The organism is Thermanaerosceptrum fracticalcis (assembly GCF_000746025.2).
Classification (GTDB): Bacteria; Bacillota; Peptococcia; order DRI-13; family DRI-13; genus Thermanaerosceptrum; species Thermanaerosceptrum fracticalcis.
Genome location: NZ_CP045798.1, coordinates 2,897,501 through 3,012,843, shown reverse-complemented (window position 1 = coordinate 3,012,843; position 115,343 = coordinate 2,897,501). Strand labels below are relative to the sequence as shown.

The 115,343-nt window shown below is 45.3% G+C and carries 128 protein-coding genes, 7 tRNA genes, 1 pseudogene and 2 other annotated features (2 of these 138 running past the window's edge); of the genes and pseudogenes, 13 read left to right on the top strand and 123 right to left on the bottom strand.

What is annotated here, in order from left to right; translation table 11 throughout:
* The 4 genes from BR63_RS15345 to BR63_RS15330 form a co-directional block, all read left to right on the top strand.
* A protein-coding gene (locus BR63_RS15345; protein WP_034423787.1) for a hypothetical protein crosses the window boundary here: on the top strand, positions 1–29 show its 3' portion. The gene continues 859 nt to the left of window position 1, outside the view; only the last 29 of its 888 coding nucleotides appear in the window; the start codon falls outside the window, past its left edge; its stop codon occupies positions 27–29.
* 110 nt (positions 30–139) lie between these two features.
* Positions 140–364: a MerR family transcriptional regulator gene (locus tag BR63_RS15340; protein ID WP_243270002.1), complete on the top strand. Its 225-nt coding sequence runs from the start codon at positions 140–142 to the stop codon at positions 362–364.
* Positions 333–1,778 (top strand): IS200/IS605 family accessory protein TnpB-related protein, encoded by a 1,446-nt coding sequence (locus BR63_RS15335; protein ID WP_187142711.1) that lies wholly within the window; start codon positions 333–335, stop codon positions 1,776–1,778. Before BR63_RS15340 ends, BR63_RS15335 begins: the two co-directional genes overlap by 32 nt.
* Positions 1,779–2,150: 372 nt before the next feature.
* Positions 2,151–2,336 carry a hypothetical protein gene (locus tag BR63_RS15330; RefSeq protein WP_187142710.1) on the top strand — a complete coding sequence of 62 codons (186 nt, stop codon included), beginning with the start codon at positions 2,151–2,153 and terminating at the stop codon, positions 2,334–2,336.
* Between the two features lie 292 nt (positions 2,337–2,628).
* Here BR63_RS15330 and BR63_RS15325 read toward each other — a convergent pair.
* From BR63_RS15325 to BR63_RS15280, 10 genes and pseudogenes are all read right to left on the bottom strand, one after another.
* Positions 2,629–4,288 (bottom strand): annotated as a pseudogene (locus tag BR63_RS15325) (IS1634 family transposase).
* Between the two features lie 237 nt (positions 4,289–4,525).
* Positions 4,526–4,780 (bottom strand): hypothetical protein, encoded by a 255-nt coding sequence (locus BR63_RS15320; RefSeq protein ID WP_243269976.1) that lies wholly within the window; start codon positions 4,778–4,780, stop codon positions 4,526–4,528.
* A complete protein-coding gene (locus BR63_RS15315) occupies positions 4,728–5,987 on the bottom strand; it encodes an IS91 family transposase (RefSeq protein ID WP_187142658.1) in 1,260 nt (419 codons plus the stop codon). Before BR63_RS15315 ends, BR63_RS15320 begins: the two co-directional genes overlap by 53 nt.
* Before the next feature lie 145 nt (positions 5,988–6,132).
* Positions 6,133–6,387 carry a hypothetical protein gene (locus BR63_RS15310; protein ID WP_243269976.1) on the bottom strand — a complete coding sequence of 85 codons (255 nt, stop codon included), beginning with the start codon at positions 6,385–6,387 and terminating at the stop codon, positions 6,133–6,135.
* The gene (locus tag BR63_RS15305; protein ID WP_187142658.1) at positions 6,335–7,594 is read right to left on the bottom strand and encodes an IS91 family transposase; all 1,260 of its coding nucleotides are present in this window, start codon (positions 7,592–7,594) and stop codon (positions 6,335–6,337) included. Before BR63_RS15305 ends, BR63_RS15310 begins: the two co-directional genes overlap by 53 nt.
* Before the next feature lie 175 nt (positions 7,595–7,769).
* Positions 7,770–8,609: a 3-hydroxybutyryl-CoA dehydrogenase gene (locus BR63_RS15300; protein WP_034423482.1), complete on the bottom strand. Its 840-nt coding sequence runs from the start codon at positions 8,607–8,609 to the stop codon at positions 7,770–7,772.
* Positions 8,610–8,638: 29 nt separating this feature from the next.
* Positions 8,639–9,820, bottom strand: a complete 1,182-nt coding sequence (locus BR63_RS15295; protein WP_034423477.1) for a thiolase family protein — start codon at positions 9,818–9,820, stop codon at positions 8,639–8,641.
* A 173-nt stretch (positions 9,821–9,993) separates the two neighbouring features.
* Positions 9,994–11,358: a sigma-54 interaction domain-containing protein gene (locus BR63_RS15290; protein ID WP_034423475.1), complete on the bottom strand. Its 1,365-nt coding sequence runs from the start codon at positions 11,356–11,358 to the stop codon at positions 9,994–9,996.
* A gap of 11 nt (positions 11,359–11,369) precedes the next feature.
* Positions 11,370–11,834, bottom strand: coding sequence for a DUF2062 domain-containing protein (locus tag BR63_RS15285; protein ID WP_051965942.1), 465 nt, complete (start codon positions 11,832–11,834; stop codon positions 11,370–11,372).
* A 160-nt stretch (positions 11,835–11,994) separates the two neighbouring features.
* Complete coding sequence (locus BR63_RS15280) at positions 11,995–13,371, bottom strand: hypothetical protein (RefSeq protein ID WP_034423474.1); 1,377 nt, start codon at positions 13,369–13,371, stop codon at positions 11,995–11,997.
* 244 nt (positions 13,372–13,615) lie between these two features.
* Between BR63_RS15280 and BR63_RS15275 the strand changes: the two genes are divergently transcribed.
* Positions 13,616–13,855: a hypothetical protein gene (locus BR63_RS15275; protein WP_034423472.1), complete on the top strand. Its 240-nt coding sequence runs from the start codon at positions 13,616–13,618 to the stop codon at positions 13,853–13,855.
* 164 nt (positions 13,856–14,019) lie between these two features.
* Here the strand turns inward: BR63_RS15275 and BR63_RS15270 are convergent, their stop codons facing one another.
* Positions 14,020–15,165 carry a S8 family peptidase gene (locus BR63_RS15270; RefSeq protein ID WP_051965941.1) on the bottom strand — a complete coding sequence of 382 codons (1,146 nt, stop codon included), beginning with the start codon at positions 15,163–15,165 and terminating at the stop codon, positions 14,020–14,022.
* 181 nt (positions 15,166–15,346) lie between these two features.
* Here BR63_RS15270 and BR63_RS15265 point away from each other — a divergent pair, with 181 nt between their 5' ends.
* A complete protein-coding gene (locus BR63_RS15265; RefSeq protein WP_051965939.1) occupies positions 15,347–16,576 on the top strand; it encodes a CapA family protein in 1,230 nt (409 codons plus the stop codon).
* Between the two features lie 200 nt (positions 16,577–16,776).
* Here the strand turns inward: BR63_RS15265 and BR63_RS15260 are convergent, their stop codons facing one another.
* The 4 genes from BR63_RS15260 to BR63_RS15245 form a co-directional block, all read right to left on the bottom strand.
* Entirely contained in the window at positions 16,777–17,454 is a 678-nt protein-coding gene (locus BR63_RS15260; protein WP_034423469.1) for a Crp/Fnr family transcriptional regulator, read from the bottom strand.
* 78 nt (positions 17,455–17,532) lie between these two features.
* A complete protein-coding gene (pdaA, locus tag BR63_RS15255) occupies positions 17,533–18,480 on the bottom strand; it encodes a delta-lactam-biosynthetic de-N-acetylase (protein ID WP_051965937.1) in 948 nt (315 codons plus the stop codon).
* Between the two features lie 102 nt (positions 18,481–18,582).
* Complete coding sequence (locus BR63_RS15250; RefSeq protein ID WP_034423464.1) at positions 18,583–19,107, bottom strand: phosphatase PAP2 family protein; 525 nt, start codon at positions 19,105–19,107, stop codon at positions 18,583–18,585.
* A 91-nt stretch (positions 19,108–19,198) separates the two neighbouring features.
* Entirely contained in the window at positions 19,199–19,780 is a 582-nt protein-coding gene (locus tag BR63_RS15245; RefSeq protein WP_051965935.1) for a DUF2284 domain-containing protein, read from the bottom strand.
* Positions 19,781–19,971: 191 nt separating this feature from the next.
* Between BR63_RS15245 and BR63_RS15240 the strand changes: the two genes are divergently transcribed.
* Positions 19,972–21,039 carry an FUSC family protein gene (locus BR63_RS15240; RefSeq protein ID WP_034423463.1) on the top strand — a complete coding sequence of 356 codons (1,068 nt, stop codon included), beginning with the start codon at positions 19,972–19,974 and terminating at the stop codon, positions 21,037–21,039.
* 137 nt (positions 21,040–21,176) lie between these two features.
* On the opposite strand, the gene BR63_RS15235 is transcribed toward BR63_RS15240, so the two are convergent.
* The 5 genes from BR63_RS15235 to BR63_RS19800 all read right to left on the bottom strand — a co-directional run bounded on the left by BR63_RS15235 (position 21,177) and on the right by BR63_RS19800 (position 24,872).
* Positions 21,177–21,656, bottom strand: a complete 480-nt coding sequence (locus BR63_RS15235; RefSeq protein WP_243270000.1) for a DsrE/DsrF/DrsH-like family protein — start codon at positions 21,654–21,656, stop codon at positions 21,177–21,179.
* Positions 21,657–21,668: 12 nt separating this feature from the next.
* Positions 21,669–21,893: a sulfurtransferase TusA family protein gene (locus tag BR63_RS15230; protein ID WP_034423462.1), complete on the bottom strand. Its 225-nt coding sequence runs from the start codon at positions 21,891–21,893 to the stop codon at positions 21,669–21,671.
* A gap of 18 nt (positions 21,894–21,911) precedes the next feature.
* A complete protein-coding gene (locus BR63_RS15225) occupies positions 21,912–23,576 on the bottom strand; it encodes an FAD-dependent oxidoreductase (RefSeq protein ID WP_034423461.1) in 1,665 nt (554 codons plus the stop codon).
* Positions 23,576–23,863, bottom strand: coding sequence for an ArsR/SmtB family transcription factor (locus tag BR63_RS15220; protein WP_034423460.1), 288 nt, complete (start codon positions 23,861–23,863; stop codon positions 23,576–23,578). Before BR63_RS15220 ends, BR63_RS15225 begins: the two co-directional genes overlap by 1 nt.
* A 133-nt stretch (positions 23,864–23,996) precedes the next feature.
* Positions 23,997–24,872 carry a methyl-accepting chemotaxis protein gene (locus BR63_RS19800; protein WP_034423459.1) on the bottom strand — a complete coding sequence of 292 codons (876 nt, stop codon included), beginning with the start codon at positions 24,870–24,872 and terminating at the stop codon, positions 23,997–23,999.
* Positions 24,873–25,260: 388 nt separating this feature from the next.
* On the opposite strand from BR63_RS19800, the gene BR63_RS15210 reads away from it, so the two are divergent.
* Positions 25,261–25,335 (top strand) — tRNA-Thr (locus BR63_RS15210).
* A gap of 683 nt (positions 25,336–26,018) precedes the next feature.
* On the opposite strand, the gene BR63_RS15205 is transcribed toward BR63_RS15210, so the two are convergent.
* Both BR63_RS15205 and BR63_RS15200 read right to left on the bottom strand, forming a co-directional pair.
* Positions 26,019–28,397, bottom strand: coding sequence for a copper amine oxidase N-terminal domain-containing protein (locus BR63_RS15205; protein WP_161781890.1), 2,379 nt, complete (start codon positions 28,395–28,397; stop codon positions 26,019–26,021).
* A 221-nt stretch (positions 28,398–28,618) separates the two neighbouring features.
* Entirely contained in the window at positions 28,619–29,161 is a 543-nt protein-coding gene (locus BR63_RS15200; protein WP_034423457.1) for an acetate uptake transporter family protein, read from the bottom strand.
* A gap of 307 nt (positions 29,162–29,468) precedes the next feature.
* On the opposite strand from BR63_RS15200, the gene BR63_RS15195 reads away from it, so the two are divergent.
* From BR63_RS15195 to BR63_RS15185, 3 genes are all read left to right on the top strand, one after another.
* Entirely contained in the window at positions 29,469–30,206 is a 738-nt protein-coding gene (locus BR63_RS15195; RefSeq protein ID WP_034423456.1) for a ZIP family metal transporter, read from the top strand.
* A gap of 180 nt (positions 30,207–30,386) precedes the next feature.
* Complete coding sequence (locus BR63_RS15190) at positions 30,387–30,752, top strand: sulfite exporter TauE/SafE family protein (protein ID WP_034423455.1); 366 nt, start codon at positions 30,387–30,389, stop codon at positions 30,750–30,752.
* The gene (locus tag BR63_RS15185) at positions 30,753–31,109 is read left to right on the top strand and encodes a sulfite exporter TauE/SafE family protein (protein ID WP_034423454.1); all 357 of its coding nucleotides are present in this window, start codon (positions 30,753–30,755) and stop codon (positions 31,107–31,109) included.
* A 157-nt stretch (positions 31,110–31,266) separates the two neighbouring features.
* Here BR63_RS15185 and argH read toward each other — a convergent pair whose 3' ends face one another.
* The 17 genes from argH to BR63_RS15100 all read right to left on the bottom strand — a co-directional run bounded on the left by argH (position 31,267) and on the right by BR63_RS15100 (position 51,652).
* Positions 31,267–32,685 carry an argininosuccinate lyase gene (gene argH / locus BR63_RS15180; RefSeq protein ID WP_034423453.1) on the bottom strand — a complete coding sequence of 473 codons (1,419 nt, stop codon included), beginning with the start codon at positions 32,683–32,685 and terminating at the stop codon, positions 31,267–31,269.
* A 138-nt stretch (positions 32,686–32,823) separates the two neighbouring features.
* Positions 32,824–34,029, bottom strand: coding sequence for an argininosuccinate synthase (locus BR63_RS15175; RefSeq protein ID WP_034423452.1), 1,206 nt, complete (start codon positions 34,027–34,029; stop codon positions 32,824–32,826).
* 23 nt (positions 34,030–34,052) lie between these two features.
* Entirely contained in the window at positions 34,053–34,979 is a 927-nt protein-coding gene (argF, locus tag BR63_RS15170; protein ID WP_034423451.1) for an ornithine carbamoyltransferase, read from the bottom strand.
* Between the two features lie 149 nt (positions 34,980–35,128).
* The gene (locus BR63_RS15165; protein ID WP_034423450.1) at positions 35,129–35,617 is read right to left on the bottom strand and encodes a hypothetical protein; all 489 of its coding nucleotides are present in this window, start codon (positions 35,615–35,617) and stop codon (positions 35,129–35,131) included.
* A gap of 66 nt (positions 35,618–35,683) precedes the next feature.
* Entirely contained in the window at positions 35,684–36,877 is a 1,194-nt protein-coding gene (locus BR63_RS15160; protein WP_051965934.1) for an amidohydrolase, read from the bottom strand.
* 62 nt (positions 36,878–36,939) lie between these two features.
* A complete protein-coding gene (gene carB / locus BR63_RS15155) occupies positions 36,940–40,170 on the bottom strand; it encodes a carbamoyl-phosphate synthase large subunit (protein WP_051965931.1) in 3,231 nt (1,076 codons plus the stop codon).
* 14 nt (positions 40,171–40,184) lie between these two features.
* Positions 40,185–41,267 carry a glutamine-hydrolyzing carbamoyl-phosphate synthase small subunit gene (gene carA, locus BR63_RS15150; RefSeq protein WP_034423449.1) on the bottom strand — a complete coding sequence of 361 codons (1,083 nt, stop codon included), beginning with the start codon at positions 41,265–41,267 and terminating at the stop codon, positions 40,185–40,187.
* Entirely contained in the window at positions 41,252–42,469 is a 1,218-nt protein-coding gene (locus BR63_RS15145) for an acetylornithine transaminase (RefSeq protein ID WP_034423448.1), read from the bottom strand. The genes carA and BR63_RS15145 overlap by 16 nt, the downstream gene beginning before the upstream one ends.
* Positions 42,470–42,497: 28 nt before the next feature.
* Positions 42,498–43,385 (bottom strand): acetylglutamate kinase, encoded by an 888-nt coding sequence (argB, locus tag BR63_RS15140; RefSeq protein WP_034423447.1) that lies wholly within the window; start codon positions 43,383–43,385, stop codon positions 42,498–42,500.
* 86 nt (positions 43,386–43,471) lie between these two features.
* The gene (gene argJ / locus BR63_RS15135) at positions 43,472–44,686 is read right to left on the bottom strand and encodes a bifunctional glutamate N-acetyltransferase/amino-acid acetyltransferase ArgJ (RefSeq protein WP_034423446.1); all 1,215 of its coding nucleotides are present in this window, start codon (positions 44,684–44,686) and stop codon (positions 43,472–43,474) included.
* Positions 44,687–44,700: 14 nt separating this feature from the next.
* Entirely contained in the window at positions 44,701–45,741 is a 1,041-nt protein-coding gene (argC, locus tag BR63_RS15130; RefSeq protein ID WP_034423445.1) for an N-acetyl-gamma-glutamyl-phosphate reductase, read from the bottom strand.
* A 227-nt stretch (positions 45,742–45,968) separates the two neighbouring features.
* Positions 45,969–47,003 carry an HD-GYP domain-containing protein gene (locus BR63_RS15125; RefSeq protein WP_034423444.1) on the bottom strand — a complete coding sequence of 345 codons (1,035 nt, stop codon included), beginning with the start codon at positions 47,001–47,003 and terminating at the stop codon, positions 45,969–45,971.
* 21 nt (positions 47,004–47,024) lie between these two features.
* Positions 47,025–47,441: a chemotaxis protein CheW gene (locus BR63_RS15120; protein ID WP_034423443.1), complete on the bottom strand. Its 417-nt coding sequence runs from the start codon at positions 47,439–47,441 to the stop codon at positions 47,025–47,027.
* A gap of 239 nt (positions 47,442–47,680) precedes the next feature.
* Positions 47,681–48,532 (bottom strand): AmmeMemoRadiSam system radical SAM enzyme, encoded by an 852-nt coding sequence (gene amrS, locus BR63_RS15115; protein WP_243269999.1) that lies wholly within the window; start codon positions 48,530–48,532, stop codon positions 47,681–47,683.
* 29 nt (positions 48,533–48,561) lie between these two features.
* A complete protein-coding gene (gene amrA, locus BR63_RS15110) occupies positions 48,562–49,962 on the bottom strand; it encodes an AmmeMemoRadiSam system protein A (protein WP_034423441.1) in 1,401 nt (466 codons plus the stop codon).
* A gap of 111 nt (positions 49,963–50,073) precedes the next feature.
* Positions 50,074–50,253, bottom strand: a complete 180-nt coding sequence (locus BR63_RS15105; RefSeq protein ID WP_034423440.1) for a hypothetical protein — start codon at positions 50,251–50,253, stop codon at positions 50,074–50,076.
* A gap of 64 nt (positions 50,254–50,317) precedes the next feature.
* Positions 50,318–51,652, bottom strand: a complete 1,335-nt coding sequence (locus BR63_RS15100) for a bifunctional diguanylate cyclase/phosphohydrolase (RefSeq protein ID WP_187142706.1) — start codon at positions 51,650–51,652, stop codon at positions 50,318–50,320.
* A gap of 173 nt (positions 51,653–51,825) precedes the next feature.
* On the opposite strand from BR63_RS15100, the gene BR63_RS15095 reads away from it, so the two are divergent.
* Positions 51,826–53,283, top strand: coding sequence for a transposase (locus BR63_RS15095; RefSeq protein ID WP_243269998.1), 1,458 nt, complete (start codon positions 51,826–51,828; stop codon positions 53,281–53,283).
* On the opposite strand, the gene BR63_RS15090 is transcribed toward BR63_RS15095, so the two are convergent.
* From BR63_RS15090 to BR63_RS14715, 76 genes are all read right to left on the bottom strand, one after another.
* A complete protein-coding gene (locus tag BR63_RS15090; protein WP_034424944.1) occupies positions 53,265–53,603 on the bottom strand; it encodes a hypothetical protein in 339 nt (112 codons plus the stop codon). The genes BR63_RS15095 and BR63_RS15090 overlap by 19 nt on opposite strands.
* A gap of 48 nt (positions 53,604–53,651) precedes the next feature.
* Positions 53,652–53,768: a cyclic lactone autoinducer peptide gene (locus BR63_RS15085; RefSeq protein ID WP_243270124.1), complete on the bottom strand. Its 117-nt coding sequence runs from the start codon at positions 53,766–53,768 to the stop codon at positions 53,652–53,654.
* Between the two features lie 20 nt (positions 53,769–53,788).
* Complete coding sequence (locus BR63_RS15080; RefSeq protein WP_051966159.1) at positions 53,789–54,427, bottom strand: accessory gene regulator ArgB-like protein; 639 nt, start codon at positions 54,425–54,427, stop codon at positions 53,789–53,791.
* A gap of 86 nt (positions 54,428–54,513) precedes the next feature.
* Positions 54,514–54,954 (bottom strand): hypothetical protein, encoded by a 441-nt coding sequence (locus BR63_RS15075; RefSeq protein WP_034424942.1) that lies wholly within the window; start codon positions 54,952–54,954, stop codon positions 54,514–54,516.
* A 166-nt stretch (positions 54,955–55,120) separates the two neighbouring features.
* Entirely contained in the window at positions 55,121–55,672 is a 552-nt protein-coding gene (locus tag BR63_RS15070) for a DUF2238 domain-containing protein (RefSeq protein ID WP_051966157.1), read from the bottom strand.
* Positions 55,673–55,783: 111 nt separating this feature from the next.
* The gene (locus tag BR63_RS15065; protein ID WP_243270123.1) at positions 55,784–57,037 is read right to left on the bottom strand and encodes a DUF4434 domain-containing protein; all 1,254 of its coding nucleotides are present in this window, start codon (positions 57,035–57,037) and stop codon (positions 55,784–55,786) included.
* A gap of 84 nt (positions 57,038–57,121) precedes the next feature.
* Positions 57,122–57,883 (bottom strand): N-acetylmuramoyl-L-alanine amidase, encoded by a 762-nt coding sequence (locus BR63_RS15060; RefSeq protein ID WP_051966156.1) that lies wholly within the window; start codon positions 57,881–57,883, stop codon positions 57,122–57,124.
* A gap of 311 nt (positions 57,884–58,194) precedes the next feature.
* Entirely contained in the window at positions 58,195–58,587 is a 393-nt protein-coding gene (gene rpsI / locus BR63_RS15055) for a 30S ribosomal protein S9 (RefSeq protein ID WP_034424937.1), read from the bottom strand.
* A gap of 19 nt (positions 58,588–58,606) precedes the next feature.
* The gene (gene rplM, locus BR63_RS15050) at positions 58,607–59,029 is read right to left on the bottom strand and encodes a 50S ribosomal protein L13 (RefSeq protein ID WP_207724813.1); all 423 of its coding nucleotides are present in this window, start codon (positions 59,027–59,029) and stop codon (positions 58,607–58,609) included.
* A 176-nt stretch (positions 59,030–59,205) separates the two neighbouring features.
* Positions 59,206–59,958 (bottom strand): tRNA pseudouridine(38-40) synthase TruA, encoded by a 753-nt coding sequence (truA, locus tag BR63_RS15045; RefSeq protein ID WP_034424932.1) that lies wholly within the window; start codon positions 59,956–59,958, stop codon positions 59,206–59,208.
* Positions 59,959–59,962: 4 nt separating this feature from the next.
* Positions 59,963–60,757, bottom strand: coding sequence for an energy-coupling factor transporter transmembrane component T family protein (locus BR63_RS15040; protein ID WP_034424930.1), 795 nt, complete (start codon positions 60,755–60,757; stop codon positions 59,963–59,965).
* The gene (locus tag BR63_RS15035; RefSeq protein ID WP_034424929.1) at positions 60,750–61,616 is read right to left on the bottom strand and encodes an energy-coupling factor transporter ATPase; all 867 of its coding nucleotides are present in this window, start codon (positions 61,614–61,616) and stop codon (positions 60,750–60,752) included. The genes BR63_RS15040 and BR63_RS15035 overlap by 8 nt, the downstream gene beginning before the upstream one ends.
* Positions 61,607–62,443 carry an energy-coupling factor transporter ATPase gene (locus BR63_RS15030; RefSeq protein WP_243269997.1) on the bottom strand — a complete coding sequence of 279 codons (837 nt, stop codon included), beginning with the start codon at positions 62,441–62,443 and terminating at the stop codon, positions 61,607–61,609. The genes BR63_RS15035 and BR63_RS15030 overlap by 10 nt, the downstream gene beginning before the upstream one ends.
* Before the next feature lie 144 nt (positions 62,444–62,587).
* On the bottom strand, positions 62,588–62,926 hold the full coding sequence (gene rplQ / locus BR63_RS15025; RefSeq protein WP_034424927.1) for a 50S ribosomal protein L17: 339 nt from the start codon (positions 62,924–62,926) through the stop codon (positions 62,588–62,590).
* Positions 62,927–62,956: 30 nt separating this feature from the next.
* Positions 62,957–63,904 (bottom strand): DNA-directed RNA polymerase subunit alpha, encoded by a 948-nt coding sequence (locus BR63_RS15020; protein WP_034424925.1) that lies wholly within the window; start codon positions 63,902–63,904, stop codon positions 62,957–62,959.
* A gap of 62 nt (positions 63,905–63,966) precedes the next feature.
* Positions 63,967–64,593: a 30S ribosomal protein S4 gene (gene rpsD / locus BR63_RS15015; protein ID WP_034424924.1), complete on the bottom strand. Its 627-nt coding sequence runs from the start codon at positions 64,591–64,593 to the stop codon at positions 63,967–63,969.
* A 14-nt stretch (positions 64,594–64,607) separates the two neighbouring features.
* A complete protein-coding gene (gene rpsK, locus BR63_RS15010; RefSeq protein WP_034424923.1) occupies positions 64,608–65,003 on the bottom strand; it encodes a 30S ribosomal protein S11 in 396 nt (131 codons plus the stop codon).
* 21 nt (positions 65,004–65,024) lie between these two features.
* Positions 65,025–65,396 carry a 30S ribosomal protein S13 gene (rpsM, locus tag BR63_RS15005; protein ID WP_034424922.1) on the bottom strand — a complete coding sequence of 124 codons (372 nt, stop codon included), beginning with the start codon at positions 65,394–65,396 and terminating at the stop codon, positions 65,025–65,027.
* A 97-nt stretch (positions 65,397–65,493) separates the two neighbouring features.
* Positions 65,494–65,607, bottom strand: coding sequence for a 50S ribosomal protein L36 (rpmJ, locus tag BR63_RS15000; RefSeq protein ID WP_025434559.1), 114 nt, complete (start codon positions 65,605–65,607; stop codon positions 65,494–65,496).
* Between the two features lie 89 nt (positions 65,608–65,696).
* A complete protein-coding gene (gene infA / locus BR63_RS14995; RefSeq protein WP_034424920.1) occupies positions 65,697–65,915 on the bottom strand; it encodes a translation initiation factor IF-1 in 219 nt (72 codons plus the stop codon).
* Positions 65,916–66,038: 123 nt separating this feature from the next.
* Positions 66,039–66,785 (bottom strand): type I methionyl aminopeptidase, encoded by a 747-nt coding sequence (map, locus tag BR63_RS14990; protein ID WP_034424919.1) that lies wholly within the window; start codon positions 66,783–66,785, stop codon positions 66,039–66,041.
* Entirely contained in the window at positions 66,782–67,435 is a 654-nt protein-coding gene (locus tag BR63_RS14985; protein ID WP_034424917.1) for an adenylate kinase, read from the bottom strand. Before BR63_RS14985 ends, map begins: the two co-directional genes overlap by 4 nt.
* Positions 67,436–67,449: 14 nt before the next feature.
* Positions 67,450–68,706 carry a preprotein translocase subunit SecY gene (gene secY / locus BR63_RS14980; RefSeq protein ID WP_034424915.1) on the bottom strand — a complete coding sequence of 419 codons (1,257 nt, stop codon included), beginning with the start codon at positions 68,704–68,706 and terminating at the stop codon, positions 67,450–67,452.
* On the bottom strand, positions 68,707–69,150 hold the full coding sequence (gene rplO, locus BR63_RS14975; protein ID WP_034424913.1) for a 50S ribosomal protein L15: 444 nt from the start codon (positions 69,148–69,150) through the stop codon (positions 68,707–68,709).
* A gap of 19 nt (positions 69,151–69,169) precedes the next feature.
* The gene (rpmD, locus tag BR63_RS14970; RefSeq protein ID WP_034424911.1) at positions 69,170–69,355 is read right to left on the bottom strand and encodes a 50S ribosomal protein L30; all 186 of its coding nucleotides are present in this window, start codon (positions 69,353–69,355) and stop codon (positions 69,170–69,172) included.
* Between the two features lie 12 nt (positions 69,356–69,367).
* On the bottom strand, positions 69,368–69,868 hold the full coding sequence (gene rpsE / locus BR63_RS14965) for a 30S ribosomal protein S5 (RefSeq protein ID WP_034424908.1): 501 nt from the start codon (positions 69,866–69,868) through the stop codon (positions 69,368–69,370).
* A 26-nt stretch (positions 69,869–69,894) separates the two neighbouring features.
* Entirely contained in the window at positions 69,895–70,263 is a 369-nt protein-coding gene (gene rplR / locus BR63_RS14960; RefSeq protein WP_034424906.1) for a 50S ribosomal protein L18, read from the bottom strand.
* Positions 70,264–70,305: 42 nt separating this feature from the next.
* Positions 70,306–70,860, bottom strand: a complete 555-nt coding sequence (gene rplF / locus BR63_RS14955) for a 50S ribosomal protein L6 (RefSeq protein WP_034424904.1) — start codon at positions 70,858–70,860, stop codon at positions 70,306–70,308.
* 92 nt (positions 70,861–70,952) lie between these two features.
* Positions 70,953–71,351 (bottom strand): 30S ribosomal protein S8, encoded by a 399-nt coding sequence (gene rpsH, locus BR63_RS14950; protein WP_034424901.1) that lies wholly within the window; start codon positions 71,349–71,351, stop codon positions 70,953–70,955.
* A 29-nt stretch (positions 71,352–71,380) separates the two neighbouring features.
* The gene (locus BR63_RS14945) at positions 71,381–71,566 is read right to left on the bottom strand and encodes a type Z 30S ribosomal protein S14 (RefSeq protein WP_034424898.1); all 186 of its coding nucleotides are present in this window, start codon (positions 71,564–71,566) and stop codon (positions 71,381–71,383) included.
* 31 nt (positions 71,567–71,597) lie between these two features.
* The gene (rplE, locus tag BR63_RS14940; RefSeq protein ID WP_034424896.1) at positions 71,598–72,140 is read right to left on the bottom strand and encodes a 50S ribosomal protein L5; all 543 of its coding nucleotides are present in this window, start codon (positions 72,138–72,140) and stop codon (positions 71,598–71,600) included.
* A 24-nt stretch (positions 72,141–72,164) separates the two neighbouring features.
* Entirely contained in the window at positions 72,165–72,494 is a 330-nt protein-coding gene (gene rplX, locus BR63_RS14935) for a 50S ribosomal protein L24 (protein ID WP_034424894.1), read from the bottom strand.
* Between the two features lie 55 nt (positions 72,495–72,549).
* A complete protein-coding gene (gene rplN, locus BR63_RS14930) occupies positions 72,550–72,918 on the bottom strand; it encodes a 50S ribosomal protein L14 (RefSeq protein ID WP_034424893.1) in 369 nt (122 codons plus the stop codon).
* Between the two features lie 39 nt (positions 72,919–72,957).
* Positions 72,958–73,218 (bottom strand): 30S ribosomal protein S17, encoded by a 261-nt coding sequence (gene rpsQ / locus BR63_RS14925; protein WP_081908285.1) that lies wholly within the window; start codon positions 73,216–73,218, stop codon positions 72,958–72,960.
* A gap of 41 nt (positions 73,219–73,259) precedes the next feature.
* Positions 73,260–73,457: a 50S ribosomal protein L29 gene (gene rpmC, locus BR63_RS14920; protein ID WP_034424892.1), complete on the bottom strand. Its 198-nt coding sequence runs from the start codon at positions 73,455–73,457 to the stop codon at positions 73,260–73,262.
* Complete coding sequence (gene rplP, locus BR63_RS14915; protein ID WP_034424891.1) at positions 73,447–73,881, bottom strand: 50S ribosomal protein L16; 435 nt, start codon at positions 73,879–73,881, stop codon at positions 73,447–73,449. Before rplP ends, rpmC begins: the two co-directional genes overlap by 11 nt.
* Positions 73,868–74,536: a 30S ribosomal protein S3 gene (gene rpsC, locus BR63_RS14910; RefSeq protein WP_034424890.1), complete on the bottom strand. Its 669-nt coding sequence runs from the start codon at positions 74,534–74,536 to the stop codon at positions 73,868–73,870. Before rpsC ends, rplP begins: the two co-directional genes overlap by 14 nt.
* A 3-nt stretch (positions 74,537–74,539) precedes the next feature.
* Positions 74,540–74,881, bottom strand: a complete 342-nt coding sequence (gene rplV / locus BR63_RS14905; RefSeq protein WP_034424889.1) for a 50S ribosomal protein L22 — start codon at positions 74,879–74,881, stop codon at positions 74,540–74,542.
* Between the two features lie 24 nt (positions 74,882–74,905).
* Positions 74,906–75,190, bottom strand: a complete 285-nt coding sequence (gene rpsS / locus BR63_RS14900) for a 30S ribosomal protein S19 (RefSeq protein ID WP_034424888.1) — start codon at positions 75,188–75,190, stop codon at positions 74,906–74,908.
* Positions 75,191–75,223: 33 nt separating this feature from the next.
* The gene (gene rplB / locus BR63_RS14895) at positions 75,224–76,054 is read right to left on the bottom strand and encodes a 50S ribosomal protein L2 (RefSeq protein ID WP_034424887.1); all 831 of its coding nucleotides are present in this window, start codon (positions 76,052–76,054) and stop codon (positions 75,224–75,226) included.
* Between the two features lie 29 nt (positions 76,055–76,083).
* Entirely contained in the window at positions 76,084–76,368 is a 285-nt protein-coding gene (rplW, locus tag BR63_RS14890; RefSeq protein ID WP_034424886.1) for a 50S ribosomal protein L23, read from the bottom strand.
* Positions 76,368–76,991, bottom strand: a complete 624-nt coding sequence (gene rplD, locus BR63_RS14885; RefSeq protein ID WP_034424884.1) for a 50S ribosomal protein L4 — start codon at positions 76,989–76,991, stop codon at positions 76,368–76,370. Before rplD ends, rplW begins: the two co-directional genes overlap by 1 nt.
* Positions 76,992–77,019: 28 nt before the next feature.
* Positions 77,020–77,646 (bottom strand): 50S ribosomal protein L3, encoded by a 627-nt coding sequence (rplC, locus tag BR63_RS14880; protein ID WP_034424946.1) that lies wholly within the window; start codon positions 77,644–77,646, stop codon positions 77,020–77,022.
* A 78-nt stretch (positions 77,647–77,724) separates the two neighbouring features.
* Complete coding sequence (gene rpsJ, locus BR63_RS14875; RefSeq protein WP_034424882.1) at positions 77,725–78,036, bottom strand: 30S ribosomal protein S10; 312 nt, start codon at positions 78,034–78,036, stop codon at positions 77,725–77,727.
* A 289-nt stretch (positions 78,037–78,325) separates the two neighbouring features.
* Positions 78,326–79,516: an elongation factor Tu gene (gene tuf, locus BR63_RS14870; protein WP_034424880.1), complete on the bottom strand. Its 1,191-nt coding sequence runs from the start codon at positions 79,514–79,516 to the stop codon at positions 78,326–78,328.
* 35 nt (positions 79,517–79,551) lie between these two features.
* Positions 79,552–81,630: an elongation factor G gene (fusA, locus tag BR63_RS14865; RefSeq protein ID WP_034425493.1), complete on the bottom strand. Its 2,079-nt coding sequence runs from the start codon at positions 81,628–81,630 to the stop codon at positions 79,552–79,554.
* A gap of 120 nt (positions 81,631–81,750) precedes the next feature.
* A complete protein-coding gene (gene rpsG, locus BR63_RS14860; protein ID WP_034425490.1) occupies positions 81,751–82,221 on the bottom strand; it encodes a 30S ribosomal protein S7 in 471 nt (156 codons plus the stop codon).
* Positions 82,222–82,298: 77 nt separating this feature from the next.
* Positions 82,299–82,688, bottom strand: a complete 390-nt coding sequence (rpsL, locus tag BR63_RS14855) for a 30S ribosomal protein S12 (RefSeq protein WP_034425488.1) — start codon at positions 82,686–82,688, stop codon at positions 82,299–82,301.
* A gap of 138 nt (positions 82,689–82,826) precedes the next feature.
* Complete coding sequence (locus BR63_RS14850) at positions 82,827–83,069, bottom strand: L7Ae/L30e/S12e/Gadd45 family ribosomal protein (RefSeq protein ID WP_034425486.1); 243 nt, start codon at positions 83,067–83,069, stop codon at positions 82,827–82,829.
* Between the two features lie 69 nt (positions 83,070–83,138).
* Positions 83,139–86,606, bottom strand: a complete 3,468-nt coding sequence (gene rpoC / locus BR63_RS14845; protein WP_034425484.1) for a DNA-directed RNA polymerase subunit beta' — start codon at positions 86,604–86,606, stop codon at positions 83,139–83,141.
* 55 nt (positions 86,607–86,661) lie between these two features.
* On the bottom strand, positions 86,662–90,006 hold the full coding sequence (gene rpoB, locus BR63_RS14840; protein ID WP_034425482.1) for a DNA-directed RNA polymerase subunit beta: 3,345 nt from the start codon (positions 90,004–90,006) through the stop codon (positions 86,662–86,664).
* A gap of 498 nt (positions 90,007–90,504) precedes the next feature.
* The gene (gene rplL / locus BR63_RS14835; RefSeq protein WP_034425480.1) at positions 90,505–90,891 is read right to left on the bottom strand and encodes a 50S ribosomal protein L7/L12; all 387 of its coding nucleotides are present in this window, start codon (positions 90,889–90,891) and stop codon (positions 90,505–90,507) included.
* 186 nt (positions 90,892–91,077) lie between these two features.
* Positions 91,078–91,602, bottom strand: a complete 525-nt coding sequence (gene rplJ, locus BR63_RS14830; protein WP_034425478.1) for a 50S ribosomal protein L10 — start codon at positions 91,600–91,602, stop codon at positions 91,078–91,080.
* Positions 91,603–91,627: 25 nt separating this feature from the next.
* Positions 91,628–91,775: a sequence feature (ribosomal protein L10 leader region), on the bottom strand.
* A 46-nt stretch (positions 91,776–91,821) separates the two neighbouring features.
* Entirely contained in the window at positions 91,822–92,514 is a 693-nt protein-coding gene (gene rplA, locus BR63_RS14825) for a 50S ribosomal protein L1 (protein WP_034425475.1), read from the bottom strand.
* 52 nt (positions 92,515–92,566) lie between these two features.
* Positions 92,567–92,995 carry a 50S ribosomal protein L11 gene (rplK, locus tag BR63_RS14820; protein ID WP_034425474.1) on the bottom strand — a complete coding sequence of 143 codons (429 nt, stop codon included), beginning with the start codon at positions 92,993–92,995 and terminating at the stop codon, positions 92,567–92,569.
* 62 nt (positions 92,996–93,057) lie between these two features.
* Entirely contained in the window at positions 93,058–93,585 is a 528-nt protein-coding gene (gene nusG / locus BR63_RS14815) for a transcription termination/antitermination protein NusG (RefSeq protein WP_034425472.1), read from the bottom strand.
* Positions 93,586–93,639: 54 nt separating this feature from the next.
* Positions 93,640–93,855 carry a preprotein translocase subunit SecE gene (secE, locus tag BR63_RS14810; RefSeq protein ID WP_034425470.1) on the bottom strand — a complete coding sequence of 72 codons (216 nt, stop codon included), beginning with the start codon at positions 93,853–93,855 and terminating at the stop codon, positions 93,640–93,642.
* Between the two features lie 83 nt (positions 93,856–93,938).
* On the bottom strand, positions 93,939–94,088 hold the full coding sequence (gene rpmG / locus BR63_RS14805) for a 50S ribosomal protein L33 (RefSeq protein WP_034425468.1): 150 nt from the start codon (positions 94,086–94,088) through the stop codon (positions 93,939–93,941).
* 166 nt (positions 94,089–94,254) lie between these two features.
* Positions 94,255–95,445 (bottom strand): elongation factor Tu, encoded by a 1,191-nt coding sequence (gene tuf / locus BR63_RS14800; protein WP_034424880.1) that lies wholly within the window; start codon positions 95,443–95,445, stop codon positions 94,255–94,257.
* A gap of 454 nt (positions 95,446–95,899) precedes the next feature.
* A tRNA-Met gene (locus tag BR63_RS14795) sits at positions 95,900–95,976 on the bottom strand.
* Between the two features lie 12 nt (positions 95,977–95,988).
* A tRNA-Thr gene (locus tag BR63_RS14790) sits at positions 95,989–96,064 on the bottom strand.
* A gap of 10 nt (positions 96,065–96,074) precedes the next feature.
* Positions 96,075–96,150: transfer RNA gene (locus BR63_RS14785), tRNA-Met, on the bottom strand.
* Positions 96,151–96,176: 26 nt separating this feature from the next.
* Positions 96,177–96,262 (bottom strand) — tRNA-Tyr (locus BR63_RS14780).
* Between the two features lie 12 nt (positions 96,263–96,274).
* Positions 96,275–96,350, bottom strand: a tRNA-Thr gene (locus tag BR63_RS14775).
* Between the two features lie 69 nt (positions 96,351–96,419).
* Positions 96,420–97,064 (bottom strand): RNA polymerase sporulation sigma factor SigH, encoded by a 645-nt coding sequence (sigH, locus tag BR63_RS14770; protein ID WP_034425104.1) that lies wholly within the window; start codon positions 97,062–97,064, stop codon positions 96,420–96,422.
* Positions 97,065–97,287: 223 nt separating this feature from the next.
* Positions 97,288–97,800, bottom strand: coding sequence for an NYN domain-containing protein (locus BR63_RS14765; RefSeq protein WP_034425106.1), 513 nt, complete (start codon positions 97,798–97,800; stop codon positions 97,288–97,290).
* 3 nt (positions 97,801–97,803) lie between these two features.
* The gene (gene rlmB / locus BR63_RS14760) at positions 97,804–98,547 is read right to left on the bottom strand and encodes a 23S rRNA (guanosine(2251)-2'-O)-methyltransferase RlmB (RefSeq protein ID WP_034425108.1); all 744 of its coding nucleotides are present in this window, start codon (positions 98,545–98,547) and stop codon (positions 97,804–97,806) included.
* 24 nt (positions 98,548–98,571) lie between these two features.
* Positions 98,572–99,312 (bottom strand): FAD-dependent thymidylate synthase, encoded by a 741-nt coding sequence (gene thyX / locus BR63_RS14755; protein ID WP_034425109.1) that lies wholly within the window; start codon positions 99,310–99,312, stop codon positions 98,572–98,574.
* Positions 99,313–99,331: 19 nt separating this feature from the next.
* Positions 99,332–99,727, bottom strand: a complete 396-nt coding sequence (locus BR63_RS14750) for a Mini-ribonuclease 3 (RefSeq protein ID WP_034425111.1) — start codon at positions 99,725–99,727, stop codon at positions 99,332–99,334.
* A 2-nt stretch (positions 99,728–99,729) separates the two neighbouring features.
* Complete coding sequence (cysS, locus tag BR63_RS14745) at positions 99,730–101,187, bottom strand: cysteine--tRNA ligase (RefSeq protein WP_243269996.1); 1,458 nt, start codon at positions 101,185–101,187, stop codon at positions 99,730–99,732.
* On the bottom strand, positions 101,168–101,860 hold the full coding sequence (gene cysE / locus BR63_RS14740) for a serine O-acetyltransferase (protein ID WP_276568986.1): 693 nt from the start codon (positions 101,858–101,860) through the stop codon (positions 101,168–101,170). Before cysE ends, cysS begins: the two co-directional genes overlap by 20 nt.
* A gap of 336 nt (positions 101,861–102,196) precedes the next feature.
* Positions 102,197–102,425: a binding site (T-box leader), on the bottom strand.
* Between the two features lie 89 nt (positions 102,426–102,514).
* A complete protein-coding gene (gene gltX / locus BR63_RS14735) occupies positions 102,515–103,987 on the bottom strand; it encodes a glutamate--tRNA ligase (RefSeq protein ID WP_081908295.1) in 1,473 nt (490 codons plus the stop codon).
* 260 nt (positions 103,988–104,247) lie between these two features.
* Positions 104,248–104,724, bottom strand: coding sequence for a 2-C-methyl-D-erythritol 2,4-cyclodiphosphate synthase (gene ispF, locus BR63_RS14730; RefSeq protein ID WP_034425117.1), 477 nt, complete (start codon positions 104,722–104,724; stop codon positions 104,248–104,250).
* Positions 104,725–105,417, bottom strand: a complete 693-nt coding sequence (ispD, locus tag BR63_RS14725) for a 2-C-methyl-D-erythritol 4-phosphate cytidylyltransferase (RefSeq protein WP_034425119.1) — start codon at positions 105,415–105,417, stop codon at positions 104,725–104,727. It lies immediately after the preceding gene.
* Positions 105,410–106,531, bottom strand: a complete 1,122-nt coding sequence (locus tag BR63_RS14720; protein WP_034425122.1) for a PIN/TRAM domain-containing protein — start codon at positions 106,529–106,531, stop codon at positions 105,410–105,412. Before BR63_RS14720 ends, ispD begins: the two co-directional genes overlap by 8 nt.
* 175 nt (positions 106,532–106,706) lie before the next feature.
* Positions 106,707–107,183 (bottom strand): CarD family transcriptional regulator, encoded by a 477-nt coding sequence (locus tag BR63_RS14715; protein ID WP_034425125.1) that lies wholly within the window; start codon positions 107,181–107,183, stop codon positions 106,707–106,709.
* A 245-nt stretch (positions 107,184–107,428) separates the two neighbouring features.
* On the opposite strand from BR63_RS14715, the gene BR63_RS14710 reads away from it, so the two are divergent.
* Entirely contained in the window at positions 107,429–107,773 is a 345-nt protein-coding gene (locus BR63_RS14710) for a nucleoside triphosphate pyrophosphohydrolase family protein (protein ID WP_051966179.1), read from the top strand.
* Between the two features lie 41 nt (positions 107,774–107,814).
* On the opposite strand, the gene radA is transcribed toward BR63_RS14710, so the two are convergent.
* From radA to BR63_RS14670, 8 genes are all read right to left on the bottom strand, one after another.
* Positions 107,815–109,167, bottom strand: coding sequence for a DNA repair protein RadA (radA, locus tag BR63_RS14705; RefSeq protein ID WP_034425129.1), 1,353 nt, complete (start codon positions 109,165–109,167; stop codon positions 107,815–107,817).
* 121 nt (positions 109,168–109,288) lie between these two features.
* Positions 109,289–111,730: an ATP-dependent Clp protease ATP-binding subunit gene (locus BR63_RS14700; protein WP_034425132.1), complete on the bottom strand. Its 2,442-nt coding sequence runs from the start codon at positions 111,728–111,730 to the stop codon at positions 109,289–109,291.
* 1 nt (position 111,731) lies between these two features.
* Complete coding sequence (locus BR63_RS14695) at positions 111,732–112,802, bottom strand: protein arginine kinase (RefSeq protein ID WP_034425134.1); 1,071 nt, start codon at positions 112,800–112,802, stop codon at positions 111,732–111,734.
* Positions 112,795–113,319 (bottom strand): UvrB/UvrC motif-containing protein, encoded by a 525-nt coding sequence (locus tag BR63_RS14690; protein WP_034425136.1) that lies wholly within the window; start codon positions 113,317–113,319, stop codon positions 112,795–112,797. The genes BR63_RS14695 and BR63_RS14690 overlap by 8 nt, the downstream gene beginning before the upstream one ends.
* A gap of 12 nt (positions 113,320–113,331) precedes the next feature.
* Positions 113,332–113,793 carry a CtsR family transcriptional regulator gene (locus BR63_RS14685; protein ID WP_034425137.1) on the bottom strand — a complete coding sequence of 154 codons (462 nt, stop codon included), beginning with the start codon at positions 113,791–113,793 and terminating at the stop codon, positions 113,332–113,334.
* Between the two features lie 179 nt (positions 113,794–113,972).
* Positions 113,973–114,608 (bottom strand): sigma-70 family RNA polymerase sigma factor, encoded by a 636-nt coding sequence (locus tag BR63_RS14680; protein ID WP_161781902.1) that lies wholly within the window; start codon positions 114,606–114,608, stop codon positions 113,973–113,975.
* A 260-nt stretch (positions 114,609–114,868) separates the two neighbouring features.
* A tRNA-Asn gene (locus tag BR63_RS14675) sits at positions 114,869–114,943 on the bottom strand.
* Positions 114,944–115,020: 77 nt separating this feature from the next.
* On the bottom strand, positions 115,021–115,343 hold the end of the coding sequence (locus BR63_RS14670; protein WP_276568985.1) for an NAD(P)-binding domain-containing protein. The gene runs 415 nt beyond the window's last position; only the last 323 of its 738 coding nucleotides appear in the window; its start codon lies off the right edge, out of view; its stop codon occupies positions 115,021–115,023.

Here is a 115,343-nt window from a genome sequence, read left to right as displayed (position 1 = left end):
TACAGGATTTCATGTTGCGACGTGCTTGAAAGGAGGTAAGTAACAGTTACAGATTAATTGAACAAAAGTAAATAAAAAACAATAATCCATTGACATCGAACAAGTGTTCTAATTAGAATAATGGCAAGGGGTGGTGTCAATGGAAAAGATGCTAACATCTCATCAGGCAGCAAAGCTATTAAACGTATGGCCTCACACGTTGCGCCGCCGGGAAAGAGAAGGGAAATTAAAACCATTGCGCACACCCGGCGGTCACAGGCGTTATAAAGAATCGCAGATAATGGCTTTGATTGGTGAAGAGATAACTGTCATTGAAAGCGAGGTGGCTGCCGGTGAAAACGACAGCGATGGGAGTAATCCTTGAACTCACCGAAACCCAGCAAGCCTACCTCGATAACCTCATGGCCCGTTACTGTGCAGCAGTCAGGTGGAGCTTTAAAAGATTACTGGAAGGCAAAGGAATCCAGGACATCCGCCAAGGCGTGCAAGTCAAGTATAACCTCAACTCCCGGCAGGCTAACGATGCGGTGTATGATGCCCAAAGCACCATCAAAAGCCAACATCAATTGGTAAAATTACACTACGCCAATACTCTGGCCAAAGTAGAATTTACCCAAAAGCGAATAGCCAAAGCCAAATCGTCCAGGAAAAAAGCCAACCTGCAAAAACGGCTGGCGAAAGAACAAAGAAAGCTGTCATACTGGCAAAAACATCTGGAAGCCAAGACCTTTCCGGCAGTTGTTTTCGGCGGCAAAAAACTGTTTCTGGAAAGATGTAAAGGCAATATCACCCGGAAAGAATGGCAGGAAGCAAGAAGCAACCGTTACCTGTCCCGGGGAGACAAGACCAAGGGCGGCAACTTGAACACTCGCTTATACGAAGTTGATGGTCAAATCTATCTTGATATAGCAGCGGAACAGGTGCAGACGGAGAAAACTGTCAGATATAACCGGATTACAGCGCCGGTCTACCTGGCCCATAAACCCTCAAAAAAGACGGGTAAAATTAACGGACGGAACTACCGGCAGATGGTAGTGGATTATCTAAAAACAGGCGCTGCCTATCAAATAGAAATAATCCGTAAGGACGGCAGGTACTATATTCATGTCACCATCGAAGAAGATATTCCGGTTCCCTATCATGCCCACAGTGTTGTTGGGGTAGATACCAACCCTGACGGCTTAGGGGTGGCTCTGACAGACTACCTGGGGCAGTACCGTGGCAGTCAGTGGTTAAGACAGGGAGAATGGACTTATGCCGGAAGCAACCGGAGGGATAACCTTATTGGAGAAACGGTAAAGAAAGTAGTGGCTCTGGCAAAGGAAACAGGCAGCGCCCTGGTGACAGAGGACTTAAAGCTTAAACACGACAAGTCCGTAACGGCCAAATTTAACCGTATGAGTCACGGTTTTGTCTGGTCAAAATTTTTGGCAGATGCAGAACGGAGGGCTTTGAGGGAAGGAGTGCCGGTGTTCAAAGTAAAACCGGCCTTTACCTCGGTAATAGGAATTCTGAAATACCAGCACCAGTACGGGTTATCAAACCACCAGGCAGCAGCCTTGGTGATAGCCCGGAGGGGTCTGGGTCATGTTTCAGAAAGAGTTCCCAAATTACTGGCAGACAGGTTTATCAAAGCAAAAGAAGGCTTTAGAAAGCTAAATAACTGGCAGCAGTGGTCTGCTGTCAAGAAAGCAATATTAAAACATCTAAAGAAGAAAGGGGTGAACAGCCTGGTTTCCTGGCATGTTCACCGGAAAGAACTGTTAGGTGTAGGGTAAAACCCTATTCTCATAAGTTTGCGTTATGGCAGCAGTACACGCTGTGAAAGGCTGCTGTCATAAGTTAACTACCGAGGCAAGGGTAACACCCTTTCTGGGCAGGACGGACCCGGCACTCAATGGAACAAGAGTATTCTTCGCAGAAGGGGATCTTAAAAGTCACAACTGCTTTTAGAAATATGCTGATAAAATTGAGTACCGGGACGGCGGTGAACCGCAAGGCAAACCACCCGGAACATAAGCGAGAGCTTATGGCCTGGCAGTTGAATCCTGTGACACTGCCTCTCGTTAGTCGACGGGAGAGAAAACTAAATGAATCTGGATTATCCTGTATAAATCAGATATGTTTAGCTTTCAGAAACCAGGTCTATTATGGGAACAACCGAAATGCTGCAAAGAGCCTTAACTTATGAGGAAGCCTTGCTGAGAAACTACCAGACTTATGCGGCCCAGGCAAGCAGCACCGAGATCGGTACACTATTTCAGGAATTGGCCCAAGATAAAGCGGCACAAATTGAGCGTCTCAAGGCCATGTTCAATCGTTATTGTAAAACTTGAGGGTCTAATAACAAACGTCCCAAGTTATGGGAGAAGAGTGTGTCGCCAAAGTAAATGCCATGCATGCATCTTAAATTTTATAATATCTGGGGAACTAAACCGTGAGAGGTCAGAATCAACACATGTGCCTAATGCCCTTTTGTGACATTAGCCAGTGTTTAATCTGACCTCTCTTTATTTTTACAACGTTTCAATTCCTTACACTTGCTTTCGACAGTGCGTAGGCACAAAAATCGCCGCCATCCCAGGCGGGTCAAAGCTTTGAAACACTTGTGGATAACTTCGCGTATGTCTACAATTTTTTAGTCATTCGAGGGGCAATGTGCCATATTCTCGGGGGTTCATCAATTTTGAGAGCTGAAAAAAATACCGTTCTGTTCCTCGGTTGTTTCAGTCCTTTGCCATACCCGTCCGTCTACCGATTCGTATTCAATCAGATGCATTTTTTCTAACTCCATCCGCAGGCTTCGCCAGGTCTGTTTAGTTTCCACTTCGGCCAGACGGACTAACAACAGGGCTAACCAGCAGAGAAGGACATGAGCTTTAATGCGTTCATCCTTGCGGTGGTAGACAGGACGAAGGTCTAACGTCGTTTTCAGGGTTCGGAACGCGGCTTCAACATCCATAAGCTGTTTGTATCCTAGTGCAATGTCTTCTGCAGAAAGGGTATCGTCAGAGGTACGGATCAAATATTTCCCGTCCAGTCGCTCTGCTTCTTTTACTGCCTGACGATCAATTTTCAGGTTACCGCGCTTATCCATCTTTAGGTAACGTTTGTAGACTTGGTGGCTGTAAAGTCGGCAGTGGGCCTTGGTATGGGCCTCACCGTTCAGGTCTTTTAATTTAGCCAGTTCCTGGGTCAATTTTTCCAGGTGTTTCTCGCGGGTAGCCGCGTCCCGTTTAGCTTCTGCCGGGTTACGGACCAAAACATAACGCACCCGGGCTTCACCGTCGCCAATTACGATTTCTTTAACCTCCAGATTATCACGAATCGTCTTAAACCGACCGGGGTGAGCTAAAGCTGCCTCTACTGTAGGTTTACCTGCCAACATCTTTTCTCCGGCAATGTAGTGGCCACCAGCTTGCTGTAAGATGCGCAAGTTCTCTTCAGAGGAAAAACCCCGGTCAACCACCGTGACCACACGGCCTAGTTTCCAGTCGATTAGATCTTTCTTCACCTCTGGGATTACAGTCATGTCAGAAGTGTTACCTGGCCAGACCCAGCAGCGAATAGGAATGCCGTTTCTGGTTACGGCCAGACCAATCACAATCTGGGGTAAATCAGCACGGTGATCCTTAGAATGGCCTAAACTGCGGAGTTGATCATCTTCCCAGTCATCCATCTCAAAATAAGTGGAGGTGGTATCAAAAAACAGCAAGTCAACCTCCAGATTAAACAGATCGGCTGCCGCATTGAAAACCTCACGCTGGATTGCTCCTTCAGACTCCAGGAGAAAATCCATGGCCCGATAACAGTGCTGAACCTCGAGGTTATCTAACTGAGGAATAACCACCTGTCCAGGAACCCAATCTTCAAAGGCCAGTTTACTGGAGGGAGCTAACGCCCGATTAGCCACCATCGCGAAAATAGCCCGTTCAACCGGGATACGAAACTGCCGATCATCCATCCGTTTAATCAGGATCGTATCAATGCCAATTTTCTTCCAGAGCTGATCTAGAAACCAGGCCCCACCCAGGGGGCGGCTAGACTTAAACTTTAGAGGTGGAGCAGAGGGTTCACTGTTTACGGGAGGTTCATCACCTAAGAAACGGTGAATGCTGGCTGCCAACCGGCGGAGAACATCCATATCCAATTCGTCCATCCGGCCAAAATTATAAAGCACCTTGGCTTGTGGCTGGCCTGACTTGGGATTACGGATGTTATGGGCGAGCTGGACATATTTGGTAACAGTATTATCTTTGTTTTTTCGGGTAGTTGTGCGTATATACATGCCTACATTTTACCACAATACCAAAACTATCTCAATAAATATAAGCATGTATACAAAGTTATCCACAAAAACGTGTGCCTACAAGAGTTTGAATTTTTGCCTTGTGGATAACTCGTGAAACCCTTATATTTCAAGGATTCTTATTTCGGATAAATGCCTAAATACGAGAAAAACTGTCGAACCCGAGTTACAGACAGGATAAAAAAAGCGCGACCAAGGTCGCGCGCTCTTTGGTTCCTATAACTCATATTTAATACCATGCACACCTAAGTATTCTTTTGGGCGCATCTCACCGCCACAAACCTCACAACTAAACCTTGGTGGAACTGAAATATCTCCGTCATCCATCATATCGCAGTAATCCACCACTTCCTTCGGAATGTCTTCTTCTATGTTACACTGCAAACAAACAAATTTGATGGTTGCCTTGCCGCCTACTTTAGGCGGCTTTTTCTTTGCGTGTTTCTTTCTTTTTCTGCTTACTGGGCTCATCTATTCCTGCCAACTCCTTTAGTCTTTTTTTAGCAAAGTCATCTACGGCATCAACAACTTTCAATATCCCTGATTTTAGACACACTTTCCCCTTGTATTCCATTATCTCTTTACATCTCATACATTCTAACGGGTCTTTTCCTGTGAATTCTTCTATTTTATTTCTCCAGCCTATCCGTTGCTTTCCTCTTTGGCCGTTTTTCCTTCTTTTCTGCCTTCCCAGGTATGCTTCCATTAATTTGTCAGCCAATCTTTTACTCCTTCTGGAGTAAATTCCATAATACCGGATTGTTTTAAATTGCTCATCCGGTATATGCCTTATTATCCGTGATATGAATTCTTCTACGGTGATGGTTTCTTGTTTTTCTTTTTGCTCTGTTTTATCAAAGTATTTAAAGGTTACATTTTCCCCGTCATAGTCTACAATTCTGCTTAACGCCATGGCAGGTCTTCTCATGTACCGCCCTATATATCCTACTTGGGCTTCTACTGACCCTTGTCCTTTTTTATTGGGCGGACCATAGATTACAAATCCTTCAGGGTTATCATCCCATATCTTTTGAAACAACTTCTTATATCGTTTAACTTCTTGTTCCGGCAGTTTTTTCTTCAACATCTCCATTACTGCCGCCTGCCACCTTTTCCTCAGCATTACATATGGGATAAAGTCTTTAACAACCCATTTCCCCGCTCCGTCAAAACCACCTTCAGTTACTAGGATATGTACATGGGGATTGAAGTTCATTCTTGCTCCAAAGGTATGTATTCCTACCATGGCGCCGGATTTGACTTTTCCTCTTTTCTTCAGCCATTCTAATAGTATTTTTACTGCCAGGTCCATTAGATCTTTCAAGAGTTCTCTATGACGGGTAAATATTTCCCACAAACGTTCGTCCACTGTAAACATGATGTGGCGATGAGGAACCGGATACATTCTTTTACTGGTTTCTCGACTCCATTCTTGGGTGTATCCGGTTGCGCACGATGTACAAAAACGTCCCTTACACGTGTGAGGAACTATTTTCATTTCTCCACATACCGGACATGCGAACAGAGTAAATCCTGCTTCTTTTTGTCCACATCGATTAAATTTATTGATTTCCTTTATCACAACAGGACGTATTCTGTCTTCGTATTTATTAACAAACTTTTCCCAATGCTTGTTCTCATCAAAAAATATCTCTCTTAAGATATTATCCTGGCCCATATGTTCTCACCTTTCTAACGACTACTTCCTGCTTTCGTTAAAAAATGAAAAAACCCTTGCTTAGCAAGGGCTGAGAACCACAAAAATTTTTATACTTTCCTATACGTTAAAAAAAGCGCGACCAAGGTCGCGCGCTCTTTGGTTCCTATAACTCATATTTAATACCATGCACACCTAAGTATTCTTTTGGGCGCATCTCACCGCCACAAACCTCACAACTAAACCTTGGTGGAACTGAAATATCTCCGTCATCCATCATATCGCAGTAATCCACCACTTCCTTCGGAATGTCTTCTTCTATGTTACACTGCAAACAAACAAATTTGATGGTTGCCTTGCCGCCTACTTTAGGCGGCTTTTTCTTTGCGTGTTTCTTTCTTTTTCTGCTTACTGGGCTCATCTATTCCTGCCAACTCCTTTAGTCTTTTTTTAGCAAAGTCATCTACGGCATCAACAACTTTCAATATCCCTGATTTTAGACACACTTTCCCCTTGTATTCCATTATCTCTTTACATCTCATACATTCTAACGGGTCTTTTCCTGTGAATTCTTCTATTTTATTTCTCCAGCCTATCCGTTGCTTTCCTCTTTGGCCGTTTTTCCTTCTTTTCTGCCTTCCCAGGTATGCTTCCATTAATTTGTCAGCCAATCTTTTACTCCTTCTGGAGTAAATTCCATAATACCGGATTGTTTTAAATTGCTCATCCGGTATATGCCTTATTATCCGTGATATGAATTCTTCTACGGTGATGGTTTCTTGTTTTTCTTTTTGCTCTGTTTTATCAAAGTATTTAAAGGTTACATTTTCCCCGTCATAGTCTACAATTCTGCTTAACGCCATGGCAGGTCTTCTCATGTACCGCCCTATATATCCTACTTGGGCTTCTACTGACCCTTGTCCTTTTTTATTGGGCGGACCATAGATTACAAATCCTTCAGGGTTATCATCCCATATCTTTTGAAACAACTTCTTATATCGTTTAACTTCTTGTTCCGGCAGTTTTTTCTTCAACATCTCCATTACTGCCGCCTGCCACCTTTTCCTCAGCATTACATATGGGATAAAGTCTTTAACAACCCATTTCCCCGCTCCGTCAAAACCACCTTCAGTTACTAGGATATGTACATGGGGATTGAAGTTCATTCTTGCTCCAAAGGTATGTATTCCTACCATGGCGCCGGATTTGACTTTTCCTCTTTTCTTCAGCCATTCTAATAGTATTTTTACTGCCAGGTCCATTAGATCTTTCAAGAGTTCTCTATGACGGGTAAATATTTCCCACAAACGTTCGTCCACTGTAAACATGATGTGGCGATGAGGAACCGGATACATTCTTTTACTGGTTTCTCGACTCCATTCTTGGGTGTATCCGGTTGCGCACGATGTACAAAAACGTCCCTTACACGTGTGAGGAACTATTTTCATTTCTCCACATACCGGACATGCGAACAGAGTAAATCCTGCTTCTTTTTGTCCACATCGATTAAATTTATTGATTTCCTTTATCACAACAGGACGTATTCTGTCTTCGTATTTATTAACAAACTTTTCCCAATGCTTGTTCTCATCAAAAAATATCTCTCTTAAGATATTATCCTGGCCCATATGTTCTCACCTTTCTAACGACTACTTCCTGCTTTCGTTAAAAAATGAAAAAACCCTTGCTTAGCAAGGGCTGAGAACCACAAAAATTTTTATACTTTCCTATACGTTAAAAATACAGGGCGCCGGGCAATATATTGCCCGGCGCCCTGTATTGCGGTCTCTAGCTAAGATTATTTTAGTAAGTATAGAAGCCTTTGCCGGTTTTTCTCCCCAGATGACCCGCCCTCACAAGTTTCCGCATGAGGGGACAGGGACGGTATTTGGAATCACCGAATTCGGCGTAGAGCGTTTCCATTACAAAGAGACATACATCAATCCCGATTAAGTCAGCCAGGGCCAGGGGCCCAATGGGATGATTGGCGCCCAGTTTCATGGCTGTGTCAATGTCCTCGGCGCTGGCTACGCCTTCCATCAGAATGTAGGCAGCCTCATTGATCATGGGAACTAAAATCCTGTTGACACAGAAACCAGGGGCTTCCTCGACGGCTACAGGCGTTTTACCCAGTTTAACGGTAAGCTCTTTGATGGTATTGAATGTCTCATCGGAGGTAGAGGCTCCTTTAATCAGTTCCACCAGTTTCATGACGGGAGCAGGGTTAAAGAAATGCATCCCCATCACTTTTTCCGGCCGTTTGGTAGCGGCTGCAATTTCACTGATGCTTAAAGCCGAAGTATTGGAAGCCAGTATGCACTCGGGTTTGCAGATTTGATCCAGAGCTTTGAAAATCTCTTTTTTCAGTTCCATTTTTTCAATGATGGCCTCAATCACCAGGTCAACATCTTCTGCCATCTGCAGATCGGTGGTCCCGGCAATTCTCCCCATGATTTCATCGAATTTTTCCTGGGTCAGTTGCCCTTTTTCCACACTTCTTGCCAGGTTTTTGCCGATGGTCTTTAAACCCTTGTCAACAAAACGGTCTTCAATATCTCTCAAAATCACTTCATATCCGGCCTGAGCCACTACCTGGGCAATCCCGGCACCCATGGTTCCTGCCCCTAAAACCATAATTTTCATAAACCTTATCTCCTCCTCTTTTGTTTATGTTATTTAATTAATTCTACCACGGTAGCCAGGGCCGGACCCCCGCCTACACAAAGAGAGGCTACACCAAACTTTCCGTTTCGCCGCTTCAGTTCATTTAATAAGGTAACCACAATACGGATACCGGTACAACCTACAGGGTGTCCCAGGGCGATTCCGGAACCGTTGGCATTGACCTTTTCCATGTCAAGTTTCAGTTCCCTGTTCACGGCAATAAACTGAGCTGCAAAAGCTTCATTGATTTCAAAGTAGTCAATTTCATCCATGGAGAGTCCTGCGTATTTCAGGGCTTTGGGAATGGCATAGGCGGGACCGATACCCATAATTTCCGGTTTAACCCCGTAAGAGGCCGTGGCCAGCAGACGGGCCACCGGCTTTATTCCCATGGCTTCTGCCTTCTCTTTGGCCATCAAGACAAGGGCAGCAGCGCCATCGTTCACACCAGAGGCATTACCAGCAGTCACGGTACCGTCTTTTTTAAAGGCAGGACGAAGTTTGGCCAGGCTTTCCAGGGTCACATCGGCCCGGGGATGTTCATCGGTGTCAAAAACAAAAGGTTTCTTATTCTTCATGACTTCCACGGGTACAATTTCATCTTTGAATTTACCTTCGGCAATAGCCTTTACGGCCCTTTGATGACTAAGGTAAGCCAATTCATCCTGTTCTTCACGGGAAATCCCGTACTGCTCCACCAGATTCTCAGCAGTAATCCCCATGTGATAGCCCATCATGGCACAGATCAGCCCGTCATGAAGCATGGAATCTTCAATGGCGCCATGGCCCATCCGGTACCCCTCCCTGGCTTTCAGTAAAAGATAAGGGGCCTGGGACATGCTTTCCGTACCAAAAGCAACACTGATATCGGATTTGCCCAACATGATTTGCTGGGAAGCAATTTCCAGGGCACGCATGGCCGAGCCGCACTGCTGGTCCACCGTTACCGCCGCAGCTACTTCGGGAATACCGGCTTTCAACTGCACCTGACGGGCCGGGTTGCCTTTAGCGCCCGCTTTGTAGATCATCCCAGCTACGACATCTTCTACATCCTTAGCTTCAATGCCTGCTTTGGCTAAAACCCCCTGTACGGCAATTACGCCAAGATCCACAGCCGATACATCTTTTAATGTCCCCAAGTAGTCACCAATGGCCGTCCTGACGCCGCTCACAATAACTACTTCGCGCAAAAAACCACCCCTCTTCAAATACCGCATGTATTAATCATGTATTAATATGTTGCAAGATTCGTGCCACCCTTTTAAATTGTTGTTATCCCCTACAGGACAGGGTATTCCGAAATTGACCAAAAGAGAAACGTCCAGATTATTAGACATTCTCTAAATTAATAGACAGTTGTCATTTATTTGATCTTGTATTTTTCAAGTTTCAGGTAAAAATTAGAGCGGCTCATCTCTAAGAGCTGGGCTGCCTTATTTTTATTGCCCTTGCTTATCTCCAAAGCTCTACGAATCGCAATCTTTTCCGCCTCTTCCAGGTAATCCTTAAGGGAGACCGTTGCCGGGAAAACCCTGCTGTCGCCCAGGGAATTTTTCAAGTAAGCCGGTAAACTGGCGGCAGTAATCGTGTCGCCATCAATAAAGTTCAGTGTCCTTTCCAGGATGTTCTCCAGTTCCCGAATATTCCCCGGATAATGGTAATCACTGAGGATCTCCAGGGCTTCTTTGTCTATCTTTGGTAAGGATATGCCCATTTTACGCGCCAGTTTTTCCAAAAGATATTCCACTAAATAGGGAATGTCATCCCGCCGGTCCCGCAAAGCAGGTATCTTCAGTTCCACCACATTGAGACGATAATAAAGATCTTCTCTGAAGACCTTTCTCTTTAAGAGGTCCTCCAAATTGCGGTTGGTAGCAGCAATTACCCGTACATTGATAGGAATAGACTTGTTGCCCCCAACCCGTTCGATTTCTTTTTCCTGGAGTACCCTTAAAAGTTTAGCCTGCATATTAGAGGGCATATCACCAATTTCATCCAAAAATATAGTACCGGCCTGGGCCAGTTCAAATTTACCGATACGTCCACCTCTTTTGGCCCCGGTGAAAGCACCTTCCTCGTAACCAAAAAGCTCAGATTCTAAAAGGTTTTCCGGAATGGCCGCACAGTTGACTTTGAGAAAGGGACCGCTGCGCCTGGGGCTGGCTTCGTGAATGGCCTGGGCAAATAGTTCCTTCCCAGTGCCACTCTCGCCCCGTATCAATACCGTCGAACCTGTCTGGGCCACACGGTAGGCCACAAGTTTTAACTCCTGCATTTCTTTGCTTAGTCCGATGATGTCTTTCATGGTGTAATGGGAACCATGGACTATCTTCAGGGTATCTTTGTAATACTCCAATTCCTTCTGTAAAGAATTAACCTTCTCCACTAGCTGATTCAACTCACCTAAATCATTAAAAATGGCTTTGCCTACAGCCCCTACAATTTTACCGTCTATTTCTATGGGAAGCCTGTTACAGACCATGGCCGTTCCTTTGATATACTGGATTTGTCCCAGCTCCGGTACTCCCGTTTGGGCCACAATATGCATCCTGGTATTTTCGATTACTTCCGTCACATGCCGGCCAATAGCCTCTTCACGTTTGATACCGAGGAAATCGGCATAGGTCTGATTAATCATGGTAATATACCCCTGGGCATCAACCACGACAATCCTTTCATAAGCACTTTCCAAAATAGTTTCCAAGAGCTTTTTTCCCTGATGGCTCAATTAAAGCCCCCCTACAATATACGGCGAATTAATAACAAAGCCTCTTTGCGATAACGTTTAAAAAGTATATAGCCCCCCCACCAAAACAAGATTACCTCCAGTGTGCTGTTCACGAAAAAGCCTAGGGTAAAGGCCTTCCCCAAAAGAAGAATATCCTTTAAACAGATGTGAGAAATCCCCTGGATGGCCTGCCATATATTTTCCGTGGGTACTCCTGTAATTAGATCTCCTACCAGAAAATTCAAATAAAAAAAGAAAGGAAACAAAGGCATAAAGACAGCCCAACCTACTGTAGCCGCGGCCATATTGGTCCGGAATAACCTGGCCATGCCTACGGCAATCAAGGGCCCGAAGCCAAAGGTAGGATAAAAATGCACAAAAGCACCCCAGGCAATCCCCCCGGCGATAGCCTTAGGGGAATCGTGCAAACGAAAGAGTTTAAGCAAATAGAACTTTAAGCGGCGCCTGTATGTCATCTTCACCCTCCTTTTTACTTACTTTATTATTCTCTACTGAAAAAGAAATTCCTGTAATCAACAACGTTAGCCATTTTTAAAAGTCCGGAAGATTTATTAAAAAGGAAAAGGCCCGGTTTTAACCGGACCTTTGCTACATCTTGTCCATATTAAAATTGTATTAAATCAGGAAGATGGCTACGATCGTGGTAGCTAAGAAACCGAGCATAACAGGGATAAAGTTACGGCGGGCCAATTCCATAGGCTCTACACCACAGATGGCCGCAACGGGAATGAGACCCCAGGGAATAATAGTTCCGCCACCGACCCAAACGGCAGAGATTTGTCCCAAAGCTCCCAGTACGCCCACATCTCCATTAATGGCTGTACTGAAGGTTTGGGCTAAACCACCCACCAGAGGAAGCCCGGAGAAGCCGGAACCGTCCAAACCGGTAATACCACCGATGATCAGCTGAATAAAAGCTACAGGGGCAGCGGAAAGTGGTGTGTTCTGGGAGAGGAAAAGACCAATATCAGTCAAAAGACCGGTGGCCTCTTTGCCGAGGATAGCTTTGGCCGTTCCTTCTGAACCCAGGAAGAAGAAGGCACCGATTACGATAACGGGAGCAAATACCTTAATACCGAACATAAAACCATCACGGACAAAGTCTGTAACTTTTTCCAGAGCCTCGCCTTTGAACTCGATGGCAGCAATTAAACTCATCAGAACAAGAGCAGTACCACCAATGAGGGCAGTAGCGTCACCGCCTTTGAGATCCAGCGTAAGCATAGCCACTACGTCAGCGATAAAGACCAGAGGAATAATCACAGCAAATAACTTAGCAGCGCCGGAGGGTTCAGCGACTGCGGCAGTCTCAGCGTAAGCTAAAGCTTCATTAGCATATTTTTCCTTATTAGCCTTCATATCTTTCTTCAGCATATAGAAGGCCACACCGACTGTAACCACAGCCATGGTAATAAAGAGCGGTGCACCGTGAGAAGTGATGATGGTGGGATCCTTTAGGCCGGCTGCTTTAGCCGTAATACCAGGCGCACCCTGGATAATCCAGTCACTGGATAACGCAATACCGTGACCAAAGAGGTTCATGGCAATAGCAGCCCCGATAACAGGAAGGCCGGCTCTTACGGCTACCGGTACCACCAGAGCACCAATGAGCGCCACGGCGGGAGAAGGCCACACAAACCAGGCCACAACCATCATACCAAAGCCCACAACAAAGAAAGTAATCTCGGGAGTTACCATTAATTTCTGGGCAGGCCTGGCAATCAGGGCATCAATACCCGTGGCCGACATCGCTTTCGACATAGCCACAACTAAGGCGATAACAGTTATAATTCCGAGAAATTCGGTACCTGCAGCCACGAGGGCATTAAACATAATCTGAATGGTTGTAACAAATTTCCCGCTATAAGCAAAACCAATAACAAAAAGTCCGACAATACAGGGTAAAACAGTGTCTCTGCGGGCAATCATCGTTCCCATAACGATTAATACCATGAGAATATAAATGTAGTGCAGGGCATTTAAAGTTACCATTGTATACCTCCTCAAATATTAATTAGGGGCTAGGAAAGCACCAAAAAGCACAATCGTCCTAAAAATTGCACACCTCCTCATCATTGAGTAGCGGCGACAGGTAATACATCAACCGCATTATGTCGAAATTATTCGCCAAGTAGACGCATACTCCTTCAAACAAATGGATATAATGACATAAAATTAATAATACAATTTTTTGTAAAAACCTTTCTTTTTCTGTGAATTTAGGGGGGGTACTCGCATGAACCTTTGTCCCCTATGCAACGGCCTGTATTTCCTCACTGAACCATGCCCTAAGTGCGGGACGCTTTTAGAGGATACGGGCATGCTGGAAAATTTCTTAGGTCCTTACAGTCCTTATCTGGACGAAGAAATCCTTGATCGGGTAGACGGGGTGGGGCCGGGGGAATGCGTTCACCTCCTAAGCTGTCCTCGCTGCAGTTACGACAAACGCGTTGTGATAGACCGGCTGCTGGATTAATAAGGGTAGAGTAGAAAAAAGGCGTTCTCAAAAGATAACTTATCTTTAGGAGAACGCCTTTGCTCTCGAATTTTTGTCTTCAAGTTGTGTTCAGTATAGCATGATGTAACCTTAAGATACAACTTATTCTCACTGAAAATAATGTATACTTGTTAACTCCAAAATTATTTAATGATGCGGGGGAGTTCGATCAAACCATGACCCTGCTGTTCCCGGTTTAATTTCTCAAGTATCACAGCTCCCCGGGCCATTATTTCTTTTACTTGTGCAGGCGGCATAGATCCATAATAATTCAACAAATCTGTAACGATACCCGTAATATGCGGTGCGGCAAAAGAAGTTCCACTGCTCACCTTATATCCGCCGTTTATCCAGGTGGAACGGATATCTACACCAGGGGCACAGAAATCTATCTCCGGACCGGTGCTGGAAAAGCTGGCAATATTATCTTGACGGTCTGTGGCGGAAACAGCAATCACTTGAGGAAAACGAGCAGGGTAATTCACGGAATTGGTGCCGCCGTCATTCCCGGCGGCTGCTACCAGGACTATTCCCCGTTTGTGGACCATATCCATTACCCTGGCAAAGGTCTGATTTGTTTCGGAGGTGGAGAAACTCATATTGATGACGTCGACCTGCCTACGCATTAACCAGTCTATGCCTTCGATAATATCTGAAAGTTTGCCGCTACCCTTTTTGTCAAAGGCTTTTACAATATAGAAATCTACGTAGGGGTTAATGCCGACCATGCCGAAAGGATTATTTAAAGCCCCGATGGTGCCGGCCACATGGGTACCATGACCGTAGTCATCCCGGTAACTGGGGTACCCATCCAGTGTACTGATACCATCCCGGATATTCTCTTTCAAATCGGAATGAAAATAATCTATGCCGGTATCGATAATCCCTACCTTTATCCTCCTGTCCCTTAATTTATTCCAGACCTGGGGAGCACCAATTCTTTTTATGCCCCAATCAATGGATTGGTGGGGGAAAACCTGGGGTGGGGGAGGCTCTTTTTGATATGGTGGTTGTTGGGGAACCGGGGGATAAAAAAAGAACCCAGGCCACAGGCATAATTTAAAATCCAAGTCCTCTTCCACCGTAAAATTATCCGGGTTATCACGCACAGCGATTAACGCTTCACTCTCGGCCGGAAACTCACAAACAAAACCTTGGACCAGGGGAAGTTCTTTTACAATTTTACCGCCCGATATGGCCAGGGCCTGCTTTAACTGGGCTACACCTTTCTCACTTGCCGCAGTAATAATCTTCCTGACATAGCCAGGATTATCTTTCCGTGTCACCATACTAATGTCTCCTTTCTCCGGTTAAACAAATATCTTACTGTTGTACCTTATGCCGGAGAAAAGGAATTGGCTACAATTTACGACAAAACTTGGTCCGGGAATATATTTGACGTAATGCCGTCTAAACAACAAAGGACAATATTGTTATAATAATAGTACTATTTTGTAGGATGTGAATTTCATGCGCAACTCCCTCCTGGCCCTTCTCTTCCTGGCTCTCCTGTTGTCAACAGGCTGTGTCGCAGTTTCCCTGGCCGATGCGCAAATACCCGGGCAAGAAACACCACCCTTTATTCCCGATGACACACTGGTAATCACAGCCGTAGGGGATATTATGATGCACAATACCCAGATTGTGTCCGGTTATGAGCCGCAAACAGGCACTTATAACTTCGGTAAATTCTTTAACGAAATTAAACCCCTGCTCCTGGCCTCAGACCTGGTCTTAGGCAACCTGGAAACAACCCTCAGCGGCAAAAAGGCGGTTTACAGCGGGTACCCCCGCTTTAACGCTCCGGAGCAACTGGCCCTTAACCTGAAAGAAGCGGGTTTTCATATTTTAACGACTGCCAACAACCACTGCCTGGATAAAAACTTTACCGGACTTGCCAGTACCCTAAAATTTCTGGACCAGGCAGGATTGCTGCACACGGGTACCGCCCGGAGTCAGGAAGAACGGGATTCAATCTTATTCGTAGAAAAAAAGGGTGTAAAAATAGCAATCCTCGCCTACACCTACGGCACTAACGGCATCACCCCTCCAAAAGATAAACCTTATGCCGTAAATATACTGGATGAAGATTTAGTAAAAAAAGATATAGCCAAAGCCCGAACCCAGGGAGCACAGCTCATTATTCTCTCCCTCCACTTTGGCCAGGAATATCAACAACAGCCTGACCCCATTCAGAAAGACCTGGCCTACCAGTTCCTGGAGGCCGGGGCGGATATTATCCTGGGACACCACCCTCATGTCTTGCAGCCTATGGAGATTGTTAGCTTAAAAGAAAACGGAAAAGAGAAAAATAAATTTGTCATCTACTCATTAGGTAACTTTATCTCCGATCAGTCAGGACTGGAACGTCAGTCCAGTATCATCTTGAATATCCACATTGGTATTGACAGAACCACAAGTGAGCCTTACTTAAAAGAAATCTCCTACGTACCGATCCTCACCCGCCGCTACTTCATGCATGGTAAAACGGCCTTCCAGGTCTTGGCTGTTGAACCTGCTTTAACCACCATAAGGACAGGCCCTGCCCACTCTTTTACTCCCACGGATATTCAAAACCTGGAGAAAGCCTGGAATCATGTAACCACCCATTTAGAAACCCCTGACCCCCGGATTAAGCTGCTAAGACTTGCCATTCCCCAGAGCCACTTGCACTTAATCAAATCTTTAGTCGACACTTAAGGGTCTCGTCTCCCGTTTCCCGCTTCCCCACATCCGACATTAGGGACCAGAGCCCAGTGCCTATATAATCAGTGACCGGAGTCCAGTGTCCGGTGTCCGGTTTATTAACTGGTCACAGGTCACCGGTCACTGGTCACCGATACGGGTCACAGGTCACCGGTCACTCATTAAACTGAAGAAAGAGCCCTGGGGCTCTTCTTTTAAATACAGCAGATGAGTTTTCGTTTATTAAGAATGGTAATCTGGTTCTTATCCGTCTCAATAACCTTTGTTCTTTTTAAATCACTCAAAACCCTGGTTACTGTTTCCCGGGTAAGCCCTACCATGTTGGCCAGTTCCTGGCGGCTCAGGCTAAGATTAATCACCACACCCTCCTCGGTCTCCGTACCAAAAGCCTCACTGAGTTTAAGGAGAAGTCCTGCCGTACGGGAGAGGGCATCCTTTAAGGCTAAATCCCGGATCTGGCTGGAGGCGTTCTGTAAACGGCGGCTCATAATCTTTAGCATATCAATGGCGATATCCACATTCTGGCGCATCAGGTTTTCCAGGTCTTCGTTGCGCAAAATGCCAACCTCAGCATCCTCAATGACTTCCGAAGTAGCCGGATAATTCCCACCGTTAAAGAGCACTACTTCACCAAAAATATCTCCTTGTTGCATGATATGGATCACATGTTCCCGCCCGTCCTCTACCATTTTTGAGATCTTTACTTTCCCGGTTTTCACGAAATATACAGCTTCTCCGGGTTCTCCCTCCGTAAAGATAAACATATTCTTTCTATATTTTCGCGTCTTGACCATCTTAGCCACCATTTCCAGTTCTTTCTCGGACAGTTCCGCAAAAATAGGTACTTTCTTAATATAATCAAGATCATTCATGCCGGATATCCCTCCTCATCAGTAGTATAACAAAACTGGTTCACTTATGGCTATGTCTACCCTCATTTTGCTAGCTGGTTATTCAGCTTCTACTATCTCATATAATGTCCGAAATTCATAACCCTCTTTTCTTAAGTCCCGGATAATCTTATCCAAGGCTAGCACATTATCGCGGGATACGGCATGAAGAAGGAGTACTGCACCGGGATGATAGTTTTTCATTACCTGCTGATACGCATAATCTGGCCCGCGCTGCACTTTCACATCCCAATCATGATAAGCAAAAGACCAGAAGACCGTATAATAGCCAAGCTTAGCCGTTAACCACAAACTTGTAGGACTGAACTCCCCCATGGGCGGACGCAAAAAAGGTGCCATTTCCTGTCCCGTAAGTTTTTTAAATTCCCGGGCCAGTTCTTCAATCTCCCGGCAGAGGTCTTTTTCAGTTAATGACCACATGGCAGGATGATTGACAGTATGATTACCTACAATGTGCCCCTCCCGGACCATACGCTTAACCAGGTCGGGATTTTTTAGTAAATAATGGCCTGTGATAAAGAAGGCGGCCTTCACCTGATTCTCTCGTAAAACATCGAGGAGTTGGCCGGTGAAGCCATTTTCATACCCTTCATCGAAAGTAAGATAAATACTTTTGGCATGAATATTTCCCTCGTAAATACCACCATAAGCCGATAAAAGATCTCTGAGGCTTCTATCTACCCACACGGGTCCATGTTCCATATTGCCGCGGTACCACCAGCTTAACTTTTTTAGTGCCTCTTTACCCTGGGGTCGAACTTCAGAGACATTAAGCTTACGCAATTTTTTCCCTTGAGGAGTAGTGAATATCGGGGGTAAATCCCGCTGATTCTCCACCCGGAGCCACTCTATTTCTTCCCCGTATTCCCGTAAAAAAGAAGCATACTCCTCTCTTTCGTCATACAAAACCCATCTGGTTAGAACAACGCCTGTATCCAAAAGCAAAAGACAGATCATCAGGATGATAATCCGAACCTTTTCTGCCATGTACCCCCCACCCCCTCTTCATACATACGGGAAAAGGGGGCAGGATATGCCAGAGAAAAAAACGCCGCCGGTACCAATCCGGCAGCGATTCAACATTTCTAATTATAAGACAATATTGGTAATGACGGCGGTAAGCGTTCCCAGGAGGCCTCCCGCCAAGACATCCGTGGGATAGTGCTGGCCTAAGTAGATACGGGATATACCAACCAGCACTGCAGAGAGAACCAGAGGTACAGTTAAGGAAGGATAGACCAAGGCATAGCTGACTGCCAAAGAAAAGCCGGCTGTGGTATGGCCCGAAGGGAAGGCATAATCTTTAAAAACTTTCGCTCCTGTATGGGCACCAGGCAGGACCTGATAAGGCCGGGGGCGGGAAAAAATTTTCTTTAAGAAGTAGCCGATACTGAAACTGGTGGCCAAAGCGATGGCTGCCCTGCTGGCCGCCAACCTCAATTCATTTTCTCCCCACAGCATCAGGATAAGGCAGCTTAATACCGTAAAAGTGGCTCCGCCCAGGCTGGTTATGAAGGGCATGAGTTTATCTAAAATGCTGCATTTCACTTTATTGTTCACATAATAAAAGAGGACACAATCACTGGAACCGACTACACGCATGAGATACTGCATAACAGGCGCCTCCTGTCAATCCATTCTTCAACTTAATGATACAATCACCTTGTTAAGCCAAAGTTAGCTGCAGCTTAAAAATCACAACATTTTATGTAATAAATAAAATACCGGTAGCGCTTACCAGGTTGTTTTCAAAAACTACGGGGAAATTTACTTTCCTGGCGGTACTGATGACATCTATCCCTACTGCCTCCATAGACATTCTGGCTTCTCCGGGCTTATGGCACATCTCCTGCCCCAGTTTAGCCCCACAGGTAGGGCATAATTTGCAGTTACCCCCACCTAAACCTAATGCAAAAGGAAAACCCAAGCTAAAAGCCTGCCTTTCTAACTTTAATAGCACCTCATGAATAAAAAGAGATACTTCTTTAAATTCCCCGTCTATCTCCTTTGGTGATAAACCGGATGACAATTCCCGTTCCTTCTGGAGAAGGAGGGCAATTCTATAAGGCTGAACACTTTCGCGGAAATCCCGGTAGTTAGGGACAAAAGGCGGGCACATAAAATTTTTACCGTAATGGGTACAGGTATTTTGCGAGCACTTGAGGTTCACACGCGGATCAAAAACCACATCTTGGGCCCATAATAGTGAAGAACGGCTGCACCCCAGCCGCATAGCCTCTTCTTCCATGGCGAGACTTTGCTTTAATTGTTGGCTGATACCGGACAAAATGATTCCTCCATTTTTTGTTATTATACAGGAAAGTTATATATTTCCTGTACAGAGGTATTAGGGGACGTAATCCCTTAAGTTTAGTATATCACCTCCCGAATATTAACGTAACTTTTACGCAATGTACTTTGCAATATAGCAATTATTATTTATGATAATAGTGAAATCTGTAAATAGAGGTTGACCCTATGATCATTGGAGCCAGAGTTCTTAAAACAGGAATAGCCGTTACCTTAAGTATGTTCATCTGTAATATGCTCAATATTCAACCGGCCATCTTTGCCGGCGCTGCTACCGTGGTGAATCTGCAGCCTTCCGTAGGTCAAAGCCTTCTTAATGCCCGGGAACAGGTTTTTGTCCACTTCATCTCCATAGGTATCGCTATCTTGCTGGGTCTTTCCATTGGCCCCAACCCTTTTAGCATGGGTGTGGCTACTATACTTATCATCATGGTTTGTAATCGTCTGAAATGGCGAAGCGCCATCTCCACAGGTGTGGTGGCAGCTATCTTTATCCTGGGTTCACCTACGGCAGAATTTCTGGACCATGCCCTCATTCGTTCCCTGGCCATTTTTATCGGCTTGGGTGTAGCCATGTTTGTCAATGCTACCATCGCCCCCCCACGTTATCGGGAATCTCTCATTCAAAAATTGCTGGAACTTAACGGGCAAACCAGTGATTTTTTTGTCCAGGCGGTCAATGGCTACCTTAATTTAACCACCCTGACGCCTGAAGAATGGGGGGAGCACCAGGCTAAAACTGAGGCTCTATTCAACGATGCGCAAAAACTCTATAATCTCTATCGCAACAACTTAGGCCTGGAGGCAGATAATGCTTCCACGACTAAAGAAAAGGAAGCTAAATTTTACAGTGAATATATTGCCTACAACAAAGGGCTCTGGCAAAGGACCCGTGACATCCTTTTTTTGGCCCAGGAAAGAAAAGAACGGCGCAAAGAAGCAGGCGACCTGCCCATCAGCCCTGAGTTTCAGGAAATATTAGAACTGCTGCGGCATGTCCTGGATATCTTTATCTTCTATAACAAAGAACTGAGCAAAAAATTACAGGGTGAAAATATTCCTCCTGTGGAGGAACCCAGGGTGTGGAGCAAACTGGACCTCATTCTTAACTGCTGGCATGACCGTTTCCCTTCAGGAAGCTATTACCTCCATGCCCTCATTGAAGTAGCCCTCATTACCTACAAGCTGCGCTGGGCCGCTAAAGAATCCGTCAGACTCCTGGATACAGAATTATAAATAGCCACTTTAATCATAAAACGAAAAATAAGCCAGATGGTTTCCCTATAACTTTCATTTCAGAATGAGCAAAGATAGACAAGCGTGTAATCATAAAAGGATTACACGCTTGTTTATTCGCCATTATATTTTCTATCCTAAATAAACAAATTGACCCCGGCCTGGTCCGCCTCCCCGAGATAGGTGGCTACTCCGGCAAATTCTAAACCGGGGATTAGCTCCTCTTCCTTGATGCCCATCACATCCATAGACATGGTACAAACCACTAGTTTTACCCCGAGAGACTGAGCTGTAGAAATAAGCTCCGGCAAAGAACTAACCTGCTTATCCTTCATAATCTTTTTCATCATTACCGATCCCATGCCACCGAAATTCATTTTGGACAAGCCCAGCTTATCAGCTCCCCTAGGCATCATCCAACCAAACATTTTTTCCAGAAAGCCCTTTTTGACAGGGACATACTCAGATTTACGCAGAATATTAATACCCCAAAAGGTAAAGAACATGGTTACGTCGTCACCCATCGCGGCAGCGCCATTGGCAATGATAAAACCGGCCATGGCTTTATCCAGGTCACCACTAAACATGATGATAGTTTTCTTACTGCTGTCAGCCAAGTGCTTTACCTCCTAATTCTTTTTAATAGCAACGTAAATTACGCCGCCCTCTTCTTTGATTTCTACCAGTTCGTTACCTGTCTTCTTGCACCAGGCCTGGACATCTTTCTTGAAGCCCTGGTCCGTTACCTCAATCCTGATAATATCCCCCGCAGCACATTGTTTGGCTTGATTAAACAATTGGACAATGGGGCCGGGACATTGTAAACCGCGAGCATCGATAGTAAATTCGGCCATTTCAATTCCTCCTCTAATTTATTCTAAAGTGTAGGGATAAGATTCAATACCACCGTCAAGGATGGCCAAGTCATTAAAGCCAAGTTTTCTTAGAGTAGACAAGGTTAGATAAGCCCGTTTACCAACTTTGCATACAACCACTATCTTTTTATCCTGTGGAAGCTCACTGTATCGTGCAATTAACTGGTTGAAGGGAATGTTAAGGGATCCAGGAATAGCTTTTATAAAGTACTCCGCCTCAGTCCGCACATCTAAGACCAGAACTTCATGATTAACCATAGCTTTAACAAGTTCCCGGGGATTTAGACTCGCAAACTTCCCTGTAAACTTATTCATCATCACATTGGCAGCCATAATAGTGGAACTCATCGCCATGGAAAAGGGCGGAGCATAGGCTAAGTCGAGACGGGCTAGCTGTTCCACAGTAGCCTGACAGGAAATCATGGCTACAATAATATCAATAGGTTTATCCACCACCCCTTCCCCTACAACCTGGGCTCCCAGAATTCTCTTTGTTTTTTTATCGGCAATGAGCTTCGTAATAATTTGCCTGTAACCGGGATAATAGTGAGCTTTATCATTAGCAGGAACTATTACTGTTTCTACATCATATCCTTGGTTTCTGGCCTGCTCTTCCGTCAATCCGGTACGGGCGGCCTGCAATTCAAAAAGCTTGATGATACTCGTCCCCAGAACTCCCGGCAAAAAGTCAGCTTTATCTTCTCTACCCAAGTTTAAGCCGGCAATCCTCCCGGTTTTATTGGCCGTAGAACCCATGGGATACCAGACAGGTTCCTGGGTTAAGAGATTATAGTTTTCTGCACAGTCACCCACGGCATAAATGTCAGGCAGGTTAGTTTCCTGGTATTCGTTGACAGCGATACAGCCTGTAGGCCCTAAACTAATCCCGGCATCTTTTGCCAGTTGTACATTGGGCCGAACTCCTCCTGCCCAGATAACTAAGTCAGCTTCCAGGGACTCGTTTTCTAATAAGACCTCTTTTACTCTTCCTTCCGGATCCCCCCGGAATCCACATACTTTGACAGCGGTTTTGATGTTGATGCCTTTCTCCACCAGGTAATTTTCTACATACTTAGCCATTTCCTCATCGTAACCCGGCAAAATTGCCGGCGCCATCTCTACCACGGTTACTTCCAAGCCGCGCAAAACCAGATTTTCTGCTGTCTCCAGGCCGATAAAACCCGCTCCCACTACCACTGCTTTACCGACCTGTCCCTCTTCAACCAGACAACGAATATCTTCGGCGTTTTGTACTGTCCTAAGGGTAAAAATATTCTGTAAATCAATACCTGGCAAGCGTGGTAAAACAGGAGAAGCCCCCGTAGCAATTATTAAATAATCATAGCCAATTTCATGAATAGCACCCGTATCCAGTTCCGTAAAGAGCAGGCTCTTTTTATCCGGGATGATCCTGGTAACCTCACGTCTGGTCAAAACATGAATCCCTTGTTCTATCTCAAATTCTTCCGGCCCTCTTACAACCAATTCTTTTCTCTCTTTAATTAAGCCCCCTATGTAATAAGGGAGACCACAGCCTGCATAAGAAATATCTTTGTCCCTTGTGAGCACTATCACTTCCAGGTCCATATTTTCCCGTTTGGCTTTACTAGCCGCTTTAGTGCCGGCAGCTACACCGCCAATTACTACTAACCTTTTGCCCACTACCTCTCACCTCTTAAATTCCATAGTAACTCCGCCACTGCCCTGGCCTTTTCATTTACTACCCTGTACGATATCTCCGTGCCCTTGCGCCCCCCTTCAATAATCCCCTTCTTCTTAAGAACAGCTAAGTGCTGGGATATAATGGGTTGAGGGAGTTTCAGGCACTGCTGCATGGTAGTTACATTACATTCCTTACCCAGTAAACCCGTAACTATACACAGCCTGATAGGATGGCCCAGGACTTTAAGTATTTCTGCTTCCCCATTAAACTTCGTGTAATCGTGCACGATTATCACCATACTTATATGTTTGTTTTCATATATATTATTATCCATATATTACGCAGTGTCAATACTTTAAATAACATTCCATAATTTATTAAAAACAGGAGGGCTTCTTACGCCCTCCTGGGTAACACCCTTATTTTTTACTTACATCCAGTAAATCCTGGGCCAGCTTTTCCAGTTTATGAGCCATAGCGGACATTTCCTCACTGGAAGCCGCTATTTCCTCAATGGTAGTGACCTGTTCGTGAATAGCTTCTTTTAGGGTAGTAGTATTCGTGTTGATCTGCAAAATTGCATCCTGTACATGATTTAAAACCTGTTTAATTTGCTTAGCCGACTCGGCAGAATTAACAGCCAGTTTGCGCACCTCTTCCGCTACAACCCCGAAGCCCCTTCCTGCTTCTCCTACTCTGGCCGCCTCAATAGCCGCATTGAGACCCAGCAGGTTGGTCTGCTTGGCTACTTCCTGAATAAAGACCACCACGTTGTCCGTGTCTTTTACTTTGTCTACGGCCTGGCTCGTAATGGAAGTTAAGTTTTCCCCCGAGGCCGCCATTTCTTCCATTTGCCCGTTCATGGTCTGGATAGCTGCCGCCAATTGCTGTGAAGCCGCACTTAACAGCTGGGCTGTTTCCCGTACAACGGCCTGCATCGTAATATCCTCTGCCGTAACAATGCAGCCAACCACATTTCCTGTTTCATCTTTAATGGGAAAAGCATTGGCTATGTAAGGTACACCGTAAACGGATTGCTCCCGGGTAAATTCTTTAATGACTCGCCTCTTTTCCATCATGCACTGATAGCCTGCGGTCCCCGGCTTAAGCTTGTCCCCCGGTTTGCGTCCAAAATTGATGTTTCTTCCCGGAACATAAGCCAAGTAGGTATCACCCTCAATGACAGAGAAGCTGATGTCAGCCAGCGTAATATCATTGATGTACTGAGCAATACGGGCAAAATGGCGGAGAGCCTCACGTCCTGTAACAGCTTCCAACCCCTCTAAAAGATTCATACCTGACCCCCCATATAAACAAATTCTCTCTTTGTATCTTTTATATTCTTTATTATAAACTACTTTCCTCACAACGTTAAATCTCGGGGAACAATTACATATAAATTTAACATAAATTGAATTCCAATCAAAAACCCGTTTTTTGTTCTAATTTAAGAAGGTATAACTTTCTTAAATTCATGAATTTACAGTTAGATATCTCTTTTTAAAGTAACAGCTTGTGCATTCTTTTATCTCCTTTTTCCATAGCTACTACAATTATATAAATATTATCAAATAATTAAAATAAGAATGATAAACAACAGATTTATTTATTTTCTCGTTTAATCTTTACACTATAAAATTGACAATTTGAATTTGGCTACATATAATTTAGTTGTATTAAGGTGCTGGTGTAGCTCAGCGGTAGAGCAATTGATTCGTAATCAATAGGTCGCGGGTTCAAATCCCGCCATCAGCTCCAGTTATATTAATTTTCGCAAAAGAAAAAAATCAATAAATAAAAACGCTTTCAAGGAAAACCTTGAAAGCGTTTTTATTTATTCACCCCATGGACTACAAGGTGTCTTCTTTAGTTCTTCACGTTTTTCTTCTAAAGCCGCCAATTTTTCTAAAGCTTCCTCAATATTAGCAAGGATAGGTGCGTTCATTTTCTACTCCCCCTTCCTTTTGTATGAAGTATTATTATATAATACATCACTTACTTAGGTCGTGTTATATAACTTTTTGTAATACTATTATATTTCCTTCTTGTAAAAAGGTCAATGCGATTGGGGAAAATATATTGTATACATTAATGCGCATATATTAAGCAATAGGAAGTATTTTTCTACAAAAATTACACACGCTAAAAATGCTGTTTAATTATAACCATATTGGAGGTTGGGTTCATGCGTTGGAAAGAACACGTTCTCCCTCCCTCCCGGTTCATGAACATATACAGGTCTTTCCTGGGGTAGTTACCTGCCTAAGGACTGAAGGTGACCACACCATATCCGGGAAAAGTGCCAGAACGAGAGGAACAGTGGGTTAATGCACAGTTAGGTTATGTTGATAAACTAAGAGAAAACGTACAAAGCATGGATAAAATATTGAAATAGCAAAGGCCGGATATCCGGCCTCTTGTTTTTGCTTTCTCTCTGTAAATTACCTGACTAAATAAACCGTTTTCGTTTGAGGAAACCACATGATCTGGGCCCCGAAGGATTCCGCTATATACCTTATGGGCACTAGAGTCCTACCCTTGATAACGGTGGCCGCTATATCAAAACCGGGTATGGGTTGGTTCAGTACTAACTTTACCTCGTTCTTTCCCTGCCTTACTATAATTGTACCTGTGTTCTCCTCCCATTGAATTTCTGCACCTAATGCCTCACCGATGAAACGAAGAGGCACCATGACACGATTATTAAAGAGAAGCATGGGAATATCAGTTTCCCGTAATATACCGTTTACCTTACTGAATGTATTTCCTACCATTAAGCTCATGGTTACCAAGTTCTTAGCCTGGCCAACCGTTAAGATACTAAATTTATCCGTATAAAAGGTGAATGTTTTATTGTTTCTATCATAAATACCACCCAGGGGCACAGGATTAAGCGTTACTTCATTGTCTATCCTTACCCCGCTTAATTCTACAATATGTAAGATTCCTAAGTTTATAGAGGACATGTCAAATGTTACTGAAACAGGCTCATTAAAACCGGTTACCTGCCTGGAGTAACTGGCATTCCCGCTGCCCCCAAACGTCTCAATAGATAACTCCACCATCTTGCAACCTATAGCAGCTATATTAGATCCCTCGGCAGTAAGAGCTCTGACCACTGCCCCTCTTTTATCGTTATCTGTTAACTCTCCAATCTTTATGGCCACATTAGAATGACCCTGCTGTAAAGCCTGTTCCCACAGCGAGGTCTTTAAGACGCCGGGAGGAAACTCCACGGTAATACCGTTGTTCTCAATGATTAGAGGCACGTTGTTCTTTTCCAGTTCATTGATGAAATCAAGCAAAAAAGTTACTTTACCTTCTGGCCTCCCGGTCAAAGAAAAGAATGCTTTCCCGGTACTTCTTACCGTTTCCCGCAGGATTGCCTCATCATTTTTCTTTCTTTTGCTTTCTGAGGTTATTTCATCATGGCTAGTATTGTCATGGCCATAATCATCTTCATTATTGTCATTGTTCTCATTATGATTATCGTTATTTTGCTGGGAATCGTTCTCGTTATTCTCGCCGGGAGGTGATTCCACTATACACATTACTACCCAGTTCTGTGTAGATAAATCCTCGGCGGTAACAAGATAGGTAGCAGGCTGGGAGAAATCCTGGGGTACACCTGAGCCAGGGCTGACAGTAGCCCCTTCTGATATAAGGATACTTGGGATTAAAGATGTTACCGTAGTACCATAGGGAACACGAAAAGTTACGGTATATGCCTCGGAATCTATTACACTTTGTCCCACCTGGCCGGGAACCGTAAACCCGGTTATAAGTTTATCACTTCGTTCATTAACGGCTTTGATATACAGCAAATTGCTGTTTAAATCACTTCCCTGAGACAGCGCTTCCGCCTTTATCGTCAGAGAAAAATCATTAATGTCTGTGTCGAAATCACTGTTAGTAAACGCTAGATTCACGGCAGCCGTAGTTGAACTCTGGTAAACCACCTCAGCGACAGATAGCCCCTCAGGGGCATTGACCAGGAGGAAATTACCGGCATTAATCTCTTGATCACGGAAGGTTACATCCTTTAATTGAATGTTAAGAACTGCCCCATTCAGCAAATTTTCTATCAATTGTTCCCCGGCGCTTACAGTAAGACTTTCTTTAGATGCTCTTATGTTAAGGGTATTGCTCGTAAGGCTGTTCCAATTTTTCAAAGCCGAAGACTTTACTGTCACAGAAATTTCGGTATCCTCATCAAAGTCAGAACCTTCATAATCCAATACGAGTGAGGCTTTGCTGTTGTTTTCCCTAATCACATTCTTAATAACTAGACCGGAAATATTACTATGCAGAACAAAATCATCGGGTTGAATAGAATCGGCAAAGGCCATGTTAATAAGTTCGAGGCCAAGAACGGCTTCATCTAAATTAGCTTCGCATAATTCTACGTCAGAGTTTATATTGACTCCTTTACTATCAGTGTGGCTACTTATAAAAGTCCAACTCGGGTCAGTTAGTTCAGTAGATTTACCATCATTAACAATAACGACAATAGTATACACTACTCCCTGGGACAGCCAACTACTAAGAGAAATTTGACTTTTCCAGCTATTAAAACCATCACTTGTAGTAGTTGGAAAGTATGCTGGATGAATATTAAAGCCACCTGTGCTTTGTAGGTATTTACCATCCGGTGCTTTAATGGCAACAGCCACATTCTTTACTCCCTGGTCATTGTCAGAGTCATAGGCTGCCCCTGTCACAGTTATACCATTCCCCTCCATAATTTCACCATTCAGAGGGTAGCTCAATATAACATGGGCATTTCCAGTCTCCCCCTGGGCGCATACCGTAAGAAACATTAGTCCCCATAATATGATGAATAAAATCGAAAGTCCCCTTATCATATTCTCACCATCTCCTTAGAAACGGTATTTCAGGATATATCACCCATATTTTCTATTCTTCTGCATATATAACATTATTCCCTTTTATTTCAGTTTATTTAGGCAAAAAATTAAGCCTAACTTTCCTTAGGAAAATTAGGCTTTAGACTGCCCAGATATATGTTTAAAATTGATTCTTATAGGCCCAGAGCATGTAAGAAAATCGGCAGCGCCGCAAAACCAATAAGGATATTGAGGGCACCGGCAATTTTTGTATAAATGGCACCTTTGCCGTACCAGGCAAAGGGCAGAACGGCAAAAAGTCCGCAAATCAAGGCCAAAACTACGCCCAGCGGCCAGATCTTACCAACAAGTATAGCTTTATAGAGGAATATAGCAGAAACAAACAACTGAACAATAAAGAAATGAGCAATCTGCTTTTTATCTCCACCCTTGAGGAAGAAGACGCCAATTAACAGCCAGAAAATACCGTAATCAGCAAAGATGGTTCCCAGGTAAATGCTCATAGCGGGATTCTTTAAGACGTCAAACAGATACATGGAAAGAGCAGTGAATACCTGGGCCGCACCGCCAAAGAAGATGGCAATATAAGCCAGAGACTTACCGATTTCTTTATGGTCACCACCTTTGATACCAAACCCCAACTGCTCTAGACCAAAACACCATACAGTAATGATAAGACCGAACACACCAATTGCTTCTGGATTCACAACACTCATTCTCTTTACCCTCCAAATTCCCTCAAATTTTCTCTTCTCGTCTCTTCTAGGCAGTCTTAGTAAAATAAACTGCTTTTTTTACAAAACACTTTTTATTTTATCAAGATTTTTTGTATGTGAAAACTATAATTTTTATTATTTCTTGTACCATTTTTTCTACCAATCAGAACCTACTGAACATATCGCCAGATGGACTCGCGACAATCATAGGCTATAATATATTTAAAAACCTGTCATAAAAAATCTGCCTCTTTACTATGTTGATACTGATTATTTACCTAATCTTTTTATAAAGAGGTTAGTATCGATGATTTATGAAGTAATATGGCAAAGTACAGTAGCCGGACTGGCTACGGTGTTTGGTGCTTTATTTGTTTTGGCCTTTGGCCGGCCGGGAGAACGGATCCTGGCCGGTTTTCTGGGATTTGCCGGTGGCATCATGGCTGCTGTGGTTATTTTTGATCTAATTCCCTCAGCCCTTGATTATGGCAATGTTTTTGTAACTTCACTGGGTTTTTTGTTGGGCTTGCTCTTTATGCTGCTCTTAGACATTATCATTTCCTTTTTACCTGGTATTAAGGAACAAAAGGCGGGTCGACAGGGTTACCTGCTAAAAATGGGATACCTGATTGCCGCCGGTATCGCTCTCCACGATTTACCTGAAGGGATCGCTATAGCCGTTGGCTATACGGCCAAGGAAAGCCTGGGATTTCTCATCGCCCTCTCTATTGGGCTGCATAACATACCGGAGGGAATGGCTACAGCAGCGCCCTTAACTATGGGTGGTATGTCCCGGAAAGGTATCATTGGCACCTGTCTACTGGTAAGTATTTTTACCCCTCTGGGGGCCTGCCTGGGTTTGCTACTGGTTTCCATTTCCAAACACTTCATCTGTCTGCTTCTGGCCTTGGCAGGAGGTGCTATGGCTTTCATCATTAAGAATGAACTTATTCCCGAGTCCTACCGACGCCATCCCAACTATGCCCGGCTGGGTTTTGCTCTAGGCATTTTGCTCATCTTGGCTCTTGGCTTAGTACACCACTGATTGCTGGGTGACCAGTAACCAGTAACCAGTGTCCAGAGTCCGGTTAACGTTTTCCGCTATCCGACTTCCCAATTCCAACTGAAAACCACTAATAACTAGTAACTAGGAACTAATAACTAGTAACTGACATATTTTCCGTTTTCCAGGCAAAAACTAAAGTTCGTAGCAAGGAGGTTTGGCATGGAATTTTCTTTACGAAGCATCTGCCGCCTGGGAATCATCGGAATATTAACCGGCCTGATCAATGGTCTGATCGGTATAGGCGGGGGCACTATCCTTATCCCCGCCATGGTCTTTATCCTGGGAGAAGAACAACACACTGCCCATGGTACATCCTTAGCCATCATACTGCCCACCGCCATTGTCAGTACCTTTCTCTACCAGGCCAATGGCCATATGGACTGGGGACTGGCTATTAAAGTAGCTACCAGTGGTATGCTGGGTGGATACTTAGGGGCCAAACTCATGGAGCATATCCCCGCACCCAAACTAAAAAAATTGTTTGGTGTTTTTATGGCGGCCGCGGGCATAAGGATGGTGCTGTAAGTGCTCATCTACATTATCGGGTTATTCATGGGCATTTTGAGCGGGTTAGCTATCGGAGGGGGGACCCTTTTAGTCCCCGCTTTAGTTCTTTTTATGGGAACAAATCAGCATGTGGCCCAGGGGGTTTGTCTGGCTTCCTTTATTCCCACAGCGGTTGTGGCCGTGATTACCCACTACCGTCAGGGTAATGTGAAGGTACAATTAGCCCTTTGTCTCACCGTAGGGGCCTTGGTCGGGGCGGTCATTGGTTCTACCCTAGCCAATAAAGTTGATGCCCAACTATTGCGGAAAATCTTTGGGTTCTTCCTTATCGCTATGGGAATATATGAATTCTTTGGTAAACCGAAAGAAAGTTGATAGTTGGCATTTCGCGGTAGTTGCTGAAAGGGGACGGTTCTTCTGACACAATACCGTGTCAGAAGAACCGTCCCCTTGACATGACCCTTGACATGAACAATACCGTGTCAGAAGAACCGTCCCCTTGACATGAACTTGACATGAAAGCTGGAGGAAATCACTCCTCCAGCTTCTTTTTTCTTTCCTCAATATATGTTTCCATTCTTTCAACTGCCTGAGCTACCTGTTCAGGCGCTGTACCACCATAGGTTTGGCGGCGTCCTACCACATTCTCTAATTTGAGCGCCTCATACACATCATCTTGTATGAAAAGACAACTGTCCTCCTGGATCACCAGACATCCTTTCCTAAACTCCTCTAAGGATAAATCCTCTAGAGCTTTTCCCTGGGAGATGCAGTAACGGACCAAACTCCCTACCACGTGGTGGGCATCACGGAAACTCAAGCCTTTACGCACTAAATAATCAGCCAGGTCCGTAGCATTAGAAAAACCTTTTTTAGCCGCTTCATACATCTTCTCTTGACGGAATACAATCGATTCTAACATAGGAGTAAAGGTAAGCAAACATTTCTGTACTGTGTCAATGCTGTCAAACAAGGCTTCCTTATCCTCCTGCATGTCCTTGTTATAGGTCATAGGCAAACCCTTCATTACGGTGAGCAGGCTCATGAGATTACCGTAAACCCTGCCCGTCTTTCCCCTGATTAACTCTGCCACATCAGGATTCTTTTTCTGGGGCATGATGGAAGAGCCTGTACTGTAAGCATCGTCAATATCCACAAAAGCAAACTCCTGACTGGCCCACAGGATAATTTCTTCACAAAAACGGGAAAGATGCATCATAATAAGCGAGGCAGCAGCAAGGAATTCAATAAGATAATCCCGGTCAGATACACTGTCCATACTGTTCTCTGAAACCTTAGCAAACCCCAATTCTTCCGCCACCATCTGCCGGTTTAAAGGAAAGGTGGTTCCGGCCAATGCTCCCGAACCCAGGGGCATGACATCAGTACGCTTATAACAATCCTCCAGACGCTCAAAGTCCCGTCTAAACATCTCTGCATAGGCCAGCAGGTGATGCCCTAGGGTGATGGGTTGAGCCAGCTGGAGATGGGTATAGCCGGGCATAATGGTGGTCTTATGCTTATCCGCTAACTTTACTAAAACGTCCAGCAGATTCAGCAGCAGTTCCTGAGTGCGGCGTATCTCATCTTTGAGAAACAGCCTGGTGTCCAGGGCTACCTGGTCATTACGGCTTCGGGCCGTATGGAGTTTTTTACCCGCAGGGCCTATTTTTGTAGTCAGCAAAGTCTCGATATTCATATGAATATCTTCCGCATCAACGGCAAATTTGATTTTTCCAGCTTCAATCTCAGCTAATAGTTCTTTTAACCCTGTAATGATAGCTTCAGCTTCAGCAGGCTCAATAATCCCGGTCTCTCCCAGCATCCGGGCATGGGCTATGCTTCCCGCTATATCATGGCGGTAAAGCCGCTGGTCAAAACTTATGGAAGAATGAAAATCCTCTACCAGCTTATCCGTATTCTTAGCAAAACGTCCTCCCCAGAGTTTCATGCTTATTCTCCTTTTCGACCTCCGTTTTCCGATATCCGAATTCCGATGAACCACTAGTAACTAATAACTAGTAACTAATAACTAGTAACTAATAACTAATAACTAGTAACTAATAACTAAAATGCTGCGAACTAACTGCTACTCCAGCCCTGCCTGCTTTTTCATGAGGGCACGGACTTTCAAAGGAAGACCGAAGAGGTTGATAAATCCTTCCGCATCCTTCTGATTATAAACCTTATCCTCACCAAAGGTAGCAAAGGCTTCGTTATATAAAGAATAAGGAGACTTGGTTCCGGCAGGAGTACAGTTTCCTTTATAAAGCTTCATCCGTACAATACCAGTTACCGTCTTCTGGGTTGCATTTACAAAGGCATCGAGAGCTTCTCTTAAAGGATGGAACCAGACACCGTCATAGACCAGTTCAGCATAGCGCTGGGCAATAAGGTCTTTATAATGGAGGGTAGCCCTATCAAGGGTGAGTAATTCCAGTTCCCTGTGAGCCAGAACCAGTACTGTCCCCCCCGGGGTTTCATAGACACCCCTGGACTTCATGCCCACCAAACGGTTTTCTACCATATCAACAATACCCACACCGTTGGCCCCTGCAATTTCGTTGAGGGTGGAGATCAGTTCTACAGGCCCTAATTTCTGGCCGTTTACAGCAATGGGTATACCCTCTTCAAATTGGATTTCTACATAAGTTGGCTTGTCAGGGGCTTTTTCCGGAGGTGTAATCAACAGCAGCACATCATCTTTGGGTTCATTGGCAGGGTCCTCCAGGTCAGCTCCCTCGTGACTCAGGTGCCAGAGGTTCCTATCCATACTATAGGGTCTGTCTTTCGTCACGGGAACAGGGATATTGCGTTCTTTTGCATAATCTACCGCCTGCTCCCTGGATTTAATGTCCCAGAGGCGCCAGGGAGCCACTATTTTTAAATCAGGTGCCAAAGCCTTTACAGTTAGCTCGAAACGAACCTGGTCATTCCCTTTACCTGTAGCACCGTGGGCTACCGCTTCGGCACCTTCTTTTTGTGCTATTTCCACCAGCTTCTTGGCAATCAAAGGACGGGCAAAGGAGGTGCCTAAAAGATACTTTCCTTCATAGATAGCCCCTGCTTTTAAAGTGGGGAAGATGTAATCAGTGACAAACTCTTTCTTTACATCTTCAATATAAATTTTGCTGGCCCCTGTTTTGATGGCCTTTTCCCGCAGGGGTTCCAGTTCTTCGCCCTGTCCCACATCTGCAGCCATGGCGATGACTTCATAGCCAAAGTTCTCCTTCAGCCAGGGAATGATGATAGAGGTATCCAGACCTCCCGAATAAGCCAGAACAATCTTCTTCATCTTCTTTTCCTCCTGCTTTTTGATTACTTAATAACGGCGGCTAAGATAGCTTTATGGGCATGCAACCTGTTTTCTGCCTCGTCAAAGACTACCGACTGGGGTCCTTCCATTACCTCGGCTGTGATTTCTTCACCTCGATGTGCCGGTAAGCAGTGCATGACAATAGCATCTTTCTTGGCATGCTTCAAGAGTTCCTGATTAATCTGGTACTGGGCCAGGGCTTTTTTGCGTATAGCTGCTTCCTCTTCCTGTCCCATGCTTGCCCATACATCAGTATACAACACATCAGCCTCTTGTACAGCTTCTTTAGGATCAATGACTACCTTTATTTTTTCGCCATCAACAGCCAGAGCCTTAGCCCTCTTTACCACTGCCGCACTGGGCTGGTAGCCTTCAGGGGAGGCCACCACTACTTCCATGCCCATGAGAGCACCTCCCAGTAAAAGACTGTGGGCCATGTTATTGCCGTCGCCAATATAGGCCAGTTTCAGACCGGCCAGGGCACTTTTGTGTTCCCAGATGGTCAGTAAATCAGCCAGGGCCTGGGTCGGATGATAGTCATCGGTTAAGCCATTGATCACAGGAACACTTGCATAGCGGGCCAGGTCTTCTACCTCTTTGTGGCTGTATGTTCTTATCATGATACCGTCAACATAGCGGGACAGCACACGGGCTGTGTCCTCAATGGGCTCCCCCCGGCCCATCTGCAGGTCATTTTTACTTAAAAACATGGGGAACCCCCCCAGGTGATACATCGCCGCCTCAAAGGAAACCCTGGTCCTGGTAGAAGCTTTTTGAAAGATCATCGCCAGCGTCTTTCCTTTTAAATACTCATGGGGAATACCGGCTTTCTGCTTTTCCTTTAAATCCCTGGCTAATTGAAGAAGATACCATATTTCATCCTGGCTGAAGTCAGCCAGGGTGAGAAAATCCCTACCTTTTAAATCCATCACGTATCAACTCCCTCTCTTAATATATGAATAATTATACACAGCACGGTATATTCATGCAATAGTTTAAAACAAAAATGCCCACACGGGGCATTGTTTTGACTTAGAATTGTCGTTTTTCGCACATCTGAAGTCTGATATCGTCCTCATCATGTCTGTACTTTATCGTCCCTAAATTCATATATTTCTTCGTAAATCACTGCACCATGTTCATTGAGAAAATGTACGGGAACCTTTTGCCCGCTCTGCAGCCACAGCCGCCGGATATTGACTCTCGTTACCTGATAACCTTGTGTGCTTTCTGTCAACTGTATCTCAACAATACCTTTCTTCAGGTCGTACTGGACTACTGTTATTTTACCCTTTATCACCCAAATACCGAGATACCAGGGTTCAATAGTAAAGGCCTGTTCCGGCGTAATCCCTAAACTCTTACAGAATTGTTCGTCCTCTAACCAGGTACCGGCCATCCTGGCCTGCAGTTTAAACCCGGCAGGTGGCTGCCAGGTTTCGTTTTCTATCAATACAAGATAAGGAAGAGGATATTTATCCATTTTATGCTGCACAGGAAAAGTAAAGTCAATATATAAACTTAAGAGCAAAAAGAGGAGAATAGGCAAGACCAGCAATCGTTTCATGAAAAAACCCCCTTGTCCGGTCTTCAATTAGCTTATCCGAGATAAGGGGGTCATATCCAGCTTTTACTACAGGGAGATCGTTAAGCCTTTAGGACTTTCTTTTTGTTGATGCTCTTCTCTAATTCTCTTTCTTAGACCTTCGTTGGTCATCACTTCCAGGCCGGTTAGGGCCAGGGCTTGCACAGCAAGAAGGAGCAAATCATCGCCCCATTTACCGCCGGCGGCCCTGGCAAATTCGGCAGTGTGCAGCATGCCCGGCCCACCCTCCAAAGTTAAATAAGGATGAATGGCCGGCAGGAGGTGACTGACATTTCCCATATCCATGGAACCTGTACCCTGGCAGTGTTTAGAACTGCAGTTAACATTAAGCCGGCGTAAAGTTTGTACAAAAACCTTGGCCAGGGTTTCATTACTTTTAAAGGGTTGGTAACGATTCTCAAAAGTATTGATTTCCACTTTGGTCCCGGTAAACTGGGCAATTTTGCAGGCCTCTTCACGAAAACGCAAAACCAGACCGTCTAAAGTTTCCTCATCGGGAGCTCTCAGGTAAAACCGGGCTACTGTCTTCGCCGGCCGGATATTGGGGACACTTCCCCCATCTTTGATGATCCCCTGGACCTGGCATAATTCAGGTAAGGTTTTTTTCCACCCCTTTACCCAGAAGAAAAATTGCAGGAGAGCTTCCAGAGTATCACCACGGGCAGCATAGTCAACAGCAGCATGCCCCATTTTACCATGAAAAACTATTTCCAGGGCTTCTAAAGCCAGGGAACCGAAATTGACTACATTAGATACACCCGGATGAAACATCATGACTGCCGACAGGTCGTTAAAAAACCCCTTCTGCAGCATGGCCACTTTTCCACCGGTAGTTTCTTCCGCAGGTGTCCCCAGGATCCTAATTTCACCGGGCAGGTCCGCAACCACCCGGCTCAGGGCTACTGCCGCTCCTACACTAGCGGCACAAATCAAATTATGTCCACATCCGTGCCCTATTTCCGGTAAAGCATCATATTCAGCTACATACCCGAGACAGGGCCCGGACCTGTTTCCCCGATAGGCCACAAAAGCCGTAGGTAAAGAAGCTATATTCTTCTCGATCCTCCAGCCCATCCTGGCTAAGTAGCCAGTAATTCTCTCCCGGGCATAATATTCTTGATTACCCAATTCCGGCCTTTGATGAATATCATGACTAATGGCCAAAATATCGGGAAACAGTTTTTTTATTTCACGGAGGAGTTTGCTGCTTTTTGTAAACAAAAAAAGACCTCCCCTGGTTAGGTTCTACTCTATAGTATGCAACCAGGGGGAGTTTTATTTCCTTAGCCCACATAAGCAATCTTTTGGTAAGTCTCAGCATATTTGCGCAAATCCTGGATGGTTCTGGCCTCCATGTACTGCTGGTTCTTGATAAAGATTAACACGTCACGGAAAGCTTTGGCTGTATCCAGGGAGGTAAAACAAGGAATCCGGTATTCCGCAGCCCTGCGCCTGATTTGAAAGCCCAGCCGGTCAGGAACATGGCCCTTGGTAGGCGTATTGATCACCAGTTGAATTTGTCCCTGGCGAATGAGATTACCCAATTTGTCCGGAGAAGGATCTACCACCGTAACCTCCACTCCTTCTTTCTTCAAGAACCGGGCCGTCTCACCAGAAGCATAAATCCTGTAACCTAAGCTCACATAATCTTTGAGAAGGGGCAAGGCCACAGCCTTATCTTTTTCGGCTAAAGAAGCCAGAAGATTGCCATTGAGGGGAATCTTGCCGTACACAGCCAACATGGCCTTATAAAGGGCTTTCCCCAAGCTGTAATCACAGCCCATGACCTCGCCGGTGGATTTCATCTCCGGCCCTAAATAAGTATCTACCTTGGAAAGTTTTTCAAAGGAGAAAACGGGAGCCTTGACCGTATAAAAATCGGGTTCGGGCCATAAACCGCAAGGCAACCCCAGGCTCTTTAACGTTTCTCCTAACATCAGCAAGGTTCCTACTTTGACCAGCGGGAGCCCCGTCACCTTACTTAAAATGGGGACTGTACGGGACGCCCTGGGATTTATCTCCAGGACAAAAATTAGCTGGTCATGGTAGACAAACTGAATGTTAAACAGACCCACAATACCAAAGGCCTTCCCGATACTTTCCGTATAAGAAACTATTTTCTTCTTAATCTCCGGGGGCAGGGTTGGCGCCGGGTATACGGCCATGCTGTCACCGGAATGAACGCCGGCCCGCTCGATATGCTCCATTACCCCGGCAATGAGTACGTTTTCTCCGTCACATAAGGCATCTACCTCTACCTCCATGCCTGGAAGATACTTATCAATGAGGATGGGATGTCCATTAGCCACACTGATGGCCCAGCCTGTATAGCCAAGAAGTTCTTCTAAAGTGTGGACAATTTCCATAGCCCTCCCGCCCAATACATAGGATGGCCTCACCACTAAGGGAAATCCCAGTTCCTCGGCAATCTTTACGGCCTCCTGAGGGCTGGTAGCCGTCAGTCCCTTGGTCTGGGGTATATCCAGCTCTTTAAGTAAAGCCTCACAGCGCTTCCGGTCTTCCGCCAGATCTATACCCTCCAGGGAAGTTCCCAGGATTTTCACACCGTGGCGAACCAGAGGTTCAGCCAGGTTGATAGCCGTCTGCCCGCCAAACTGCACAACCACACCCAGGGGTTTCTCCAGCTCGATAACATTGAGCACATCTTCCAGGGTAAGTGGTTCAAAATACAGTTTATCTCCTGTATCAAAGTCCGTGCTTACCGTTTCGGGGTTATTGTTGATCATGATGGCTTCTATGCCCATTTCCTTCAAAGCCCACAGGGAATGGACAGAGCAGTAATCAAATTCAATGCCCTGCCCAATCCGGATAGGTCCGGACCCCAGTACAACAACCTTCTGCCTGTCAGTTAACTGTACCTCGTTTTCCTCTTCATAGGTGGAATAATAATACGGGGTGACAGCTTCAAACTCGGCGGCACAGGTGTCCACCATCTTGTAAACAGGAACGATCCCTTCTTTGATCCTGTAAGCTCTAACCTCATCCTCATTCATTTTCACCAGGCGGGCGATATAGGCATCACTCATGCCCTTTTGTTTGGCTTCCTTCATAAGCTTGGGATTCAAGCCCCTGGCTTCCAGTTCTTTCTCACAATCGATAATATTCTTAACCTTCTCCAGAAAAAAGGGATCGATTTTCGTCAGGTGATGGATTTCCGTTACTGTCCAGTGACGGCGAAAGGCTTCCGCAATAGCAAACAACCTTTCATCATCAGGGAAAGCCAGCTTATTCTCCAGCTCCACCTCGGTCCAGGCACCCGCTGTCTTGATGCTGAAGCCCTGGATACCGATTTCCAGGGAACGTACCGCCTTGAGCAAAGCCCCCTCCAGGGTCCGGTCAATGGCCATTACCTCACCGGTAGCTTTCATCTGAGTTCCCAGAGACCGGTCGGCGGTACCGAATTTATCAAAAGGCCAGCGCGGAATTTTTGCTACCACATAATCTATGGCCGGCTCAAAGCAGGCCTTGGTAGCCCCTGTTACCGAATTGGGGATCTCATCCAGGGTATAACCCAGGGCAATCTTAGCCGCTACCTTGGCGATAGGGTAACCCGTTGCCTTGGAAGCCAAAGCACTGGAACGGCTGACCCGGGGATTAACCTCTATGACCACATAGCGATGGCTGTAAGGGTCCAGAGCATACTGGATATTACAGCCCCCCTCCACTTCCAGAGCCCGGATGATTTTTAAAGCTGCGGTTCGCAACATCTGGTATTCTACATTGGCTAAAGTCTGGGTAGGGGCAAAGACGATACTGTCTCCCGTGTGAATACCGATAGGGTCCATGTTTTCCATGCTGCAGACGGTAATGCAGTTGTCGTTGCTATCTCGCATGACCTCAAATTCGATTTCCTTCCAGCCGGCCACACTCTGTTCCAGGAGAACCTGACCTATACGGCTGGCCTTGATGCCTAAGCTTACATAATGCTCCAGTTCCTCCCGATTGTGGGCAATACCTCCTCCTGTACCCCCCAGGGTATAGGCAGGGCGGATGATGACAGGAAACCCTACCTGTTCTACAAAACCATAGGCTTCTTCCACCCTGGTAATAATCACGCTTTCCGGAATGGGTTCGCCGATAGCCAGCATGGTCTTCTTGAACTCTTCCCGGTCTTCCGCTTTTTTAATGGCGGAGATGGGTGTCCCCAGCACTTCTACATGAAATTTTTCTAAAATCCCTGATTCCGCCAGCTCCACAGCTAAATTAAGGCCCGTTTGGCCCCCCAAACCGGGGATAATACCGTCGGGCCGCTCTTTTTCGATAATCTGGGAAACAGCACTTACCGTAAGAGGTTCCACATAAATGCGGTCCGCCATATTCACATCAGTCATGATGGTAGCAGGGTTGGAGTTCACCAGCACTACCTCTATGCCTTCTTCTTTTAAGGCCTTACAGGCCTGGGTTCCCGCATAGTCAAATTCGGCGGCCTGGCCGATGATGATGGGACCTGAACCGATTACCAGCACCTTTTGGAGATTGTTTTTTCGCGGCATCTTGTATCACCTCTTTACGCTAAAGGTCCTTTGTTTAAGGAGTCGAAAAACTTCTGGAACAGGTAACGGGAGTCTTCAGGACCCGGGGATGCTTCCGGGTGAAACTGCACCGCCATAACGGGCAAACATTTATGGGCAAAACCTTCTACCGTGCCGTCGTTGAGATTAACATGGGTTACATAAGTATCATCCGGTAAAGTGTCCTTACGCACGGCATAGCCATGATTCTGAGAAGTGATATAGACTCTGTTATCCCGCAAATCTTTCACGGGATGATTGATTCCCCGGTGACCAAACTTAAGCTTATAGGTTTCCCCACCCAGGGCCAAGGCCAAAACTTGCTGCCCCAAACAGATACCAAAGACAGGCAGCTTATCCAGCAGAACTTTTACTGTGTTAATGCCGCCTTTAACCACTTTAGGATCCCCCGGTCCGTTGGAGAGAAAAAGACCATCCGGGTTTAGTGCCAAGATATCTTTCGCCCCTGTAAAACTGGGAACTACAATAAGTTCCAAATCAAAGGCTTTTAATTGGTCTAAAATACTCTTCTTAATGCCAAAGTCCATGACTACCACTCTTTTCCCAGAACCGGGAATAGTATAGGATTGCTTCGTAGTCACCCGGGCCACCGGGTTATCCAGTAAGGGGCTTGCCTCCAGGATTTCCCGGTATACAGGGGCAACCTCTCCCGCCACTAAAGGCACAATCATCCCCTTCATGGTACCCCTCTCCCTGAGCACTCTGGTCAGTTTTCTAGTATCAATCCCCGTGATACCCGTTATATTGTGCCGGGCCAGGAACCTTTCCAGGTTTTCCTGGAGACGCCAGTTGGAGGGAATCTTACAGGCTTCCTTGACAATAAACCCGCTGACTTGCGGCATTATGGATTCCATGTCTTCGCTGTTTAAACCGTAATTACCCATGAGAGGATAAGTCATGACCACCATTTGCCCTTTATAGGAGGGGTCAGTCATCACTTCCTGGTACCCGACCATCCCCGTGTTAAAAACTACCTCCGCTACCGGTGAAGGCGTAAGGCTGCCAAAAAGTTTCCCGTAAAAGGTCTGGCCGTTCTCCAGGATCACTGCCCCTTCCATGCCCTTCCCTCCTCTATAACCTTGAGGCTCTCAGCAATGACAGCAATACACTTATCAATATCTTCATAGGGAATATTGAGAGGAGGAACGAGTCTCACCACTTTGTTCTGAACAGTGTTGATAATAATCCCTTTCTTTAAGCAGTAATCCTGGACCGGTTTAGCCTCAAAAGAAAGCTCCATTCCCACTAAGAGACCCAGCCCACGGACATCTTGAATACAACTGTGTACTTCTTTCAGGGCTAAGAATTTCTCTGTGATATACTGCCCTTTCTCAAAAGCCTGCTGGGGCATTTTTTCGTCAATAATAGCGGAAAGAGCGGCAATAGCTGCGGCGGTAGCCAAGGGATTGCCGCCAAAAGTCGAGGCATGTTCGCCCGGGCTGAAGGTTTCCGCAGCTTCACCCTTGGCGACAACTGCCCCGATAGGAACACCTCCGCCCAATCCCTTGGCCAGGGTGAAGACATCGGGTTCTATCCCGTAATGCTCATAACCAAAGAGTTTCCCTGTGCGGCCCAGTCCCGTCTGCACCTCGTCAAACATGAGCAAAAGCCCGTGTTCTTCGCACAGCTTTTTGACCCCTGTCATATATTCAGGCGTAGCGGCATACACACCGCCTTCTCCCTGTAAAGGTTCCAGGAGAATGGCACAGGTCTGGGGAGTAATAGCCATGGTCATGGCTTCAAGATCATTATAAGGAACATATTTAAAACCGGGGGTTAAAGGCTCAAAACCTTTTTGATATTTCTCCTGACCGGTAGCTGTTAAAGCTGTCAGGGTACGCCCGTGGAAGGAATGGAGGGCGGTGATGATTTCATAGCGGCCCGAACCGTATTTTTTGGAGGCCCATTTCCTGGCCAATTTAATGGCCCCTTCGTTGGCCTCAGCCCCGCTGTTGCAGAAGAAAACCTTGGTACCACAGGAGTGGTCGGTAATCATTTTAGCCAACTGCACCTGGGGTTCTATCCAGTAAAGGTTGGAGCAGTGCAGTAATTCTTGAGCCTGTTTCTGGATAGCTTCCACAACCTTGGGGTGGCAGTGTCCCACGTTATTGACAGCGATGCCGCTCACCATATCCAGGTATTTATTACCGTCTGCATCCCACACATAGCTTCCCTGCCCTCTCACCAGGGCAAAGGGCTGGCGGAGATAAGTGTTCATGACATATTCTTGGCCCATTTTCATAATTGTTTCGTTGTTCATTGCTTCTCCCTCCCTTGTAAATAAGGATTTAACCTTTAACCACCATGGTACCGATTCCTTCGTTGGTGAATATCTCCAGGAGCATGGAATGGGGCTTCCTGCCGTCTACGATGTGCACGTTTTCTACCCCTTTTTCCAAGGCAGCCAGGCAGCTTTCCACCTTGGGAATCATCCCGCCTTTAATGACCCCCTCTTGAATCAAGCGGGGAATTTCAGAGGCTGTCAAACGGGAAGCCAGGGACTCACGCCCCTCCCCCAGGTAAATCCCCTCTACGTCTGTTAAGAGGACAAGTTTGTGGGCCTTTAAAGCCCCGCCCAGGGCCCCCGCCACATAATCGGCGTTAATGTTGAGGGTTTCCCCTCCGCTGCTCACACCCACGGGTGAAACCACCGGGATATAGCCTTCTTCCGTGAGCTTTTGGATGATCTCAGGATTTACTTTCACTACTTCCCCTACCAGGCCAAGATCCTGGAACGTCTCTTCTCCTGCCTGGTTTTTCACGGTAACCTGCTTTTTCTCCGCGATTACCAGGTTGCCGTCCTTGCCGCACAATCCTACGGCTTTTCCCCCGAACCGATTGATGAGGTTAACAATCCCTTTATTCACCTTTCCCACCAGGACCATTTCCACTACTTCCATGGTAGCTTCGTCGGTGATGCGCAGGCCGTTGACAAATCGGGCCTTAATATCCACCTTTTCCAGCCATTTATCGATAATGGGGCCTCCTCCATGGACGATGACGGGATTCATCCCCACCAGTTTCATCAGGATAATATCTTTTAAAACCAGTTCCTCCAGCTCAGGATTCACCATGGCATGACCGCCGTATTTGATGACGATGGTTTTACCGGCAAATTTCTGTATATAGGGCAAGGCTTCTGTTAAAACATTGGCCTTTTCCAGTGCAGACAGCATACGCTCAGTCCTCCTCACTTGTCAGTTACTAGTTATTAGTTACTAGTGGTAGCGGAATTCGGATGTCGGAAAGCGGAAATCGAAAATTACGTCCTATACGCCGCATTAATCTTGACATAATCGTACGACAGGTCACAGCCCCAGGCTGTGGCTTGCCCTTCCCCCTGCTTCATATCAACTTTGATGACAATCTTATCTTCCTGCAATATTTTCCTGGCGTCCTCTTCGTCGAAGGTTAAGCCGGCCCCATCCCGGGCTACGGGTAAATTACCCAGATACACATCAACCGAATCCGGGTTAAAATCAACGCCGGAATAGCCTACGGCACAGATAATCCGGCCCCAGTTGGCATCTTCACCAAAGATGGCCGTTTTCACCAGGCTCGACCCGGCTATGGTTTTGGCGATGACCCTGGCAGCTCTATTGTTGGGAGCATTCTCCACTTTAACCTCAATTAACTTGGTAGCCCCTTCCCCATCCTGGGCGATCATTTTCGCCAGGGCAATACACACCTCGGTTAAGGCCCTGGCAAACGTCTTATAGTCAGAGCTTTCCTTATCTTTAATCTCACCGTTGCCCGCTAATCCGTTGGCAAATACAGCCACCATATCATTGGTGCTGGTATCACCGTCAACTGTAATCATGTTAAAGGACAGATCCGTAGCCTCTTTTAAGGCTGCCTGGAGGCAATGAGGAGAAATAGCGGCATCAGTGGTGATAAAGCCTAACATGGTGGCCATATTGGGATGAATCATCCCCGAACCTTTGGCCATTCCCCCCAGGATAACCTTCTCGCCCCCTAGCTCCAGTTCGATGGCTATCTCCTTTGAACAGGTGTCCGTAGTCATAATGGCCTGAGCGGCCAGTTGTCCTTTCTCCCGTGAGGGCGCTGCCCCCGCTTCCTCTATCCCTTTGATGATTTTAGGCATAGGCAGCTGTACACCGATAACACCCGTAGAAGCAACAACGACTTCTTCCGGCATACAGCCGATGATTTCTGCTGCTTTAGCAGCCATGAGATAGGCGTTTTCCAAACCTTCCCGGCCAGTACAGGCATTGGCACAACCGCTGTTTACCACAAAGCCGCGGGCTATACCATTGGCCAAATGTTTTTGCGAAATCTGCACAGGTGCTGCCAAAAATTTATTGGTAGTATAAACTCCGGCCGCTGTTGCAGGAGTCTTAGAGTAAACCAGGGCCATGTCATAACGGTCGGTCTTTTTTATACCGGCCTGAGCAACACCGGCTACAAAGCCCTGGGGCGAGGTAATGCCTCCGCCTGGAATATACACAAAATTCATGTTTGATCTCCTTTCTACGGGTATAGGGCAACCCTTGTTAAACCTAAAGTTTCATCCAAGCCGTACATGATGTTCATATTTTGTAGAGCTTGCCCCGAAGCCCCTTTCACCAGGTTGTCAATAACAGAGATTATCGTAATGCGTCCCGTTCTTTCGTCTACATTAATACCTATATCGCAGTAATTGGTCCCCAGAACCCATTTCGTATGGGGGAACTCTCCTCGGGGTTGAATCCTAATAAAAGGTTCGTCTTTATAAAATTCCTTATAGAGTTGCTCAATCTCAGCAAACCCAAGAGGTTCTTTCAGCACAGCATATATCGTACTCAGCATGCCCCTGGACATGGGCAGGAGGTGAGGAGTAAAAGTAACCTGGATTTCCTCTCCCGCCACAGTCCCTAATTCCTGCTCAATTTCCGGTGTATGGCGGTGCCGCGGCAGTCCATAAGCTTTAAAATCTTCGTTGACTTCACAGAAAAGACTGGTTAAGTTAAGACTGCGTCCCGCCCCACTTACCCCTGACTTACTGTCGATAATAATAAAATTTTTATCTATGATCTTTTGCTTCAAAAGAGGGGCCAGGCCCAGAATAATGGTGGTAGGATAACAGCCTGGATTGGCTATAACAGTGGCTGTTTTGATCTTTTCCCGGTTTATTTCAGGCAGCCCGTAAACAGCCTTCGCCAGCTGCTCTTTCGTAGGACCTACGGTTTTATACCATTCTGCATAAATCTCCGGTGATTTGAGGCGAAAATCGGCCCCTAAATCAATAACCCTTTTCCCCTGCTCTATAATCTTCTCCACCAAAGGAGCACTAAATCCGTGAGGCAGTGCCAAAAAAATTACATCTGCCTTGGTAATCAGTTCAGGGTCATAGATACCTTTACAAGGGAGTTCCAGAACACCACGAAAATTCGGATAAACATGGGCAAAAGACTGTTCCACATAGTTTTGTGTACCCAGACCCACTATTTCTACCTGAGGATGCTGGCACAACATGCGCGCCAGTTCCTGACCGGTATAACCGGTAGCCCCTAAGATACTAACTTTAATCATTACGTCTCACCTCATATCTTCTAATCTTTTTTTCAAACAGTAAACTATATTCGATCTTCATTTGACACTTTTCCCTGTGAAAAACAAAAAAGGCTTCTTACAGTCAACATTATTTAACGTCTTTCATAATTATACATATACATGTATAATTATTCAATACATTTTTTTCAGGTAGAGGAAAGTGTATCTGTAAGAAATAATTACCCCGGCACACTTGCCGGGGTTGGTTAGAGAATTTCCTGACGTTCTTTTTCAGAAAGTATTTCATTAATAAATAAGGTTCTTTCTTGCAGCAGGTCAACTTCGGGGAAAGTCGTTAAAAGCATACCCACATGGTTAGTAACTATTTTCACTACAGGCCTTGTGGGATAGTTTCTGGGAACGGAAACAACAACGCCCACGGCCCCGTTATTCAGCCGCACCGCAGTTCCTACAGGATAAGGGGCAATATTGCGGCTGAAGGCCTTCACTATTTCCGGATGGAAACTCCGACCGCTCTCGGCCACCACCAATTCAATGGCCTGATAAGGATACAAACGTTTTTCCGGGTTCAGGTTCGTTACCAGGTTATCATAAAAATTGGACACGCCGGTAATGGCAGCAAACAGGTGAATATCTTCTCCCTTTAACTGGCGGGGATACCCTGTACCGTCATATTTTTCATGGTGCTGGTAGGCCACATGTCCTACCATAATATTCAGTATTTTGTTATTCCGTAAAATCTCGAACCCGTGTATCGTATGCTCAGGACCAGGGCTCAAAGTCTTCCCGATATCATGGAGGATTGCCCCCATGCCCAGAGTTTTTAGTTTTAGTTCGTCTAAGCCCAGAGCCATTCCCGTTATTACACTTAAGACACACACACCCACACTGTGATTGTAAAGATACATATTGGCGCTTCTGGAATCCATGAGCTGTACCAGTAAATTTGGCGTTGACTTAAGGTCATCAAGGATCTTATTTACCATATTGCTGACAACAGTAAAGTCAATATCAGACTGTATTTTGGCTTTATCCACAACTTCTCGCAGCGCTTTTACTGTTTGTATCCGGACTGTATCATGAATCACATCTTCTACTTGTAACGGTCCGACAATTTCATCTTCTATATAAATAAAGGGTATACCAAACTGGTCCAATTTTTTTATGTAAAGGGAGGTTAAAACTGTACCTGCATTTAATAAAATACGGCCGGCGTCATCGTAGATAGTCTTTGCAATTCTCATGCCTTCTTTTAGTTGTTTTATATCAATCGCCCGCATATTTACCTTCCTTCGAGTTATTTAGAGGGAACCTTTCAGAGATAACAAAATAATCAATCTGTCGTCCAGCTTAGCGATACCCGCAATAAATTCCCTGTCGATGGTGGTACAAATATCAGCTGCCTGTTCTATTTGGTCGGTTTTAAGACGCAGTACTTCCTGAACCTCATCAACCTGAATTCCCATTAGTTTGTCATCTATACGTAAAACAATTATTCTTTCGTCTTTATTATTTTGGAAATCTTCGAAATTAAACCTTATTTTTAAGTCAACAATAGGTATAATGTTTCCCCGTAAATTGATAACACCTAGCACATGGGGAGGCGTATTGGGAAGTTTGGTTATTTTGGGAGGACGGATAATCTCCTGCACGGAAAGGATATCCACCCCGTAATGTTCAGCGTTAAACCTAAAAATTACATATTGTTCTTCCTGCACTCTCTTCCACTCCCGAAAAAATAAATAATGTATTTTATTTCTATATAATGATATTAATTCCTGCCTAGGAGAGAAAAAATGAGACTCTGCCACGAGCATAATCGTTAACCGTTAACCGTAAACCGTTAACCGACTTCCGACTCCGTTCTCTAACTACCGACTACCAACTTGCGTCAACAAGTTTCAACATCTTGCTAGCAGATTTTCTAATACAATTCTCGGATATCGGTTTTCGGTATTTAAATATTTCCCAAATAAACATTGTGCAGGTATTCCCCAGCCACTTTAGCTGCTCTTTCCATGGTCTGGCGTGGAGTAGGGGGTAAGTCGAATTTGTAGTTGGGAAAATAACGGCTTAAATGTAGAGGTATGTCGGGATTAATACCGGCCAGCCACCTGGCCAGGCTCCTGATTTCCTCGGGACTGTCGTTGAGGCCGGGTATAATCAGGGTAGTCACTTCCAGGTGGCATGCCTCTGCAAATAATTTGGCACTGGTCAGTACGGGACTTAATTTGCCTTTACAGACGTCATTATAAAAACCTTCGGTATACGCCTTGATGTCCAGGTTGACTGCATCAATATAGGGCAAAAGTTCTTTTAAAGGTTTGGGGTTAATATAGCCGTTGGTTACCAGAATATTTTTCAGTCCTGCCTTTTTACCGGCCTGGGCCGTATCCAGGACATACTCATACCACATCAGAGGTTCAGAATAAGTAAAAGCGATGCCTATATTGCCCTGGGCCAAGAGGTCCTGGGCAAGAGCCACCGCTTTCTCCGGAGCAAGGAAAGATGAACTGGGGGCTTCCCCGTGGGCAATGGTCCAGTTCTGGCAGAACCCACAGGCCAGGTTACAACCGAAAGCACCCAGAGAAAAAATATATTTACCCGGCATATAATTTTTCAGGGGCTTTTTCTCTATAGGATCAAGGGCCGCAGCCGTAACTTCCCCATAATTTAATGTATAAAGTCTTCCTTCTACATTTTTTCTTACCCGGCACAAACCAATGCCGTCCGGCGGTATTTCGCACACATGGGGGCACAGTAAGCAGCGGACTTCGTTATCCCCATCTTTCATTGGGATCCAATACATAGCCTCGTGCATCTAACACTACATTCCCTTCAATAGTATCTGGTGACCATAAATCTTTCCAGGCTAATGGGCTCATCCGGCCGGATACCTGCCTTCTCCCTGGCTATTCTTACCTGTTCCTCCACGGTATCCACACCTGGTAAATCTGGGAGAAGAAGCCCTCGTTTCCTTCCAGAACTTACAATGACCCCATATTTCTTAGGGTCAAGCTCCTTCATTCCTGTTATCTTTTCCGGATGGCCCAGGACATCCACGGAAATTGTAATCTCATCCATTTCCGTTAGTATCACAGGTTCAAAGCGGGGATCATGAAGGGCGGCAGATACGGCATTATGGATAATCTCCTGGCCCAGGTTTGGCTGGACAGCCTCAATGGTTCCGATACATCCCCGTAACTGGCCGTGTTTTTTTAAGGAGACAAAGGCACCTGCCTTCTCTTCCAGGAGATGTTTAAATTCCTCAGGCATTTTTAAATATTTACCTTCCTTTAAATAGTGCATAATACTGGCCCTGGCCAGTTTCACCGGTGGTGATTCTTTATCATGTATACGGGCTATTTTGGTTTTTCGTTCATTGATAAGCTCATCCACCAGTTCCCGCTCTTTATTAAGAGTCCCAAGTTCAAACTTAGCCACTAAATAACCTACACCAAAAGGTGCTTCATAGGACAATTCCTCAGCTTTAACCTCATACCCATCCATGGCCCCTAAACCCATCACCAGGGGCCGGAGGCCACATTCACCTGCTTCTTCTATTAAATCCTGGGAAAGGCTAAATACTCTTTTGATATCTGCCTCCCGCACACACTGCCTGATGATTTCATCGAAAACAGCACCCCTGGGTGAATAACCTGCCGGTGCATTTAACGTTAAACGGTGAGATAAATCACCACTGATTAAGAGTACCCATTTTCTTTCTAATCCATTAAGCACATCCCGCAGGATTTTGCCGAAATGGTAAAGTTCTTCATAAGGCAGTAAACCCATATTGACAGGAATTATTTTTCCCTGCCAACCTGCTTTCTCAATAAAAGAAAAAGGAACCACAAGCCCATGGTCCATTTTGGGGGAAAGCCTGTAGGAGGAAAGAACGTCTTTATCGAGAAGAGCACAGGGGATGTCTTCGATCCGGCACTGTTCTACTATGCTCTGGGCTCCAGCTAAATCCAAGTCATATTTTACTTTGACCCGGGGTGCTCCAAACTGGCTTAAGTCACCTTCCAGGGTATCCAGGGCTGTTATGGTAACAGCATCACTGAACACATGTCCATGGGGTGTAACAGCTACCAGCACCTGGGGATTAGTCACTTTGATTAGACGGGCTAAACGCTCCATGGCCCGGGCCGTAGCCGCAACTTTTTCTCCTTCTTTGCCGCCTACCTCCGGTACAACAATGGGCGGATGGGGTAAATATGTGATAATTTCTAGCATTTGACATCACCTTCCTATACTATTTTATATTATTCTCCTAAATTAATACGAGCACTTTGCAAAAAAACAGATCCCCAGACAAGATGTCTGGGGATGGAGGTTTCTTCCGGCCTAAAACTCATCTTCCTCGTATCTGTTGTCATAGTTATTACGTTCGCGGCGGTCTCTGGAGATCATCTCCTGGAGCATGTCTGATTTCTTCCATAGCTGGTACCCTGCTAAAACAGCCAGAGGTATGCCCAGGTAATAAAACAAGCTGCTTTTCTTTCGTTTTTTACCCCATATATGCATACAATACACCTCCACACTTAGTATTCCCTGGCGGAGGTGTAAAATGTATTCATTTCCTGTCCTTTCAATTTAAGGCTTTTTCAGCAATGATACCCGTATCGATAATATACCTGGTAAAGACCTCCACGACCTCCGGGTCATAATGGATGCCCTTGTATTTATTTAATTCCTCCAGGGCTTGTTTCATGGAGAGAGCATCTTTATAAGGACGGTTGGTGGTCATGGCGTCAAAACTGTCGACCACCCGTAAAATCCGTGCACCCAGAGGAATTTCCTCTCCTTTTAAGGCGTTAGGGTATCCAGAACCATCAAAGTTCTCATGATGATACAGCACTATATCAACGGCACCACCCAGGGAACTGATGGGACGGATCATATCTGCTCCCCACATAGGATGCTGCTTAACCGCCTCCCATTCCTCAGGTGTCAATTTTCCCGGTTTATTCAGTACTTCTCGGCTAATTTCAATCTTCCCAATGTCATGTAACAGCGCACCCACAGTGAGTTCCTGGATTTCCCATTCCCAGAGAGCCAATCTTGTCCCGATTTGCGAAGCATAATGCATAACACGCTCAGAGTGACCGTAAGTATATCGATCTTTGGCATTCACTACCATCAACAAGGTACGCAGGGAGTTGAGCAGGTCTTTTTCTTTATCCTGCAAGGAGTGGCTCATTTCATCCAGGACCGAATAATAAAGCTCCACTTTGTTTTTGCTGGTATATTTGGCTTTATACATGGCCTCATCGGCTTTTTGGATCAACTGTTCCTTGGAATCGGCGCTCTCCGGAAAACAGACAACCCCCACCGAAACGGTCAGTCTCCCTTTCGGTAAAATGTTAGCTCCCTTAAAATCCGTTTTCTCTACGGCTTGTCTAATAAGTTCCCCTATTTCCAAACCACATTCCTTATTGCAATCGGGAATAATTACGGAAAATTCCTCGCCGCCGTAGCGGGCACAGAAACCTATATGTTTTGTATTCTCTTCAATCAATTTTGCTATAGTGCGAAGAACCTCATCACCCTTTTGGTGTCCATAGGCGTCATTATAATATTTAAAATAGTCTACATCCAGCATGAGCAGGGCGAGACTCTTATTTTCGATTTTTGCGCGCAAAAGCTGTTCATCTAAAATACTATGAAAACTGCGGTGGTTATAAATACCTGTAAGCCCATCCAGATAAGCCAGATTCTGCAACTCCTCTCTGATCTGGGTCTCAGTATCGGACATTTTCCCCAAAAGCCAGGCCAGGAGCCAGATGATACCAGTTACCATAATATCAATTTCTAGATAGGAGCTATCAATAATGGTAGTTATTAATAAACCAAGGGTAGAAATTGAAGCCCATAGAAAACCTTCCTTTAACCCTGCTTGAATAGATCTGACAATAACAGGCATTACTAAAACAGGAGTTATGCAGTTGGTGGAAATAAATAGAAAATAATAACTCAAAAAATATTTTAAAAAAGATCCTAATTTTCGACAAAAAAGGTCTTGACTTTTTCGAAAAGCCCCCATAATCGCTTTGGATGGTATTTTTTACCATCACTCTAGCGATATGGGTGATGTTGATGAAGAAACTGTGTAAACCAACTTTCGAAAAAAAGGATCACGGTCAAGGTGCCGGAATCCCGGTACTCAAGACAATTTGGGATTTGTTTGACCTGTCTCTGCTGTTTTCCCAGTCCGGAATACGCAAACACTCCGGAATTCCAGCGTGGCTCCTGGCTTTTGCCTACATCTGCGGCCTTGCTAATCATTCAAGTTCTGCAAATCAAAATGCTAAGTTTTCAACGGAAGCTCCATTTTTACAACAACTGCTTTCCGGGCAAATCATCTCTCAAAGTGCCTTCAGCCGGTTTCTCTCCAAGCCCTTTCAGTGGCTCCGGTTCTCTTTGGGCAGATTTGCCAGGTTACAAGAAAACACGGATAGCAGGCTGACCGACGGCGATATCATTGCCTTAGACGATACTAAAATTGAGCATCCTCACGGTAAAAAAATCCCCTTTCTCTGTTGGCTCTTTGACAGTTCGGATAAGTGCCATGTATGGTGCATTAATCTTGTGTCGACCCTGGCTGTCTTAAAGAATGGGCTCGAATATCCTATGCTGTGGCGCTTCTGGGTTAAAAATGGCCAGGAGAATGAAAAACAAACCAAGCTTGATCTTGCTAAACAGATGCTCGCAGAGGTGCGTCAGTTGAACAAGGCCAGACTCTGGGTAGCCATGGATCGCTGGTTTTTGTGTAAAAAGTTCCTGAACTGGCTGATGGGTCAAAATTTTGACTGGGTTACCAAAGCCAAACGTAACACGGCGCTATTCAGGAAAATCTACGACCCGGTACTAGGAAAGGAACGCTACATTAAACTTAATCCGAAGCAACTGCTGCGAGAAGTTTATTCCCAGCTTCGGGTCCTTGGCAAAGAATCGGTTCTCAGTATTCCGGACATTTACATCAAAATGCCCTATGAGACCTTAACACGCAAGGGAAAACCCATTACTAGACAACGTTTTTTACCCATAGCTGCCATTGCAGCCACTTATGAGAAGCAGGCTGTCGAGGGCAGCATAGTTCTTCCGGAGGAAGAATGCCCGGCAACCTTCAAGGATGCGTATCTCCTGATAAGCAATCGCGTAGATACGCCGGAAGAAGCTGCAACTGCCTATGCTAAACGATGGAGAATAGAAGTTTTTTACCGCACCGCTAAACAGAATCTTGGTTTAACATCTTGCTATGCTCAGTCTGAAACAGCTCATTTCGCACATGTGGAGCTCTTGTTTACAGCGAAGACCCTTCTTTGTTATGCCTCTTGGGAGTGCAATAAAGAAGGCGCCGAACAAGCCCCCTCCCTCTGCGAAGTGATAAGGTACTTCTTCAACGCCGGTTGTCGGATCCGCTGTTGCGAGCAGTTGATCCAAGTCTATTTTGACACGGCAACCCAGCGTTTTTCAAGGCTTATTGATAAATTCTGGCCACATTCTTTGGAACTTAGGTTATGGAATTGGAAAAATTATCCTGAAACTGCATAACTACTGACTAAAAGTATTTTAAAAAATGTTTCCCGTTCATGGATTAAAAGATAACAGCCCATAATGAGGTATATGGCATTAACAAGATAATCGATTTTTTTACTGGCAATATTTTTTTCCCTTTGCATAGCCTTTATAAAAATCACGCCTAAGAAGGCAAAAAGCAGTAGCAACCCGTTTCCGTTCCAAAGCAAAGGGGTATCATAAGGTATATGAAACACCCGTATAACTAAGATTCCCATTAAAAAATAAAAGAGCACCTGGGTAATAAAAACGTATTCCTCGATTTTTTCGTTTCTGTTAATTTCAAATCTCTTCAACAAAACCCTCTCCTAATGAAAGGAGGTGGAGTAAACCCACCTCTTAGACTACTTGATGAGGCTCTTGGGAGTTTCGGGCTGATGGTACCATGCGCTACACGCAAAAGCGCTACTAACAGTAGCAATTAAGAATAACAGTGTGGATGTAAGGGTTAGCAACAACATTTTGATCTTACCCATGATATTCACCTCCTTTGCCCATTGAGGGGGGGCAGCAAGGTAACTGCCTGAAGAAAAATTCCCCCTAATATGGATAATCCTAAACTTGTACGATAATTTAAAAATGCCACTGCATAAAACACTAACACTGTGATTATTGAGGCCCTAAATAATTTTTTTCGAAATTCTGGCGAGACTATGGGTTTGTTCACCGAATCCACCGGAGCATATTTGAAAACCATGTAAAAGCTTACAGCTGCTGCAGCTAAAACAACTGTTAAAAACATGGGTTCTTTCACATAATCCAGTAAGACATTTTTTACTGTCAATCCGAATAGTGGGTAGACCAAACCGCCGGTAAGCAAGCATTTTGCAGGTGTAGAAAAGTGTGCTCCCCCGCTGAATTTTCTTAATGTACCAGCGGCCACAGCTGCAAAAAAGGTTTCATATGGCGCTCTTAGTAACAGACCGATAAACATAATAATGGCAAAACCCAGTACTGTTATTAATATACTTTCCACAGCATATGCCAAAATTTTCTTTTTTTCCTCGCAGTATTTTAATTCTCGAGCTAAATATGAACTGATGCGTGTACTTAACCCTGAGTAAGACATATTTTCCTCCATTCCCTCTTTTAGGTTACTTAATTCTATATATTTTTCCATTTTCCTTCCAAAATAAAGAAAAAGTATAGTAAAATACCATACTTTTCTTAAATAATATTATCGGAGCCTTTTCATTAAACTTAATCCTATTTCGCACGTATTTTTCCTATACCCCAAGCGGTGATAAACATCATAATTACCTGTGGTAGCCCAGTAATTGTTCTTAGCATGACATCGTTCTTTAATTTTTCCGGTGATACTATATTTAAGCTACTGTGTAACCAGAAGAAAAACATCTCATAAATCATAAGTAAAACAAAAGCGAGGAAACTGTATAATATAGTTTTGCGAAACTCTATATCGGCATATTTAGCTGTCAAAAAGGCTAAAATAAATACCAATATTACCATATGTACCCCGGGTGTGAAAGGCAAAAACCGGATAATATAGGCACTTATTCCATATAGAAGACCAATCAATATAATCTTACGAGTAAATGGCTGGCTTGCCAAGGCAAATACAAAGGCAACCATAGCAATTGATTCGGGCACTCCCTGTAACAGCCATGACAGAAATGGAATCTGCATGTAATGTATCCTCCCATAGTAAGATTTACCATTTATAATTTTTCGACAAAAAAGTCGATTTTCCTGCTATATTCTCAAATTTTGTCTCATTTTCTTTGTAAAACCATTAATACCAATATCCATCAGTGTTTTCTCCTCCCCATAATACAAATGACCCCTCCCGGGGTCATTTGATTTTTATTTGCCTGTGTGCACCATAAAAACCGGCCAATAACGCACCAAGGGTATCAGAAATAAGGTCGAAGTTGGTATCTGTTAAACCATTTTGCTTTTGCACTTGGAACATTTTATCCAAAGCAAATTCAAGAATCTCGAAAAGAGTACCTAAACCAATGCCTAACAGGGTAATAAAAATAACTACCTGTAATGATGAGGTAACAGGAAGATATATGGTCTTGTTTAAGAAGGAATAAGCAAAGAGGGCAAAAGAGAAAGCACCAAACATGTGTAGAGCCTTATCAAAATACTGCCCCTTGTAAGCGCCGAAGTATTCACCGATTAAGTTATGGCCAATAAGACTCAAGAGCACTAATACTCTTAGATGATTTTCAATGTGAATTTGTTTTTTCTTTTCAAAATAGATAAAAGCCAAATAGGCAGCTAAGACAACTGCGGTATCCACAGCATAATGGGTTTGCTTCCTTAATACTAATCCTGTTATGATTAGGGTTTGGACGGCCAAAAACACTGTATTAATGAATAGCGTTTTTTTTATCATATTTGCCTGCTCCATTTTTTATCTACAGTATTCCCTGCCGGAGTTTTTACTACTTTTCCTCAGAAGCATTGATTTCTGGTAATTACTGCCTGGATTGTCTTCTATTTGCCGTTATACAACGTTTACAGCTTTTACGGAGTCAGACACATTTCCGGCGAAATCAAAAGCTCTTACCTCATAGATGGGATTTTTCCATGTTAAATAGGGAAACGCTGTATCGGTATAGCTCATGACTATCCCTTGGGGATCCCCTCCATATTTTCTCTGTGCCTGGGTAGAAAAGATTAATTTTTTATCACGGTACAATAAATAACCACATATGCCAAAATCGTCACTGGCTGGCCCCCAGCTAATTAAAAACTGCGTCTTGCCAACTTTTCTTGCTTTCACCTCCCCGGGAGGAGCAGGTTTCCCCCCTTCAAGGCTGCCCTTTTCTACATAATCCAAATAAGTCTCATGAAAACCCTTATCGATATTATTAGGGCTGTAGTAATGACTGTAAGAAAAGGTCAGACAGTTATCTACCAGGGGGCTTACAGTCTCCAGTTGCTTTATAAAACGTTTTAAAGGTGCACTCACCCAGTTTTTATGGTCAAAAGATTCCACATTAGCCCAGAATAGCAATCCAGGTTTCGTATCTACAGCCTTTTTTAGGGCTGTAAACCAGCGTGTTACGTCTCCTAATTCCAACCCCCCGCCGCCCACACAATCCTGAGGGCAAAAGATATCTCCTTGTCCCAATTCAGTATTGCTAAAAACGAAGGCCCAGTTCTCCCCATATTCTTCGGGAGTGGAGTAACGCTTGTTCATAAAAGGAGATAACAACAGGGGCAGCTTTTCTTTATCTTCTTTTAAGTGTAAGAGGGTTATATTAAGGGCCTTGGCTAAAACCGCTAATTCTTTTTCAGTTTTGAAATTAAGATTGTCTACCTCATACTCCCAGTACCAACCATGAAAAGCCCCAGAATATTTATGATGATACAATTCATACAGTTCATCCGCAATTAAATTACCCCTGTCCATTTGCCGATAAAGCCATTGGGGGTCCCTGGCTCCTTTCTTCCACCATTCTTGATTAAAGTTAATCCCCAGAAAAACTTTAAAACCTGCCGCTTCGGCACTACTTAGACATAAATCCAGAGCATCCACTTGTCCTGTTTTCTGAAAACCCGTTATTTTAGAAGGATAAATGGTTTTCGTCACATTCCCCGCGGTACTTGTTATGCCCATCAGGACAAGGTATCGCATTCCTACTTCATGGAGATAATGAAATTCACTCTCCCACGTTTTCCTGTCCCAGCTTAAAGTCATGTCTGCTTGAATAAAGGTCCCGTTGACAATTGGGTAGCTATTTGCTGTTATCACCAATCCTCATTCCCCTCATGTTATATTTATTAACCATAATAAAATTTTTTTAAAAATGAAATAAACAGCCTTTTGGCTGTTATTTCATTTCTCTATGTACTCCATCGTCGGTTTATATTGTTCCCCGTATTCCATCAAATACCGTACTACTCCGGCGTATATGGACCAGGCGATTTTATCCTGGTATGCAGGGTCCTGTAAGAGTTTCTCCTCCTCTTTATTGGAGAGGAAACCCATCTCCACATTGACAATGGGTAACCTGGCTGTTTTAAAGATGAGGGAAGAGGAGTCGGCTTTAGGCTTACGCGTGGTATTCCCTAGGAAAGCTACCAGTTCCTCCTGGATAAAGGTAGCCAGTTCCTTGCTGCCCGGTACAGAAGGACTGTAAAAAGTCTGGGCCCCGTACCAGCGCCCCGAGGGAAAGGAATTACAGTGAAGGGCTATATACATATCGGCATTGGCTTTTTCCGCTAATTCCACCCTTGAGATAAGATCAGCTCTCTTTCTCTGGCGCACAGTATCCTGACCGTTGCTTAAAGCCGCATCTTTATCCCGGGTCATAATCACTGTGGCGCCCCCTTGAGAGAGGATGGTAAAAAGCTTTTTGGCTACCGCTAAGTTAATATCTTTTTCGTAGACCCCGGAGGGACTCACTTTACCCGGGTCTTCTCCTCCATGACCGGGATCAACAATGATTACCCGGCTGGCCACAACCCAAGACATGGCTCTGATAGCCTGAGCCTCCTGGCTCTTTCTCCAGTGTTCAAACCTAAAAAGGCTGCCCGCAACAAAAACAACTAACAAAGCCCATACAATATAGCGTTTCTTGATCTCTATAATTCTCATTCCCTACTCCCCTTTATCCAGGTTCTTTTACCATGATATTAAGGGAGTGGTCGGGGTATGACAGTTAGTTGTTAGTTGATAGTTGATAGTTGATAGTTGATAGTTGGTAGTTTGCAGTACTTTATTCGTACCACTTTAACCGTTAACAGTTAACCGTGATTAAGGCCACAGGGTGCGACTATAATACGGTTCACGGTTCACGTCATCACGGTTAACGATCTGGGGTTCACTGGTCACTGGTTACTAGCGTTAGATGTCAGATAGCGGAGGTCGTAAAAAAAACACTCCCGTACGGGAGTGTTTTTTTATAATTAACGCTTGGAGAATTGAGGTGCACGACGAGCGCCTTTTAAGCCGTACTTCTTACGCTCCTTCATGCGCGGGTCACGGGTTAAGAAACCAGCACGCTTTAATAATGGTCTTAAGCCTGCATCTGCCTTTAAAAGGGCACGGGCAATACCTAAACGTACAGCACCGGCTTGACCAGTGATACCGCCGCCCATGACTTTAGCCAGCACATCAAAACGTCCTTCAGTATTCGTAAGTACTAAAGGCTGCTTAACGATCATCTCTAAAGTCTTCTTACCGAAATATTCGGTTAAAGGTCTGTTATTGATAACGACTTTACCTTCACCAGGTACAATACGTACACGAGCTACAGAAGTTTTACGTCGTCCAGTTCCGGCATATTGTACTTGTGCCACTATTTATTCCTCCCTTCCCTTAACCCCGTAATTCCCAAACTTCGGGTTTTTGAGCTTCATGGGGATGTTGTGGTCCTCTGTATACTTTAAGTTTCCGGTACATGGCAGCGCCTAAACGGTTATGGGGCAGCATTCCCTTAATGGCTGCCTCTACGGCCAGTTCAGGTCTTGTCTGTAAAAGTGTAGCATAGTCGATGGTTTTCAGACCACCGGGGAAACGGGAATGCCTGATTAATTGTTTTTGGTGCAGTTTTTTACCGGTAAGCTGTACTTTTTCGGCATTAATAATAATCACATGGTCACCGGTATCCACATGGGGTGTAAAGGTGGGTTTATGTTTACCACGTAAAATAGCGGCAGCTTCTGATGCCAGGCGACCAAGGGTCTTATCGGCAGCATCGATGATGTACCATTTTCTTTTAATATCCTGGGCCTTCGCCATGAAGGTACGCAATTCTGTTCCCTCCTAAAAATCTAATTGGCTATATATCATTGATCCCGGGGCTAGTGGAATCAAAAATACGCAAAAATGCTCATGAAATCATTCTAATACAACGGGCCCTGCCGTGTCAAGTTTTCTTTCATACATGCAGGCAGCTATATTCTTCCTTAAATATATCAGTTCCCATTTTTATACTCCACTGACCAGAGACATAAGCCCTGGGGTGGTACCGTTGCACCGGCCAGCTTACGCTCTTTGGCGGCAAGGAGACCGGGTATTTCTTCCGGCCGGCGTTTGCCGAGCCCAACCTCAATGAGTGTTCCTGTCATGATTCTTACCATATTATATAGGAAACCATCACCTGTGACAGTAATAGTGACCAGAGGCCCCTCTTTTTCCACCTGGCAGGTATAGATGGTCCTGACAAAATCCTTTACAGCCGTGTCTTTGGCACAAAAACCTCTAAAATCATGGGTTCCTTGAAATTCCCGGGCAGCAACGGACATTCGCTCTATATCCAGGGGTACCGGCACATGATAGGCGAAATAGCGCCAAAAGGGGGAAAGATGCCTGTCGTTATAAATTGTATAGCGATAGGTTTTTTTCACGGCATCAAAGCGGGCGTGAAACTCTTGGGGTACGTCTTCCGCTTCCCAAACCACAATATCGGAGGGGAGAACGGAGTTCAGCGCCAGGGGAAACCTTTCCGGAGGAATGGTAGTATGACTCAGGAAATTCACAACCTGGCCCTGGGCATGGACACCGGCATCGGTCCTCCCTGAGCCTATAACCTTTACCTCTTCTTTGGTCAGCACCCGGAGAGCATCCTCCAAAGTTCCCTGGATGGTCTTGAGCCTGGTATTGTTTTGCTTCTGAAAACCATGATAGTTGGTACCGTCATAAGCCAAAACCAGCTTGATATTCCGCATAAGTCTACACCATATACCTGGTTACAATAGTGATAGCTAAAAAGAGCCCGGTTATCCCGAAAGCAAAATAATCCCTGGTTCCCATCAATAGTTGTTTAAGACGTGTCCGGTTTTCGCCGCCCCGGTAACACCTGGCTTCCATAGCCATGGCCAGTTCATCGGCTCTCCGGAAAGAGCTTAAGAACAGGGGAACAAGAAGAGGAATTAAACTCTTTGCCCTCGCTAATAACCCCCCGGTATCAAAATCCGCCCCCCTGGCCATCTGGGCTTTCATAATTTTTTCCGTCTCCTCAATGAGTGTAGGAATAAAACGGAGCGCAATAGTCATCATCATGGCCAATTCGTGGGCCGCCGGAATAAACAATGCTTTTAATACCTTCTCTATCCCGTCCGTAAGGGCAATGGGCGTTGTAGTCAAGGTTAAAAGAGAGGTGATGGTAACAAGGAAAATAAGACGCAGTGCCATAAAAATACCCTGGCGCAGCCCCTGGGAAGTAATCTTCAAAAATCCCCACTGCCAGATTATCTCTCCGGAAGTCATAAAAAGGTGTAAGCCCAGGGTTAAGACTATAATAAAGAGAAGGGGTTTTAATCCTTTCAAAATAATTTTCAGGGAGATGCCGGAAAGTAAAATCACAAGGGCGGTAAAACCTGTAACTACAGCATATCCCGTAACATTGTTAACGAGAAAAAGACCGACCATATAGAGAACAAGGGTAATAATCTTAGTCCGGGGGTCTAATTGATGAATTGCGGAATTACCCGGTATATATTGACCGATGGTAATGTCTTTAAGCATGAGGCTTCCCCCCCTTAACCGCTTTAAGAATTTCCCCTTTGGCTTCCTCAATCGTCAGTATGTCTGTTCGTACCGGCCAGCCCTTTTCCTTTAAGGCTATCATCAGTTTTGTTACCGTCGGTATATCTAAGCCAATCTTTTTAAGCCGGTTATTTTCGCTGAAAACCTGGCGCGGGTGATTATTATAGACAACTTCCCCCTGGTGCATGACAATAAGCCGGCTGGCCAGGCGGGCTACATCATCCATACTATGGGAAACCAGCACAACGGTTAGCCCGGCTTCCCGGTGCAAATCCGCAATCTGGGCCAGAATTTCGTCCCTTCCTTTGGGATCCAGGCCTGCCGTGGGCTCATCCAAAACCAGGTATTTGGGTTCCATGGCCAGTACACCGGCGATGGCTACCCTTCTTTTTTCCCCGCCGCTTAAAACAAAGGGTGAACTGTCCTTGTAGCGTTCATAATCAAGTTTGACCATGGCCATGGCCTTCTTTACTCTTTTGACAATCTTATCAGGTGATAAACCTAAATTCTTGGGACCAAAAGCAATGTCAGCCGCTACAGTTTCTTCGAAAAGTTGATGTTCCGGATATTGAAAAACCAGGCCTACTTTTTGACGAATTTCTTTGAGTTTTACCTCTTTGCCGCTAATATCCACACCATCTATTAAAACTCGACCCTGGGTAGCCTTTAGTAGACCGTTAAAGTGCTGGACAAGGGTGGATTTACCCGAACCCGTATGTCCGATAATCCCGACAAATTCCCCTTCTTTTATTTCTAAAGAAATATTTCTCAGGGCATGGTATTCAAAAGGAGTGTTAGGCTGGTAGGTATGGTATACCTCATGGAGGGTTATGGACATAAGGCCACCACCATTTCCTCAACAGTTAAAATATCCGGAGATATTTTAACCCCTTCTTTCCTTAATGTTGCGCTGAGTTCAGTCATAGGGGGAACATCCAGGCGCAGTTCTTTTAGTCTGTCCACCTGGGCGAAGATTTCCCTTGGACTCCCTTCCATGACGATCTGGCCCTCTTCCATAACGACAACCCGGTGAGCGTGGGCGGCTTCCTCCATAAAATGGGTAATGTGTACTACGGTAAGACCCTCTTCCCGGTTGAGACGAAAAACAGTTTCCATTACCTCCGCCCGGCCAACAGGATCCAGCATGGCCGTAGGTTCATCCAGTACGAGGACCTGGGGACGCATGGCCACGATACCGGCTATAGCTACCCGCTGTTTCTGTCCACCTGAGAGCAGATGAGGTGCTTTGGTCTTATATTGACTCATTCCCACACTATTCATGGCTTCATCCACACGCCTGCGAATTTCGGCAGGAGGGATCCCTAAGTTCTCCGGGCCAAAGGCCACATCTTCTTCCACCGTGGTGGCGATCAACTGGTTATCGGGATTCTGAAAAACCATGCCCACCTGCTGTCTGATCTCCCACAGCTTTTCTTTTTCCCGGGTATCAATGCCATTCACCAGGACCCTCCCGCTATGGGGTAAAAGCAGGGCGTTTAAATGTTTGGCCAAAGTGGATTTGCCTGAACCATTGTGGCCAATAATCACCACGAATTCACCTTTGGCAATTTGCAAGCTTACCCCTTTTAAGGCGGCAAACTCCCCACTTTGGGGTGTCCGGTATTTATGAACTAAATTCTCAATGACGATCATTTCTTTCACCACTCTGCCTAACTCTCCTCCACTTAGACTTTTGCCTGCCCCGTCTTTATGACAAAGCAAACAAAAGCCAGGAAAGCCAAAGCTTAACCACAAAAAGGGCTAAGCATTTCGGTTTCCCTGACCTCTGGTTTAAGTCACTAACCTCGTCTAAACTAACTCTACTATCACCACAGGTGCTGCATCACCGCGACGGTTCCCTACTTTGATAATCCGGGTATATCCCCCTTGGCGGTCAGCATATTTCTTGCCAATGTTATCAAATAAATCTTTTACAACGCTCTCGTCCAAAAGGTAGGCAGCCGCTTGACGACGGGCGTGAAGATCACCTTGTTTGGCTAGCGTAACCATCTTCTCGGCAATACTGGTCAGCTCTTTGGCTTTCGACTCTGTAGTCTGGATACGTCCGTTTTTAAGAAGAGAGGTTACGATGCTTCTTAAAAGAGCACGACGTTGTCCCGTATTGCGTCCAAGTTTTCTGTAGGCCATATTCAAACCTCCTTTACAGCAAGACTGAACCTACTCGTCAGACTTCCTCAAGCTAAGACCTAAAGAGGCAAGTTTTTCATCAACTTCTTCTAAAGATTTCTTACCCAGGTTTCTGACTTTCATCATGTCTTCTTCTGTTTTCATGATCAGTTCGCCGACGGTATTGATGCCGGCACGTTTGAGGCAGTTATAGGAACGAACGGAGAGGTCTAATTCCTCAATACTCATGTCTAGAATCTTATCCCGCTCTTCCTCTTCTTTTTCCACCATGATCTCCACATCGCCGATCTTTTCCGTAAGACCAATAAAGAGTTTAAGATGGTCATTAAGGATTTTAGCGGAGAGACTAACAGCCTCATCAGGGGCAATAGTACCATTGGTCCAAATTTCCAGGGTGAGTTTATCGTAATCTGTGATCTGTCCAACCCTGGTATCTGAAACACTGTAATTAACTTTCCGCACAGGAGAGAAAATGGAGTCTATGGGAATCACACCGATCACGTGGTCCTCTTTTTTGTTTTTCTCAGCGGACCTATAGCCCCGTCCTTTTTCCACCGTCATTTCCATGACTAAATGGGCGCCATTATCCAAAGTGGCTATGTGAAGATCCGGATTAAGAACTTCGACCTGGCTACTCCTAATAATATCTGATGCTAAGACTTCCCCCGGTCCTTTAGCGTCAATACGTATTACCTGCAGTTCATCACCATGAACCTTAAGTGATAAGGACTTGAGATTCAGGATAATATCTGTCACATCTTCCACAACACCCGGTACAGTGGAAAACTCATGCAGAACTCCCTCAATCTTGATAGATGTAACAGCCGCTCCAGGAAGGGACGACAATAATATACGCCGCAAAGAGTTGCCTAAGGTGATACCATAACCCCTCTCGAGAGGTTCCACCACAAACTTTGCATAAGATTTACTATCATTTATCTCCACGCACTCGATTTTGGGTTTTTCAATCTCAATCATAGGCTAACCCTCCTACTCGATCCAATCATTCTCCCAGAAACAAGTAAAATAATAACTCACACCTATCTGGAGTACAATTCGACAATGAGATGTTCCTGTACAGGTACATCAATTTGTTCTCTCGTTGGCAGAGCTACTACCTTACCAGCCATCTGGTCACGGTCGAGTTCTAACCATGCGGGCGGGTTTTTATGGGCAATGAGTTCTTTCATTTCCTGGAACTTAAGAGAATCAAGACTCTTTTCTTTTACCCTGATAACATCGCCTACACTAACGAGCATTGATGGGATATTGGCTTTATGTCCGTTTAGCGTAAAGTGATTGTGCTTCACAAGCTGGCGTGCTTCCGGACGGGAACTGGCAAAACCTAAACGGAAAACAACATTGTCTAAACGTCTTTCTAACAGTCTAAGGAGGTTTTCGCCAGTAACTCCTCCTTGACGGTCAGCCTTTTCAAAATAGTTTCTGAACTGTTTTTCCAGTACGCCGTAAATACGACGAGCCTTTTGTTTTTCCCTTAACTGCAGACCGTATTCCGAGGTCTTCTTACGGCTTTGACCGTGCTGGCCGGGTGCATAAGCTCTTCTATCGATGGCACATTTGTCTGTATAACAACGGTCACCTTTCAGGTACAGTTTTAAACCCTCACGACGACAAAGTCTGCAGACAGGACCTGTATATCTTGCCATGAATTAACACCTCCTTAGACTCTTCTACGCTTGGGCGGACGGCATCCATTGTGGGGAATGGGGGTAACATCTTTAATCATGTTTACCTCCAGACCGGTTGCCTGTAGAGAACGAATAGCGGCCTCGCGTCCGGCCCCGGGACCTTTAACGAAACATTCAACTTCACGAAGACCGTGTTCCATAGCAGCTTTAGCCGCTTGCTCCGCTGCCATCTGAGCAGCAAAAGGAGTACTTTTTCTGGAACCTTTAAAACCAAGTCCACCGGCACTAGCCCAGGAGATAGTATTACCGGCCATATCTGTGATGGTAACGATTGTATTGTTAAAAGTTGATTTAATATGGGCAACACCTTGTTCAATATTCTTACGCTCGCGACGTTTCACGCGGGCATTAGCAGTTCTTTTTGCCATTTTTCCGTCTTCACCCCTTTATTACTTTTTGCGTTTTACACCTACGGTCTTGCTGGGACCTTTACGGGTACGAGCATTAGTCTTGGTTCTTTGACCACGGACTGGCAAACCGCGACGGTGTCTTAAGCCGCGATAGCAGCCAATCTCCATGAGACGCTTAATGTTTAAGGAAACTTCCCGTCTCAGGTCGCCTTCTACTTTATGCTCTTTATCAATAACTTCCCGAAGCTTATTGACTTCATCTTCAGTTAAATCTCTCACCCTGGTATCTGGGTTTACCCCTGTCTTTTCCAGTATTTTTTGGGCCGTAGCCCTGCCTATGCCGTAAATATAGGTTAAGCCGATCTCAACCCTTTTTTCACGAGGCAAGTCAACACCTGCAATCCTTGCCATTTTTACACCTCCTAGGATGAAATGAAAAAAAATGTAGAAAAACTACTCTACTCCACACTTAAGGTTTCCCTTAATCAGCCGCCCGTGGAGAGGTGATTTAGCCTTGTTTTTGTTTGTGTTTCGGGTTCTCGCAGATGACCATAACTCTGCCTTTACGTTTTATAATTTTACATTTTTCACAGATAGGTTTAACTGATGGTCTGACTTTCACTGTAATAACCTCCTAATTGGGGACATTCCTGCCCCTAAAGCATAACCTGTTCTTCAGCAGGTGTGTCGCCTTTCCTTAAATCCAGGGAGTTACTTAAAGCGGTAAGTAATCCGCCCCCGGGTCAAATCATATGGTGAAAGCTCCACAGTGACCCGGTCCCCTGGCAGGATACGGATAAAATTCATCCTGATTTTACCGGAAACATGCGCTAGAACTTTGTGTCCATTTGCCAATTCAACCCGAAACATTGCATTGGGTAGGGGTTCCAGTACAGTACCTTCAACTTCTATGACATCCTGTTTGGACATGGGATACTACCTCCTTATCCTGAGCACAGCGTCTTTAACAAGTAAACTACTGGGCAATTGTCCTTATCGCGATCCAACAGGGAACTTCACTCGTTGTCTCACCCTGTATTTGCCATCCCTGGTTTATTTGGTTAATATCCAAGGACCTTTATCAGTAATAGCGATACTGTGTTCAAAATGGGCAGACAGTTTGCGATCTTTTGTAACTACTGTCCAGTTGTCGGCCAGGGTTTCCACCTCGTAAGTTCCCATATTGACCATGGGCTCAATGGCTAAAGTCATACCGGCTTTTAACCGTGGACCGCGTCCAGGCAACCCGAAGTTAGGTACTTGTGGTTCCTCATGCATGTTTCTCCCAATACCATGTCCTACAAAATCCCGTACCACTGAAAATTTGTTATTCTCAACGTAAGTTTGGATGGCATGGGATATATCCGACAACCGATTATCTACTACTGCTTTTTCAATTCCTTCATATAGTGACTTTTCCGTGACCTCTAATAATCTTTGCGCTTCGGCATCTATTTCACCCACAGGCAAAGTTACAGCGGCATCACCCACATAGCCATTGATAATGGCCCCAATATCAATACTAATAATATCACCAGATTTTACCTGCCTTAAACTACTGGGAATTCCGTGTACCACCTCTTCATTAACAGAGGCACAAATACTGGCGGGAAAACCGTGATAACCTTTAAAGGCAGGCTTAGCTTGACAGCTTAAGATAAATTCTTCCGCTATCCTGTCAAGCTCAAGGGTAGTTACACCTGGCGCCACCGCTTTGGCCACCTCTTTATGAGCTTTGGCAACTACTTGCCCCGCATCATAGAGATAGTTTAATTCACGCTCAGACTTAATAATAATCATTCTTGCTCGCTTCCTAAGGCTTCTAAAATATCTCCGGTAACTTTCTCCATAGGCTGGTTACCATTTATATTCACGAGAAGGCCTTTCTTCTCATAGTACTCTACCAGAGGTGCTGTTTGCATGGCATACACATCTAAACGATTGCCCACCGTAGCTTCTGTATCGTCACTCCGTTGGTAGAGGTCCCCTCCGCAGAGCTGGCACTTATCACCGGCCCTGGAAGGGTTAAAAGTAATATGATAGGTTGCGCCGCAAGCTTTGCAGACCCTGCGTCCCGTTAGACGCACCAATAAATCTTCACGGTCCACAACAATATTTAAAACAGCATTTAATTTAACCACAAGCTCTTGAAGAGTCTGATCTAAAGCGTCTGCCTGAGGGACGGTGCGGGGAAAGCCGTCTAAAAGAAATCCCTTAGCACAATCAGGTTCAGAAAGCCTTTCCTTCACAATCCCGATGGTTACACTATCAGGGACTAACTGCCCCGCGTCCATGTAGCGCTTGGCTTCTAACCCCAAGGGGGTACCCTCCCGTACAGCCTTTCTAAACATATCCCCAGTGGAAATATGGGGTATATCCATTTTCTTGACTAAAAGGTCTGCCTGGGTACCTTTACCAGCCCCAGGAGGACCCAGCAAAATTATTCTCATGACTGTCCTCCTTATTACTTCAGGAATCCTTGATAATGTCTCATCAAGAGATGGGACTCTATTTGCTTCATGGTATCAAGGGCTACCCCGACCACAATTAATAGAGCTGTACCACCGAAGTAAACAGGGAGGTTTGTAGTAGCAATGATGATACTTGGCAGTATAGCAATTCCCGCGAGGAAGATAGCACCCGCCAGGGTAATACGATTCGCTACTTTTTCAATATATTCCGCAGTTGGTCTTCCTGGTCTTAAACCAGGTATAAATCCCCCATACTTCTTCATATTCTCAGCAATATCATTGGGGTTAAAGGTAATTGCTGTATAGAAATAAGTGAAGAAGATAATGAGAAGGGCATATAAAAGCTGGTACCAAACAGTACGGAAATCAAAAATCCTGGTAATCCAAATAGCAAAGGTATTATTGGGGAACCAGGAAGCCAGGGTACCGGGGAACATGAGAATAGACATGGCAAAAATAACGGGGATAACCCCTGCCTGGTTAACTTTGAGAGGAATGTGGGTACTTTGCCCACCATAGACGCGGCGTCCTACCACACGTTTTGCGTACTGAACGGAGATACGGCGCTGTCCTTCCTGGATAGCTACCACGCCGGCAATAACGACTACAGCCAAAACGGCAAAAAGGATAACCGCAAAGATATTGGTGGTACCCACTTTCAGATATTCGTAAATACTCACAACTCCGGCTGGAACACGGGAAACAATACCAGCAAAGATGATTAAGGAGATACCATTGCCAATCCCTTTTTCCGTAATGAGTTCGCCCAGCCACATGAGGAAGGCGGTTCCCGCAGTGAGAGACAGGGCAATTAAGAGCGTGGAACCGATGCCGGGATTAATAATGGCATTCCGCAAACCAAAAGAGATACCGATGGCCTGGATAAAACCAAGGATTACTGTACCATAACGTGTATACTCAGTAATTTTCTTGCGGCCTTCGGGACCTTCTTTGGCCAGTCTTTCCAGGGCCGGTACTACCACAGTCAACAACTGCATGATGATAGAGGAGTTAATATACGGGGTTATACTCATGGCAAAAATTGAAAAGTTCTTAAAAGCACCACCGGAAATAACATCAAAGAAACCTAGTAACTGGCCCTGGGCAATTAAATCGGCAATTACCTGCTTATTAATGCCAGGAACTGGTACATGGACCCCAATCCTAAAGACTACCAGCATCAACAGTGTAAAGGTTATTTTCCGCCGCAGGTCACCAAGTTTCCAGGAGCTTCTTAATACCTCTATCACCTAAATCACCTCTACTTGACCGCCGGCAGCGGTAATTTTATCAGCTGCAGTTTTAGAAAAACTTTGGGCTTTTACCGTTAAGGCTTTGGTAATTTCCCCATTGCCGAGAACCTTAATACCATCGCGTACGTTTTTCACGAGCCCCGATTCGACTAAAACTTCAGGAGTTACCACTGCACCGTTTTCAAAGCGGTCTTCCAGCTCCTTCAGGTTGATGACCACAAATTCCTTCTTAAATATATTGGTAAACCCGCGCTTGGGCATACGGCGCTGTAAGGGTGTTTGACCGCCCTCAAAGTACGGTCCTTTTCCGCCGCCGGCACGAGCTTTTTGGCCTTTATGGCCACGGCCGCCTGTTTTACCAAGACCGGAACCGGTACCGCGCCCTTTTCTTACAGCAGTATGCCTGGAGCCTGGAGCCGGTTGTAATTCATGGAGTTTCATCTGCTACACCTCCTTCTTGTCACTGAGCCACTTCTTCTACAGCTAACAAGTGTTCCACTTTCCGAATTTTACCACGGAGAGCAGGAGTATCTTCGTGGATAACACTCTGATATGTTTTTTTGAGGCCCAAGGATTTTACAGTATCACGCACAGTATCATCGGAACCGATAACACTCTTTTTCAGGGTTATTTTCAACTTAGCCATGTGTCTGTCCCCCTAACCTAAGAGTTCTTCTACGGATTTACCGCGCATTCTGGCTACTTCCTCGACCCGCTTCAGACTCTTTAATCCTTCTAAAGTGGCTCTCACCATATTGTTGGCATTATTAGAGCCCAAAGATTTTGTCAGGATGTCCCTTACTCCCGCCAGTTCCAGCACTGCGCGTACAGGTCCGCCTGCGATAACACCAGTACCTTCAGAAGCAGGTTTCATAATGACACTGCCTGCGCCAAAGCGTCCTAAAACTTCATGGGGGATGGTTGTTCCCACCAGTGGTACGTTAATTAAGTTCTTTTTTGCATCTTCTATGCCTTTACGGATAGCTTCAGGCACTTCTGTAGCTTTACCCAAACCGGCCCCAACATGGCCTTTGCCATCGCCCACTACAACTAGGGCACTAAAGCTGAAACGACGACCACCTTTAACAACTTTCGCAACACGGTTTATATAGACAACTTTTTCACTGAATTCCATGTTGTTTGTGTCAATTTTTGCCATTCTTTTTCCCTCCTTTGGCCGGTAATTTAGAATTGCAGACCGCCCTCGCGGGCTCCCTCGGCTACAGCCTTCACACGGCCGTGATACAGGTTACCGCCACGATCGAATACTACGTTTGTGATGCCTTTTTCTATAGCCTTTTTAGCCAGGAGTTCCCCTACTTTTTTGGCGGCATCCATATTCCCACCATTTTCAATTTGCTCTTTGATACCAGTCTCAAGAGTAGATGCTGAAACCAGGGTTACTCCCTTAACATCGTCAATCAGTTGGGCATACATATGCTTGAGACTTCTATATACAGCCAATCTTGGGCGTTCAAGGGTTCCTTGAATACGCTTACGAATTCTTAAGTGTTTCTTTTGGCGGACTTTTTTACGATCGGGTTTTGTAATCAACGAGTTTCACTCCCTTCCGATACGACTTACTCAGAGGCTTATTTACTTCTTCTTACCGCCTTTACCGCCTGTCTTACCAACTTTACGGCGAATAACTTCGTTATCGTACTTAATCCCTTTGCCTTTATAGGGTTCTGGTTCACGCACTGCACGGATATTTGCAGCTAACATCCCTACTTTTTCTTTATCAGCGCCTTTAACAATGATCTTGTTAGGTGCCGGCACTTCTATCTCCAATCCTGCTTCCGGTTCGATTTCCACGGGGTGAGAATAACCTACAGTCAGCACAAGTTTATTGCCTTGTTTGGCTGCCCGGTAACCGACTCCCACCAGTTCCAAACCCTTTTGATAACCCTTGGTCACACCTTCCACCATATTGGCAACTAAGGTTCTGGTTAAACCGTGCAGGGCTTTATGATTTTTCTCATCACTGGGACGAGCGACAATAATTTTTCCATCAGTAAGTTCTATATTGATATCCTTATGAAGGGTCCTCGTGAGTATCCCTTTAGGTCCTTTTACCGTAACATGATTGTTATCAATTTTCACATCTACGCCAGCAGGCACTGCAATGGGTAATTTACCTATTCTCGACATGTTCACACCTCCCGAGCAAAACTTATCATTTGACCTACGGAGTTTAGTTCTTTACTTCTTTTGGCAAAGCATTAGGAGGCAGTTACCTCAGCTTACCATACGTAACAAAGTACTTCCCCACCAAGGCCCCGTTTTCTCGCTTCTTTATCAGTCATGATCCCCTGGGAAGTAGAAATTACAGCTATCCCTAAGCCGCCTAGTACACGGGGCACCTGATCTTTTTTCGCATAAACGCGCAGGCCAGGTTTACTGATACGCTTTAAACCTGTGATTACTTTTTCCTTGTTAGGACCGTATTTAAGATAAAGTCTTAACACACCTTGTTTGCCATCTTCAATCATCTCAAAATCTTTGATAAGCCCCTCCGCTTTGAGGATTTCCGCCAAAGTTGCCTTCAGCTTTGAAGCGGGAATCTCAACTTTTTCGTGATTAACGGAGTTGGCATTTCTAATCCTTGTAAGAAAATCTGCAATTGGATCAGTCATCACCATATTTAACGACCCCCTTCCTATGTCTAAACTTACCAACTGGCTTTAGTAACACCGGGTATTTGCCCTTCATAAGCCAGCTCACGGAAGCAGATACGACACATGCCGAACTTCCGCATGTAAGCATGGGGACGACCACAAATTTTACATCTATGATAAGCCCGCGTGCTAAACTTGGGTGTCCTTTGCTGCTTATTGATCATGGATTTCTTTGCCACACTATTCCCTCCTTATTTTAGATTTAGTGCCTTACTTTTCAGCAAAAGGCATACCCAATAATCTGAGGAGTTCTTTTGCCTCTTCGTCAGTCTTGGCAGTGGTAACAAAGACAATATCCATCCCGCGAATCTGGTCAACCTTGTCGTATTCTATTTCCGGAAAGATTAACTGTTCTTTCAAGCCCAGTGTGTAGTTGCCGCGCCCGTCAAAACCTTTTGGCGAAACACCTCTGAAATCACGAACCCTGGGTAGTGCCACGTTAAAAAGCCTGTCAACGAACTCATACATTCTTTCGCTTCTTAACGTTACTTTAGTGCCAATAGGAACCCCGGCCCGGAGTTTAAAGGCGGCAATAGACTTTTTAGCCCGGGTAACGATGGGTTTTTGTCCTGTGATCGCCCTTAAATCAGCCACAGCACCATCCAGGGCTTTGGGATTCTGTACTGCTTCTCCCACGCCTATATTTACAACAACTTTCTCCAACTTGGGAATTTCCATGACATTTTTATAGTTAAACTTCTGCATCATCAGAGGTGCAACTTCTTTTATATATTTCTCCTTCATTCTTGCCATGTCTCGAACCTCCCTTCCGGCCAATTATTTGTCGAACTGTTCACCGCACTGGTTACAGGTTCTTACTTTCTGACCATCAGCCAATATCTTTTTATTTATACGTACCGGTTCTTTGCATTTACTGCAGTAGATCATCACATTAGAGCTGGCAATGGGGGCTTCCTTCTCCACAATTCCCCCCTGAGGCATTTTTTGCGTCGGTTTCGTGTGCCGTTTGGCTATATTTACGCCTTCAACGATTACCTTACTTTTCTCGGGATCTACGCTCAAGATCTTTCCTCTTTTTCCGGCATCTTTACCTGTGATGACCTGTACCATATCGCCTTTTTTGACATGAACCTTGGGTTTTGTCATTTAGTTCACCTCCAGCGGTAGATTACCTTGCAAAGGTCTTGTTTTTAACTTTGGCTTATAATACTTCTGGTGCCAGAGATATTATCTTCATATATTCTTTTTCACGCAGTTCACGGGCAACAGGTCCGAATATACGGGTACCTCTGGGGCTTTTGTCATCCTTGATAATCACTGCGGCGTTTTCATCAAAACGGATATATGAACCATCAGGTCTTCTAATAGCATCTTTAGTGCGCACAACTACAGCTTTTACGACGTCACCTTTCTTAACAACGCCACCTGGTGTTGCTTCTTTAACAGAAGCAATAATCACATCACCGACGGAGGCATAGCGGCGATAGGAACCGCCTAAGGCGCGGATACACATGAGAAGCTTGGCACCACTATTATCAGCAACTTTTAAAGTTGTTTGTTGTTGAATCACTGTCCGAACCTCCTTTCAGGACGCATCTACAATCCTGTCTTAAACAATGGGAGCTTTCTCCAGAATTTCTGCAACCCGCCAGCGCTTATCTTTGCTTAAGGGGCGAGTCTCCATGATTTTAACCTTATCGCCAACTTTACAGGTATTTTCCTCATCATGGGCTTTATATTTTTTGGTTTTTTTCATTATTTTGTTATACATGGGATGTCTGACGTTGTTTTCTATAGCAACGACTACGGTTTTATCCATTTTGTCGCTAACCACGATGCCAATCATAGTTTTGCGCATTCCTCTTTCCAAAACTAATACCTCCTTTACAAAAAGCTGCCAAGTCTTACCACTTATTGTCCTTTGATTTCCCTTTCCCGTAGGACGGTTTGGGTCCGGGCGATGGTTTTACGGACCTCCCTAATACGCATAGGGTTTTCCAATTGACCGGTGGCAAGCTGGAAGCGCAAGTTAAAAAGCTCTTCTTTAAGTTCACCGATTTTACGGGTCAATTCATCTTTGGTTAAATCACGGAGATTTTTAGCTTTCACTTGCTTCACCACCCATTTCCTCACGTTTTACAAATTTGGTTTTAATGGGCAGCTTATGGGAGGCTAAACGCAGGGCTTCGCGCGCTATAGCTTCGTCAACACCAGCTAACTCAAACATAACGCGACCCGGCTTAACTACTGCTACCCAATACTCAGGAGAACCTTTACCACTACCCATCCGTGTTTCAGCGGGTTTAGCGGTAATGGGCTTATCGGGGAAAATTTTAATCCATACCTTACCACCACGTTTGATATATCTGGTCATGGCTATACGTGCAGCTTCAATTTGACGGTTAGTGATCCAGGCATGTTCCAGCGCCTGGAGACCGTATTCTCCGTAAGAAACAGTATTGCCACGCGTAGCTTTGCCTTTCATGACACCACGGTGAGGACGGCGGAATTTCACTCTCTTAGGCACCAGCATTGTTGTTTTCCTCCTTCCTGTTCTTCAGTTCAGGAAGTACTTCTCCTTTGTAAATCCATACTTTAACACCAATTTTACCGTAAGTGGTATTGGCCTCAGCAAAACCATAGTCTATGTCTGCCCGTAAAGTATGAAGAGGAACCTTTCCTTCACTGTACCATTCAGTACGAGCGATTTCGGCACCAGCTAAACGACCGGAACAAGACACTTTAATACCCAGGGCCCCTAAACGCATGGTACGGGAAACCGCTTGCTTCATAGCTCTGCGGAAAGCAACCCTTTTTACCAGCTGAGCGGCAATACTTTCAGCCACTAACTGGGCATCTAACTCAGGCTTCTTCACTTCAATAATATTTACATTAACCTTCTTACCTGTCATTTTTTCCAAGGTTTTTCTCAGCGCTTCCACTTCCGCACCGCCCCGACCGATTACAATACCAGGCTTTGCAGTCTTAATGGATACTTTGATCCTGTTGGCAGCACGCTCTATTAAAACACCGGAAATGCCGGCCTGGAACAGTTTTTCCTTAACATAATCACGTATTTTAATATCCTCATGAAGAAGGTCCGCATAATTCTTGTCAGCATACCAGTTGCTGTCCCAGTCACGGATAATGCCGACACGTAACCCTTTTGGATGTACCTTTTGACCCACTAATTATCCCTCCTTCTTTTCGCTGACCACTACTGTCACGTGACTGGTGCGTCTCCTAATCAAGTCAGCACGGCCCATAGCTCTAGGCATTACTCTTTTCAAAGAAGGCCCTACATCAACGTAAGCTTCCTTAACATAGAGTTGATCCGAATTCATTTCATAATTATGCTCAGCATTGGCCACTGCAGATTTCAGCACCTTGGCAATGGGTTTGGTTGCCTTGTGTGGTGTAAATCTTAAAATGGCAAAAGCTTCTCTGACATCCTTACCCCGGATGAGATCGATGACCTGGCGGGCTTTCCGGGGAGATATACGAATATATTTAGCAATTGCTTTGGCTTGCATGAAAATAACCCCCTCTCCCGGAATTTATTTTAAGGAAGTAGACCGCTCGGTATGATTCCCGTGGCCCTTAAATGTCCTTGTCGGGGCAAACTCACCCAACTTATGACCTACCATGTCTTCTGTGATATAGACGGGAACATGTTTCCGCCCATCATAAACAGCGATAGTATGACCGATCATCTGCGGGAAAATTGTGGAACGCCGTGACCATGTCTTAATTACTCTTTTTTCGTTAGCGCTGTTCATCTTTTCTATCTTCTTTAAAAGGCTATCTTCAATAAAAGGACCTTTTTTCAATGATCTGCCCATTTATTTGCCTCCTTTCCAAACGGTTATCGCCAATTACTTCTTGCGAGGCTTCACGATAAACTTATCTGTAGGATTCTTCTTCTTCCGTGTTTTGCCTCCGATGGCTGGTTTACCCCAGGGTGTAACAGGGTTCTTCCGGCCAATGGGGGAACGGCCTTCACCACCGCCATGGGGATGGTCTACCGGGTTCATGACCACACCACGGTTAGTGGGTCTGATGCCCATCCAGCGTGCACGGCCAGCCTTGCCGATGGTAATGTTTTCATGCTCCAGGTTCCCTACCTGACCGATAGTAGCTTTACAGTTTACATGAACCAGTCTGACTTCCCCAGATGGCATCCGGATTGATGCATAGTTATTCTCTTTGGCCATGAGCTGGGCTGAAGCTCCCGCGGATCTTACCAGCTGGCCACCTTTTTTAGGCTTTAATTCGATGTTATGAATAACGGTACCTACAGGAATGTTGGCCAGCGGCAGGGCATTACCCACTTTAATATCTGCATCAGGACCGGAAATAACTTTGTCTCCAACCTTTAAGCCATGGGGAGCCAGAATGTATCTCTTCTCACCATCTACATAGTGTAAAAGGGCAATGTTAGCGGAACGGTTAGGATCGTATTCGATGGTAGCAACTTTGGCGGGAATACCATCCTTATCCCGTTTAAAATCGATAATACGATATAAACGTTTATGTCCGCCACCCTGGTGCCGTACAGTAAGTCTACCTACATTGTTGCGGCCCGAGTGCTTTTTCAAAGGTTCGACCAGCGACTTTTCCGGTTCATTGGTAGTAATTTCTTCAAAGGTAGAAACGGTCATTTGCCTTCTACCAGGGGATGTTGGCTTAAATTTTTTAACCGGCATTTTTTTCCCTCCCTTACACAAGTCTAAGACTAGCCTTCAAATATCGGCAGTCTTTCACCAGGTTTAAGGGTAACTATGGCTTTCTTCCAGCTGGAAGTTCTGCCCACATATTTACCCATTCTTTTCGGTTTGCTTTTTACAGTTAAAGTTTTCACATCAACCACATTCACTTTGAAAATGGACTCTACAGCATGCTTAATCTCGATCTTGTTAGCATCTCTGTCAACTTCAAAGGTGTACTTGTTTTCTTCCATTAAGTTAGTGGTCTTTTCTGTAACGACAGGCTTGATGAGCACTTCATGGGGATTTCGCATTATGCCCACACCTCCTCAACTTTGGCAATGGCATCTTTCGTGATAATCAATTTGTCGTGATTGAGAAGGTCGTATACGTTGATACCGTCAGCGGCTAAGGGCTTCACCCCGGCAATGTTTCTGGCAGACCTTTCTACATTGGTTTCATTGTCCACAGTGACAATCAAGGCCTTCTTATCCACTTTCAGGTTATTCAGTACCTGTACCATTTCTTTTGTTTTGGGCGCTGCCAGAGTAAGGTTATCTAAAACAATAAGATCCCCTGTATTCACTTTCGAAGATAGGACGGACTTTATAGCCAAACGTCTCTTTTTACGGGGAATAGAGTAGGCATAATCACGGGGCTTAGGTCCAAACACAATTCCACCTTTACGCCACAGTGGTGAACGGATTGTACCCGCACGAGCGCGTCCTGTACCCTTTTGACGCCAGGGTTTCCGACCGCCGCCGCGGACTTCCGCTCTGGTTTTGGTAGCGTGGGTACCCCTGCGCAGGCTGGCCAACTGCATAACGACGGCTTCGTGCACAACTGCCTCATTGGGTTCAATACCAAAAATTTCATCATTTAATTCCATTTCACCAACTTGTGCACCTTGCACATTATATATTGCAACTTTAGGCATCCTATATTTCCTCCTTTCCATCAAGTTACTAAGCTTTAACCGAACTCTTGATGGTTACCAGGCTTTTCTTAGGTCCGGGGATGGCCCCTCTCACTAAGAGCAAATTGCGCTCTGGATCTACTTTAACCACCAGCAGCTTCTGAACTGTTACTTGTTCTCTGCCCAAACGACCAGGCAGTTTACGGCCTAAGAATACACGAGCCGGCCCTTTCGCTCCTAAAGAACCGGGGCGGCGATGGTATTTAGAGCCATGCTTCATAGGTCCACGATGAAAACCGTGACGTTTGATACCGCCGGCAAAGCCTTTACCCTTAGTCAAACCGGTGACATCCACCCATTCTCCTGAGGAAAAAACATCTGCTTTAATTTCTTGCCCTATATTATAGGCATTGGCATCGTCGACTCTAAACTCTTTCAGATAGCGCAAGGGTTTGATTTGTCCCTTGGCAAAGTGTCCTTTAAGGGGCTTGTTCAGGTCCTGTTCTTTAACTTCACCAAAGCCGACCTGAATCGCATTGTATCCATCGTTCTCAGCAGTTTTTTTCTGTACAACCACACAAGGCCCCGCTTCAATTACCGTGACGGGGATCGCCTTGCCTGTTTCGTCAAAAATCTGGGTCATACCTAACTTGGTACCCAATATGGCTTTCACTATTGCCACCTCCTAGTAAAACCTTCGGTAGTCTCTTTAAACCAAAAAGCACAAAGAAACCCTATTTTACGGGTTCATTTTCTAAAGTTTAATCTCGATATCAACTCCGGCAGGCAAATCCAAACCCATGAGAGCATCTACAGTTTTGGGAGTTGGGTCCACGATATCGATAAGACGCTTATGAGTTCTCATTTCAAACTGTTCGCGCGAGTCTTTATTAACGTGGGGAGACCGCAAAATCGTATAAATATTCCGCTCTGTCGGCAGCGGAATAGGTCCAGCCACAGATGCGCCTGTGCGCTTTGCTGTCTCTACAATTTTTTCGGCTGACTGATCAAGAATTTTATGATCAAAAGCCTTCAGTCTTATTCTGATTTTTTGTTGTTTTGCCATAGGATAACCTCCCTCCTAGTCGCCCGATTTATTATTTTACGGACATTCTCTGCGGAAATTCCCTTACTCCGAACCAAGAACAACGCCCTCGGGTGTGTCATGCTCGTTTCAGCAACCTTCCACTTCATCGCATGTCAACCACACTTTTATAATTATATTAAAATATGGTGTTTTCCACAATATCTAACTTTTACCAGATGGCACAAATTACTAAGTAGTGATGAAGGGAGAGAGGGGAAAATCCCCTCTTTTCCCTATCCTACATCAGTTGTTGGTTGTTAGTTGGTAGTTACTCTATAATGCTAGCTACAACACCGGCGCCTACTGTACGACCGCCTTCACGAATAGCGAAACGCAATCCTTCTTCAATAGCAATAGGCGTGATGAGCTCGATGGTCATCTTGATGTTGTCGCCAGGCATACACATTTCTACACCTTCAGGAAGGGTTGCTACACCGGTTACGTCAGTGGTTCTGAAGTAGAACTGGGGTCTGTAACCGTTGAAGAAGGGAGTATGACGACCACCTTCTTCCTTGGTCAGTACGTATACTTCAGCGGTAAACTTGGTATGAGGTTTGATGGAACCAGGCTTCGCCAGTACCTGACCACGCTCGATTTCTTTCTTGTCCACACCACGCAAGAGACAACCAATGTTGTCACCGGCCTGGGCTTGATCCAGGAGCTTACGGAACATCTCTACACCAGTTACTACGGTCTTCTTGGGTTCTTCTGTCAGACCTACGATTTGTACTTCTTCACCAACTTTGATGGTTCCACGTTCTACACGGCCGGTAGCAACTGTACCACGTCCGGTGATGGAGAATACGTCTTCTACGGGCATCAAGAAGGGCTTGTCAACGTCCCGCTGGGGAGTAGGAATGTATTCGTCTACGGCCTTCATGAGATCCAGAATGTTTTGCGCCCAGGGTCCAGTAGGATCTTCCAGAGCTTTTAAGCCGGAACCACGGATGATGGGAATTTCATCACCGGGGAATTCGTACTGGTTCAAAAGGTCACGAATTTCCATTTCTACCAGCTCTAAGAGTTCTTCGTCATCTACCATGTCAACTTTGTTAAGCCATACAACGATGTAGGGCACACCTACCTGACGGGCTAAGAGAATGTGCTCCCGGGTCTGGGGCATAGGACCGTCAGCGGCGGATACAACCAGGATGGCACCGTCCATCTGGGCAGCACCGGTGATCATGTTCTTTACATAGTCAGCATGGCCGGGGCAGTCTACGTGGGCGTAGTGCCGGTTCGCTGTTTCATATTCAACGTGGGCTGTGGAAATGGTGATACCACGGGCTTTTTCTTCAGGAGCTTTGTCGATTTGGTCGAAGGCTACGGCCTGGGACAAACCTTGCTTGGCTAAAACGTAGGTGATAGCGGCAGTGGTAGTGGTTTTACCGTGGTCCACGTGGCCGATGGTACCAATGTTAACGTGGGGTTTAGTTCTTTCAAATTTTGCCTTTGCCATTTTGAAATAATCCTCCTTTAAATCCTATATACTTTTTATTTCCCTTGACGCTTTGCAATAATTTCCTCAGTGATGTTCTTGGGTGCTTCTTCATAATGGGAAAACTGCATGACATAAGTGCCGCGACCTTGGGTCTTGGAACGCAAATCTGTGGCATAACCGAACATCTCAGCTAAGGGCACATATCCGCGTATAACCTGGGCCCCAGCTCTGGCTTCCATTCCCTCGATCCGCCCACGGCGGGAGTTGATATCACCAATAACTTCACCCATGTACTCCTCAGGTACAACCACTTCTACTTTCATAATGGGTTCGAGAAGTACCGGGTTGGCTTTGGTAGCGGCATTTTTAAAGGCCATGGACCCCGCAATCTTAAAGGCCATTTCAGATGAGTCCACCTCGTGGAAAGAACCGTCATATAAGGTGGCCCGCATATCCAGCATGGGATAACCTGCTAAAACTCCATTCTCCATAGCTTCACGGATACCGGCGTCAATAGCAGGGATATATTCTTTTGGGATAACACCGCCGACGATTTTGTTGACAAACTCATAACCAGAACCTGGCTCGAGAGGCTCCAGTTCAATCCAGCAGTGACCGTATTGACCGCGGCCGCCGGATTGACGGACAAATTTGCCTTCGGCCTTAACCTTAGAGCGGATGGTCTCCTTATAGGCAACCTGGGGCCGTCCTACATTGGCATCTACCTTGAACTCGCGCAGCAAACGGTCAACGATAATCTCCAGGTGTAGTTCACCCATACCCGAAATGATGGTTTGCCCTGTTTCAGGATCCGTATGCATTCTAAAAGTGGGATCTTCTTCAGCCAAACGGGACAGGGCTCCGCCCATTTTTTCCTGGTCGGCTTTAGTCTTAGGCTCAATGGCCACATCAATAACAGGTTCAGGGAACTGCATGGATTCCAGGATGATGGGTTTGTTTTCATCACACAAGGTATCCCCCGTAGTCGTATCCTTTAATCCTACAGCAGCAGCAATATCACCGGCATAGACTTCAGTGATTTCTTCACGGTGGTTGGCATGCATCTGTAAGAGACGACCTATCCGTTCCCTTTTACCCTTTGTGGAGTTGAATACATAAGAACCCGACTTGAGGACACCTGAATAGACACGGAAGAAAGCCAATTTTCCTACATAGGGATCGGCCATAATCTTAAAGGCCAATGCAGAAAAAGGTTCATTATCACTGGCATGTCTCTCATCGTCAGAACCTGTGTCCGGGTGTACCCCTTTAATCGAAGGTATATCCGTGGGTGCAGGCAGGTAATCTACCACCGCATCCAGAAGGAGCTGAACGCCCTTATTTTTGAAAGACGAACCGCAAACTACAGGAATCATCTTTACAGCAATAGTGGCTTTGCGGATTCCTTGCACCAGCTCTTCTTCCGTCAGCTCTTCACCTTCCAGGTATTTCATCATTAATTCCTCGTCGCTTTCAGCAACAGCTTCCACCAGCTTTTCACGATATTCCAGAACTAAATCCTTCATATCTTCGGGAATCTCGGTTTCCTCGCTTCTTGTACCAAGGTCATCAATATAATAGTAGGCCTTCATTTTTACCAAATCCACTATTCCCCGGAAACTGTCCTCTGATCCTACCGGCAGTTGAATGGGCACAGGATTTGCACCCAGTCTCTCCCTGATCATGTTGACTCCTCTGAAAAAATCTGCTCCAACTCTATCCATCTTATTAATATAGGCGATACGAGGAACCCCATATTTATCAGCTTGCCGCCAAACAGTCTCGGACTGGGGCTCGACCCCACCTACCGAACAGAACACAGCTACAGCGCCGTCTAAGACACGTAAGGACCGTTCCACCTCAACAGTAAAATCAACGTGCCCTGGCGTATCAATAATGTTAATGCGATGGCCTCTCCATTGACAGGTAGTAGCAGCAGAGGTGATGGTAATACCCCTTTCCTGTTCCTGCACCATCCAGTCCATGGTAGCAGCACCATCATGAACTTCACCGATTTTGTGGACACGACCTGTATAAAAAAGAATTCTTTCGGTAGTTGTCGTCTTACCAGCATCGATATGCGCCATGATTCCTATGTTTCTGGTTTTATCTAATGGAATTTGTCTAGCCACGATTATTTCCCCCTTTCTTAGACCATGAATGGCCAGTTGTATGCCAAAGACCCCCTATCCCGGGGGTTTTTCGGCACCCAGTTTGCGGGGTTAAAAGTGAATGATTTGGCAAATAATTTCTTACCAGCGGTAATGGGCAAAAGCTTTGTTTGCTTCAGCCATTTTATGGGTATCTTCTTTTTTCTTCACTGCGCCGCCGGTATTATTGGCAGCGTCCAGGATTTCCCCGGCCAGTTTAGCATCCATGGTTTTTTCGCCACGCTTACGGGCGTAAGTGACTAACCATCTGATGCCCAGGGCTTCTCTCCTGTCTGCCCTAACTTCAACGGGTACCTGGTAGTTAGCACCACCTACACGGCGGGCCTTAACCTCTAAAACAGGCATGATGTTCTTCATGGCTTGTTCCAATACTTCCAGCCCGTTTTTGCCTGTTTTCTCTTCCACTATTTTGAGAGCATCATAGAGTGCGCCCTCAGCCACACCCCTCTTGCCATCATACATAACCTTGTTAATCAGCTTTGTAACCACTTTGGAATTATAAATGGGATCGGGCAAAACTTCCCTTTTGGGTACAGGTCCTTTTCTAGGCATCTCCTTTCCCCCCTTCGTCAAGAATTATAAGTTTATCCTAATAAGAGCTTAAGTTGACAGCTTAAAATTAGCTTGCCTTACTTTTTGGCAGCACCAGCTTTGGGTCTCTTGGTCCCATACTTGGAACGACCCTGGTTACGTTTCTGTACACCGGCTGTATCCAGAGCACCGCGTACAATATGGTATCTTACACCAGGTAAATCTTTAACCCTACCGCCTCTTACTAAAACCACGGAGTGTTCCTGTAAGTTGTGGCCAATCCCCGGAATGTAGGCAGTAACTTCGATACCATTGGTCAGTCTAACCCTGGCTACTTTACGTAATGCAGAATTCGGCTTCTTTGGCGTAGTTGTATATACTCTAGTGCAAACACCCCGCTTTTGAGGACACTCTTTTAAAGCAGGGGCTGTTGATTTTTCCTGAATAACCTCTCTACCTTGCTTTACCAATTGGTTAATGGTCGGCATATAACACACCTCCTTCCCAGGCTGTCGTAAAAACTTTTAAAATATAGACGGCAAGTCGAAATCACCCCTCCTCAGGGTGCTTCGACTTGCTATATTCTACTGGTTAGTCTTATCACCAGTAAAACGAACCAAAGTAAATCATTCAATAATGGCGGCAACTGCTGCCGGGACCTGAATTCCCCCGGCTTTTCCCAGCTCACGCATGGTTTCTACTTCTTCCAGGGGAACACCATGCACACGGCACATCTCCATAACGGGGCGCCGCACTTTCTCGTCGGCATCCTTAGCCAAAAAGACTATGCGGGCCTGCCCTCTCTCCAGGGCTTTCGTTGTTTGTTTCATTCCCACTGTCTTCCGTTTAGCATTGACAAGCCTCTGCATGCGGCTATACCTCCTTATGGGATAACGCACACTTAGTCATTTTATCACTGTGATTTTATGATGTCAATATTATTCCGTCGTGGTAGGATTTGGCTCTTCGCTGCCGGCGGGATTTACCTTGATGTTACGATACCTGGACATGCCGGTGCCCGCAGGTATGAGTTTGCCTATGATCACGTTTTCCTTCAGACCCAACAAGGGATCAACCTTTCCTTTAATGGCTGCTTCAGTAAGGACACGTGTGGTTTCCTGGAAAGACGCGGCAGACAGGAAAGAATCTGTAGCCAGAGAGGCTTTGGTAATCCCCAGGAGCACAGGCTTGGCCGTAGCCGGTTCTCCTCCAGTAGCAAATACCTTAGCGTTTTCTTCCTCAAACTCAAAGATATCAATTAGGCCGCCCGGCAAGAGTGAAGTATCACCCGGTTCTTCAACTTTAACCTTTCTCAGCATCTGCCTGATCATGACTTCAATATGTTTATCATTGATATCCACACCCTGGAGCCGGTATACCCGCTGAACTTCACGTAAGAGGTAGGTCTGGACACCCCTTAATCCTTTGACCTTCAGGAGATCATGGGGGTTGATGGAGCCTTCGGTCAGTTCATCGCCCGCTTCCACCATCTGTCCTTCCTTAACTTTAATACGAGAACCAAAAGGAATTTGATAAATTATTTTTTCTTCACCGGGATGAACGATTTCGATTTCCTTGCGGCCTTTTATCTCCGTGATGTGAACCTTACCGTCAATTTCTGCAATAATTCCTTGACCGCGGGGTTTCCTGGCCTCGAAAAGTTCCTCTACCCGGGGCAAACCCTGGGTAATATCGTCACCGGCTACACCACCGGTGTGGAAGGTTCTCATGGTCAACTGCGTACCCGGTTCGCCGATAGACTGGGCAGCGATAATACCTACCGCCTCACCAATCTCTACCATGCGCCCGGTAGCCAGGTTGCGGCCGTAACACTTACGGCACACACCGTAACGGGATTTACAGGTTAAAACTGAGCGGATATATACCTCTTTAATACCGGCTTCCACAATGCGGGAGGCATCGTTTTCCGTAATTTCCTGTCCAGCCTGCACGAGAATTTCACCGGTTTCCGGATGAAGTACATCCTCCATGGCATAGCGACCCACAATTCTCTCCAACAATGACTCGATGGCTTCCGGACCGTCTTTTATTTCATCAACATAGATACCTGTGGTCGTTCCGCAGTCGTCATCACGCACGATAACGTCCTGGGCCACGTCCACCAATCGGCGGGTAAGGTATCCGGAGTCGGCAGTCCTCAACGCCGTATCAGCCAGACCTTTACGGGCACCGTGGGTAGAAATGAAGTATTCCAAGACAGCCAATCCTTCACGGAAGTTGGATTTAATGGGCAACTCAATGGTGCGACCCGAAGGGTCGGCCATAAGTCCCCGCATCCCCGCCAGCTGGCGGATCTGTTGGATATTACCGCGGGCCCCGGAGGTCGCCATCATATAGACAGGATTAAAACGATCCAATGTATTTAATAAGGCTTTGGTCACATCTTCCGTTGTTTTATTCCAGACACCGATAACCAGCTGGTAACGTTCTTCTTCGGTAATAAGCCCCCGTCTAAACTGGTTTTCTATTCTTTCTACCTGTTTATCGGCTTCTTCTAAGAGCTGGATTTTTTCTTTAGGCACCACAATATCTGTTACACCCACGGTAATCCCTGCTCTGGTGGAATAGGTAAACCCTTGCTTTTTAATATTGTCCAGCATGGTTGCGGTAGCGGAGTTGCCTAAAAGGCGGAAACATTTGGCCACAATTTGCCCCAGCTGTTTCTTACCGATTACTTCGTTATAAAAGCCAAGCTCGGGAGGAAGGGCCTGGTTAAAAATCAACCGCCCCGTTGTAGTTCTGATTCTCTGACCGTTTAGCCTGATGATAACAGGCTCATGAAGAGTTACCTCGCCAGCATGATACGCATAGACTGCTTCCTCTACACCGCTAAACTTTCTGAGCTCAGTATCGGGTTTGTCGGTAGGTTGCTCCACCGTAAGATAATAAGAACCTAAAACCATGTCCTGGGTAGGGGTTACTACAGGTCGGCCGTCTTTAGGGTTAAGAATATTGTGGGCTGATAACATCAGGAGACGTGCTTCAACCTGGGCCTCTGCCGAAAGAGGTACGTGAACGGCCATTTGGTCACCGTCAAAGTCGGCATTGTAAGCGGTACAAACCAGAGGATGGATCTGTAACGCCCGGCCTTCTACCAGTACAGGTTCAAAAGCCTGAATACCAAGGCGGTGCAAAGTAGGAGCACGGTTTAGGAGTACGGGATGGTCCTTAATGACCTCCTCCAGGACATCCCAGACCTCGCTGCGCACCCGTTCCACCATTCTTTTGGCACTCTTAATATTGTGGGCATAGTTATCATTAACAAGTTTCTTCATGACGAAAGGTTTGAACAATTCCAAAGCCATTTCTCTGGGGAGCCCACATTGATGCAATTTTAAGTCCGGGCCAACTACGATTACGGAACGGCCTGAGTAGTCTACACGTTTACCCAGTAGGTTTTGTCTAAAACGACCCTGTTTCCCCTTTAGCATATCACTGAGGGATTTAAGGGGCCGGTTACCAGGCCCCGTAACGGGGCGACCACGGCGCCCGTTATCAATCAGGGCGTCCACTGCCTCCTGGAGCATCCGTTTTTCGTTACGCACGATGATATCCGGTGCACCTAAGTCAAGGAGCCTCTTCAACCGGTTATTCCTGTTGATTACTCTTCTATATAAATCATTTAAGTCTGAAGTGGCAAAGCGTCCACCGTCCAACTGAACCATAGGACGGAGTTCGGGAGGAATGACGGGAATAACATCAAGAATCATCCACTCGGGACGGTTGCCCGAGTTTTTAAAGGCTTCCACCACTTCCAGCCTTCTGATGGCTCTTACCTTCCGCTGCCCAGTAGCTTCACGCAGCTCTGCCCGCAGCTCTTTGGCCATTTCATCAAGGTCCATTTCTTCAAGGAGGGTCTTGATGGCCTCAGCACCCATAGAGGCCTGGAATCTGTTCCCATATTTGTCTTTATATTCCCGGTATTCAACTTCTGTTAAAAGCTGTTTTTTCATGAGAGGAGTGTCTCCGGGATCCGTTACGATATAGGAAACAAAATACAGGACTTTCTCCAGGGAGCGGGGAGACATATCGAGAATGAGACCCATCCTGCTGGGAATCCCTTTAAAGTACCAGATGTGGGAGCAGGGAGCGGCCAATTCGATATGACCAAGTCTCTCCCGCCTTACCTTGGACTTGGTAACTTCCACACCACAACGATCACAGACAATTCCTTTATATCTAACCCTCTTATATTTACCACAGTGACATTCCCAGTCACGGGTAGGTCCGAAAATCTTTTCACAAAACAATCCTTCACGTTCAGGTTTTAAGGTCCTGTAGTTGATGGTCTCAGGTTTTTTAACTTCACCGCTGGACCAGGCCCGGATTTGCTCAGGAGAAGCCAAACCTATTCTCATCCTGTCAAAATTATTTACATCTAACAAGGGCCTCTCTCCTTCCTTGTTATAGATTCCTGGTTAAAAACGAACCTATTGATGGTTAATCAAGGTTAAAATCTTCCTCTTCCATATCTTCCGGATCAAATTCGATAAAGCCATCATCCTGGTCGTCTCCTTCACCTTCATCTTCGAGAGGACCCGGTCTTTCAGGTGCATGGATATCGAGCCCCAATTCCTTAGCCGCTTCGCTAATATCATCATCAATTTCCCGGATTTCAATTTCTTCATCGTTCTCCGACAGTACCTTGACATCAAGACCCAGACTTTGCAGTTCTTTGATCAACACTTTGAAGGACTCAGGCACCCCGGGTTCGGGAACATTTTCTCCCTTGACGATGGCTTCATAAGTTTTAACCCGGCCTACCACATCGTCAGATTTTACTGTTAGGATCTCCTGAAGGGTATATGCTGCACCGTATGCCTCTAAAGCCCATACTTCCATCTCCCCAAAGCGCTGCCCACCGAACTGGGCTTTACCACCCAATGGCTGCTGGGTAACGAGAGAGTAAGGACCTGTGGAACGGGCATGAATCTTATCGTCTACCAGGTGGGCCAGTTTAAGCATATACATATAACCTACAGTGATGGGGTTATCAAAGGGTTCACCGGTCCTGCCGTCATAAAGGATGGTTTTACCCGTTTCCGGCAGGCCTGCTTCACGTAAAATCTCTTCGATATCAGTTTCTGTAGCGCCATCAAAGACAGGTGTGGCGACCCTGATTCCCAGAGCCTTAGCCGCCCAGCCCAGGTGGGTCTCTAAAACCTGCCCGATGTTCATCCGGGAGGGTACCCCCAGAGGGTTCAAGACGATTTCAATGGGTGTGCCGTCAGGCAGGAAAGGCATATCCTCCTCAGGCATGATGCGGGAGATAACCCCCTTATTCCCGTGACGCCCAGCCATTTTATCACCTTCGGAGATCTTTCTCTTCTGGGCAATATAAACGCGAACAATCTGGTTTACTCCCGGCGCCAGTTCATCGCCGTTTTCCCTGGTGAAAACTTTTACGTCCACAACCTTACCGGCTTCGCCATGGGGTACACGTAAGGATGTGTCTCTTACTTCCCGGGCTTTCTCACCAAAAATGGCCCTTAAGAGCCTTTCCTCGGCAGTGAGTTCGGTTTCACCCTTGGGCGTAACTTTACCTACCAAAATATCTCCGGGTCTTACCTCTGCTCCGATACGAATAATACCCCGTTCATCCAGATCCTTGAGCACATCTTCACCCACATTGGGGATATCCCTGGTAATTTCCTCTGGTCCTAATTTGGTATCCCGGGCATCACATTCGTATTCTTCTATATGAATCGAGGTAAAATAATCTTCCTTGACCAGCTTTTTGCTGATCAGGATAGCGTCTTCATAGTTATAACCTTCCCAGGTCATAAAAGCTACCAAAACGTTTCTACCCAAGGCTAATTCTCCCTGATCCGTGGAAGGACCGTCTGCAATAACCTGACCGGCGAAAACTCGCTCCCCACGTCTCACAATGGGTTTTTGGTTGATACAAGTCCCCTGGTTAGAACGGGAAAATTTGATCAGCTTGTGTTTTTCCAGTTTCCCCTCATCAGTACGGATGATGATCTCGTTGGCGGTAACCCGTTCCACGACACCGCCTTCCTTGGCCAGTAAAACCACGCCGGAATCCCGGGCCGCTTTATATTCCTCGCCCGTTCCCACGTAGGGGGCATCTGTGCGCAATAAAGGAACAGCCTGGCGCTGCATGTTAGCGCCCATTAAGGCCCGGTTAGCATCATCATGCTCCAAAAAGGGAATCATAGCAGTAGCGATAGAAACAACCTGTTTAGGCGAAACATCCATGTAGTCAACTTTTTCCACGGGTACCACAATAATTTCGCTGCCGTGACGGGCATTTACCTTGGCATTGATAAAGCGTCCTTCCTCATCCAGAGGTGCGTTGGCCTGAGCAATCACATAATTATCCTCTTCATCGGCAGTAAGGTATACAATTTCATCGGTAACCTTACCCGTTTCTTTGTCTACCTTACGATAAGGGGTTTCAATAAAACCAAATTCATTAATACGGGCATAAGTACTCAAAGAACCAATTAAACCGATGTTGGGACCTTCGGGAGTCTCTATGGGACACATCCGGCCGTAGTGGGAGTGGTGAACGTCCCGGACCTCGAAACCTGCTCGTTCCCGGGAAAGACCGCCAGGTCCTAAAGCACTCAAACGACGTTTATGGGTTAATTCAGCCAGGGGGTTGGTTTGGTCCATAAACTGGGAGAGCTGGCTGGAACCAAAGAATTCTTTAATAGCAGCCACTACCGGGCGAATATTAATGAGCACCTGAGGTGTGATTACATCCACATCCTGAATAGTCATGCGCTCGCGAACCACACGTTCCATACGGGATAAACCAATCCGGAACTGGTTCTGTAAGAGTTCCCCCACAGAACGCAGGCGCCGGTTACCCAGGTGGTCAATATCGTCGGGTTTGCCCTCACCCTTCATTAACTTGAGAAGATAGTGAATAGAGGCAACAATATCTTCCTTGGTGACATGGCGAATATGGGGGGGCACATTGACCTTAAGCTTCTTATTCAGCTTATAACGCCCTACATGGGCCAGGTCATATCGCTTAGGGTCAAAGAATAAAGTATTTAATAAAGAACGGGCGCTGTCTACCGTAGGAGGTTCACCAGGTCTTAGACGTTTATAAATTTCTACTAAAGCTTCATCTTCAGATTCCGTATGGTCCCTCTCCAGGGTCAGACGAATCCGTTCGTCATCTTGGAATAGTCCGGCAATTTGTCCATTGCTGCTATAGCCCAGGGCTCGCAACAGGACGGTGGCCGGCAGTTTTCTGGTTCTATCTACCCGAACAAAGATGTTGTCGTTAACATCGGTTTCAAACTCCAGCCAGGCACCCCGGTTAGGAATAATCGTAGCTCCGTATACTTTCTTGCCGCTGGGGTCTATCTGTTCCGTATAGTATACACCCGGAGACCTCACCAGCTGGCTGACAATAACCCTCTCCGCACCATTGATAATAAAGGTGCCTTTATCTGTCATTAAGGGGAAATCCCCCATAAATACTTCCTGCTCTTTTACCTCGCCGGTTTCTTTATTAATGAGCCTTACCTTAACTCTTAAAGGAGCCGCAAAGGTTACGTCACGCTCTTTACATTCCTCAACGGAATATTTGGGTTCGCCAAGGCTGTAATCTACGAATTCCAGAACTAAATTACCGGTAAAATCCTGGATAGGCGAAATGTCACGAAACATCTCCCTAATACCCTCATTAAGAAACCACCGATAGGAATTTTGCTGAATTTCAATGAGATTAGGCATTTCCAGGACTTCTTTGATTCTTGCAAAACTTTCTCGCGTTCTTTTACCCACTTCCATCGGATGACGCATTAAAACTCTCACCCCTCAGATGTTCTTGTCATGTAAAAAGCGTTTAGAAAACCTTGAAATATAAACGCCTAAAAGCAAGGTAAAAACCTTGCTATTTTTAATCCACCCATGTAGTCTTTCCCTTTATACGTGGTATTATTCACCTTTTCTGTCAGAGCCAGGAACACCGCTCATGTTATGTATTAAGCCACCGAATCAGCTAGGCGTCACTAGCAGACAAAAGTCAAAATTTAGTTTGAGTCACCAACAAATAGCAATAAAATTAATCGCAGATTTTAATTTTAGCACATCCCCAAAGACATGTCAATAATTTAGTTGGTAGTTGGTAGTGACGGACGCTCCCTGATTCCCGATTCCCGTTACCCGACTTAGCATTATATTTTCGGGTAGCTGGTAGCGGGTACGATTAAGTTAGTTAGAAATCGTCGGATGTCGGAAGTCGGATGTCGTGAAAGAGTGGCTGACAAATTTAAAGCGCCCCATACAGGGCGCTTTAAGTTACTTAATTTCGACAGTGGCACCAGCTTCAACAAGCTTAGCCTTAAGGGCTTCAGCCTCTTCTTTGCTGACTTTCTCTTTTACAGGTTTGGGAGCACCGTCAACCAGATCCTTAGCTTCCTTCAGACCCAAGCCGGTTGCTTCACGAACTACCTTGATAACGTTGATCTTCTTGTCGCCGGCATTGGCTAAGATAACATCAAACTCAGTTTGCTCTTCAACAGCAGGAGCAGCAGCGGCAGCGGCACCGGCTACAGGAGCAGCGGCAACGGCTACGGGAGCGGCGGCGGAAACACCGAACTCCTCTTCAAAAGCTTTTACTAATTCAGCAAGTTCCAGAACAGTTAAACCTTTCACGGCTTCAATAATTTCATTAATTTTAGACATTTAAATAATCCTCCTTTAATTAGTTACTAGTTATTAGTTCCTAGTTTTTATCAATGACTAGAGTATTTTTATTGAGTAATGTGTGAACAAGAAAACATTGGTGAACCCCACTAAGGAATAGCTTATCTGGCTTTCCACTTACCGTTACTAGTAACTAGGAACTAGCAACTAGTAACTGCTTTTCACTTATTCCCCAGCTTTGGCTTTTCTGAGGGCTTCCAAAGCATATCCGAATTTGCGGATAGGTCCTTGCAGCACATTGGCCATTCCCACCAAAGGGCCCTGCATTGCACCCAGAACCTGAGCCAGCAGCACTTCGCGCGGCGGCAAATCGGCCAAGGCTTTAACGCCATCGGCAGGGAATGCCTTGTTTTCGATAATGCCACCTTTGATCACCAGTTTGTTATGGGTCTTAGCAAAGTCAATCAGGACTTTTGCAGCAGAAACGGGATCCTGCATACTGAAAGCCCAGGCTGTAGGTCCTTCCAGATAGGGATCCAAGCCTTGAACTCCCGTATTTTCCGCGGCGATTTTTACCAGAGTGTTCTTTAATACTTTAAAATCTACCCCGGCGGCTCTTAGTTTGGCCCGTAATTCTGTGACTTCGGCTACGGTTAAACCCCTGTACTCGGCGATAACAACGGATTGTGCTCTCTCAAAACGTTCCGCAATTTCCTGAACGACCTGCTTTTTAATGTCGAGATTACCCAACGTCACGCCTCCTTTCTTGCCAGGTAATTATAAATAGAAAGACCCCCGTAGACATACGGAGGTCCAATAAGCCTGTTCTAAAAATAGCAACATGCCTCTTGTTCCAACCTCGGCAGGCCTCTTACGAGTTTAAGCAAAGCACCTACTGTCTACAGTCAGAATGGGTCTCTATTTAATTAACGCTTTATAGTATATCCTATTCTTTAAGTTAATGCAAGCTTAAGCTAATTTTAAGGGGTTGATTTTCACACCAGGGCCCATCGTTGAGGATACAGTAACGGATTTGATATACTGGCCTTTGGCACCAGGGGGCTTAGCCTTAATAATAGCTTCCACCATTGTCTGGAAGTTTTCGGCCAGCTTTTCCTGAGGGAAGGAAGCTTTACCGATAGGTACATGTACAATACCTGTTTTATCAACACGATACTCTACTTTACCAGCTTTAATCTCTTTGATAGCCCTTTCTACATCAAAGGTAACAGTTCCTACTTTGGGGTTGGGCATTAAGCCTTTGGGGCCTAACAATTTACCCAGCTTACCGACAGTACCCATCATGTCAGGTGTAGCTACAGCCACATCGAAACCGAACCAGCCTTCCTGAATCTTGGCTACCAGGTCATCGGCCCCCACAAAGTCAGCTCCCGCTGCTTCAGCTTCCTTGGCTTTTTCACCTTTAGCAAAGACAAGCACTGTACGGGTTTTTCCTGTACCATGGGGCAGAACAACAGCACCCCGTACCTGTTGGTCAGCGTGACGGGGGTCAACCCCAAGTTTAAACGCTACCTCAATAGTCTCATTAAATTTGGCCTTGGCATTGTTTTTTACTAATTCCAAGGCGGTATTGGAATCATATAAAACTGTGCGGTCAATCTGCTTCAACGCATCCGCATATCTTTTACCTCTTTTTGGCATAAATGTCCTTACCTCCTTTGTGGTAATCGGATTTCTCCTCCCACCAGGCTGATTAGCCTTCTACTATTTCGATACCCATACTGCGGGCAGTGCCTTCAACCATCCTCATGGCTGCTTCCAACGAAGCGGCATTGAGATCCTGCATCTTAGTTTCCGCAATTTCCCGGACTTTAGATCTGGGAACTTTGGCAACCTTTTTCTTGTTAGGTTCACTAGAAGCAGTTTCAATACCTGCGGCTTTCTTTAACAAGATTGATGCCGGCGGAGTTTTGCAGACAAAAGTGAAAGAACGGTCTGCATATACAGTAATCTCAACAGGAATAACTAAACCTGCCTGTTTGGCAGTCCTTTCGTTAAACTCCTTGCAAAACTGCATAATGTTTACACCATGTTGACCCAGAGCAGGTCCAACAGGGGGTGCCGGAGTTGCTTTGCCAGCATTGCACTGCAATTTAATAAAGCCAACAACCTTCTTGGCCATTTTAGGTACACCTCCTTAGCTGTAATGTGGTATAAAACGGGCATAAAGCCCTCCCACTCCAATTAAAACACCTTTTGCACCTGGCCATAATCCAGTTCAACAGGTGTTTCCCGGCCAAACATGGCCACGAGAACCTTAACCTTGCCTTTGTCGGGATAGACCTCTTCTATCTCACCTATAAAATTCTGGAACGGTCCTGAAGTTACTTTAACACTTTCGCCTACCTTGAACGTAACCTTCGGTTTAGCTTCCTCTATGCCCATTTGTTTGAGAATTTGCTTAATTTCCGTTTCATGGAGCGGTATAGGTTTAGCACCGGTGCCTACAAAACCCGTAACACCAGGAGTATTTCTTACTACATACCACGAATCATCAGTCATAGTCATTTCAACAAGAACATACCCTGGAAAAACCTTACGCTTGGCAATTTTTTTCTTGCCGTTCTTAAATTCTATTTCGTCCTCCACGGGGACCAAGATGCGGAAAATCTTATCTCCCATGTTCATGGACTCAACGCGTTTTTCCAGGTTTGCCTTGACCTTGTTCTCATATCCGGAGTATGTGTGGACAACAAACCAGTTCTTTTCCATAAACAAGGGCCCCTATTTCTTGAAGAAATAAGGCCCTTCCCTCCTCGTAACCAATTATTTGAGAATCAAACCCATCAAAAAGCTGACACCCGAGTCAACAATCCAGATGGCTACGCCCACCAGCACACAGGAAACAAGTACAACTGTAGTATAGGAAACAAGTTCTTTCCTGTTTGGCCAGTGTACTTTCTTTAATTCTCCGGTTACTCCTCTGTAATGCTTTTTTACCCTATCAAAAAAGCTTACTTTTTCTCCTTTAGCAACACTCATATTTTACACATCCTAACTATTAACAGTTATATAATAACCTAATCAAGGTTGTTATAGAACCTTCACTCTGTTGACACAAATATTTACTTGGTCTCTTTATGAGTTGTATGAGTCTTGCAAAATTTGCAGTATTTCTTTAACTCCATGCGATCAGGGTGATTTTTCTTATTCTTTGTGGATGTATAATTGCGTTGTTTGCACTCAGTACAAGCTAAAGTAATTGCTACCCGCATGCTCGCCACCTCCCACTGAAAAAACCCATATTACGGGTATTTTGTCCATAACATTACTTAATTTATCACAACAGGTATTTGGTGTCAATAGAAAGACTCTGGCAAGGCTAGTGGAACATTAGAACAAAAAAAGCAGGAGACTAGTCCTGCTTTTATAGCTTCCTAGTTACTCTATAATGCTAGCTACAACACCGGCGCCTACTGTACGACCGCCTTCACGAATAGCGAAACGCAATCCTTCTTCAATAGCAATAGGCGTGATGAGCTCGATGGTCATCTTGATGTTGTCGCCAGGCATACACATTTCTACACCTTCAGGAAGGGTTGCTACACCGGTTACGTCAGTGGTTCTGAAGTAGAACTGGGGTCTGTAACCGTTGAAGAAGGGAGTATGACGACCACCTTCTTCCTTGGTCAGTACGTATACTTCAGCGGTAAACTTGGTATGAGGTTTGATGGAACCAGGCTTCGCCAGTACCTGACCACGCTCGATTTCTTTCTTGTCCACACCACGCAAGAGACAACCAATGTTGTCACCGGCCTGGGCTTGATCCAGGAGCTTACGGAACATCTCTACACCAGTTACTACGGTCTTCTTGGGTTCTTCTGTCAGACCTACGATTTGTACTTCTTCACCAACTTTGATGGTTCCACGTTCTACACGGCCGGTAGCAACTGTACCACGTCCGGTGATGGAGAATACGTCTTCTACGGGCATCAAGAAGGGCTTGTCAACGTCCCGCTGGGGAGTAGGAATGTATTCGTCTACGGCCTTCATGAGATCCAGAATGTTTTGCGCCCAGGGTCCAGTAGGATCTTCCAGAGCTTTTAAGCCGGAACCACGGATGATGGGAATTTCATCACCGGGGAATTCGTACTGGTTCAAAAGGTCACGAATTTCCATTTCTACCAGCTCTAAGAGTTCTTCGTCATCTACCATGTCAACTTTGTTAAGCCATACAACGATGTAGGGCACACCTACCTGACGGGCTAAGAGAATGTGCTCCCGGGTCTGGGGCATAGGACCGTCAGCGGCGGATACAACCAGGATGGCACCGTCCATCTGGGCAGCACCGGTGATCATGTTCTTTACATAGTCAGCATGGCCGGGGCAGTCTACGTGGGCGTAGTGCCGGTTCGCTGTTTCATATTCAACGTGGGCTGTGGAAATGGTGATACCACGGGCTTTTTCTTCAGGAGCTTTGTCGATTTGGTCGAAGGCTACGGCCTGGGACAAACCTTGCTTGGCTAAAACGTAGGTGATAGCGGCAGTGGTAGTGGTTTTACCGTGGTCCACGTGGCCGATGGTACCAATGTTAACGTGGGGTTTGGTTCTTTCAAATTTTGCCTTTGCCATATGTACTTTCCTCCTTAAATGCCTAATTTCTCTTTTATGTAATCTTAAGCATTATCGCCCCTTCTGCTCATCATATTCTACAATATTTACAGGCATCTGTCAAATATATACATTTTGGCAGACTGCGATTGCAGTCTGCAGTTGCTAGTTATCAGTTACTAGTTACTAGTAGGCCTGAACTATCGTGCGATTTTGATAAAATCTACCATCCTGGAATTATTAATCAGAATGAAGGTTTTGCCACAAACGTTCCCTATCGGAGCATAGCGAAACATTCCCGAAAGGAACTTTAGTTTGTTCTATGCGAAGATCGGGATACGTGGTGGCAAGCCTGAATAAATAATTTCCTTCTTCTACCGGTGCTGTTAACAGCAAGAGTGTCTAATAACTAAGAACTAGTAACTAGTAACTGCAAACAATAAAACCCTCACACATGAGGGTTTTTGTTTGTAATTGGTGGCGGCGCAGGGATTCGAACCCCGGACACTGCGGGTATGAACCGCATGCTCTAGCCAACTGAGCTACGCCGCCCGATATTTATAATGGAGCTGACGACCGGGATTGAACCGGTGACCTTATCCTTACCAAGGATACGCTCTACCTACTGAGCTACGCCAGCTTAATTCACATGGTTGCGGGAGAAGGATTTGAACCTTCGACCTTCGGGTTATGAGCCCGACGAGCTACCAGCTGCTCCATCCCGCGATATTTATGTTAATTGATTTTTAGAGTGGTGGAGAGAGAAGGATTCGAACCTTCGAAGGCAGTGCCAGCAGATTTACAGTCTGCCCCCTTTGGCCAGCTCGGGAATCTCTCCACGTGATTAAAATGGAGCCGACGATGGGACTCGAACCCGCAACCTGCTGATTACAAGTCAGCTGCTCTGCCAATTGAGCTACGTCGGCGTGACTGACAAAACTCATTATATAATATTCAGGCGTGCCAGGTCAAGGTGTTTTTGCTGGTATTTTTTGTTATTGATCTCTTTTCTCCAAATATCTTTCCAGCTTTCTTTTAACACGCTGCAGGGCATTATCAATGGATTTTACGTGACGTTCAAGTTCTACGGCTATCTCCTGATAGGACTTTCCGTCCAAATATGACATGAGAACCTGCCACTCCAAGGAACTCAGGATTTCTCCCATCTTTTCCTCAATATCGTCAAATTCTTCCCTGCTGATTATTAATTCCTCAGGGTCAGTTATTTTAGACCCCGATATAACATCCAGCAAAGTGCGGTCAGAATCTTCATCATAGATAGGTTTATTTAAAGAAACATAAGAGTTTAGAGGAATATGCTTCTGACGCGTGGCTGTTTTAATGGCCGTAATTATCTGGCGCGTGATACATAATTCAGCAAAAGCACGAAAAGAAGAAAGTTTGTCATAGCGAAAATCGCGAATAGCTTTATACAAACCAATCATGCCTTCCTGGATAATGTCCTCGCGGTCGGCACCGATAAGAAAATAGGAACGAGCCTTGGCTCTAACAAAATTTTTGTATTTATGAATAAGAAATTCCAGAGCCTCATTATCACCGTCTTTTGCTAACTCAACCACATGCTCATCTTCTAAAACATCCAACGAGTCGACCAGTTCGCGCCGTGCGCCCAAGCTCATCCACTATCGCCTCCATCTATGAATGTAAAGGTTCTGGAAAAAAACAATTTTTCCGGACCCTGTCCGGAAGAAGGCTTATATAAATAATATTTATAAACTTGCTTATATTTAAGCAAGCTAAAATATAGCCAATATTTTTAATGTTGCAAAGGGACGCAAACTTGTCTATTTTACAGGATAATTATAACTGACACCTCATCATAACGTCAAGGCATTGTTCCCCTCAGTACTGACCGCGGCGCCATTTCTCCAGTGTTTTCCTAATATTTTCCGGCAGATGATGATTAAGCCTGGTTATATCCTTTTTAGTATATTCTAGCTGGTTCATGGTTTGACTTAAAGTGTTTTTTATTTCCTGCAGCAATTCCCTGGAGGTAAGCCGGAAGGCTCCCCGCTGCAGGATGAGGCTTTGCTCTATCCAGTCGGAAGTTGCTACAAAGACTTTCGCATTACGGCTCAAGCTCCCCACAATTTTTTCAATGAACATATCGGCCGTCTCACCTTCCCGGGTATAAACAACCTCTACCCCGTGGTAGCTCTCCCGTCTTTCTATACCCCCTTTCACCTGGTGAGCATCGAAAACAACAACGATCATGATATTTGTACAGCCATGATAGTTAATTAATGTCTCTATTAGTTTTATGCGGGCATGTTCAAAACTTTCCTCTTTTAACCTGTGTAATTCGGGCCAGGAATTTATAATATTATAACCGTCCACAACCAAATATTCTACCACCGTTTACTTACCTCGTGCCGCTCTTCTCTGTCGTATAATTTCATAAAGAATAACTGAGGTAGCCACAGAGACATTGAGGGAATTGATGCGTCCCAGCATGGGAATACTCACAAGGAAGTCACACTTTTCTTTTACCAGTTTACCTAACCCCTTACCCTCACTGCCCATCACTACCACCAAGGGCCCTGACAAATCGGCCTCAAAATGAAGTGTTTTTGCTCCCGAATCAGTTCCCACAATCCAGCATCCCTGTTCTTTAAGCTTCTCCATGGTCTGAGCAAGATTGGTGACACGAGCAACAGGTACATATTCTATAGCTCCCGCCGAAGCCTTAGCCACTCCTGCCGTAAGGGGTACTGCGCGATGTTTGGGGATAACCACACCGTGGACCCCGGCTGCATCAGCAGTGCGTAAAATAGCACCAAAGTTATGGGGATCTTCTATCCCATCTAACATCAAAAGGAGGGGAACTTCCTCTTTACGACGGGCTTCCAGAAGTATCTCATCCAATTCCACATAATCTTTAGGGGCAGCATACGCAATAATCCCCTGGTGGTTTTCGCCCTGGGACATGTTATCCAGCTGTTTTTTATCGACAAATTGTATGAGTACCTTTTGCTCCCTGGCTAAAGCCATGATTTCTTTAATTGACCCTACATTAGAACCTTCGGCAATGAGAATCTTGTTAACGCTTCTCCGTGCTCTTAAGGCTTCTAACACCGGGTTCCTGCCGAATAACAATTCCATGCCCCCACACCTTTCTCTAGTCACTTATAGATGAGCGAATTTATATTTTACTTCTTTTTGTTTACCACAAGTCATTTTGCCTTCAGGACAAGGTCCTTCCAGACACCCCGGACCGGCATTTTTAAAAATATTGGGCGCCGCCGCTTTAGCCAGTTTTAACATGCGTGTGGACAGTTCCCGTATTTCCCACTGAGCCCGGTTACAGCAGCGCAGGGAAAAAAAATGCAGAAGCTCCCTGGCATTCATGGTTACCAGCATCTTGGTTTCCGCTGCATTCGGCAACACAAACCTGGCATCTTCCTGACTCTGTTCCCCCTGCTCACCCAGGGCTTTATTCCAAAAATCATACCATTTTTGAATCGTAGCCATCTGTTCATGAAAAATCCGCAGATATTCCTCACCTAAAGCCTCTATACGAGGAGGAACGATATAATCAAAAACACCATCTTCATTACCGGCTGAGTGTTCACCCACATAACGCTGGGACTGGACACTAAAGCTGGCAATCCTGTGGCGAGTGATTTGTGCCAAAAGACTGCGGGAGACTCCTTCAATAGCAAAGGTAAAACTGGCATGTTCCACAGGCGAAAGATGCCCTAGCTTCATAAGTTTTTCAATAAAAGGGCCTTGATCTTTCTCCTGGATACCCGACTCTAGTTTGTCCACATCCACAGCAGAATAACATAACTTTGCCCCCATGGCTATAATCTCTTCCGGTGCCGGTGTATGGCGCACCAAACGCACCTGCATATTCTTCCTGCCCATAATCTCCTCCACTTATACATTAAGAATTCCCTTCATTCAAAAGGTGCCCCAGCAGTTCGGTAATTCTTTCCTCCCTTTCCAGAAGGAACAGGTATCCCAACAGGGTTTCAAATCCTGTACTTAAACGATATTCAGTGACCTGGGCGTTTTTCGGCACATGCCCTGATTTAGCATTACGCCCTCTCCTGGCCACATCTTTCTCCTCATCACTTAAGAGACCGTCCAGTTTTTGTAAAAAATGAGCCTGGGAGGCTGCTTTTACCAGGGAAGCTGCCTCTCTATGCAAGGAATTGGTTTTGGTAATTCCTTTATTCACCAGGTAAAGCCGTACATATAGTTCAAAAACAGCGTCCCCAAGATAGGCTAAAACCAGGGGCGGCATTTCACGGGGGTTCCCCGTGGGATAAATCCACAAGTTTAATCCCCCTTTGACTTATATCTCCACCGTACACCCTGGGGTGTATCCTCCAGGATGATTCCTATTTCTTTAAGTCCTTGCCGGATATCGTCAGCGGTGGCAAAATCCTTTTTAGCCCGGGCCTCTTGACGTACTTTGATAATTAAATCCATTAATCCGTCTACAAGCCCGCTATCTTTTTGTTCGGCCGCAGTTTCTAATTCAATACCCAGGACTTTAGCCATTTTCTCATAAATCTGGGCACTTTCCATCAGGGCTTTATAGGCCTCGTTGCCTTCTATTCCTTTAGACATAAAGCCATTCATGGCTCTGGCCAGGTCAAATAAAACAGCAATGGCCAGGGCCGTATTAAAGTCATCGTTCATGGCCTCCAGGAAACGTTTATGCAAGCTTCCCACTTCCTGGAGATAAACTTCCGCTTCTGTCTTTCTTTCTATAGTACCGGCTGCTGCCGTGCTCTTATTTTCCTTGAACAACCGGTAGGCTGTCTGCAGGCGCTCCAAGCCCTTTTTAGCAATCTCTAATTTGCCGTCGTCAAAATCCAAAGGACTCCTGTAATGGGTAGACAGCAAATAAAACCGTACTACCTGAGGAGAAAACTTGGCGGTAATATCCCTTAGCAGGAAAAAGTTGCCCAGGGACTTGGACATCTTCTCTTCATTAACCGTAATAAAGCCGTTATGCATCCAGTAGCGGGCCATAGGGGCGCCGAACAAAGCCTCAGATTGGGCTATTTCATTTTCATGATGGGGAAAGATCAGGTCAAAGCCTCCACCGTGAATATCAAAACTTTCCCCCAAATATTTATGAGACATGGCCGAACATTCAATATGCCAGCCCGGACGGCCAGGGCCCCAGGGGCTATCCCACCGGGGTTCACCGGGTTTGGCTTTCTTCCAAAGGGCAAAATCCGCCGGGTTTAGTTTTCTTTCATCCACTTCGACCCTGGCCCCCGCCTGCAAATCCTCCAGGTTGCGCTTGGACAGCTTACCATACTCACCGAAACGGGAAACGGCAAAATAAACGTCCCCGTCTACCGCATAGGCAACCCCTTTGTCTACCAGTTTGCCGATAAACTCAATAATGTTGCTCATGTGTTCACTTACCCTGGGATGGACGGTGGCGCGCTTCACATTGAGGGCATCAGCATCCTTAAAGTACTCGTTTATATATTTGTTAGCCAGTTCTTCAGGAGAGACTTTTTCTTCTTGAGCCCGTTTAATGATTTTGTCATCCACATCAGTAAAGTTTTGAATATAAATAACCTCAAATCCCAGATATTCCAGGTACCGCCGCACCGTATCAAAGACCACCAAAGGCCGGGCATTGCCCAGATGAATAAAATTGTACGTGGTGGGTCCACAGACATACATACGTACTTGACCGGGCTTGGCCGGGACAAAAGGTTCCTTTGTGCCGGACAGGGTATTATATACTTTAAGACTTTCCATTTCCATGTGCCTTCAGCTCCATTTCCTCAATTCTGGCTTCCAGGTCCTGCACCTGTTTTTGTAAACATAGCAGCATTTCGAGAACGGGGTCCGGCAGTTTGTTATGTTCCAGGTCAATATTGTCTCCTCTTTTCTGGGAGACACTGACGCCATCTTTCACTACAATTCTGCCAGGTACCCCTACCACGGTGCAGTTGGGTGGGACCTCTTTCAGAACCACGGAACCAGCCCCTATTTTGACATTATCCCCTACTTTAAAGGACCCCATAACCTTGGCCCCGGCACTAATCACCACATTGTTGCCGACGGTGGGATGACGTTTGCCCTTTTCTTTACCAGTACCCCCCAGCGTCACTCCCTGGTAAATCGTCACATTATCGCCAATTTCGGCAGTTTCACCGATAACAACTCCTGCACCATGATCAATAAATAACCCTTCCCCGATCTTGGCTCCGGGATGGATCTCAATCTGCGTCAAGAAGCGATTGATTTGCGAGAGGAAGCGGGCCAGAACAAAGAACTTTTTCTTATACAGACTGTGTGCAAGACGGTGCAATAAAACAGCGTGAAATCCAGGATAACACAAAATAACCTCCCAAACACTTTTGACCGCAGGGTCCCGTTCAAATACTGCCTGAATATCTTTTTTAATACGTTGAAACATGCTCTCCTCCTCCATCATAGCTCAGTTTACCTAAAAATAGCGAGACTTCCGAATTCTGATATTAAGGGTACTGGTTACAGGGTACATGGGAAGGTAACCGGTGTCCGTAACCTTCAATCGTTAACCGAAAACCGTGAACAGCGAACCGTTTTTTACAGCTTCTTGAGTTCCGATATCCGCTATCCGCTATCCGACGTACCATATCCGTATTTTTAATTTATGCTTATTAATTTACAGTTAACGGTATTCGGAAATCGGTAGTCGGAATTGGGTTCACGGTTAACTGTTAACGGTTCACGTTAAAAATTACCACCAACTAACAACTAACAACTAAAAAAGCCCCCGCCTCAATACAGAGGCGGAGGTTCCGCGGTTCCACTCTGTTTGGTGATGATTATTAGAAAAGAAAATCATACCAACTCTCCTACCTTAACGCGGTCAAACGGCAACCCCTACATTATTTCAGGGTCACAGCTCCTGGGCGCATCTTCATCCCTCTCCCCTGGACGGGCTTTCAGCCGCCGACCCATCCTCTCTTAAGGCGAGTAACAGGATTACTTCTCCCACTCATAGCCAAAGAAATATTATATTGGCTCATATTATAATGCGAGGTGATTGCACTTGTCAAGAACAGGGATGATTTTCCAATTATCACAATACAATCTTAACTTAATCTATGCTTATCCCGGCCTGGGATGTGACACTATGGATACGTTTAAGGGATAATTCTTTTCCGAGAATAGGGATCAGATAAAATAACTCAGGACCATGCATCTGCCCGGTGAGAGCTATTCTTATAGGCATGTATACCTGTTTTCCACCCAATTTTAACTCTTTAGTAATGGCCTTGAGCAAGGGTTTAACCACGTCAGGTGTTAATTCAGGAAGGCTCATGATTTTTTCCCGGAAAGTTTTTATCACAAGGGGAAAGGTCTCCTCCTTAAGAATTTGAGCAGCTTCCTCATTTTCAATTTGCACGGTTTCCCCGGCTAAAATATCCATATGATCTACAATTTCAGAAAGTGTGGATAATTTTTCCTGGAGAGCAGCCACTACCAATTGGGTCCAGTTCAGTTCAGCAGGAGTAGGGGACGCCGAGACGTAGCCTGCCTTCTGTAAAAAGGGCAGCGCCAAGGTAGCCAGGCGTTCCACAGGGGTTTTCCTGATATAAATGCCATTAATCCAGCGGAGTTTATCCATGTCAAAAACAGCAGGATTCTTAGCAACCCGCTCCAGGGCGAACTGCTCTTTTAACTCCTCCATGCTGAATATTTCTTCTTCCCCCACGGGCGACCAGCCTAAAAGGGCGAGGAAATTAACAACAGCTTCAGGCAAATAACCTAGTTCCTTATACTGCACAACAGAGGTGGCCCCGTGTCTTTTACTCATTTTACTGCGGTCTTTACCGAGAATGAGTGAGATATGGGCGAAAAAGGGCACCTTGAAACCCAGCGCTTCGTAAAGCAGGACCTGCCTGGGCGTATTGGATAAATGTTCTTCAGCCCTAATCACATGGCTGATTTTCATGGTTGTATCATCGATAACCACAGCGTAATTATAGGTGGGTATACCATCAGACTTAACAATAACAAAATCACCAATGCCGTTACTCTCAAAAACCACTTGACCTCTGACCAGGTCATTAATAATGATATCCCGGTTTTCCGGTACACGAAAACGAATAACGGGTTTTCGCCCTTCTTCCTCTAACTTAGTTCTCTCGGCAGGCGATAACTTGCAGCACTTACCGCTATAGCGGGGCGTTTCTCCTCTGGCCATCTGTTCCTGGCGTTCTGCTTCTAATTCCTCTTCCGAACAATAACAGTAGTAAGCTTTACCCTGCTCAAGAAGTTTTTGGGTATATTCCTGATATAACCCTAATCTTTCCGTTTGGCGATACGGACCGTAAGGTCCCCCATTGTCGGGGCCTTCGTCCCAGGTTATCCCCAACCAACGTAAGGAATCAAGGATATTTTCTTCCGACTCCCTGCTGGATCTCTCCAAATCCGTATCCTCTATTCTGATAATAAATTTTCCTCCGGCTCCTTTGGCATAAAGGAAATTAAACAAGGCGGAACGGGCACCGCCTATATGTAAAGGGCCTGTTGGACTTGGTGCAAATCTTACACGAATCTCTTCCAAAATTGATAACCTCCTTGACTAATATCGATATCCGTTTTCCGATATTCGACGTCCTTTTTTGGCGAATACGGCTTCGCCTCCCGATATCCGATTTCCGATTTCCGAATTTAATTGCTTCCTAGCCCATGTTCTAGCACAGCATTATCGGTAGTCGGTAGTCGGCAATCGGTAGTCGGAATTCGGTTCACAGTTAACTGTTAACGGTTCGCTTTAAAAATATCACTAGTAACTAATAACTAGTAACTATCTGAAACTGCCGTTTACCCGATACTAGTTATGGTGCACACGGCATAGGCTGCAATACCCTCTTTTCTACCGGTAAAACCCAACCCTTCAGTCGTGGTAGCCTTTATACTTACCTGTTCTAAGGGAATACCCAATAACTGGGCTATCCTTTTTCTCATTTCCTCCCGGTAGGGCGCAATTTGGGGAGACTGGGCCACCACTGTACAATCCAAGTTATGACATGTATATCCTTTACTATGTAACAACCGGGCTACTTCTGTTAACAGGAGGCCGCTGTCTATGTCTTTAAATCGTTCATCCCTATCGGGAAAATGCTGTCCTATATCACCCAGCGCCGCTGCCCCCAACAAGGCATCCATGACGGCATGGAGGAGGACATCTGCATCCGAATGGCCTTGCAATCCTTTTTCATGGGGTATCTGGATCCCACCAATAATGAGTTTTCTTCCCTCTACCAAAGCATGTACATCATAACCAAAACCAATCCGCATCTATCTGACCCCCCTTACTGTTTCTCTCACTAGAATCAAATCCTCGGGGGTAGTAACTTTGATATTGTCATACTCCCCTCTAACCATCTGCACTTTAACACCCATTCTCTCCACCAGGGAAGCGTCATCGGTACCGCGCCATCCCAACCGGGAGGCCTTTTGATAGGCATTTAGTACGATATCTTTGCGAAAAACCTGGGGAGTCTGGACTAACCAAAGACTTTCCCTGGGAGGGGTCTCGCTCACAGTCAGGTCGGAATTGACTCTTTTCACAGTATCCTTTACGGGAACACCAACAACAGCCGCTCCTTTTAAAAAAGCAGTTTCCAGGGCTGCGGAAATAACGGATCCGGTGACCAGGGGCCTTACCCCATCATGAATAACAACCCAACCAGTATCCTCTCCCAAAGCATAAAGCCCCCGCCATACGGAATCCTGGCGTTCCTCACCGCCCGGAACAAGGGCTGCCACTTTAGTAAAACCATATTTTTTAACGACCTCTTTGTCGCAGTAAGCAATTTCCTCTCTACGGGGAATAAGGATGATCTCATCAATCATAGAATGACCCTGGAACTTATCCAGGGTATAGGCTAAGAGAGGACGGCCAAAAATCTCCATATACTGTTTGCTAATAGAACCGCCCATCCTTTTCCCTTGACCGGCACAGGGTATAAGAGCAGTAACCTTAGCCAATAGCATCCACCTCATATAAAGTTCGTTTATCGTTAAACTTAGGTTTAGCAAATATCATACGTCCTGCAGCAGTCTGCAGCACACTGGTAACAACAACATAAATTGTCTGATTGATAAATTTCTTCCCGGAATCCACCACAATCATGGTTCCATCGTCTAAATATCCTATGCCTTGACCTGATTCTTTGCCATCCTTGATAACCTGGACAATCATTTCTTCACCGGGGAGAACAACGGGTTTTACGGCATTAGCCAGTTCATTGATATTAAGCACACGGACGCCTTGTAATTCGGCAACTTTGTTTAAGTTATAGTCATTGGTAATGATCTGTCCTCCCAGCACCTGAGCTAAACGCACAAGCTTACTGTCTACTTCCACCAGGTCATTAAAGTCCTGTTCATTTATTTGCACCATGACATCAAGTTCTTTACGAATTTTGTTAAGAATATCCAGACCTCTCCGGCCCCTGTTCCTTTTTAAAAGGTCTGAGGAATCCGCTATATGTCTTAACTCTTCCAGTACAAAGCTGGGAATAATAAGAACACCGTCTACAAAACCACTTTTGCAAATATCGGCAATTCGTCCGTCAATAATGACACTGGTATCGAGTATTTTATAAAGGGGTTTAGGTTCCGGCTTGACAGGCACTGACTTCTCCTTTTCCCGCCCAAACCTGGGAAAAAGGGAAAAGAGGCCAAGCAGTTCTTCCTTTTTCTTCAGGCCAATGCTTATACCCAAATAACCTAACAAAACACTCCCCACGATAGGCACGTAATTACCAACCAGAGGAATCCTGGCAAAGGAAGACCCTAATAAACTAGCAATTATAAGTCCAATGATTAAGCCTATAGCCGCCCCCATGAGATCACTGAAAGGCATTCTCTGCAATTTGCTTTCCACCCATTCCGTCATCTGGATAACCCAAGTGACAATCCTGGGAGCAATACTATAGCCTATTAAACCGGCTACCACCCCGGGAAAGGCCGTTAAAGCCATTCTTATCTCCAAATTGGGTACTTTTAGTAACCCATTATGGGTAAGGGCGTAACCAAGGGATATTCCTCCCGCCAGGAATGATAAGGCAATAATTGTACGCATAATTTTCCTTATCATCATCTCACCTCCTTCAAAGCGGGTTACCTACACGATTCTAATTCCTTAATATTTTAAGAAACTGTCTTATTCATTATACGAAAGGGTACTTATGAAAGCAAGTTCAATATCCTGTTTTTGTAATTATTGCAAGTAAATTTAAATAATTAAAAGAAAAAACGCCTCCTTGGGCGATCTAAGCTAAATATTCTTCCAGGAGGCCTCTGATATGCTCCTCTTTTCCTTCTTTAGCCAAGACGAGCTCACTAATGAGAATTTGTCGGGCATTATCCAGCATTTTCCTCTCGCCGGTAGAAAGCCCTTTCTGCTTATCACGATGGCTTAAATTCCTTACCACCTCAGCCAGTTCATAAATATTACCGCTTTTTATTTTCTCCAAATTGGCCCGGTATCTACGGTTCCAGTTTGTGGACATAGGGGTGCTTTTATCCGATAGTATATGAAATACCGCATTCACTTCTTCTTCCTCAATGACTTTTCTCAGGCCAATTTCACCTACATTCGTCATAGGAACCATGACTTTCATGTTACCAATGGGCATCCGCATCACATAGTACGATCTTTTCTCCCCTAGGATTTCCCTTTCTTCGATGGACTCAATTATCCCAGCACCATGCATAGGATATACAACCTTGTCACCGATATTAAACAATTTATCACCCCCAAGAGAGCTACCTTATTTAAATTTTAACAGATTATTATGTATATGTCAAAAATTTATATATTATATCATACGGCAAAAAATATAGTCAACCTTTTTTTGTCCCACCATAACGTTGACAGGACAAAAGTTTTATCAGTATAATAACACTATCATTAAAGCCGTGAGTCAAAGGAGTGTTTTGGGTGAGAGACCTCCAGGGCGAAGATTTCCAGCAAACCGTTGCTCAATTTCTCATGCGCCACCAAAGTGTTTTAGATATATTATCTAAATCCCAGGAAGCAAATGCCAGGATGAACCGGGCCGTTACCAAAGCCGTAACCTCCTGCGGTTGCCTTAGAGTACACGCGGAAAAAAAACCATTTCCCAAAGAGGCCTCTTTAAAAGACTTAAAAAACCTTTTAGACAGTCATCTTCAGGGAGAGCTATGCAGTAACTGCCGGGACATAGTCATCAACGAAATGGGTAAGAACTTGTTTTATCTGGCTGCCCTCTGTAATACCCTGGGAATCACCCTTAACGAAGTAATGGAACAAGAAATCAAAAAGATTACAACTCTCGGAGTCTTTAATCTTACATAAAGCTAACAGGACTGACCACCATGGTCAGTCCCTTTTTTTGTTTATGCCAAAGCCGCGTCAATGGCCTCTCTCACTGTTTTTACTTCCAGCAATTCTAAGCCTGACACTTTCTCCTCTACGTTACCCGCCGGAAGAAGGCAGCATTTAAAGCCCAGTTTCTTTGCCTCCTGTAAGCGCTTATAAACATAAGGAACCCCTCTTATCTCTCCCGTTAAGCCTATTTCTCCCATAACGGCTAAACCCGACAAACAGGGAGTATTTTTTAAACTGGAAGCAATGGCCAGGGCTATAGATAAATCCAGGGCAGGCTCTAAAATTTTAATCCCCCCCACAATGTTGACGTAAGCATCTTGAAAGTTTAGGTTGAGGCCTACTCGTTTTTCCAAAACAGCCATGATTAGATTTACGCGATTGTTATCGGTCCCTGTGGTCATCCGCCTGGGCTGGCCAAAGGAACTCTGGCTCACTAAAGCCTGTATTTCCACTAAAAGCGGTCTTGACCCTTCCATACAAGCAGCTACCACTGAACCGGGGGAAAAGAGTGGCCTTTCCGCTAAAAAAGCCTGAGATGGGTTGGTTACTTCTGTTAAACCCTCATTTTTCATCTCAAAGACACCAAGTTCAAAAGTAGAACCAAAACGGTTTTTAATGGCCCGGAGAATCCTGTACTGGTAATGGCGTTCTCCTTCAAAATATAAAACCGTATCTACCATATGTTCTAAAACACGGGGTCCAGCAATCATACCATCCTTTGTCACGTGTCCTACAATGATTACAGGGATATTAAGGGTCTTGGCAAGGTTCAAAAGGCGGGTTGTACCTTCTCTAATCTGGCTGACACTGCCTGGTCCGGAGTTCAGTTCCGCGGAATAAATGGTCTGGATAGAATCCACGATAACCAGTGAAGGCAGAGACTCTCTTATTTCCGCCTCAATGGCATCCAGGTCAGTTTCCGACCACAGCCAGAGATTACTATTATCCAGACCCACCCGGGCTGCCCGCATTTTAATTTGTTGGGCTGATTCTTCCCCGGAGATATAAAATACCTTATTTAATTTCTGTGCTGCATAAGATGCAGATTGTAACAGGAGCGTAGACTTGCCTATACCGGGATCTCCAGCCAGGAGGACAACAGTGCCAGGTACTAAACCACCTCCTAAAACCCTGTTAAATTCCGCCATTCCCAGGTCCAACCGCTCAACTCCCAGGGGCTTGATCTGGGCCAGAGGTTCGGGCCGTACTCCTCCATTCTTCTGGATACCTGCTACTGTCTTTTTTTCTATTGTCTCCTCTACTAAACTGTTCCAGGCACCACACTCCGGACATTTTCCCAGCCAGCGGGAAGCTTCGTAGCTGCATTGCTGGCAGACATATTTATACTTTTGTTTAGACAAGTTATCCCCTCCCCAAACTCTACAGCTTCTAATTTTCTCTCCCACTTATCCCTTTTCCTGCAACTCTACTTGGAGGTGTTTTTAAAATAAAGAAAGAGAGGCGAGCCTCTCTCTTTATTCTCTATTGGGTAACTGCTACCCTAACCACTATCTGTCCTTCTTCCGCGTCTACGACGACTTTCTGCCCTTTCTTGAAAGTTCCTTTCAGCATTTCCTCAGAAAGGCGGTCTTCGATTAAATTCTGGATGGCCCGGCGAAGCGGTCGTGCGCCATAGGTAGGATTATATCCCTCCTTGGCGATAACCTCTTTGGCTTTGTCTGTAACCTCCACAGTAATCCCTTGTTGGAGAAGGCGTTTGGCCAAACTGTTTACCATCAGGGAGACTATTTCCTTGAGCTGTTCCTCATTCAGAGGATGGAATACGATAATCTCCTCAATTCTGTTTAAGAATTCCGGACGAAAAACTTTCTTCATTTCCTCCATAATCCTGTTTTTCATCCGTTCGTACTCATCTTTTTCCCCGATAGCAGTAACAAAACCTACTGTAGGCTCCCTTTTAATGGTACTTGCTCCCACATTGGAGGTCATGATGGTTACCGTATTTCTAAAGTTAACGGTCCGCCCTTTTGAATCAGTAAGCCTACCGTCCTCAAGGACCTGGAGAAGTGTATTAAAGACATCGGGATGAGCTTTTTCAATCTCATCTAAAAGAATTACGGAATAGGGCTTTCTGCGCACCGCTTCTGTCAACTGTCCTCCCTCTTCATGACCTATATACCCGGGAGGTGCGCCGATCAATCTAGCCACCGTGTGCTTCTCCATATATTCAGACATATCCAGCCTGATAATGGCATCTTCATCACCAAAAAGAACTTCAGCCAGAGCTTTGGCCAGCTCTGTTTTTCCTACCCCTGTGGGACCGGCAAAAATAAATGAACCTATGGGGCGTTTGGGGTCTTTCAAACCGGCTCTTGCTCTTCTGATAGCCCTGGAAACAGCTTTAATAGCCTCGTCCTGCCCAACGACTCTCCGATGTAAGATCTCCTCCATTTTCAGGAGACGGGCAGATTCCTCCTCTGCCAGCCGCTGTACGGGAACACCGGTCCAGCTAGAGACAACCTGAGCAATGTCTTCTTCTGTGACAAAGGGTGTATTATAAATCTTCTCTTGCTCCCACTGGGCCTTAATTCTCTCCAGCTCTTTTCTGGCCTTTTGTTCTTCATCACGAAGCTCGGCAGCTTTTTCATACTCCTGAGCCATAATGGCTGCTTCTTTTTCCTTATTAAGGTTTTCGATTTTAGCCTCAATTTCCCTAACATCGGGCGGTGTAGTAACCACTTTTAATCTCACCTTGGAAGCAGCCTCATCAATTAAGTCAATGGCCTTATCGGGGAGAAAACGGTCGGTAATATAACGGTCCGACAATTCCACCGCTGCCTTTAAAGCCCCATCGGTAATTTTTACCCTGTGATGAGCCTCATAGCGATCCCTTAATCCCAGCAGGATGGCCTCAGCCTCCTCTTTAGTAGGTTCATTGACCATAACGGGCTGGAACCTTCTCTCCAGGGCAGGATCTTTTTCTACGTGTTTACGGTATTCATCCAGGGTAGTGGCGCCTATAACCTGAATTTCTCCACGGGCCAGGGCTGGTTTCAGGATATTGGCGGCATCAATAGCCCCCTCCGCCGCTCCCGCTCCAATGAGGGTGTGCATTTCATCTATAAATAAAATTACATTGCCACTGGTTCTGATTTCTTCCAATACTTTTTTGAGCCGTTCCTCAAAATCACCCCGGTATTTAGAACCGGCTACCAGGGAAGCCATGTCAAGAGCCACAACCCTTTTCCCTTTTAATATTTCGGGGACCTGCCCTTTAATAATGCGTTGGGCTAAGCCCTCTGCTATGGCCGTCTTTCCTACCCCGGGCTCACCTATGAGTACCGGGTTACTTTTTGTCCTTCTACTCAAAACCTGAATAACTCTTTCAATTTCTTTAGCCCGGCCGATAACAGGATCTATTTTGTCATCCTCCGCCAGTCCTGTTAAATCCCGCCCATATTCATTGAGATTAGGCGTTTGGGTATTTTTGGCTACTCCCTTCTTGCCGCCTAAGTTGTTATTCATAGGACCCGCTCCGCCTAAAAGGGCTAAAACCTGTTTACGCACTGCATCGGCAGTGACTCCTAAATCGGCCAAAACCTGGGCAGCCACACCTTCCCCTTCACGCACCAGCCCCAGGAGAAGATGTTCTGTCCCCACATAGTTTACACCCCATTTTTGGGCTTCATCATTGGCCAGTTCAAAAACCTTTTTCGCTCTTGGAGTTAATCCAATTTCTGCAGGTGTCTCGTAGCCAGGTGCCACCAGGTCCGTAACGGTTTTTCTAACGGTACTTAAATCCAACCCCAAGTTAATCAGCGCCTTTGCCCCGATGCCCTCATTCTCACGAATAAGCCCGAGTAAGAGGTGTTCCGTCCCTACGGCCGGATGTCCTAAGGACTTTGCTTCTTCTTTTGCCAAGTATATCACGTGCTGGGCACGCTGTGTAAATCGCGCAAACATTTTAATTATATCCTCCTTGTTTTAATTTCTCTACAAATAATTTTGCTCTCGTGGCATCTCTTTCTAAAGCATCCATGGGTTTCCCTGCATACTTCTGTAAAAAACCCGGTTGGGCCAATACCATCAATTCTGTAAGGTTCTCCTGCTTTAGATTAAGTTTCACCAAGCCAAGGTCGACGCCCAATCTTAAATCGGAGAGGAGATTTAAGGCTTCTTCCGAACTTAAAATAGCTGCATTACTCAAGATACCATAGGCTCTTCCTACACGGTCGGTTAGTTGTAAAGGCATTTCCTTTAACAGTATTTTTCTCATCTCTTCTTCTTTATCAACAATCTGCCGGGTTACACTGGAAAGATTTTGGATGATTTCGGTTTCTTTCTCCCCTAAGGTAATCTGATTGGATACCTGGAATATGCTTCCTTTCGATTCAGTTCCCTCACCATAAAGGCCCCGTACAGCGAAACCTAACTGGCCCAGCGTGTGGAATATTTTCGTAGCCTGTCTGGTCATCACCAGGGTGGGAATATGGACCATGACACTTGCTCTTAATCCTGTTCCCACGTTGGTAGGGCAAGCGGTAAGATAACCCTTCTTTTCACAGAAGGCAAACTCCAGGTATTCTTCCAGGAGATTATCAATTTTATCAGCCTTCTCCCAGGCCTTATCAAGCTGTAAACCGGGAAGTAAGACCTGGAGACGCAGGTGGTCCTCTTCATTTACCATAATGCTGATGGTCTCATCTGCGCTGATGGCCAGCCCTCTATTAGGTTTTTCCTCTAAGTGTTCCGGACTGATTAAATGTTTTTCCAATAGTATCTGTTTTTCTAATGCCGGCAATTCACTAAGACGCAAAAAGAACAGCTCGGTATTCCCGGTAAGCTTAACAGCCTCCACAGCCTTCTTCGTTCTCTCCAGGACGGTATGACTCTGCGATTCATTTTGAAAGGGAGGCATGGGGATTTTTTCGAGGTTCCTGGCCAGACGAACACGAGAACTAATAACAATATGATTAAGGGGACCCTCATTTTTAGTCCAACTGCTGCGGGCCCGTGTAAAAATATTATCAATCATGGGAAACCTCACCTCCATCCATCTCCTTCTCAAGTTCTTTGATCCTATCACGGATGCCGGCAGCTTTTTCATATTCTTCCCGTTCTACAGCCGACTTTAATTTTTCCTTAAGCTCTTCAAGTTCTCTCTTTAGTCTAAAGGATTCGCCCATCCGTTTAGGAATTTTACCGGTGTGAGTATTATTCCCATGAACCTTTTTAATAAGCGGATCCAATTGGAGAGAAAAGTGCCGATAGCATTCACTGCAGCCTACACGGCCCCTTTCAGCAATTTTATGATAGGGTGTCCTGCAGGCGGGACATGCCTCCACATTTATTTTTTTATCGGTTACGGCGGGTTGGGTAAAAAAAGAACCCAAAAAATCGTTAAAGGTATTAAAGGCTATTTGCGGTATCCCGATGCTAATCTGCTCTTCCTGTGCACATATTTCGCAGAGATGAGTTTCCTGCTTTTTTCCATTTATAAAATGAGTAATATGCACGGTGGCCGGTCTTTGTTCACACTTTTGACAGTACATCCTCCTACCCCCTTATAGATCGTCCCGGGAAATAGCTGTTAAAGCAGCCTGTAAGATCCTCAGTCGAATAAAGTCCCGTTCCGGCAGTGAAATTTGTAACGTATCCCGGCTGATTATTGCCTTCAACATATAATATTCCCGGTCCGTTAGAATATCCTCCTCTTTGAGGCGACGAAGAATGCCCTCTGCTTCCCACTGGTCCAGACTGTCACCGAAACTGGAATATACATCTTGTATTTCTTTCTGGGAAAGTTTATCCCACGAGAGTTTAATAATACGTAAATAGCCTCCTCCCCCACGGCGACTCTCTACTAAATAACCCTGGGCGGGCGTAAAACGGGTGCTAAGGACATAGTTGATCTGCGAGGGAACACATTGGAATTCTTCCGCCAGCTCGCTGCGCTGAATTTCTATAACATTTTCCTCTTGCAGTAATCTTTTTATATATTCCTCTATTCTCTTAGCAAGACTCATCTTCATCACCTGACCTTCATTGACCTTATAACTATATTATAACAATATGCTCCCTTCCCTATTCAACCTTTATTTTTGAGAATATTCCCCGGTTAGGCCCTTTTATGATATCTTTTTGATGTTTTATTTAACCTTTCCTTACCTTTATGACAACACAAAAGAAAAAGCACCCAGTTAAACTAGGCGCTCTTCCTTTTATTATAAGCAAGCAGTACTTTTCTACGAATCCGTTGTATGGCATTATCAACTGCTTTAGCCTGTATCTCCAGAATTACCGTTATTTCACGATAACTCCTGCCTTCTAACCTCAGCATAAGGACCTTTTGTTCTAATAAGGTCAGCTCCTTTTGTAAAAAGGCAATAAGTTCTTCCAGTCCCTCACGTTCCAGGAGATTAGTTTCCGGTGTATCCTTTTCGTTTTTCAGCAAATTATCACCCGCGTAATACTCTGTACCATACCTGGCATTTTCTTTGTCTACATAAGCGTAAATAGGGATGGCTTCATTAAGAATCTGTTGTTTTTTCCTGTTTGACCTGCTAACCGCCGAATCCAGTTCCCGTTTTATACAGAGAAAAGCAAAATTCCTAAACTTTACCTTTGCAGTAATATCATAAGCTTTTATAGCTTCTAGGAGCCCAATCGTTGCCTCCTGTAATAAATCCTGCTGGTCCCCATCCTTAAGGTAGTATTTCTGGCTGACATAACGGATGAAACCCCGATATAAAAATAAGAGCTTTTCCAAGGCGTCTGTGTTCCCCTGTTGTGCAAGTTGAACTAATTCTTCCTCACTTAAACGTGACAACATACAATTCATTGCACCCCCCGACACCCTTTTATTACAAATTATCACAGGATATAACATTTTACATCAAGCTATCGTCCTATTCTTCCGGGACTTATTTCCCTTTTTCTGATATAATTCGTTAAAGTATGATCTTTGTTTATCTTTTCTGTCAATATTTTACTCATATTTCTACCTGTTTCGCAAGATACAGCCTGTTACTTTTTTACAGTTTTCTGGCTAATTTGCAAAAGAAAAAGTCCTTAGACTAACTAAGGACCTAACTTACGAAATGGCTCCCCGAGTAGGATTCGAACCTACAACCACTCGGTTAACAGCCGAGTGCTCTACCGTTGAGCTATCGAGGAATATCATTTTTTACATGCTATATATTAGCACAGGCAACTTTTCCTGTCAAGAATAGAACCCCTGGTAAATTCTACACTTAATCTTCTTGTTCCAGCTTTTTTACCAGTTCCCGGGCAAAATGACCTAAATCGTCTTCGGTGAAGGCTTTCATTGTCCCTGCACAAACTGTACGAATAGCCACATTAATCCAATCATTATCAACATTAAGGGTTTGTAATTTTTTACGAATAGCTACCGCAGCTTTAATACCTTCAGAAGAAGCAAGGGAATTAATGGTTTCCACTAAAGAGCTGTCGCCCTGGACTACTTTATAAAACTTCTTTAAGACATTAGCAATGGCTGCAAATCTTGCTTCATCAGCAGTATTAACTACAATAATGGCAGGTTCACCGCGGAAGA

Excerpts from the sequence above, each read along its gene's own strand:
- rplF (WP_034424904.1), bottom strand. The coding sequence starts at position 70,860 with ATGTCGAGAATAGGTAAATTACCCATTGCAGTGCCTGCTGGCGTAGAT.
- BR63_RS15165 (WP_034423450.1), bottom strand. The coding sequence starts at position 35,617 with ATGAAACGATTGCTGGTCTTGCCTATTCTCCTCTTTTTGCTCTTAAGT.
- BR63_RS14695 (WP_034425134.1), bottom strand. The coding sequence starts at position 112,802 with ATGATTGATAATATTTTTACACGGGCCCGCAGCAGTTGGACTAAAAAT.
- BR63_RS15260 (WP_034423469.1), bottom strand. The coding sequence starts at position 17,454 with ATGAATGATCTTGATTATATTAAGAAAGTACCTATTTTTGCGGAACTG.
- rplP (WP_034424891.1), bottom strand. The coding sequence starts at position 73,881 with ATGCTGGTGCCTAAGAGAGTGAAATTCCGCCGTCCTCACCGTGGTGTC.
- BR63_RS15080 (WP_051966159.1), bottom strand. The coding sequence starts at position 54,427 with ATGGAAAAATATATAGAATTAAGTAACCTAAAAGAGGGAATGGAGGAA.
- pdaA (WP_051965937.1), bottom strand. The coding sequence starts at position 18,480 with ATGGCAGAAAAGGTTCGGATTATCATCCTGATGATCTGTCTTTTGCTT.
- BR63_RS14690 (WP_034425136.1), bottom strand. The coding sequence starts at position 113,319 with ATGTACTGTCAAAAGTGTGAACAAAGACCGGCCACCGTGCATATTACT.
- BR63_RS15195 (WP_034423456.1), top strand. The coding sequence starts at position 29,469 with ATGATTTATGAAGTAATATGGCAAAGTACAGTAGCCGGACTGGCTACG.
- secE (WP_034425470.1), bottom strand. The coding sequence starts at position 93,855 with ATGAGTGTTGCTAAAGGAGAAAAAGTAAGCTTTTTTGATAGGGTAAAA.
- rplM (WP_207724813.1), bottom strand. The coding sequence starts at position 59,029 with ATGGCGAAGGCCCAGGATATTAAAAGAAAATGGTACATCATCGATGCT.
- BR63_RS14700 (WP_034425132.1), bottom strand. The coding sequence starts at position 111,730 with ATGTTTGCGCGATTTACACAGCGTGCCCAGCACGTGATATACTTGGCA.
- BR63_RS15305 (WP_187142658.1), bottom strand. The coding sequence starts at position 7,594 with ATGGGCCAGGATAATATCTTAAGAGAGATATTTTTTGATGAGAACAAG.
- BR63_RS15035 (WP_034424929.1), bottom strand. The coding sequence starts at position 61,616 with ATGTCCATAACCCTCCATGAGGTATACCATACCTACCAGCCTAACACT.
- BR63_RS15315 (WP_187142658.1), bottom strand. The coding sequence starts at position 5,987 with ATGGGCCAGGATAATATCTTAAGAGAGATATTTTTTGATGAGAACAAG.
- argC (WP_034423445.1), bottom strand. The coding sequence starts at position 45,741 with ATGATTAAAGTTAGTATCTTAGGGGCTACCGGTTATACCGGTCAGGAA.
- BR63_RS19800 (WP_034423459.1), bottom strand. The coding sequence starts at position 24,872 with ATGAATCTTTTAGAGGGGTTGGAAGCTGTTACAGGACGTGAGGCTCTC.
- BR63_RS15340 (WP_243270002.1), top strand. The coding sequence starts at position 140 with ATGGAAAAGATGCTAACATCTCATCAGGCAGCAAAGCTATTAAACGTA.
- BR63_RS15190 (WP_034423455.1), top strand. The coding sequence starts at position 30,387 with ATGGAATTTTCTTTACGAAGCATCTGCCGCCTGGGAATCATCGGAATA.
- BR63_RS15265 (WP_051965939.1), top strand. The coding sequence starts at position 15,347 with ATGCGCAACTCCCTCCTGGCCCTTCTCTTCCTGGCTCTCCTGTTGTCA.
- map (WP_034424919.1), bottom strand. The coding sequence starts at position 66,785 with ATGATTATTATTAAGTCTGAGCGTGAATTAAACTATCTCTATGATGCG.
- nusG (WP_034425472.1), bottom strand. The coding sequence starts at position 93,585 with ATGGAAAAGAACTGGTTTGTTGTCCACACATACTCCGGATATGAGAAC.
- BR63_RS15300 (WP_034423482.1), bottom strand. The coding sequence starts at position 8,609 with ATGAAAATTATGGTTTTAGGGGCAGGAACCATGGGTGCCGGGATTGCC.
- rpsH (WP_034424901.1), bottom strand. The coding sequence starts at position 71,351 with ATGGTGATGACTGATCCAATTGCAGATTTTCTTACAAGGATTAGAAAT.
- BR63_RS15285 (WP_051965942.1), bottom strand. The coding sequence starts at position 11,834 with ATGACATACAGGCGCCGCTTAAAGTTCTATTTGCTTAAACTCTTTCGT.
- rpoB (WP_034425482.1), bottom strand. The coding sequence starts at position 90,006 with ATGCGTCATCCGATGGAAGTGGGTAAAAGAACGCGAGAAAGTTTTGCA.
- amrA (WP_034423441.1), bottom strand. The coding sequence starts at position 49,962 with ATGCTAGAAATTATCACATATTTACCCCATCCGCCCATTGTTGTACCG.
- rpsK (WP_034424923.1), bottom strand. The coding sequence starts at position 65,003 with ATGGCAAAAAGAACTGCTAATGCCCGCGTGAAACGTCGCGAGCGTAAG.
- rplV (WP_034424889.1), bottom strand. The coding sequence starts at position 74,881 with ATGCAAGCCAAAGCAATTGCTAAATATATTCGTATATCTCCCCGGAAA.
- rplB (WP_034424887.1), bottom strand. The coding sequence starts at position 76,054 with ATGCCGGTTAAAAAATTTAAGCCAACATCCCCTGGTAGAAGGCAAATG.
- BR63_RS14985 (WP_034424917.1), bottom strand. The coding sequence starts at position 67,435 with ATGAGAATAATTTTGCTGGGTCCTCCTGGGGCTGGTAAAGGTACCCAG.
- rplQ (WP_034424927.1), bottom strand. The coding sequence starts at position 62,926 with ATGGCCTACAGAAAACTTGGACGCAATACGGGACAACGTCGTGCTCTT.
- rplL (WP_034425480.1), bottom strand. The coding sequence starts at position 90,891 with ATGTCTAAAATTAATGAAATTATTGAAGCCGTGAAAGGTTTAACTGTT.
- BR63_RS14710 (WP_051966179.1), top strand. The coding sequence starts at position 107,429 with ATGCGCCACCAAAGTGTTTTAGATATATTATCTAAATCCCAGGAAGCA.
- BR63_RS15230 (WP_034423462.1), bottom strand. The coding sequence starts at position 21,893 with ATGGCCGAATTTACTATCGATGCTCGCGGTTTACAATGTCCCGGCCCC.
- BR63_RS15175 (WP_034423452.1), bottom strand. The coding sequence starts at position 34,029 with ATGAAGAAGATTGTTCTGGCTTATTCGGGAGGTCTGGATACCTCTATC.
- rpsD (WP_034424924.1), bottom strand. The coding sequence starts at position 64,593 with ATGGCAAGATATACAGGTCCTGTCTGCAGACTTTGTCGTCGTGAGGGT.
- BR63_RS15105 (WP_034423440.1), bottom strand. The coding sequence starts at position 50,253 with ATGCATATATGGGGTAAAAAACGAAAGAAAAGCAGCTTGTTTTATTAC.
- rplA (WP_034425475.1), bottom strand. The coding sequence starts at position 92,514 with ATGCCAAAAAGAGGTAAAAGATATGCGGATGCGTTGAAGCAGATTGAC.
- amrS (WP_243269999.1), bottom strand. The coding sequence starts at position 48,532 with ATGTATTGGATCCCAATGAAAGATGGGGATAACGAAGTCCGCTGCTTA.
- rpsL (WP_034425488.1), bottom strand. The coding sequence starts at position 82,688 with ATGCCGACCATTAACCAATTGGTAAAGCAAGGTAGAGAGGTTATTCAG.
- rplW (WP_034424886.1), bottom strand. The coding sequence starts at position 76,368 with ATGCGAAATCCCCATGAAGTGCTCATCAAGCCTGTCGTTACAGAAAAG.
- BR63_RS14850 (WP_034425486.1), bottom strand. The coding sequence starts at position 83,069 with ATGCAGAGGCTTGTCAATGCTAAACGGAAGACAGTGGGAATGAAACAA.
- BR63_RS15310 (WP_243269976.1), bottom strand. The coding sequence starts at position 6,387 with ATGAGCCCAGTAAGCAGAAAAAGAAAGAAACACGCAAAGAAAAAGCCG.
- rplD (WP_034424884.1), bottom strand. The coding sequence starts at position 76,991 with ATGCCTAAAGTTGCAATATATAATGTGCAAGGTGCACAAGTTGGTGAA.
- rplO (WP_034424913.1), bottom strand. The coding sequence starts at position 69,150 with ATGAAACTCCATGAATTACAACCGGCTCCAGGCTCCAGGCATACTGCT.
- cysS (WP_243269996.1), bottom strand. The coding sequence starts at position 101,187 with ATGGAAATGGAAAGTCTTAAAGTATATAATACCCTGTCCGGCACAAAG.
- rplK (WP_034425474.1), bottom strand. The coding sequence starts at position 92,995 with ATGGCCAAGAAGGTTGTTGGCTTTATTAAATTGCAGTGCAATGCTGGC.
- BR63_RS15280 (WP_034423474.1), bottom strand. The coding sequence starts at position 13,371 with ATGGTAACTTTAAATGCCCTGCACTACATTTATATTCTCATGGTATTA.
- cysE (WP_276568986.1), bottom strand. The coding sequence starts at position 101,860 with ATGGAGGAGGAGAGCATGTTTCAACGTATTAAAAAAGATATTCAGGCA.
- BR63_RS15200 (WP_034423457.1), bottom strand. The coding sequence starts at position 29,161 with ATGAGTGTTGTGAATCCAGAAGCAATTGGTGTGTTCGGTCTTATCATT.
- BR63_RS15060 (WP_051966156.1), bottom strand. The coding sequence starts at position 57,883 with ATGAGAATTATAGAGATCAAGAAACGCTATATTGTATGGGCTTTGTTA.
- rpsE (WP_034424908.1), bottom strand. The coding sequence starts at position 69,868 with ATGGCAAAAATTGACACAAACAACATGGAATTCAGTGAAAAAGTTGTC.
- BR63_RS14720 (WP_034425122.1), bottom strand. The coding sequence starts at position 106,531 with ATGATAAGGAAAATTATGCGTACAATTATTGCCTTATCATTCCTGGCG.
- rpsM (WP_034424922.1), bottom strand. The coding sequence starts at position 65,396 with ATGGCAAGGATTGCAGGTGTTGACTTGCCTCGTGAAAAAAGGGTTGAG.
- rlmB (WP_034425108.1), bottom strand. The coding sequence starts at position 98,547 with ATGGAATTGTTATTCGGCAGGAACCCGGTGTTAGAAGCCTTAAGAGCA.
- tuf (WP_034424880.1), bottom strand. The coding sequence starts at position 95,445 with ATGGCAAAGGCAAAATTTGAAAGAACCAAACCCCACGTTAACATTGGT.
- argJ (WP_034423446.1), bottom strand. The coding sequence starts at position 44,686 with ATGAATTTTGTGTATATTCCAGGCGGAGGCATTACCTCGCCCCAGGGC.
- argH (WP_034423453.1), bottom strand. The coding sequence starts at position 32,685 with ATGAAACTCTGGGGAGGACGTTTTGCTAAGAATACGGATAAGCTGGTA.
- BR63_RS15270 (WP_051965941.1), bottom strand. The coding sequence starts at position 15,165 with ATGGTGACACGGAAAGATAATCCTGGCTATGTCAGGAAGATTATTACT.
- rpsG (WP_034425490.1), bottom strand. The coding sequence starts at position 82,221 with ATGCCTAGAAAAGGACCTGTACCCAAAAGGGAAGTTTTGCCCGATCCC.
- rplX (WP_034424894.1), bottom strand. The coding sequence starts at position 72,494 with ATGACAAAACCCAAGGTTCATGTCAAAAAAGGCGATATGGTACAGGTC.
- BR63_RS15070 (WP_051966157.1), bottom strand. The coding sequence starts at position 55,672 with ATGATAAAAAAAACGCTATTCATTAATACAGTGTTTTTGGCCGTCCAA.
- BR63_RS15250 (WP_034423464.1), bottom strand. The coding sequence starts at position 19,107 with ATGCAGTATCTCATGCGTGTAGTCGGTTCCAGTGATTGTGTCCTCTTT.
- BR63_RS15095 (WP_243269998.1), top strand. The coding sequence starts at position 51,826 with ATGAAGAAACTGTGTAAACCAACTTTCGAAAAAAAGGATCACGGTCAA.
- BR63_RS15205 (WP_161781890.1), bottom strand. The coding sequence starts at position 28,397 with ATGTTTCTTACGGTATGCGCCCAGGGGGAGACTGGAAATGCCCATGTT.
- BR63_RS14680 (WP_161781902.1), bottom strand. The coding sequence starts at position 114,608 with ATGAATTGTATGTTGTCACGTTTAAGTGAGGAAGAATTAGTTCAACTT.
- carB (WP_051965931.1), bottom strand. The coding sequence starts at position 40,170 with ATGCCGCGAAAAAACAATCTCCAAAAGGTGCTGGTAATCGGTTCAGGT.
- BR63_RS15145 (WP_034423448.1), bottom strand. The coding sequence starts at position 42,469 with ATGAACAACGAAACAATTATGAAAATGGGCCAAGAATATGTCATGAAC.
- rpmG (WP_034425468.1), bottom strand. The coding sequence starts at position 94,088 with ATGCGGGTAGCAATTACTTTAGCTTGTACTGAGTGCAAACAACGCAAT.
- BR63_RS15085 (WP_243270124.1), bottom strand. The coding sequence starts at position 53,768 with ATGTTGTTGCTAACCCTTACATCCACACTGTTATTCTTAATTGCTACT.
- sigH (WP_034425104.1), bottom strand. The coding sequence starts at position 97,064 with ATGAGCTTGGGCGCACGGCGCGAACTGGTCGACTCGTTGGATGTTTTA.
- truA (WP_034424932.1), bottom strand. The coding sequence starts at position 59,958 with ATGCGGAATATCAAGCTGGTTTTGGCTTATGACGGTACCAACTATCAT.
- ispF (WP_034425117.1), bottom strand. The coding sequence starts at position 104,724 with ATGCGGATTGGTTTTGGTTATGATGTACATGCTTTGGTAGAGGGAAGA.
- rpsS (WP_034424888.1), bottom strand. The coding sequence starts at position 75,190 with ATGGGCAGATCATTGAAAAAAGGTCCTTTTATTGAAGATAGCCTTTTA.
- infA (WP_034424920.1), bottom strand. The coding sequence starts at position 65,915 with ATGTCCAAACAGGATGTCATAGAAGTTGAAGGTACTGTACTGGAACCC.
- BR63_RS15240 (WP_034423463.1), top strand. The coding sequence starts at position 19,972 with ATGATCATTGGAGCCAGAGTTCTTAAAACAGGAATAGCCGTTACCTTA.
- rplE (WP_034424896.1), bottom strand. The coding sequence starts at position 72,140 with ATGGCAAGAATGAAGGAGAAATATATAAAAGAAGTTGCACCTCTGATG.
- tuf (WP_034424880.1), bottom strand. The coding sequence starts at position 79,516 with ATGGCAAAGGCAAAATTTGAAAGAACTAAACCCCACGTTAACATTGGT.
- BR63_RS15100 (WP_187142706.1), bottom strand. The coding sequence starts at position 51,652 with ATGCCTGTTATTGTCAGATCTATTCAAGCAGGGTTAAAGGAAGGTTTT.
- rpmD (WP_034424911.1), bottom strand. The coding sequence starts at position 69,355 with ATGGCTAAGTTGAAAATAACCCTGAAAAAGAGTGTTATCGGTTCCGAT.
- BR63_RS15040 (WP_034424930.1), bottom strand. The coding sequence starts at position 60,757 with ATGCTTAAAGACATTACCATCGGTCAATATATACCGGGTAATTCCGCA.
- BR63_RS15330 (WP_187142710.1), top strand. The coding sequence starts at position 2,151 with ATGGGAACAACCGAAATGCTGCAAAGAGCCTTAACTTATGAGGAAGCC.
- BR63_RS14685 (WP_034425137.1), bottom strand. The coding sequence starts at position 113,793 with ATGAGTCTTGCTAAGAGAATAGAGGAATATATAAAAAGATTACTGCAA.
- rpsJ (WP_034424882.1), bottom strand. The coding sequence starts at position 78,036 with ATGGCAAAACAACAAAAAATCAGAATAAGACTGAAGGCTTTTGATCAT.
- thyX (WP_034425109.1), bottom strand. The coding sequence starts at position 99,312 with ATGGGCAGGAAGAATATGCAGGTGCGTTTGGTGCGCCATACACCGGCA.
- BR63_RS15125 (WP_034423444.1), bottom strand. The coding sequence starts at position 47,003 with ATGCGGGCGATTGATATAAAACAACTAAAAGAAGGCATGAGAATTGCA.
- BR63_RS15320 (WP_243269976.1), bottom strand. The coding sequence starts at position 4,780 with ATGAGCCCAGTAAGCAGAAAAAGAAAGAAACACGCAAAGAAAAAGCCG.
- BR63_RS15075 (WP_034424942.1), bottom strand. The coding sequence starts at position 54,954 with ATGCAGATTCCATTTCTGTCATGGCTGTTACAGGGAGTGCCCGAATCA.
- argB (WP_034423447.1), bottom strand. The coding sequence starts at position 43,385 with ATGCTGTCTGCACTGGAAAAGGCCAATGTTTTAACAGAAGCCTTGCCC.
- argF (WP_034423451.1), bottom strand. The coding sequence starts at position 34,979 with ATGGATTTAAAAGGTAGGGATTTTCTCACCCTGGCTGACTTCAGCCAG.
- BR63_RS15020 (WP_034424925.1), bottom strand. The coding sequence starts at position 63,904 with ATGATTGAGATTGAAAAACCCAAAATCGAGTGCGTGGAGATAAATGAT.
- BR63_RS15275 (WP_034423472.1), top strand. The coding sequence starts at position 13,616 with ATGAACCTTTGTCCCCTATGCAACGGCCTGTATTTCCTCACTGAACCA.
- carA (WP_034423449.1), bottom strand. The coding sequence starts at position 41,267 with ATGGAAGGGGCAGTGATCCTGGAGAACGGCCAGACCTTTTACGGGAAA.